Annotated in this window: 105 protein-coding genes, 2 pseudogenes and 1 riboswitch (1 of these 108 cut by a window edge); of the genes and pseudogenes, 53 read left to right on the top strand and 54 right to left on the bottom strand. The window is 71.6% G+C overall.

Going from position 1 to position 113,429, the window contains the following annotated elements; translation table 11 throughout:
• Positions 1–95: 95 nt before the first annotated feature.
• The 4 genes from IEZ11_RS01090 to IEZ11_RS01105 form a co-directional block, all read right to left on the bottom strand.
• A complete protein-coding gene (locus tag IEZ11_RS01090; RefSeq protein ID WP_189260594.1) occupies positions 96–785 on the bottom strand; it encodes a TetR/AcrR family transcriptional regulator in 690 nt (229 codons plus the stop codon).
• A gap of 56 nt (positions 786–841) precedes the next feature.
• On the bottom strand, positions 842–1,870 hold the full coding sequence (locus IEZ11_RS01095) for a PDR/VanB family oxidoreductase (protein ID WP_189260595.1): 1,029 nt from the start codon (positions 1,868–1,870) through the stop codon (positions 842–844).
• Positions 1,870–2,796 (bottom strand): metal-dependent hydrolase, encoded by a 927-nt coding sequence (locus IEZ11_RS01100; protein WP_189260596.1) that lies wholly within the window; start codon positions 2,794–2,796, stop codon positions 1,870–1,872. Before IEZ11_RS01100 ends, IEZ11_RS01095 begins: the two co-directional genes overlap by 1 nt.
• A 92-nt stretch (positions 2,797–2,888) precedes the next feature.
• The gene (locus tag IEZ11_RS01105) at positions 2,889–4,817 is read right to left on the bottom strand and encodes a hypothetical protein (protein WP_189260597.1); all 1,929 of its coding nucleotides are present in this window, start codon (positions 4,815–4,817) and stop codon (positions 2,889–2,891) included.
• A 154-nt stretch (positions 4,818–4,971) separates the two neighbouring features.
• Between IEZ11_RS01105 and IEZ11_RS01110 the strand changes: the two genes are divergently transcribed.
• Positions 4,972–5,379: a hypothetical protein gene (locus IEZ11_RS01110; protein WP_189260598.1), complete on the top strand. Its 408-nt coding sequence runs from the start codon at positions 4,972–4,974 to the stop codon at positions 5,377–5,379.
• 108 nt (positions 5,380–5,487) lie between these two features.
• Here IEZ11_RS01110 and IEZ11_RS01115 read toward each other — a convergent pair whose 3' ends face one another.
• The 10 genes and pseudogenes from IEZ11_RS01115 to IEZ11_RS01155 all read right to left on the bottom strand — a co-directional run bounded on the left by IEZ11_RS01115 (position 5,488) and on the right by IEZ11_RS01155 (position 14,939).
• Positions 5,488–7,035 (bottom strand): DUF1996 domain-containing protein, encoded by a 1,548-nt coding sequence (locus IEZ11_RS01115; RefSeq protein WP_189260599.1) that lies wholly within the window; start codon positions 7,033–7,035, stop codon positions 5,488–5,490.
• Between the two features lie 173 nt (positions 7,036–7,208).
• A complete protein-coding gene (locus IEZ11_RS01120) occupies positions 7,209–7,859 on the bottom strand; it encodes a response regulator transcription factor (protein ID WP_189260600.1) in 651 nt (216 codons plus the stop codon).
• Positions 7,844–9,124, bottom strand: coding sequence for a sensor histidine kinase (locus IEZ11_RS01125; protein ID WP_189260601.1), 1,281 nt, complete (start codon positions 9,122–9,124; stop codon positions 7,844–7,846). The genes IEZ11_RS01120 and IEZ11_RS01125 overlap by 16 nt, the downstream gene beginning before the upstream one ends.
• Positions 9,125–9,223: 99 nt before the next feature.
• Positions 9,224–9,861: pseudogene (locus tag IEZ11_RS01130) on the bottom strand (IS200/IS605 family accessory protein TnpB-related protein); the annotation flags it as partial.
• On the bottom strand, positions 9,798–10,097 hold the full coding sequence (locus IEZ11_RS50520) for a hypothetical protein (RefSeq protein ID WP_229712764.1): 300 nt from the start codon (positions 10,095–10,097) through the stop codon (positions 9,798–9,800). The pseudogene IEZ11_RS01130 and the gene IEZ11_RS50520, both read right to left, overlap by 64 nt.
• Before the next feature lie 235 nt (positions 10,098–10,332).
• Positions 10,333–11,337 (bottom strand): NAD-dependent epimerase/dehydratase family protein, encoded by a 1,005-nt coding sequence (locus IEZ11_RS01135; protein ID WP_189260602.1) that lies wholly within the window; start codon positions 11,335–11,337, stop codon positions 10,333–10,335.
• A gap of 96 nt (positions 11,338–11,433) precedes the next feature.
• Entirely contained in the window at positions 11,434–12,015 is a 582-nt protein-coding gene (locus IEZ11_RS01140) for a winged helix-turn-helix domain-containing protein (RefSeq protein WP_189260603.1), read from the bottom strand.
• A 399-nt stretch (positions 12,016–12,414) separates the two neighbouring features.
• Positions 12,415–13,446: a glutamine synthetase gene (gene glnII / locus IEZ11_RS01145; RefSeq protein WP_189260604.1), complete on the bottom strand. Its 1,032-nt coding sequence runs from the start codon at positions 13,444–13,446 to the stop codon at positions 12,415–12,417.
• Positions 13,447–13,746: 300 nt separating this feature from the next.
• Positions 13,747–14,448, bottom strand: coding sequence for an SCO2207 family protein (locus IEZ11_RS01150; protein WP_189260605.1), 702 nt, complete (start codon positions 14,446–14,448; stop codon positions 13,747–13,749).
• 122 nt (positions 14,449–14,570) lie between these two features.
• Entirely contained in the window at positions 14,571–14,939 is a 369-nt protein-coding gene (locus IEZ11_RS01155) for an arsenate reductase family protein (protein ID WP_189260606.1), read from the bottom strand.
• Positions 14,940–15,170: 231 nt separating this feature from the next.
• On the opposite strand from IEZ11_RS01155, the gene IEZ11_RS01160 reads away from it, so the two are divergent.
• On the top strand, positions 15,171–15,485 hold the full coding sequence (locus IEZ11_RS01160; RefSeq protein WP_189260607.1) for a hypothetical protein: 315 nt from the start codon (positions 15,171–15,173) through the stop codon (positions 15,483–15,485).
• Between the two features lie 194 nt (positions 15,486–15,679).
• A pseudogene (locus IEZ11_RS01165) lies at positions 15,680–17,019 on the top strand (DUF2252 domain-containing protein).
• A 67-nt stretch (positions 17,020–17,086) separates the two neighbouring features.
• On the opposite strand, the gene IEZ11_RS01170 reads toward IEZ11_RS01165, so the two are convergent.
• Positions 17,087–17,839, bottom strand: a complete 753-nt coding sequence (locus IEZ11_RS01170; RefSeq protein ID WP_229712765.1) for an alpha/beta hydrolase — start codon at positions 17,837–17,839, stop codon at positions 17,087–17,089.
• Between the two features lie 247 nt (positions 17,840–18,086).
• Between IEZ11_RS01170 and IEZ11_RS01175 the strand changes: the two genes are divergently transcribed.
• Positions 18,087–18,371, top strand: a complete 285-nt coding sequence (locus tag IEZ11_RS01175) for a hypothetical protein (protein ID WP_189260609.1) — start codon at positions 18,087–18,089, stop codon at positions 18,369–18,371.
• 21 nt (positions 18,372–18,392) lie between these two features.
• Here IEZ11_RS01175 and pspAB read toward each other — a convergent pair whose 3' ends face one another.
• The 4 genes from pspAB to glnA all read right to left on the bottom strand — a co-directional run bounded on the left by pspAB (position 18,393) and on the right by glnA (position 21,805).
• Positions 18,393–18,977 (bottom strand): PspA-associated protein PspAB, encoded by a 585-nt coding sequence (pspAB, locus tag IEZ11_RS01180; protein ID WP_189260610.1) that lies wholly within the window; start codon positions 18,975–18,977, stop codon positions 18,393–18,395.
• A gap of 2 nt (positions 18,978–18,979) precedes the next feature.
• Positions 18,980–19,900 carry a zinc metalloprotease HtpX gene (gene htpX / locus IEZ11_RS01185; protein ID WP_189260611.1) on the bottom strand — a complete coding sequence of 307 codons (921 nt, stop codon included), beginning with the start codon at positions 19,898–19,900 and terminating at the stop codon, positions 18,980–18,982.
• A gap of 135 nt (positions 19,901–20,035) precedes the next feature.
• Complete coding sequence (locus tag IEZ11_RS01190) at positions 20,036–20,296, bottom strand: SCO2583/SCO2584 N-terminal domain-containing protein (protein WP_189260612.1); 261 nt, start codon at positions 20,294–20,296, stop codon at positions 20,036–20,038.
• A 99-nt stretch (positions 20,297–20,395) separates the two neighbouring features.
• Positions 20,396–21,805, bottom strand: coding sequence for a type I glutamate--ammonia ligase (gene glnA, locus IEZ11_RS01195; protein WP_189260613.1), 1,410 nt, complete (start codon positions 21,803–21,805; stop codon positions 20,396–20,398).
• A 211-nt stretch (positions 21,806–22,016) separates the two neighbouring features.
• On the opposite strand from glnA, the gene IEZ11_RS01200 reads away from it, so the two are divergent.
• Positions 22,017–22,484, top strand: coding sequence for an RDD family protein (locus tag IEZ11_RS01200; RefSeq protein ID WP_189260614.1), 468 nt, complete (start codon positions 22,017–22,019; stop codon positions 22,482–22,484).
• 139 nt (positions 22,485–22,623) lie between these two features.
• Here the strand turns inward: IEZ11_RS01200 and IEZ11_RS01205 are convergent, their stop codons facing one another.
• On the bottom strand, positions 22,624–24,273 hold the full coding sequence (locus IEZ11_RS01205; RefSeq protein ID WP_189260615.1) for an FAD-dependent oxidoreductase: 1,650 nt from the start codon (positions 24,271–24,273) through the stop codon (positions 22,624–22,626).
• Between the two features lie 213 nt (positions 24,274–24,486).
• Here IEZ11_RS01205 and IEZ11_RS01210 point away from each other — a divergent pair, with 213 nt between their 5' ends.
• From IEZ11_RS01210 to IEZ11_RS01240, 7 genes are read left to right on the top strand one after another with little or no spacing between them, the layout of a single operon-like run.
• Positions 24,487–25,557, top strand: a complete 1,071-nt coding sequence (locus tag IEZ11_RS01210; RefSeq protein ID WP_189260616.1) for a SchA/CurD-like domain-containing protein — start codon at positions 24,487–24,489, stop codon at positions 25,555–25,557.
• Positions 25,558–25,596: 39 nt separating this feature from the next.
• Positions 25,597–26,010, top strand: a complete 414-nt coding sequence (locus IEZ11_RS01215; RefSeq protein ID WP_189260617.1) for a cupin domain-containing protein — start codon at positions 25,597–25,599, stop codon at positions 26,008–26,010.
• Complete coding sequence (locus IEZ11_RS01220) at positions 26,007–27,275, top strand: beta-ketoacyl-[acyl-carrier-protein] synthase family protein (RefSeq protein ID WP_189260618.1); 1,269 nt, start codon at positions 26,007–26,009, stop codon at positions 27,273–27,275. Before IEZ11_RS01215 ends, IEZ11_RS01220 begins: the two co-directional genes overlap by 4 nt.
• Positions 27,272–28,516, top strand: a complete 1,245-nt coding sequence (locus tag IEZ11_RS01225; RefSeq protein WP_189260619.1) for a ketosynthase chain-length factor — start codon at positions 27,272–27,274, stop codon at positions 28,514–28,516. Before IEZ11_RS01220 ends, IEZ11_RS01225 begins: the two co-directional genes overlap by 4 nt.
• Positions 28,517–28,562: 46 nt before the next feature.
• Positions 28,563–28,814 carry an acyl carrier protein gene (locus tag IEZ11_RS01230; protein WP_189260620.1) on the top strand — a complete coding sequence of 84 codons (252 nt, stop codon included), beginning with the start codon at positions 28,563–28,565 and terminating at the stop codon, positions 28,812–28,814.
• A gap of 1 nt (position 28,815) precedes the next feature.
• Positions 28,816–29,295, top strand: a complete 480-nt coding sequence (locus IEZ11_RS01235) for an SRPBCC family protein (RefSeq protein WP_189260621.1) — start codon at positions 28,816–28,818, stop codon at positions 29,293–29,295.
• Between the two features lie 34 nt (positions 29,296–29,329).
• Entirely contained in the window at positions 29,330–29,662 is a 333-nt protein-coding gene (locus IEZ11_RS01240) for a TcmI family type II polyketide cyclase (RefSeq protein ID WP_189260622.1), read from the top strand.
• Between the two features lie 81 nt (positions 29,663–29,743).
• On the opposite strand, the gene IEZ11_RS01245 is transcribed toward IEZ11_RS01240, so the two are convergent.
• From IEZ11_RS01245 to lipB, 6 genes are all read right to left on the bottom strand, one after another.
• Positions 29,744–30,739, bottom strand: a complete 996-nt coding sequence (locus IEZ11_RS01245) for a methyltransferase (RefSeq protein WP_189261092.1) — start codon at positions 30,737–30,739, stop codon at positions 29,744–29,746.
• Between the two features lie 111 nt (positions 30,740–30,850).
• Complete coding sequence (locus tag IEZ11_RS01250) at positions 30,851–31,933, bottom strand: right-handed parallel beta-helix repeat-containing protein (RefSeq protein WP_189260623.1); 1,083 nt, start codon at positions 31,931–31,933, stop codon at positions 30,851–30,853.
• 235 nt (positions 31,934–32,168) lie between these two features.
• Entirely contained in the window at positions 32,169–32,873 is a 705-nt protein-coding gene (locus IEZ11_RS01255) for a DUF4191 domain-containing protein (protein ID WP_189260624.1), read from the bottom strand.
• Positions 32,874–32,942: 69 nt separating this feature from the next.
• Positions 32,943–33,140: an SCO2195 family GlnR-regulated protein gene (locus IEZ11_RS01260; RefSeq protein WP_089101191.1), complete on the bottom strand. Its 198-nt coding sequence runs from the start codon at positions 33,138–33,140 to the stop codon at positions 32,943–32,945.
• A 246-nt stretch (positions 33,141–33,386) separates the two neighbouring features.
• Positions 33,387–34,352 carry a lipoyl synthase gene (gene lipA, locus IEZ11_RS01265; RefSeq protein ID WP_189260625.1) on the bottom strand — a complete coding sequence of 322 codons (966 nt, stop codon included), beginning with the start codon at positions 34,350–34,352 and terminating at the stop codon, positions 33,387–33,389.
• Between the two features lie 132 nt (positions 34,353–34,484).
• A complete protein-coding gene (lipB, locus tag IEZ11_RS01270; protein ID WP_189260626.1) occupies positions 34,485–35,330 on the bottom strand; it encodes a lipoyl(octanoyl) transferase LipB in 846 nt (281 codons plus the stop codon).
• A 255-nt stretch (positions 35,331–35,585) separates the two neighbouring features.
• Between lipB and IEZ11_RS01275 the strand changes: the two genes are divergently transcribed.
• The gene (locus tag IEZ11_RS01275; RefSeq protein ID WP_189260627.1) at positions 35,586–37,067 is read left to right on the top strand and encodes an NsdA family TPR-like regulatory protein; all 1,482 of its coding nucleotides are present in this window, start codon (positions 35,586–35,588) and stop codon (positions 37,065–37,067) included.
• Between the two features lie 170 nt (positions 37,068–37,237).
• Here the strand turns inward: IEZ11_RS01275 and IEZ11_RS01280 are convergent, their stop codons facing one another.
• Both IEZ11_RS01280 and IEZ11_RS01285 read right to left on the bottom strand, forming a co-directional pair.
• Positions 37,238–38,596, bottom strand: a complete 1,359-nt coding sequence (locus IEZ11_RS01280; RefSeq protein WP_189260628.1) for an NAD(P)/FAD-dependent oxidoreductase — start codon at positions 38,594–38,596, stop codon at positions 37,238–37,240.
• Between the two features lie 160 nt (positions 38,597–38,756).
• Positions 38,757–39,650 (bottom strand): TIGR01777 family oxidoreductase, encoded by an 894-nt coding sequence (locus tag IEZ11_RS01285; protein WP_189260629.1) that lies wholly within the window; start codon positions 39,648–39,650, stop codon positions 38,757–38,759.
• A gap of 72 nt (positions 39,651–39,722) precedes the next feature.
• Between IEZ11_RS01285 and IEZ11_RS01290 the strand changes: the two genes are divergently transcribed.
• The gene (locus IEZ11_RS01290; protein WP_189260630.1) at positions 39,723–40,211 is read left to right on the top strand and encodes a GNAT family N-acetyltransferase; all 489 of its coding nucleotides are present in this window, start codon (positions 39,723–39,725) and stop codon (positions 40,209–40,211) included.
• 48 nt (positions 40,212–40,259) lie between these two features.
• On the opposite strand, the gene IEZ11_RS01295 is transcribed toward IEZ11_RS01290, so the two are convergent.
• Positions 40,260–41,444: a MarP family serine protease gene (locus tag IEZ11_RS01295; protein WP_189260631.1), complete on the bottom strand. Its 1,185-nt coding sequence runs from the start codon at positions 41,442–41,444 to the stop codon at positions 40,260–40,262.
• A 190-nt stretch (positions 41,445–41,634) separates the two neighbouring features.
• Here IEZ11_RS01295 and IEZ11_RS01300 point away from each other — a divergent pair, with 190 nt between their 5' ends.
• Both IEZ11_RS01300 and IEZ11_RS01305 read left to right on the top strand, forming a co-directional pair.
• Positions 41,635–42,513, top strand: coding sequence for a peptidoglycan recognition protein family protein (locus tag IEZ11_RS01300; protein WP_189260632.1), 879 nt, complete (start codon positions 41,635–41,637; stop codon positions 42,511–42,513).
• A gap of 74 nt (positions 42,514–42,587) precedes the next feature.
• Complete coding sequence (locus IEZ11_RS01305; RefSeq protein ID WP_189260633.1) at positions 42,588–42,827, top strand: hypothetical protein; 240 nt, start codon at positions 42,588–42,590, stop codon at positions 42,825–42,827.
• Positions 42,828–42,878: 51 nt separating this feature from the next.
• Here the strand turns inward: IEZ11_RS01305 and IEZ11_RS01310 are convergent, their stop codons facing one another.
• From IEZ11_RS01310 to IEZ11_RS01340, 7 genes are all read right to left on the bottom strand, one after another.
• Positions 42,879–43,397: a DUF4240 domain-containing protein gene (locus IEZ11_RS01310; RefSeq protein WP_189261093.1), complete on the bottom strand. Its 519-nt coding sequence runs from the start codon at positions 43,395–43,397 to the stop codon at positions 42,879–42,881.
• Between the two features lie 169 nt (positions 43,398–43,566).
• Complete coding sequence (gene aceE, locus IEZ11_RS01315) at positions 43,567–46,278, bottom strand: pyruvate dehydrogenase (acetyl-transferring), homodimeric type (protein WP_189260634.1); 2,712 nt, start codon at positions 46,276–46,278, stop codon at positions 43,567–43,569.
• Between the two features lie 323 nt (positions 46,279–46,601).
• The gene (locus IEZ11_RS01320; RefSeq protein ID WP_229712767.1) at positions 46,602–47,126 is read right to left on the bottom strand and encodes a signal peptidase II; all 525 of its coding nucleotides are present in this window, start codon (positions 47,124–47,126) and stop codon (positions 46,602–46,604) included.
• Positions 47,127–47,157: 31 nt separating this feature from the next.
• Entirely contained in the window at positions 47,158–47,781 is a 624-nt protein-coding gene (locus IEZ11_RS01325; RefSeq protein ID WP_189260636.1) for a GntR family transcriptional regulator, read from the bottom strand.
• 540 nt (positions 47,782–48,321) lie between these two features.
• Entirely contained in the window at positions 48,322–50,136 is a 1,815-nt protein-coding gene (gene sucB / locus IEZ11_RS01330; RefSeq protein WP_189260637.1) for a 2-oxoglutarate dehydrogenase, E2 component, dihydrolipoamide succinyltransferase, read from the bottom strand.
• Positions 50,137–50,204: 68 nt separating this feature from the next.
• Positions 50,205–51,593 (bottom strand): dihydrolipoyl dehydrogenase, encoded by a 1,389-nt coding sequence (gene lpdA / locus IEZ11_RS01335; protein ID WP_189260638.1) that lies wholly within the window; start codon positions 51,591–51,593, stop codon positions 50,205–50,207.
• Between the two features lie 351 nt (positions 51,594–51,944).
• On the bottom strand, positions 51,945–53,483 hold the full coding sequence (locus IEZ11_RS01340; protein WP_189260639.1) for a leucyl aminopeptidase: 1,539 nt from the start codon (positions 53,481–53,483) through the stop codon (positions 51,945–51,947).
• A gap of 306 nt (positions 53,484–53,789) precedes the next feature.
• Between IEZ11_RS01340 and IEZ11_RS01345 the strand changes: the two genes are divergently transcribed.
• A complete protein-coding gene (locus tag IEZ11_RS01345; protein ID WP_373294799.1) occupies positions 53,790–54,563 on the top strand; it encodes an endo alpha-1,4 polygalactosaminidase in 774 nt (257 codons plus the stop codon).
• Between the two features lie 18 nt (positions 54,564–54,581).
• On the opposite strand, the gene IEZ11_RS01350 is transcribed toward IEZ11_RS01345, so the two are convergent.
• On the bottom strand, positions 54,582–55,379 hold the full coding sequence (locus tag IEZ11_RS01350) for an adenosylcobinamide-GDP ribazoletransferase (RefSeq protein WP_189260641.1): 798 nt from the start codon (positions 55,377–55,379) through the stop codon (positions 54,582–54,584).
• Positions 55,380–55,531: 152 nt separating this feature from the next.
• Between IEZ11_RS01350 and IEZ11_RS52180 the strand changes: the two genes are divergently transcribed.
• The gene (locus IEZ11_RS52180) at positions 55,532–56,377 is read left to right on the top strand and encodes a hypothetical protein (RefSeq protein ID WP_189260642.1); all 846 of its coding nucleotides are present in this window, start codon (positions 55,532–55,534) and stop codon (positions 56,375–56,377) included.
• A 672-nt stretch (positions 56,378–57,049) separates the two neighbouring features.
• Here IEZ11_RS52180 and IEZ11_RS01365 read toward each other — a convergent pair.
• Positions 57,050–58,861, bottom strand: coding sequence for a phosphatidylglycerol lysyltransferase domain-containing protein (locus IEZ11_RS01365; RefSeq protein ID WP_189260643.1), 1,812 nt, complete (start codon positions 58,859–58,861; stop codon positions 57,050–57,052).
• Positions 58,862–58,952: 91 nt separating this feature from the next.
• Positions 58,953–60,041 carry a nicotinate-nucleotide--dimethylbenzimidazole phosphoribosyltransferase gene (gene cobT / locus IEZ11_RS01370; protein WP_189260644.1) on the bottom strand — a complete coding sequence of 363 codons (1,089 nt, stop codon included), beginning with the start codon at positions 60,039–60,041 and terminating at the stop codon, positions 58,953–58,955.
• 150 nt (positions 60,042–60,191) lie between these two features.
• Here cobT and IEZ11_RS01375 point away from each other — a divergent pair, with 150 nt between their 5' ends.
• A complete protein-coding gene (locus IEZ11_RS01375) occupies positions 60,192–61,169 on the top strand; it encodes a class I SAM-dependent methyltransferase (protein WP_189260645.1) in 978 nt (325 codons plus the stop codon).
• Between the two features lie 175 nt (positions 61,170–61,344).
• On the opposite strand, the gene IEZ11_RS01380 is transcribed toward IEZ11_RS01375, so the two are convergent.
• Positions 61,345–62,544, bottom strand: coding sequence for a bifunctional adenosylcobinamide kinase/adenosylcobinamide-phosphate guanylyltransferase (locus IEZ11_RS01380; protein WP_189260646.1), 1,200 nt, complete (start codon positions 62,542–62,544; stop codon positions 61,345–61,347).
• Positions 62,545–62,747: 203 nt separating this feature from the next.
• Between IEZ11_RS01380 and IEZ11_RS01385 the strand changes: the two genes are divergently transcribed.
• Positions 62,748–62,960, top strand: coding sequence for a hypothetical protein (locus IEZ11_RS01385; RefSeq protein WP_189260647.1), 213 nt, complete (start codon positions 62,748–62,750; stop codon positions 62,958–62,960).
• A gap of 46 nt (positions 62,961–63,006) precedes the next feature.
• Here the strand turns inward: IEZ11_RS01385 and IEZ11_RS01390 are convergent, their stop codons facing one another.
• The 3 genes from IEZ11_RS01390 to IEZ11_RS01400 form a co-directional block, all read right to left on the bottom strand.
• Entirely contained in the window at positions 63,007–64,086 is a 1,080-nt protein-coding gene (locus IEZ11_RS01390; RefSeq protein ID WP_189260648.1) for a S1C family serine protease, read from the bottom strand.
• Positions 64,087–64,160: 74 nt separating this feature from the next.
• On the bottom strand, positions 64,161–64,862 hold the full coding sequence (locus IEZ11_RS01395) for a class I SAM-dependent methyltransferase (RefSeq protein WP_189261094.1): 702 nt from the start codon (positions 64,860–64,862) through the stop codon (positions 64,161–64,163).
• A gap of 83 nt (positions 64,863–64,945) precedes the next feature.
• Positions 64,946–65,620 (bottom strand): DUF3043 domain-containing protein, encoded by a 675-nt coding sequence (locus tag IEZ11_RS01400; RefSeq protein WP_189260649.1) that lies wholly within the window; start codon positions 65,618–65,620, stop codon positions 64,946–64,948.
• Between the two features lie 200 nt (positions 65,621–65,820).
• Between IEZ11_RS01400 and IEZ11_RS01405 the strand changes: the two genes are divergently transcribed.
• The 5 genes from IEZ11_RS01405 to IEZ11_RS01425 all read left to right on the top strand — a co-directional run bounded on the left by IEZ11_RS01405 (position 65,821) and on the right by IEZ11_RS01425 (position 71,360).
• Positions 65,821–66,612 (top strand): PspA/IM30 family protein, encoded by a 792-nt coding sequence (locus IEZ11_RS01405; protein ID WP_189260650.1) that lies wholly within the window; start codon positions 65,821–65,823, stop codon positions 66,610–66,612.
• Between the two features lie 28 nt (positions 66,613–66,640).
• A complete protein-coding gene (pspAA, locus tag IEZ11_RS01410) occupies positions 66,641–66,919 on the top strand; it encodes a PspA-associated protein PspAA (protein ID WP_189261095.1) in 279 nt (92 codons plus the stop codon).
• Between the two features lie 125 nt (positions 66,920–67,044).
• Positions 67,045–68,313 (top strand): sensor histidine kinase, encoded by a 1,269-nt coding sequence (locus IEZ11_RS01415; RefSeq protein WP_189260651.1) that lies wholly within the window; start codon positions 67,045–67,047, stop codon positions 68,311–68,313.
• Complete coding sequence (locus tag IEZ11_RS01420; RefSeq protein WP_189260652.1) at positions 68,310–68,993, top strand: response regulator; 684 nt, start codon at positions 68,310–68,312, stop codon at positions 68,991–68,993. The genes IEZ11_RS01415 and IEZ11_RS01420 overlap by 4 nt, the downstream gene beginning before the upstream one ends.
• A 138-nt stretch (positions 68,994–69,131) precedes the next feature.
• Positions 69,132–71,360 (top strand): protein kinase domain-containing protein, encoded by a 2,229-nt coding sequence (locus IEZ11_RS01425; protein WP_189260653.1) that lies wholly within the window; start codon positions 69,132–69,134, stop codon positions 71,358–71,360.
• Between the two features lie 16 nt (positions 71,361–71,376).
• On the opposite strand, the gene nadA is transcribed toward IEZ11_RS01425, so the two are convergent.
• The gene (gene nadA, locus IEZ11_RS01430; RefSeq protein WP_189260654.1) at positions 71,377–72,573 is read right to left on the bottom strand and encodes a quinolinate synthase NadA; all 1,197 of its coding nucleotides are present in this window, start codon (positions 72,571–72,573) and stop codon (positions 71,377–71,379) included.
• Between the two features lie 273 nt (positions 72,574–72,846).
• On the opposite strand from nadA, the gene IEZ11_RS01435 reads away from it, so the two are divergent.
• The gene (locus IEZ11_RS01435; RefSeq protein WP_030951236.1) at positions 72,847–73,203 is read left to right on the top strand and encodes an iron-sulfur cluster assembly accessory protein; all 357 of its coding nucleotides are present in this window, start codon (positions 72,847–72,849) and stop codon (positions 73,201–73,203) included.
• Between the two features lie 75 nt (positions 73,204–73,278).
• Here the strand turns inward: IEZ11_RS01435 and IEZ11_RS01440 are convergent, their stop codons facing one another.
• Together IEZ11_RS01440 and IEZ11_RS01445 are read right to left on the bottom strand one after the other, a co-directional pair.
• Positions 73,279–75,168, bottom strand: coding sequence for a hypothetical protein (locus IEZ11_RS01440; protein ID WP_229712769.1), 1,890 nt, complete (start codon positions 75,166–75,168; stop codon positions 73,279–73,281).
• Between the two features lie 105 nt (positions 75,169–75,273).
• The gene (locus IEZ11_RS01445) at positions 75,274–75,483 is read right to left on the bottom strand and encodes a hypothetical protein (RefSeq protein ID WP_189260655.1); all 210 of its coding nucleotides are present in this window, start codon (positions 75,481–75,483) and stop codon (positions 75,274–75,276) included.
• Between the two features lie 133 nt (positions 75,484–75,616).
• On the opposite strand from IEZ11_RS01445, the gene IEZ11_RS01450 reads away from it, so the two are divergent.
• A complete protein-coding gene (locus tag IEZ11_RS01450) occupies positions 75,617–76,591 on the top strand; it encodes a carbohydrate kinase family protein (RefSeq protein ID WP_189260656.1) in 975 nt (324 codons plus the stop codon).
• Positions 76,592–76,654: 63 nt separating this feature from the next.
• On the opposite strand, the gene IEZ11_RS01455 is transcribed toward IEZ11_RS01450, so the two are convergent.
• Positions 76,655–78,031 (bottom strand): cysteine desulfurase/sulfurtransferase TusA family protein, encoded by a 1,377-nt coding sequence (locus IEZ11_RS01455; RefSeq protein ID WP_189260657.1) that lies wholly within the window; start codon positions 78,029–78,031, stop codon positions 76,655–76,657.
• 324 nt (positions 78,032–78,355) lie between these two features.
• Here IEZ11_RS01455 and ctaC point away from each other — a divergent pair, with 324 nt between their 5' ends.
• From ctaC to IEZ11_RS01475, 4 genes are all read left to right on the top strand, one after another.
• Entirely contained in the window at positions 78,356–79,318 is a 963-nt protein-coding gene (ctaC, locus tag IEZ11_RS01460; RefSeq protein ID WP_189260658.1) for an aa3-type cytochrome oxidase subunit II, read from the top strand.
• Positions 79,315–81,048, top strand: a complete 1,734-nt coding sequence (ctaD, locus tag IEZ11_RS01465; protein ID WP_189260659.1) for an aa3-type cytochrome oxidase subunit I — start codon at positions 79,315–79,317, stop codon at positions 81,046–81,048. The genes ctaC and ctaD overlap by 4 nt, the downstream gene beginning before the upstream one ends.
• Entirely contained in the window at positions 81,045–81,443 is a 399-nt protein-coding gene (locus IEZ11_RS01470) for a cytochrome c oxidase subunit 4 (RefSeq protein WP_189260660.1), read from the top strand. Before ctaD ends, IEZ11_RS01470 begins: the two co-directional genes overlap by 4 nt.
• Positions 81,444–81,595: 152 nt before the next feature.
• The gene (locus IEZ11_RS01475; protein WP_189260661.1) at positions 81,596–82,858 is read left to right on the top strand and encodes a L,D-transpeptidase; all 1,263 of its coding nucleotides are present in this window, start codon (positions 81,596–81,598) and stop codon (positions 82,856–82,858) included.
• Between the two features lie 97 nt (positions 82,859–82,955).
• On the opposite strand, the gene IEZ11_RS01480 is transcribed toward IEZ11_RS01475, so the two are convergent.
• Positions 82,956–83,357 (bottom strand): response regulator, encoded by a 402-nt coding sequence (locus tag IEZ11_RS01480; RefSeq protein WP_189260662.1) that lies wholly within the window; start codon positions 83,355–83,357, stop codon positions 82,956–82,958.
• Between the two features lie 178 nt (positions 83,358–83,535).
• Between IEZ11_RS01480 and ctaE the strand changes: the two genes are divergently transcribed.
• The 6 genes from ctaE (at position 83,536) to IEZ11_RS01510 (ending at position 90,705) form a co-directional block, all read left to right on the top strand.
• Positions 83,536–84,156: an aa3-type cytochrome oxidase subunit III gene (ctaE, locus tag IEZ11_RS01485; RefSeq protein ID WP_189260663.1), complete on the top strand. Its 621-nt coding sequence runs from the start codon at positions 83,536–83,538 to the stop codon at positions 84,154–84,156.
• A gap of 77 nt (positions 84,157–84,233) precedes the next feature.
• Entirely contained in the window at positions 84,234–85,046 is an 813-nt protein-coding gene (qcrC, locus tag IEZ11_RS01490; RefSeq protein WP_189260664.1) for a cytochrome bc1 complex diheme cytochrome c subunit, read from the top strand.
• On the top strand, positions 85,043–86,104 hold the full coding sequence (qcrA, locus tag IEZ11_RS01495; protein WP_189260665.1) for a cytochrome bc1 complex Rieske iron-sulfur subunit: 1,062 nt from the start codon (positions 85,043–85,045) through the stop codon (positions 86,102–86,104). Before qcrC ends, qcrA begins: the two co-directional genes overlap by 4 nt.
• Positions 86,101–87,738, top strand: a complete 1,638-nt coding sequence (qcrB, locus tag IEZ11_RS01500) for a cytochrome bc1 complex cytochrome b subunit (RefSeq protein WP_189260666.1) — start codon at positions 86,101–86,103, stop codon at positions 87,736–87,738. The genes qcrA and qcrB overlap by 4 nt, the downstream gene beginning before the upstream one ends.
• Before the next feature lie 132 nt (positions 87,739–87,870).
• The gene (trpD, locus tag IEZ11_RS01505) at positions 87,871–88,935 is read left to right on the top strand and encodes an anthranilate phosphoribosyltransferase (RefSeq protein ID WP_189260667.1); all 1,065 of its coding nucleotides are present in this window, start codon (positions 87,871–87,873) and stop codon (positions 88,933–88,935) included.
• Positions 88,936–89,040: 105 nt separating this feature from the next.
• Positions 89,041–89,157: riboswitch (SAM riboswitch) on the top strand.
• 171 nt (positions 89,158–89,328) lie between these two features.
• Positions 89,329–90,705 carry an aminotransferase class V-fold PLP-dependent enzyme gene (locus IEZ11_RS01510; protein ID WP_189260668.1) on the top strand — a complete coding sequence of 459 codons (1,377 nt, stop codon included), beginning with the start codon at positions 89,329–89,331 and terminating at the stop codon, positions 90,703–90,705.
• Between the two features lie 132 nt (positions 90,706–90,837).
• Here the strand turns inward: IEZ11_RS01510 and IEZ11_RS01515 are convergent, their stop codons facing one another.
• Positions 90,838–91,119, bottom strand: a complete 282-nt coding sequence (locus tag IEZ11_RS01515; RefSeq protein WP_067245114.1) for an Lrp/AsnC family transcriptional regulator — start codon at positions 91,117–91,119, stop codon at positions 90,838–90,840.
• On the bottom strand, positions 91,116–91,859 hold the full coding sequence (locus IEZ11_RS01520) for a rhomboid family intramembrane serine protease (RefSeq protein WP_189260669.1): 744 nt from the start codon (positions 91,857–91,859) through the stop codon (positions 91,116–91,118). Before IEZ11_RS01520 ends, IEZ11_RS01515 begins: the two co-directional genes overlap by 4 nt.
• A 153-nt stretch (positions 91,860–92,012) precedes the next feature.
• Between IEZ11_RS01520 and IEZ11_RS01525 the strand changes: the two genes are divergently transcribed.
• The 5 genes from IEZ11_RS01525 to IEZ11_RS01545 all read left to right on the top strand — a co-directional run bounded on the left by IEZ11_RS01525 (position 92,013) and on the right by IEZ11_RS01545 (position 97,548).
• The gene (locus IEZ11_RS01525) at positions 92,013–92,252 is read left to right on the top strand and encodes a hypothetical protein (RefSeq protein WP_189260670.1); all 240 of its coding nucleotides are present in this window, start codon (positions 92,013–92,015) and stop codon (positions 92,250–92,252) included.
• A 40-nt stretch (positions 92,253–92,292) separates the two neighbouring features.
• A complete protein-coding gene (locus IEZ11_RS01530; RefSeq protein ID WP_189260671.1) occupies positions 92,293–93,636 on the top strand; it encodes an NYN domain-containing protein in 1,344 nt (447 codons plus the stop codon).
• Between the two features lie 210 nt (positions 93,637–93,846).
• Positions 93,847–94,881: a C40 family peptidase gene (locus tag IEZ11_RS01535; protein ID WP_189260672.1), complete on the top strand. Its 1,035-nt coding sequence runs from the start codon at positions 93,847–93,849 to the stop codon at positions 94,879–94,881.
• A 423-nt stretch (positions 94,882–95,304) separates the two neighbouring features.
• Complete coding sequence (locus IEZ11_RS01540; RefSeq protein ID WP_229712770.1) at positions 95,305–96,321, top strand: C40 family peptidase; 1,017 nt, start codon at positions 95,305–95,307, stop codon at positions 96,319–96,321.
• A 30-nt stretch (positions 96,322–96,351) separates the two neighbouring features.
• Entirely contained in the window at positions 96,352–97,548 is a 1,197-nt protein-coding gene (locus IEZ11_RS01545) for a hypothetical protein (RefSeq protein ID WP_229712771.1), read from the top strand.
• 15 nt (positions 97,549–97,563) lie between these two features.
• On the opposite strand, the gene IEZ11_RS01550 is transcribed toward IEZ11_RS01545, so the two are convergent.
• Positions 97,564–98,799, bottom strand: a complete 1,236-nt coding sequence (locus IEZ11_RS01550) for a glycosyltransferase 87 family protein (RefSeq protein WP_189260674.1) — start codon at positions 98,797–98,799, stop codon at positions 97,564–97,566.
• A gap of 114 nt (positions 98,800–98,913) precedes the next feature.
• Here IEZ11_RS01550 and IEZ11_RS01555 point away from each other — a divergent pair, with 114 nt between their 5' ends.
• Together IEZ11_RS01555 and IEZ11_RS01560 are read left to right on the top strand one after the other, a co-directional pair.
• Positions 98,914–100,056: a glycosyltransferase family 4 protein gene (locus IEZ11_RS01555; RefSeq protein WP_189260675.1), complete on the top strand. Its 1,143-nt coding sequence runs from the start codon at positions 98,914–98,916 to the stop codon at positions 100,054–100,056.
• Positions 100,057–100,147: 91 nt separating this feature from the next.
• Positions 100,148–101,767: a GMC oxidoreductase gene (locus IEZ11_RS01560; protein WP_505995350.1), complete on the top strand. Its 1,620-nt coding sequence runs from the start codon at positions 100,148–100,150 to the stop codon at positions 101,765–101,767.
• 19 nt (positions 101,768–101,786) lie between these two features.
• On the opposite strand, the gene IEZ11_RS01565 is transcribed toward IEZ11_RS01560, so the two are convergent.
• Positions 101,787–103,583: an AMP-dependent synthetase/ligase gene (locus tag IEZ11_RS01565; protein ID WP_189260677.1), complete on the bottom strand. Its 1,797-nt coding sequence runs from the start codon at positions 103,581–103,583 to the stop codon at positions 101,787–101,789.
• A gap of 316 nt (positions 103,584–103,899) precedes the next feature.
• Here IEZ11_RS01565 and IEZ11_RS01570 point away from each other — a divergent pair, with 316 nt between their 5' ends.
• From IEZ11_RS01570 to IEZ11_RS01595, 6 genes are all read left to right on the top strand, one after another.
• The gene (locus IEZ11_RS01570; RefSeq protein ID WP_189260678.1) at positions 103,900–104,697 is read left to right on the top strand and encodes a metallophosphoesterase family protein; all 798 of its coding nucleotides are present in this window, start codon (positions 103,900–103,902) and stop codon (positions 104,695–104,697) included.
• Positions 104,698–104,828: 131 nt separating this feature from the next.
• Positions 104,829–105,272 carry an SRPBCC family protein gene (locus tag IEZ11_RS01575; protein WP_189260679.1) on the top strand — a complete coding sequence of 148 codons (444 nt, stop codon included), beginning with the start codon at positions 104,829–104,831 and terminating at the stop codon, positions 105,270–105,272.
• 253 nt (positions 105,273–105,525) lie between these two features.
• On the top strand, positions 105,526–106,680 hold the full coding sequence (locus IEZ11_RS01580; protein ID WP_189260680.1) for an ArsA family ATPase: 1,155 nt from the start codon (positions 105,526–105,528) through the stop codon (positions 106,678–106,680).
• 63 nt (positions 106,681–106,743) lie between these two features.
• Positions 106,744–107,205: a DUF5304 domain-containing protein gene (locus tag IEZ11_RS01585; protein WP_189260681.1), complete on the top strand. Its 462-nt coding sequence runs from the start codon at positions 106,744–106,746 to the stop codon at positions 107,203–107,205.
• A gap of 91 nt (positions 107,206–107,296) precedes the next feature.
• On the top strand, positions 107,297–108,250 hold the full coding sequence (locus tag IEZ11_RS01590; protein WP_189260682.1) for an ROK family glucokinase: 954 nt from the start codon (positions 107,297–107,299) through the stop codon (positions 108,248–108,250).
• Positions 108,251–108,393: 143 nt separating this feature from the next.
• The gene (locus tag IEZ11_RS01595; protein ID WP_189260683.1) at positions 108,394–109,140 is read left to right on the top strand and encodes an endonuclease/exonuclease/phosphatase family protein; all 747 of its coding nucleotides are present in this window, start codon (positions 108,394–108,396) and stop codon (positions 109,138–109,140) included.
• Positions 109,141–109,578: 438 nt separating this feature from the next.
• On the opposite strand, the gene IEZ11_RS01600 is transcribed toward IEZ11_RS01595, so the two are convergent.
• Complete coding sequence (locus tag IEZ11_RS01600; protein WP_189260684.1) at positions 109,579–110,184, bottom strand: hypothetical protein; 606 nt, start codon at positions 110,182–110,184, stop codon at positions 109,579–109,581.
• Positions 110,177–110,956 carry an alpha/beta hydrolase gene (locus tag IEZ11_RS01605; protein WP_189260685.1) on the bottom strand — a complete coding sequence of 260 codons (780 nt, stop codon included), beginning with the start codon at positions 110,954–110,956 and terminating at the stop codon, positions 110,177–110,179. The genes IEZ11_RS01600 and IEZ11_RS01605 overlap by 8 nt, the downstream gene beginning before the upstream one ends.
• Positions 110,957–111,133: 177 nt before the next feature.
• Between IEZ11_RS01605 and IEZ11_RS01610 the strand changes: the two genes are divergently transcribed.
• The 3 genes from IEZ11_RS01610 to IEZ11_RS01620 all read left to right on the top strand — a co-directional run.
• Entirely contained in the window at positions 111,134–111,868 is a 735-nt protein-coding gene (locus IEZ11_RS01610) for a lysophospholipid acyltransferase family protein (RefSeq protein ID WP_189260686.1), read from the top strand.
• 153 nt (positions 111,869–112,021) lie between these two features.
• Complete coding sequence (macS, locus tag IEZ11_RS01615; RefSeq protein ID WP_189260687.1) at positions 112,022–113,233, top strand: MacS family sensor histidine kinase; 1,212 nt, start codon at positions 112,022–112,024, stop codon at positions 113,231–113,233.
• On the top strand, positions 113,233–113,429 hold the start of the coding sequence (locus IEZ11_RS01620) for a response regulator (protein ID WP_189260688.1). The gene runs 466 nt beyond the window's last position; 197 of the gene's 663 nt are visible here — the first part of the coding sequence; the start codon lies at positions 113,233–113,235; its stop codon lies beyond the right edge, outside the window. The genes macS and IEZ11_RS01620 overlap by 1 nt, the downstream gene beginning before the upstream one ends.

Here is a 113,429-nt window from a genome sequence, read left to right on the forward strand (position 1 = left end):
CCTGAGGCCCCGTAAGGGGCGCGGGGAACTGCGCGACCAGCCCCCACCGGCCCGCAGCCGAACGACGGCCCCGGGCACCCCGCCCAGGGGGGACGCTAGCCCGCCAGGGCGATCAGTCGTGCCGCCAGGTCGGCGAACGGGCCTTCCGCCGGCTCGTCCTGGACCATCCGCTTCACGAGCGCGGTCATCTCCTCGTCGTACGCCGCACTCACCGCCGTCAGCGCCGCGAAGTCATGGACGAGCTGCACCTCCAGCTCGCCGCGCGGAATGCGCCGTCCGTCCAGCCAGATCAGCGCCGTCGACTCGGCGAGCGAGATCCAGGAGCGGACGACCAGTTCGAGACGGGCCGGCGCCTCGGTGATCTCCAGGTGGGCGAGGATCTGCTCGTAGGCGACCTGCCGTACCGAGTCGATGAGCGCGTTGGTCGCCGACGAGCCGACCGCCGGGCCGCCGCGCATCAACGCGGCGAAGCCGGGCCCGTGTTCGTCGACGAAGTCGAAGTAGCGCCGCATCACGCGCAGCAGCCTGGCCCCGAGCGGGCCCTCGTGCGGCTCCGAGAAGCGGGCCGCGAGATCCTCCGAGGCACGCTTCAACGCGGCCTCGTACAGGCTGAGTTTGCCGGGGAAGTAGTGGTACACCAGCGGCCGGGAGATGCCCGCGGCCGAGGCTATCTCGTCGATGGAGACCTCGTCGGGCGAGCGACGGCTGAACAGTTCGAGGGCGACGCCGATCAACTGCTGCCGCCGCTCCTCGACTCCCATCCTGCGGCGTACCCCGGTTGTCATGCGAACACCTTACCGATCGGATCCGGCCTCCCACGGACCTGACCCTTCACGGGCGTTCACAGGTCCAGCACGAGTCTCCCACTTCGCGCCCGCGATACACAGATGATCATCGAGTCGGCACGCTCCGTGTCCGTGAGCAGCTCGTCACGGTGTTCCACTTCCCCCTCCAGCACCCGCTGTCGACAGGTGCCGCAGAAGCCCTGCGCGCAGGAGTAGGGCGTGTCGGGCAGCTCCGTCCGTACGGCGGCCAGCACGGTCGAGTCGGCCGGGACCGTCAACGTCCGCCCGCTGCGCCGGAGTTCGAGTTCGAAGGCATGATCGCCGCCGACCTCGCCGGATGGCGCGAAACGCTCGGTCCGGACGGCCGGGAACCGCTTCTCCATCGCCGCCGTGAGCCCCTCCGGGCCGCAGCAGTAGACCGCCGCGCCCGCCGGGACGGTCAGCGCGTCGAGATCCGGGCGCCCGTCCTCGTCCTCCGCGACCACCGTGACCCGGTCGTCCCCGGCGAACTCCGCCAGGAACGGCATGGATCCGCGGGTCCGCCCGCAGTACAGCAGCCGCCACGGCACCCCGTCCGGTACGGCCCGCACCATGGACAGGATCGGGGTGATCCCGATGCCCCCGGCCACGAACACATAGGACTCGGCCCCGACGAGCGGGAAACGGTTGCGCGGCCCGCGCACCTCCAGTTCCATGCCCGGCACGAGCCGCTCGTGGACCTCCCGCGAACCGCCCCGCCCGTCCGCGACCAGCCGCGCGGCGATCGTGTACGACGAGGTGTCGGCCGGGTCCCCGCAGAGCGAGTACTGCCGGACCAGCCCGGACGGCAGCGCCACGTCGAGATGGGCGCCGGGCTCCCAGCTCGGCAACCCGCGCCCCTCCAGGCGCAGTTGCACGACCCCCTCGGCGACCGTCCGGTGCGAGGCGACCAGCAGCCGCAGCGCCCGGGAGCGCGGCTGCCCCGAGGTCGGCGGATCCAGGGCGGGCATCGGCCACAGCGGGGACGCCTCGATACGGCGCCGCAGGGCCCGCCGCACGAGCAGCGCGGCGCCCGTGACGGCGACGACGGTCCGCAGCCTCGGCATCACGCGGCCCCCCGCCCGGCGTTCTCGGCGGCCAGCGCGGCGGGGGAGGCGGCCAGCGCGGCGGGGGAGGCGGCCAGGTAGGCGACCGCCTGGGCGGTGGAACCCTCCTGGGACGGGTGGTAGCCGCGGCTCAGGTACCTCGGGATCGACCTCAGCATGTCGCCGGTGGCGGGCAGCGTGCCGCGCCGGCCGGCGAGATGGAAGTCCCGGAGCCGGGCCCGGCCCTCGGTGAGCGTAGGGTCGTTGGCCATGAAGAAGCGGGCGCCGCGCTGCCACAGGAACACGATGGCCGTGAACGCCGTGGCCCAGGTCCGCACCCGGCGCCGGTAGCCGCCGTCGAGGTGCAGGAACAGGTCGAAGGCGACCGACCGGTGCTCGACCTCCTCGGCGCCGTGCCAGCGCAGCAGGTCCAGCATCGTCGGATCGGCGCCGCGCCGGTCCAGCTCCTTTGCGTTGAGCACCCAGTCGCCGAGGAAGGCGGTGTAGTGCTCGATGGCCGCGATCAGCGCGACCCGTTCAAGGAGCCACCACCGCCTGGCCTTCCCCGGCGGCAGAGTCCGGTCGCCGAGCAGCTTCTCGAAGAACCAGTCGACCTGCGCGGTGTAGGGCGTCGGGTCGAGGCCCTGTTCCCTGAGGTGGGGCAGCACCTCGTCATGGGCCTGCGAGTGCATCGCCTCCTGCCCGATGAACCCGACGACGTCCGCGCGCAGCCGCTCGTCGCGGATGAGGGGCAGCACCTGCTTGTAGACGTGCACGAACCACCGCTCGCCTGCGGGCAGCAGCATGTGCAGCACGTTGATGGTGTGCGTGGCGAAGGGGTCGCCGGGCACCCAGTGCAGAGGAGTGTCCTCCCAGGCGAAGGACACGTTGCGGGCCCGGAGCGCGATGCGCTCGGACGCCACCGGCTGCGGCTGCTTGTTGGACATGGCGTCAATGTACTGACGGGTAGGGTGCCTGAGAAGCCCTCCGGCGAACCTTGTTTACGCGGGCGTCAGCAAGGTTCCCGCCCGTCCCGGACTCACCGCAACCCGCTGATCTCGGCCCCGTCCTCCAGCGTCCCCTGCAGTTCGGCCTGGGCGCCCTGCTTCGCCTCGGCCACCAGCTGTGTCCCCTGTGCCGACGCCGTGATCCCGCCGGTCGCCCGGATCGACGCGGTGTCCCGGCCGCCCGCGGCCAGCAGGTACCACCGGTCGCCCCCGGACTTCCACAGCACCCCGGCCAGCACGTGCGGATCGCGCGGACCGCAGGCCGTCACATCGGCGCCCTTGGCCGCGACCGCCCCGTACTGGCTGCCCGGCGTCCGGAACTGGGCCAGCGCCATGGTCCCGTCACCCCGCCAGGTCTCGGCACGCGTGCACACCCACGACCCGGTGCCGCCGCCGTCCGGCAGCTGCTGCTCGGCGAACGCCCACGCGTTGACGCTGCGCACCCCCGCCGACCGTTCCGCGGCCAGCGAGCAGGCGAACGGCGCCCAGTCGCGCAGCGCCGCCGCCCCCGAGGCCTCACGCGTGTCGCCGGGCCGCCCGGCGGTGAGCCGGGCCGGCACCAGCTCGCCCAGGTCGGTCGCGAGGTACACACCCTGGGCATCGGTCAGCTGGAGCACGTTCCAGGACGTACAGGTCCCCTGTTGCGGCGCGGAGCCGGCCAGCGGCCCGGTCACCCCGTCCGCCAGCGCCAGGTCCATCGCCCCCGCGGCCGGCTTCATCAGGTCCCGCTCCGCCGCCCTGGTCACCCAGGGGGCGGTCAGATAGCGGACGTTGCCGTCGGCGCGGCCCAGTACCAGGGCGCTCGCCTCCGCGCCGGTCGCGCCGTCGACCCGGGCGAAGTCGAGGGCGGCGCCCTCGGTGCCGTCCTTCGGTTCGGCGTAGCGGGCGATGCGCAGACCGTCGTAGAAGACCACCACCCGGGCGCTGTCGACCAGGCCCGCGTACAGCAGCTGGGGCGGTCCGGCCGGGCCGCCGGTCTGGGTGCCGGGGGTCGCCGAGACGCGGACGGTGGCGCCGGGGCGGGCCCAGACGGCGAGGGCACGGCGCAGCAGCGCGGTGTCGCCGGTGAGGGCGCCGCGGGCCGGCCACACGGAGAAGCCGGTGCGTGCGGCGGTCTGCCAGGCGGTGGCCGGGACCTTCGTCAGCCGGGCCGGGTCCAGGGCGGCCTGGGCGGCCGGGTTCTGCGCGTACACCGGGGCGGCCGCGCCGTCGGCACCCCAGCCGCCGCCCGGCAGCGCGACCAGTGCCCCGCACACCGCGAGGGCCGCGGCGGCGGCGAGCGCGGCCCTGGTGTGCTGGCGGCGGCGCATCAGGTCGGTGGGGCGGGCCTGGAGGGAACAGGGGTCGAACTCGGGGGAGTCGAGCAGCGGGTACTCGGCCGGGACGCCGTTCGCCTCGGCGAGCGCGCCCTCGGGGTGCGCCACGCCGACCGCCCGCAGGATCCTGCGGACGTCGCCGTCCGGGAGCTGTTCGAGGCCGCGCAGCGCGTAGACGGCGCGGGCCGGGCCGGAGAGGGCGCCGAGCCGCTGGTCCAGGGCGAGTTCGTCGGCGCCGCCGGAGCGCGGGAAGAGCCTGAGGCCCCACACCTGGGGGAACAGCGGCGGCAGTTGGGCGCGCCTGGGCCGGGCGGTGAGCCGGAGCGGCCGGCCCGCCGCCAGCGCCGTACGCACCACTTCGAGCCGGACCAGCGAGTATCCGGGGTCGGTCTGCCGCCCGTTCGCCTGGGCCGGGATCACCGGGACCTGCCTGCGGCCCCGGGGCAGGGCCCGCTGGACCAGGGCGTGCGCGGTCAGGACGCGGCGGCCGCGCGCGAGCCCCGGCGGCAGCACCAGGTAGGCGAGCCGGACCAGCCGTGGGTAGTGCTCGACGAGCGCGGCCTCGGCCTGCTCGACGTCGACGGCCGGATGCGGGGCTCCGGCGGAGGCGGCTGCGTGACGCTGGGCTACATCCTGTGACTGCACATCCTGGAGAACGAGCGACCCGTTGGTAGGTCACCGCCACACGGGTGACACTCGGGTGCCCGCACGATTTGAGCGCTTCGCGGCCCGCAGCCGTATCGAAGGGGACGGGCCCCTCGAAGGCACCCCGGGGCCGGCAACGCGACCGGAGGAACAGATGAGGTTGACCCGACCGATGCTCGCCGCGGCGGGCGCCGTGGCCGCCCTGGCGCTGGCGGGCTGTGGATCCGCAGACGGCAAGGCGGAGGCGAAGATCCCGGTCGCCGCGACCGGCAGCCTGGAGAGCCTGGCCGCCAAGGTGAAGTGCACTCCCGACATGCAGATCGACTCCGACGAGGTCCGCCAGGCGATCTGCAAGACCGCCGCCGGCAAGTTCGTCTTCGCCACCTTCGCCACCGACCGCGGCCAGCGCGACTGGATCAACGACGCCAAGGACTACGGCGGTTTCTACCTCGTGGGCCGCAAGTGGGTCGCCGTCGGCACCGACAAGCTCGTCAAGACGCTCCAGACCACGCTGGGCGGCGAGGAGGAGATCGGGGTCGACCACAGCAAGCACACCAGCTGAGCGGGCACACCGGCTGAGGTCCGCTCGGCCGGAGCGCCCGGCACACACACGGAAGAGGGCGGTGGGAGAATCCCACCGCCCTCTTCCGTGCTATCGGCTAGCTAGTGCTCACTGGCACTTCTTGCCGGTGTTGATGCAGTTGGCGATGGTGGCCGCCAGGTTGTTCTTGGTGACGCTGATGAAGTCGTCGTGGTCGGTCGCCGCCTTGTGCAGCTGCTCCGGGAAACCGTCCACCGCGTAGGCGTTCTTCACCTGGCCGTTGACGATGGTCGGCGGGGTGATGTTGTAGACCAGACGCATCGTCAGCTGCGGGATCGCCTTGAAGCCGTTGCCGCAGACACCGCTCGCGGGGTCCGCGAAGGCCACGTGCGTGCGGTGGTTGGCGCTGTCGATGTTCTTGCCGTCCCAGCAGCTCTGGAAGGCGAACGTACGCACCACCTGGCTGCCCTTCGGGCAGATCGGGTACTGCTCGGTCAGCTGGACCTTGTTCTCGAAGCCGGTGCAGCTCCAGTGCGCGTTGGCGTTGGCCAGACCGTTGGTCGTGGTCTTGGCGTCACCGGTGATGATGCGCAGGAACTGGGGCATCGCGACGACCTTGCTGGCCGGGCTGCCGACGTACTTGATCTGCGCCTGGACCGGCGTCAGGATCTTGCCGACGTTGCCCTCGGTGCCACCGCCGAGCGCGTTCTGGTCGAAGTCCTGCGTGCCGTTCTGGATACGCACGACCGGCCAGTAGTACGACGACAGGTCGCTCTGGTTCTGGCAGGAGCTCGGCGCCGCCAGCAGCGAGTCGTTGGTGGAGAAGGCGTTGACCTTCTGGTTGCCGACGTAGTCGTGCAGGTGGTGCGCGCCGTTGTTCACGCCGGGCGCCACGATGACGTTGTCGGTGTTGTGGTTCTTGTTCTGGTTCGTACCACAACGGGTGGTGAAGGTGCCGGTCGACGCCTGGGCGCCGTTCTGCGGCTTGCCCTGGACGTTCGCCGCGACCTTCGTGATGTCCACGAAGTCGGCCGCGGTGGGCCCGTTGCCGGCCTGGCCGCCGATACCGACGTCGACGGGGGTGCTGGCGCTGGCGCTCGGCGCGGCGCTGGCCTGGCCGCCGTTGTTCTGACCGCCGTTGTTGTTCTGGCCGCCGTTGTTGTTCTGACCACCGTTGTTGTTGCCCTGACCGGCGGTGGTCTGGTTGGCGGTCTGCGTGGTGCAGGCGGCGAGCTGGGCCAGCGAGCTGTTGAAGGTGCCGCCGACCCGCGTGATGTCGATCCTGATCCGGTCGATCGTGGCGGCCCGCTTCTCCTTCAGGGGGCCGATGATCGCGTTCTGGACGAAGTTGGCGTCGTTCGCCTGCGCCTGGCGCGTGGAGGCGAGCCGGGAGTAGGCCTCGGTGATCTGCTTGTCGAGGTTCGCCAGCTCCGTCGCCACCCCCTGCTTGGCCTTGTCGGGCACGCTTGTCAGCTTCTGGCCGACGTCAGGGCAGGAGATGGTCGCCACCGTCGCGGCGGCGGCCTTCGTGTAGTTCTGCGCAGAGTTGTTCGACTCGTGAGCCGAAGCGTTCATCTGCGCATAGAGCAGCCCGCCCCCGCCGAGTGCGACAGCCGCCGATGCGGCTATGACCTTGACGGTCAGCGGCGAACGGCGTTTGCGTATGTTGCGTCCCATGGAACTCCTCAGACCTTCCTTGCGGGGCGGCATCGAGGCGCCCGACAGGAGTGAAGCGGCGTCCATTCATACGCACCCCGTCTCAGGGGTGTTCAGCCGCCTCACAAATTCATCAGAGATTTGTTACGCACTTGGGTCACAACTGCCGTTTGAGCAGGGCGGTTTCTGGAAAATTAGCGGTCGCGGTCCAGGTACGCGAGCACCGCGAGGACACGCCGATTGTCATCGTCCGACACCTCAAGTCCCAGTTTGGTGAAGATGTTGGAGGTGTGCTTGGCGATGGCCCGTTCCGTGACCACGAGCTGCCCGGCGATCGCCGCGTTCGAACGGCCCTGTGCCATCAGCTCCAGGACCTCCGACTCGCGCGGTGTCAAGCCTCCCAGCGGCCGGTCGTCGGCCCGCCGGGCCAGCAGCTGCTGGATCACCTGCGGGTCCATGGCCGTACCGCCCGCGGCCACCCGCCGTACGGCGTCCACGAACTGCTCCGCGTCGAACACCCGGTCCTTCAGCAGGTACCCCACCCCGCCGCTGCCGTCGGCCAGCAGCTCGCGCGCGTAGAGCTGTTCGACGTGCTGGGAGAGCACCAGCACCGGCAGACCCGGCCGGTCCCGCCGCGCCCCGAGCGCGCACTGCAGTCCCTCGTCGGTGTGCGTGGGCGGCAGCCGTACGTCCACCACGGCCACGTCCGGCCGCAACTCGGCCAGCGCCCGGGTGAGTTCGGGCCCCGACTCGACGGCGGCCGCGATCTCGAAGCCGTAGGCCTCCAGCAGCCGGACCAGCCCGTCGCGGAGCAGGAAGAGGTCTTCGGCTAGGACAACGCGCACGGAATCTCCATGGTGACCATGGTGGGACCGCCCGCGGGGCTGCTGACGGCCAGGACGCCGTCGAATGTACCCAGCCGCCGCTCCACCCCGGCGAGCCCCGACCCGGCGCCGACCGCCGCGCCGCCCCGGCCGTGGTCGGTGACCGAGATCCGCAGCATGCCGCCGCCTTCCTTCACGTGATGCAGGTCGACCCAGATCCGGTCGGCACCGGAGTGCTTGACCGCGTTGGTCAGCACCTCGCTGACCGCGAAGTACGCGGCCGACTCCACCGGCGCGTCCGCCCGCCCCGGCAGCTCCACCGCCACCTCCGTCGGCACCGGCAGCCGCAGCGCCAGCGCCCGTACGGCGTCCCCGAGCCCGCGCTCGGCCAGCACCGGCGGATGGATGCCCCGCACCAGGTCGCGCAGCTCGCCCAGCGCCTCCACGGACGCCTGCCGGGTCTGCGCGAGCAACCGCCTCGCCCGCTCGGGGTCCTTGTCCAGGAGCATCTCGATCGTCCCGAGGTCCATGCCCATGGCCACCAGCCGGGCCTGCGCCCCGTCGTGCAGATCCCGCTCGATCCGGCGCAGCTCGGCGGCCGACGTGTCCACGGCGTCCTTCCGTGTCTCCGTCAACACCCGTACCCGCTCGACGAGTTCACCCTTCCCGGGGTCGAGGACGGCGCGGGTGAGCCGGAAGTGGGCGGTCAGCAGGGCGGGGCAGAGGTACCAGGCGGCGACCAGCAGCACGGCGCCGGTGGCACCGGCCCCGAGTGCGGTGGGCTGCCCGCTGACCGGCACGAAGCCGTACCAGTAGGTGCCCCCGTCCGTGAGCACCCGCCACAGCCCGGCGGCCACCGCGAACCCCTCGAAGGGGTAGAACAGCAGCACCGCCGGCAGCAGCGCGGTCGTGAACCCGGCCGTCATGTCGACGAGCAGCCAGAGCACGTCCCGCCCGACCTGGGGGTCGCGCAGCATCCCGAAGGTCCTGGCCCACGGGTTGGCGTCCGCCGGGAGTTCCCGGTACGCGGAGCGGATCCGCACGCCGCACCACTCGAAGGCGAGCCGCCGCCGCACGTCCGCCACGTTCCGCACGCCGTCCAGGACCCATGGCGTGGTGACGATCCCGACGCCGATCGGGATCAGTGCCACCGAGACCGCGGCCAGCACGAAGCAGAGCACCGAGACCGGCAGGGCCACCAACGCCAGCACCAGCCCCCGCACGGCGGCGAGCACCGTCTCCCGGCCCCTGGCGCGGAGGCCCCCACTGTCTGTGTTCGTCGTCATGCGACCAGTCTTCCGGACCTCCCGGCAACGGGTCACTGGCCCGAAGCCCCATGTCAGGGGGTGGTGCTGGATACACCGTTCCTGGAGACTGAGCGGGAGTTAGTCCTGTCGCCAGGATTCGTGCTCAGCCGAACGCCCCGGACGGTGTTGGGCGTTCTGGTCGACCGCGTTCGCTCCGCGCCCGGCGCCGACGGATCGTGTCCGTGGTCCGGGGATGCGGGGGGCGGCCCGCGCCGGAGGCCGCTGTCGGGCACAGCCTCACGCCCCGGGGCGCCTGGTCCGGCCTGGACGGTCCGATGCCCCTGCTCATCGCTCCGGTGAGCAGGGGGCGGTGCCGTCCGTCGCCGGATCGGGTGTCCCAGGGCGCGCCTTCCGATCGCCACCGCTGCCGCGTCGTGGCGAGTGGTCTTACGAGTCTTGCCGGTCAGGGGTTTGTGCCAGTGCTGGGCGCCCCACCGGCTGGTGTACGCGGGGTCGACGGCGACGACGGGGATACCGAGTTCGGCCGCCATCGACACCAGCCGGGCCCGCAGCCGGGAGGTGGGCATGCCGGAGATGAGCTTGCGAAACCGTTTCCTGCCGCCGTGCTTCTCCTGGGTGGTCTCGGCGGTGAAGTCGAGGTCTTCGACGGCGATGGCGAGGCTGTGGCGTTTGGTCCAGTGCAGCAGCCGGGTCAGGGCGTGCCGGACCTGGGCGTCACGCTGGTCGGCGGTGCCGGTGAGGTCGTAGCCGAACCGGAGGACGACTGACCGGTCAGGACACGCTTGCGCCGTGCCCACTGCTCATTGTCGTGGTCCAGTCCGGCCGCACACCTGGCCTTCAGATCACGGGAGGCAAGCGATGCGAGGTGGTCACCGACCAGACACAGCATCCTCTCGTCCTCGCCGGTCAGGCCCTTGAGCCGGGCACGGATCGCGACGCCCGCAGGGCTGGGCACCACGAACGCCGCCACCACCTCCCGCAGCCTGCTCACCGTGTCACTTCCTCCACCCACAACCCGAAGACCCTTCCTCGCATCCAACGACCGCTACGGGAAAGGGTCACGCATACGACGGAAGAACATCTGTTTCTCCCAGGACCTCGCACACCCAGAGACCAGGACACTCACTCCCGCCCGCCAGAACACGCTCATGCACGGTCAACCGGCAACAGCTGCCACCCCGGGAGCGCCGCGATATGTCGTGTGCCGACGACGGTCGGCAGTCTGATCACGACCCGATCCGCCCCACTCCGAGCACCTTCGCTTCGATATCGGGGTCCACCCCGATGCCCTCCCGCACCGGCGCCGCCCCGGCGAGGCCCCGCAGCCACTCCCACGTGTCGGCCACCGTCTCCTCCACCGCCCGGCACCGCAGCCCCGTCGCGACCGCCCGCGACACGTCCAGCCCGTGCACACCGTCGTACAACTCGCCGCCCGCCGGCACCCACACCGGCAACTGCGTCCACGGCTCGATCCCGGCGCCGAGGATCGCCTCCGCATCGGTCCACCGGAGCTCCGCGTCCGAGCCGGTGCTGCGGCGGCACGCCTCCAGCAACTCGCCCATCGTGGTGTGCCCCGGCGGGCTCACCAGGTTGTACGGCCCGGACAGCCCCTGCTCGACCGCCCCCAGGGTCCACTCGGCGAGGTCGCGGGCGTCCACGAACTGCACGGGCAGGTCACGCGGGCCCGGCGCCAGCACGGGCCCGCCCCGCGCGATCCGGTGCAGCCACCACGGCAGCCGGCCGACGTTCTCGTACGGCCCGAGGATCAGCCCGGCCCGCACCAGGAGCGAACCGTCCGCCCCGAAGGACTCGACGGCGGCCAGCTCGCCGCCCCGCTTGTCCCGCGCGTACTCGGTCGCCGCCGCGCCGGCCGCGGCCCCCTCCACCAGCGGAGCCTCCTCGGTGTACCCGGCCGGACGCGGCCACGCGTACACCGAGCAGCTGGACACGTACGTATACCGTCCGGCACGGCCCCGCAGCAGCCGTGCCGCCTCCTGTACCGCCCGGGGCGCGGCCGACCACGTGTCGAGGACCGCGTCCCACTCCCCGGCGCCGTCCGCCAGCGCGGCGAGGCCGCCGGGTGCGGTGCGGTCGCCGGACAGCGGTCGCACCCCGGCGGGGGGCCGGTGGCGGCCCCGGTTGAAGACGGTCACGTCCCAGCCGCGCCCGAGCGCCGCCTCGACGACGGCCCGCCCCACGAACTCCGTACCGCCCAGCACCAGAAGCCTCATGCCACCGATCGTGCCCGCCCGGGACGGCGGACCCGACACGGTTCAGCCGAGGGCGGAGCGGCCCGCCGGGGAGGCGCCGACGGGCCATCTACGGCCTCAGCGGCCCGTCGGCGGGGTGTACTTGTATCCGACCCGGCGGACCGTCTGGATCGCCCGGCGGTGCTCCGCGCCCAGCTTGCGGCGCAGCCGGGCGACATGGACGTCGACCGTGCGGCCGTCGCCGACATGGCCGTAGCCCCAGACAGTGGTGACCAGCTGGTCGCGGGTGTGCACCCGGTTCGGATGCGCCACCAGATGGGCGAGCAGCTCGAACTCCAGGTAGGTGAGGTCGAGTTCACGCCCGTCGACCTGGGCGGTGCGCTCCACCGTGTCGACGGTGACGAGCGGCCGGGCGCCGGTCGCGGCCGGTTCCGGGGCGGGCTCCCGCGGGTCCGGCACCGCGACCGGCAGGAAGGGCGGCTGCTGGTCCGCGGGGACCAGCACCAGGTAGCCGATCATCGGCGGCTGGCCCGGCAGGACGGGCAGGGTGTGCTGCGGGGCGGGCAGCCAGGTGGCGCCCGGCGGCAGCAGGTCAGCCATGTCCACGACCTCGTCCCGGTCGACGGCACGCAGCCGGTGCCGGCCGGGCGAGGACGCGGAGAGGGCGGAGGCGGGGGAGAGGGAACGAGTGGTCGCCATGAGACGTCAGCTCTTTCGCGCGAGGAGTCAGTCGGTCGGGACGGCGGCCGCGATTCGTGGTCGGGCGCGCCGGGGACGTACTGCGTTCCGCGCTGGCCGAAGGCCGGGGTGTACGGCTTTAGAGGGCCCGCGCGTTCATCGCGCGGCAACACACCCGGTCGAAGTCATGGTGCTGACGGGAAGGCCAGAACGGCTCAAGGTCCTGGCGACCTGTCGCGCTGCACTGCTGGAAGCTGGCCATGGGGCCATTGAAGCAGACACCGCCGGGAAACTGGACCCTTCTCTCACTGCTTGGACGCTTCCTTGGCATGACATTGACGTTGCCCGCCCGGGTGCGGTCATGCCGAAGGGGCGTCCACCGCGCACGGTGGACGCCCCCTCGGGAGAGCTGTCGGCGGATCAGACCTGGCCGGCCTTGTCCAGGGCGGAGCAGCAGGTGTCGACGATCAGCCGCGTCACGACGTACGGGTCGACGTTGGCGTTCGGGCGGCGGTCCTCGATGTAACCCTTGCCGTCCTTCTCGACCTGCCACGGGATACGGACCGAGGCACCGCGGTTGGAGACGCCGTAGGAGTACTCGTTCCACGGGGCGGTCTCGTGCAGGCCGGTCAGACGGTCGTCGATGCCCGCGCCGTAGTTCTTGACGTGGTCGAGCGGCTTGGAGCCCTCACCGAGCGACTCGCACGCGGTGATGATCGCGTCGTAGCCCTCGCGCATCGCCTTGGTGGAGAAGTTGGTGTGCGCGCCGGCGCCGTTCCAGTCGCCCTTGACCGGCTTGGGGTCGAGGGTGGCGGAGACGCCGAAGTCCTCGGCGGTGCGGTAGAGCAGCCAGCGGGCCACCCACAGGTGGTCGGAGACCTCCAGCGGGGAGACCGGACCGACCTGGAACTCCCACTGGCCGGGCATGACCTCGGCGTTGATGCCGGAGATGGCCAGACCGGCCTTGAGGCAGTTCTCCAGGTGGGCCTCGACGATCTCGCGGCCGAAGATCTCGTCGGCGCCGACACCGCAGTAGTAGCCGCCCTGGGGGGCCGGGAAGCCGCCCTCGGGGAAGCCCAGCGGGCGGGAGCCGTCGAAGAAGGTGTACTCCTGCTCGATGCCGAAGATCGGCTCCTGGGCGGCGAACTTCTCCGCGACCTCGGCCAGCGCGGCACGCGTGTTGGAGGAGTGCGGGGTGAAGTCGATGTCCAGGACCTCGCACAGGACGAGGATGTCGTCGCCGCCGCGGATCGGGTCCGGGCAGGTGAAGACCGGCTTGAGCACGCGGTCCGAGGAGTGCCCCTCGGCCTGGTTGGTGGAGGACCCGTCGAAGCCCCAGATCGGCAGCGCGTCGAGACCGGCGGGGGCGCCCGCGATGATCTTCGTCTTCGAACGCAGCTTGGCCGTCGGCTCGGTGCCGTCGATCCAGATGTACTCAGCCTTGAAGGTCACGGGCCACATCCTTCGGGGGTGGGTCGGGCGCACTTGCGGGTGCAGCGGCGCTACGGCACTGGGGCGCCTTTGTGTGTTGCCCGGCAGCCTGTCAACAGGCGATTTCCCGATCATTGCTCGAATGTGAACCCGGTGTTACCTGGTGGTTCTGTGGTGCGACTCACGTTGTGAGAGCCGGGTGGGCGGGGTACCGAGCCCAATTCGGGCGCTGCCCCGGCCCCTTCGCGGCGGCCGCCGGCTTTCCCTCCGTGAAAGCCGGCGACCGTGCCTCGACCCGTTCTCCTCGACCCGTCGCTGCGGTCAGCCGACCTTCTGGATCAGCGCGCGGCGGATCAGGAACTTGCCGGGTTCCCGGACCTGTTCGAAGGCCGCGTTGTTGAGCAGCACGCAGCTGCCGGAGACCGACGTGACCTTCACCGTCGTGGACTTGTTGTTGTCCAGGTTGGTGACCTTCAGCGTGGTTCCCGCCGGGAACTGGTTGCTGGAGGCGGCCGGCGCGCCGGCCTCGCCGGAGAGCGTGACGGTCGAGCCCGTGCAGACCTGCTGTCCGGCGGCGGAACCCCCGGCGTTGCCGGTGCTGCCGGTGGCCGCGCTCTGCGAGGGCGCCGCCGTGGCGGTCTGGCCGGTCTGACCGGTCTGGCCCGTCTGCGTACCGCTCGCCGCCTGGGAGCCCTGAGCCGACTCCCCAACGACGCAGCCCGACGCCTTCTGCTGGACCTTGATCTGGGCGATGACCGCCTCGCGGTTGGCGATCCGGGCGGACGACTGCGCGTCCGGGTTCGCCTTCTGGCCGGCGATGAACTTCTGGTTGTTGCCGAGGGCCGTGGCCAGCCCCGAGCAGACGGTCGAGTCCGCGGCCGACGACAGTGTCTTCGCGCTCTGCGAGGTCTGCGCGGCGTTCGACGTGGACGCCAGGACGAAGGCCCCGCCACCGGCGACGGCCGCGGCGCCGACCAGCAGGGCGACCGTCTTCCTGGCGCCGAGAGTTCTCCTACGCGACATGCGCGCCTCCTGAAAGGGGGATGGGGGAACGTACGCCGATAGGTACGAGATACCGAACGTCGTTACTCAGCGGTTACCGGAGCCACTGAAGTAACGTGCGTCACATTTGAGTTGAGGGCCGCTCAGCTCTTGCTCCTGGTGAGCGCTTGCTGTACGGCCTCGTCGCTGCGGCCGACGACCGCCGTGCCGTCGTCGGCGGTGATGATCGGCCGCTGGATGAGCCGGGGGTGCTCCGCGAGGGCGGCGATCCACCGGTCGCGCGCGCCCGCGTCCCGCGCCCACTCCTTCAGCCCCAGCTCCTTGGCGACCGCCTCCTGGGTGCGGGTGATGTCCCACGGTTCGAGCCCGAGCCGTTCCAGTACGGCCCTGATCTCGTCCTCGCTCGGCACGTCCTCCAGGTAGCGGCGGACGGTGTACTCGGCGCCCTCGGCGTCGAGCAGCCCGATCGCGGTGCGGCACTTCGAGCAGGCGGGATTGATCCAGATCTCCATGCGGAAAACGGTACGCGAGCCACCGTCCAGGGCCGCTCTGTTCGAATTTAGGGGGGTGTCGCGAGAGGCTCTCGCGAACCTCCCGTCCCACTTGAAAAACCCTTCTCCACCTGGCTGTTCGGCGCCTTTGCGGGCTGTCCCGTTGTCAGTGGCGGCCGGTACACTGGTAGCAGTGTTCGAGAGAGTCGCCGGGGTGTCCGGGGGCGCTCCGACCGCGACAGGAGGATGCCCGTGCCCGCTGCCGCACTGAAGCCGAAGTCCCTGCCGACCCAGTCCACCGTGAAGCGCGCCGTACTGCTCGACTCGCCCTACGCGCCGGCGCAGAAGCGCCCGCTGCCGGCCGGACGGCCCCGCGAGTGGTACGTCACGCACAACCGCCGCCTGAAGGCCATGCGCCTCGCCATCGCCCTGCTCGACTCCGGCGTCTACCTGCCCAACCAGGCCCGGAACGAGACGATACGGAGCACGGCGGAGAGCATCGGCATCCACCCGCCGTCGGACACGACCTGCCACATGGTGCGGGCGCTGATGCGATATTCGCGGTGAGCCGGTGGCGCCGGGTGCCGTGCGTTCCGCGGTGCCCGGCGCTTTCTTGTCCGGAGGCCGCCGCCCCGGGGCGCCGCGCCCCTGACCCGGCGTCGTCACTCGTTCGGCGGGCCCGGCATGCGCACGCCCCCGGACCTCCCGTTCACTGCGAACAGCAGGTCAAGGAGGGAGCAGCCGACCGAGGGGAGCGCCGTATGACCACACCCGCCGACCGTGCCGCCCGTGGCAGGGCCGCCCGCAAGCGGGCCCCCCGCTCGGCCCACGCCTGCTGGCTGCCCTCCGTCGACCGCCCCGACCCCGTCGCCGTACTGGAGCGTCAGGGCCGCGACCGGCTGCCCGAGCTGCTGCCCGTCCGGTACGGGCGGATGGCCGCCTCGCCCTTCGCCTTCCTGCGCGGCGCGGCCGCGGTGATGGCCGCCGACCTCGCCGCCCAGCCGCACACCGGGCTCACCGTGCAGCTCTCCGGAGACGCGCATCTGCTGAACTTCGGGCTCTACGCCTCCCCGGAGCGGTCCCTGCTCTTCGACCTGAACGACTTCGACGAGACGTTCCCCGGGCCGTTCGAGTGGGACGTCAAACGGCTCGCCGCCTCCGTCGCCGTCGCCGCCCGCGAGAACGGGCACAGCGACCCGCAGGCCCGCGCCTGCGTCCTGGCTGCCGTGGCCGCCTACCGGAACGCCATGCGGCGGCTGGCGGGGCTCGGGAACTCGCCGTCTGGTACGAACGGATCGACGCCGACAGCCTGCCGGCCCTGGCCCGCGCCGCGCGCCGCCGGCACCGGGCCGAGGACAACCTCACCCGGGCCCGGCGCCGCACCAGCCTGCACGCGCTCGGCCGGCTCACCGAGACGGCCGGCGGACAGCGCCGCATCGTGAAGGACCCGCCGCTCCTCGAACCGGCCGGCGCCTCCGACATGTCCTCGCTGCGCAAGATCTTCAGCGACTACCGCTCCACCCTCGCCGAGGAACGCCGGCTCCTCCTCGACCGCTACCGCTTCGTCGACGCGGCCCGCAAGGTCGTCGGCGTGGGCAGCGTCGGCACCCGCTGCTTCCTCGTCCTGCTCGTCGGCCGCGACGCCGACGACCCGCTGTTCCTGCAGATCAAGGAGGCCCGGACATCGGTCCTGGAGCCGCACCTGCCGAGCGGCCCGTACGCCCACCACGGCCACCGGGTCGTCGCCGGGCAGCGGCTGCTCCAGGCCGCCGGGGACGTCTTCCTCGGCTGGCTGACCGGCCCGCAGGGGCGCGCCTTCTACTGGCGCCAACTGCGCGACACGAAGGGCTTCGCGGAGGTCGCCGGCATGGCCCCGAAGAGCCTGCGCGACTACGCCACCCTGTGCGGTACGACCCTGGCCCGTGCCCACGCCCGGTCCGGTGACCGGGTCGCCATCGCCGCCTACCTGGGCGGTGCCGACGTCTTCGACCGGGCGATCACCGACTTCGCCCTCGCCTACGCCGACCAGACCGGCACCGACCACGCCGCCTTCGACGCGGCCGTCACGGCGGGCGTCCTGACGGCGGCGCGGGGGGTCTGAACCGGCCGTCCGTACTGTTCCGCGTCGGCCGTACTGCGTCAGCCGTACTGCGTCGGCCGTACTTGCTTCAGCCGTGCCGCTTCAGCAGCAGTGTGACGAACTCCCGCCGGTCGTGGGCGTGTTCGTGGAACCAGAGGCCCAGCTGGTGCTGTGCGTCCGGGAGTTCGAAGCGGGTGTACCGGGACCGGGTCCGCAGGGCGTCCTGGACGGCCGCCGTGACCTGCGGCGGGATCACCGCGTCCGTCCCCGGCACCGCCAGTACCGCACGGCCCGGAGAGGAGCGCAGCGTCTTCAGGGCGGGTGAGGCGCGCCAGGCGTCCGGGGTGCGGATGAGCTCGGTGAAGCGGCCGGTGCCGTCGCCGAAGGGGACGTCCCAGGACTCCGGGGTGTAGACCGCGGGGGAGCAGAGGCCGATCGCCGAGGCGCGGTCGCCGTAGTGCCGTACGAGATCCGCGACCGTCTGGCCGCTCATGCTGAAGCCCACCAGGATCAGCGGGCGGTCCGGCGCCACCTGGGCGTCGATCACCGCGGTCGCCTGTTCGTAGCGGCGGCGCAGGCTCAACTCCGCGAGCGCGCCGGTGCTTTCGCCGTGGCCCGAGAAGTCGAAGGCCAGGGCGGGGCAGCCGTGGGCGGTGAACTCCGCGAGCAGCGGGCGCAGTCGCCGCTCGCTGCCGCTGCCGGCACCGTGCAGCACGACGGCGACCGGTCCGTCCGTGCCGTCCGGTCCGTCCGGTCCGTCCGTGCCGTCCGCGGCCGGGGTGCGGACCCCGTGCAGCCGTTCGCCGTCGTACTCGTGGGTGAAGTCGGTGAGTTGGACCATGCCGCACATTCAGCCACGGACCCGCCCACGCGCGCACACACGAAAACGGGGTGCACGCCGAGTGACCGGATCCCTACGCTGGACAGGCGTTGCGGAGTGGTCCACCACCGCTTTCCGAGCTTTCCGAAGGGCAGGCCGCGCCCCCGGACTCGGGACTACACTGCCGCGCACCGACGGACGGCCGCCCGTCCCCCGCGTGCCGTCGGATCCGTCGACCGCTCACACACCCACGCCATGGAGACCCGTCATGGGCACCATCGTCATCTCCGGAACCGTCGTCCTGGTCATCCTCGGATTCGGCAACCACAGCTGGTGGCTCGCCGCCGTCGCCCTGCTCTTCCTGTACGTGCAGTACGGGCGGGGCTCGTCGTCGGCCTCCTCGTCGGGCGGTTCGTCCGGCGGGGCAGGGGGCACGGCCGACGACTACAAGACGTACCGCGACCGCCGTGACCAGCAGGCCAGGTGGGAGCGCCGCTACCGCCGCGAGCGCCCGCTGGAGTCCCGGCGCCAGCAGAGCGAGAAGGGCAGGTAGGCGGCAGGCGCCCCCGGCCGGTCAGAGGCCGGGGGCACCCCAGACCGGGAACCAGCGGCTGAGGTCCTGCTCGATCCGCAGGTCGCTCGCGAGCGCCGCCTTCACCTGCAGCTCCAGCGCGCTGTCCCGCCGCTGACCGGATCCGGGCAGCGGCGCGAAGGGATAGAACGTCCCCCGCTTGTAGAGGTAGACGAGCGCGAGGCTGCGCCCGCGCTCGTCCTCGAAGGCGGCCAGGGAACAGAGCAGCTGCGGGCCGAAGCCGTTGACCTCCATCGAGCTGTTCACCGCGTGCAGGTCGTTGACCAGCTGCGGAAGCTGGTCGGGGGAGCGCCGCGAGACCAGCCAGGAGTAGCCGAAGTCGTCCTGCCGCAGCTCCACCGGGACCCCGCCGCGGTCCGTGTCCGCGTCGAGGAGCGCCTGGACCTCCCGGTGGGTCTGCTCGAAGGCCGCGCCCTCCACGGTGGCGAAGCACACCGCGCCCCCGCCGGTGGGCGTGAACCCGGCCGCCGCCTCCAGCGTCAGCGCCGCCGACGGCAGCGCGAACAACTGGTCGAGATCGGGCGCGACCGGTTTCGTACGGCCCAGCAGGATGTCCAGGAACCCCATGATCACCCGGCCTTTCCGGGCGTCGCCGCCTCACCCAGTTCCGCCGAGATCCGCCCCAGCTGCTCCAGCCGCTGCTCCAGGGTCGGGTGGGTGGAGAAGATGCGCTCGATGCCGGGCTCCTTGCCGGTCGCCGGGGTGAAGTAGAACGCGTTGAAGGCCTGGGCCGTGCGCAGGTCCTTGGTCGGGATCCGGGCGATGTCACCGGAGACCTTGGTGAGCGCCGACGCCAGCGCGGAGGGCCGGCCGGTGAGGTGCGCGGCGGCCCGGTCGGCGGCCAGCTCGCGGTACCGGGACAGCGCCCTGATCAGCAGGAAGCTGATCGCGTACACGGCCGCGGAGACCCCGATGACGGCGGCGAACACGGCGGCGGTGTTCTGGTCCCGCCGGCCGCCCCCGAAGAGCTGGGAGTAGAACGCGAACCGCACGATCAGTCCCGCGATCACGCCCAGGAAGGACGCGACCGTGATCACGGCGACGTCCTTGTGCGCCACGTGCGAGAGCTCGTGCGCGAGCACCCCCTCCAGCTCGGCGGGGTCCAGGCGGCGCAGCAGCCCCGTGGTCACGCAGACCACCGCGTGATCGGGATTCCGCCCGGTCGCGAACGCGTTCGGCATGTCCATCTCGGAGACGGCGACCACCGGCTTCGGCATGTCGGCGATGGCACACAGCCGGTCCACCACCGCGTGCAGCTCGGGATACTCCTCCCGCTCCACGACCCGGCCGCGCATGGCGAACATCGCGATCCGGTCGGAGAACCAGAACTGCGCCACGAACATCGCGCCCACCAGGACGACGACCAGCAGCCACGACTTCAGCAACACGATCAGCGCGGCAACGAAACCGACGTACAACAACCCGAGCAGGAACAGCGTGACCGTCATCCGCACGGTCAGCCGCCGGTCGCTCCGGAAGCGGCTCTGCATCTTGCACCACCCCGCAGTCAGGCACTCGCAGTCAGGCACTCGTCCCGCTGTCCAGTGTGCACCTGTCCGGGGCAATGAGGAGGTTCCGAACGTACCTGGTAGCGGCAAAAGGTCCCTGTGGGACGGCCGCGCCCGTCACCGGGTGCCGGACCGGGTCTGTATGTACCCCAGCAGCAGGATCACCGCCGCCACGCAGCCCATGACCAGGGCCGTCGACAGCCACGGCGACCGTCGTGGCGCCACCGGCCCCGGGTCCGCCCGGAACGGCGCCGGGTCCGGCGGGTTCTCCTTCCAGCGGGCGGCCAGCATCCGGGCCCGCGCGGACGGCTCCTTGTGCTCGGCCTGGTCGGCCCACCGCAGATCGAACTCGCGCTCCTCGTCGTCCTGTTGCGCCATCCGTCCCCCCGTTTCGAACGCCAGTACCCAGGCACGATACGACGGCGCCCCCGCCCTGAGAAACAGGAACGGGGGCGCCGGCCGCCGGGGAGGCGTCTGTCACACGTCGAAGTACAGCTCGAACTCGTGCGGGTGCGGACGCAGCTGCAGCGGGGCGATCTCGTTGGTGCGCTTGAAGTCGATCCACGTCTCGATCAGGTCGGGCGTGAAGACGTCACCGGCGAGCAGGAACTCGTGGTCGCGCTCCAGGGAGTCCAGGACGGCCGGGAGGGAGGTCGGGACCTGGGCGACGTTCGCGTGCTCCTCGGGAGCCAGCTCGTAGAGGTCCTTGTCGATCGGCTCGGCCGGCTCGATCTTGTTCTTGATGCCGTCGAGGCCCGCGAGGAGCAGAGCCGAGAAGGCCAGGTACGGGTTGCCGGAGGAGTCGGGCGCGCGGAACTCGACACGCTTGGCCTTCGGGTTCGAACCCGTGATCGGGATACGCATCGCGGCCGAGCGGTTGCGCTGCGAGTACACCAGGTTGATCGGCGCCTCGAAGCCCGGGACCAGACGGTGGTACGAGTTCACCGTCGGGTTGGTGAACGCGAGCAGCGACGGGGCGTGCTTGAGGATGCCGCCGATGTAGTAGCGGGCGATGTCCGACAGGCCCGCGTAGCCGGCCTCGTCGTAGAAGAGCGGGGAGCCCCCGGTCCACAGGGACTGGTGGACGTGCATGCCCGAGCCGTTGTCGCCGAAGATCGGCTTCGGCATGAAGGTCGCGGTCTTGCCGTTGCGCCAGGCCACGTTCTTCACGATGTACTTGAAGAGCTGGAGGTCGTCGGCGGCGGCGAGCAGCGTGTTGAACTTGTAGTTGATCTCCGCCTGGCCGGCGGTGCCCACCTCGTGGTGCTGGCGCTCGACCTGGAGGCCGGACTTGGCCAGCTCCAGGGAGATCTCGGCGCGCAGGTCGGCGAAGTGGTCGACCGGCGGGACCGGGAAGTAGCCGCCCTTGTAGCGGACCTTGTAACCGCGGTTGTCCTCCAGGGCACCGGTGTTCCAGGCGCCGGCCTCGGAGTCGATGTGGTAGAAGGACTCGTTCGCGGAGGTCGCGAAGCGGACGGAGTCGAAGACGTAGAACTCGGCCTCGGGGCCGAAGTACGCGGTGTCGGCGATACCGGTCGACGCGAGGTACGCCTCCGCCTTCTTCGCCACGTTGCGCGGGTCACGGGAGTACTGCTCGCCCGTGATCGGGTCGTGGATGAAGAAGTTGATGTTGAGCGTCTTGTCCCGGCGGAACGAGTCCACCCGGGCGGTCGACAGGTCCGCGCGCAGCGCCATGTCGGACTCGTGGATCGCCTGGAAACCGCGGATCGACGATCCGTCGAAGGCGAGCTCCTCGTCCGGGTCGAACGCCTCGACGGGCAGCGTGAAGTGCTGCATGACGCCCGGCAGGTCGCAGAAACGGACGTCGATGAACTTGACGTCCTCGTCCGCGATGAACTTCTTGGCCTCGTCGGCGTTCTGGAACATCCAGCTCCTCCTACTCCCGGCCGTTCCCGTGCCGGGGTGGTAGTTCGTTCGTGCGGCCAGTGCGGTGGCACACGTTGTCCTCGACACTAGGGACGGGTGATTTCTCGGGCGTGACCCGTTTGTTTCGCTGAAGTTAACCGACTTCGGTTCCACCGTAGCCCGTGGCACCCCGCCGACCCAGGGCCCCGGCCGGGCCCAGTACCGTGGACGGGTGGACAACAGGCAAGCAATCGGATCGTGGCTCTCCGGACCCCGTGCGGCCATGGAAGAGGCCGGTGCGGAGTTCGGGTACCGGGGCGAGCAGCTGGGTCTGCCCGAGGACGGACCGGGCTCCATCGCCCGTCCGGGGCGGCGGCTCGGTGCGCTGGTCGTGGACTGGGCGCTGTGCGTGTTGATCGCATACGGCCTGATCACCGACGGCTACACCCCGGCGACCGGCAACTGGGCCCTGCTCGTCTTCCTCGCCCTGGGCGTCCTGACGGTCGGTACGCTCGGGTTCACGCCGGGTAAGCGGCTGTTCCGGCTGCGGGTGGTCGGCGTCGACACCGGCCGCGTGCAGCCGCTGCGCGCACTGGCCCGCACGGTGCTGCTGTGCCTCGCGATCCCGGCGCTGGTCTGGGACCGGGACGGCAGGGGCCTGCACGACCGGCTGGCGAAGACCGTAGAGGTGCGTATGTAGGTGCGGGTCACATAGCTGCGGGCAGGCGTGCCGCAGGGCGGCACGGGTGGGCGCTGGGGGTCCCCCCGGCCGAAGGCTGGGGGAGGCACCCGGCAAGCGCCGGTGAGCGTCCCCACCCCCGGCCCGCCCCCACCCCGGCTCACCTCCTCCGCAGTACCCGCGCCAGTACCTCCCGCAGCTCTCCCTCCGGGTCGGGGACCGCGCCCTCCGAGCGCCATGCCACGAACCCGTCCGGCCGCACCAGCACCGCCCCGTCCGCCGTCGTACCGTGCGCGGCCGCCCAGTCGCCGCCCTCCGCGTCGTACACGAGATCGGCCGCGGACCCCGCCGCCCCGACGCGGTACGTGTCCAGCCGCAGCCGCTCCGTGTCCGCGATCCGCCGCGCCGCCGCATGCCAGGCCGCGCCCCCGGCCGAGTCCGCGTCGCTCAGCAGCACCAGTGAGCGCTCGTAGAGGTCGAGCGTGGACACCCGCTGCCCCTCCCGGCGCACCCACAGGTGCGGCGCCCGGCTGCCCGGCTGGCCGGTGAGGTTCATCCCGTCGGGTACCAGCGGGTGCTCCGGGTCGGCCCCGATGACCGCCCCCTTCGGGTACCGGTAGCCGAGGACGATGTTGAGGATGCCGCCCCGCTTGCCCGCGCCGATGCCGGGGGCCGGCGCGAAGCCGGGGTGGCTGTGCTCGACGGAGCGGGCGGAGGCGCGGGCGCTGGTGGCGTGGGCGACCGGGCGGCGTTCGGCGTCGTAGGAGTCCAGGAGCCCCGGGCCGGCCCAGCCGTCGAGCACCGCCGCCAGCTTCCAGGCCAGGTTGTGGGCGTCCTGGATGCCGGTGTTGGAGCCGAAGGCCCCGGTCGGGGACATCTCGTGCGCGGAGTCGCCGGCCAGGAAGACCCGCCCGGACGAGTACCGTTCGGCGACCCGTTCGGCCGCCCGCCAGGACGCGCGGCCGGTGATCTCGACATCGAGGCCGGGGACGCCGACCGCCCGGCGGATGTGCCGGGTGAGCCGCTCCTCCGTGAACTCGTCGAGGGTCTCGCCGCGTTCGGGATGCCAGGGCGCGTGGAAGACCCAGCGCTCCTTGTTGTCGACGGGGAGCAGGGCGCCGTCCGCCTCCGGGTCGGTCAGGTAGCAGCAGATGAAGCGGCGGTCGCCGACCGTGTTCTGGAGCAGCTTGGAGCGGAAGGTGATGCTGACGTTCGCGAACAGGTCGCCGGGACCCTCCTGGCCGATGCCGAGCCGGCCGCGGACCGGGGAGCGCGGCCCGTCGGCCGCGACCAGGTAGTCCGCACGGACGGTGTACATCCGGTCGGAGTCACGGTCACGGACGTACGCCGTCACTCCTTCGGGGCCCTGCTCGAAGGACTCCATCTCGTGGAAGTAGCGCAGCTCGCCGGTGAGGGACTCGGCCGCCCGGCGGAGCACCGGTTCGAGGTCGTTCTGGCTGCACAGGCACCAGCCCGTCGGGCTGAACCTCGCCAGTCCGCCGCCGGGATCGATCTCCTTGAACAGCCACTCGCCGGCGTCGCCGACCAGCGTCGGGGTCTGCAGGATGCCGTGGTTGTCGGCGAGCAGGGAGGCCGCGGCCTTGATGTCCGGCTCGATGCCCGCTCTCCGGAACAGCTCCATCGTCCGCACGTTGTTGCCCCGGCCACGTGGGTGGATCGAGGTCCCGGAGTGTCTCTCGACGAGCATGTGGCGGACGCCGAGACGGCCCAGGAAGAGGGACATGGACAGGCCCACGAGGGAGCCGCCCACCACGAGGACGGGGACCTGGTGATCGGTTCGCTGCTGCATCGGGCACTCCAGAGGCGGGTGTTGGTGCGTCAGGTGCGTCGAAACGTCCATGCCCCGTCCGGACCCCTCCCGGAGGGGTTCCGCGTGCTCAATCACCCACCTGGTTCACGCGAGTCGCGCGCATCCGAGGACCGGCACAGGATCAAGAAGCGCTGACGCCGCGTCATCGGCGAAGGCGCAGGCCGCTGCCCCAGCGAAGGAGATGTGCGAAGCATGACGACGATCTCGGAAAAGGTTTCGGAAAAGCCGACCCGAACGACCCGCCCGGTGTCGACACGGGTCTCCCAGTCCGTCTTCGACGGCGCCCGGCTCCGGGTCGTCCTGCTGGTGGAGGTCTACGACGGCGCGCAGCAGCAGTTCCTGGAGGCCTACGAGCAGCTGTGCAGCCAGGTCGCCAAGGTGCCCGGCCACGTCAGCGACCAGCTCTGCCAGTCGATCGAGAACCCCTCGCAGTGGCTGATCACCAGCGAGTGGGAGAGCGCCCCGCCGTTCCTCGCCTGGGTGAACAGCGAGGAGCACGTGGAGATGGTGAAGCCGCTGCACAACTGCGTCCGCGACACCCGCTCGCTCCGCTTCCACGTCGTACGGGAGACCGGCGGCCCGTCGGCGGACGCCGAACGCGTCCTTCAGGCCCACCCCCGGATGGGCGACGGCGTGATCCGCCACGCGCTCACCTTCACGGTCCGGCCGGGCAGCGAGGCCGAGGTCGCGAGGATCCTCGCCGACTACGCCTCGCCCCAGGCGAAGGTCGACGACTCCACCCGGCTCTGCCGTACCTCCCTGTTCATGCACGGAAACCGGGTGGTGCGCGCCATCGAGGTGCGCGGCGAGCTGATGGCCGCCCTGCGCCACGTCGCCCGGCAGCCCGAGGTGCGGGCCGTCGAGGAGGCCATCAACCCCTACCTGGAACAGGACCGCGACCTCGACGACCAGGAGTCCGCACGGGTGTTCTTCACCCGGGCGGCGCTGCCCGCCGTGCACCACGTCGGCGTCGAGGAGCCGGCCGAGGGCGAGCGCCACGCGCTGTACTACCCGGCCCGTCCGGGCTGCGGGATGCGGCTCGCGGAACTGCTCGCCCAGCAGGACGAGGCCGCGGCCGACGACCCGGCGAGCCCGGTGCTGCACAGCACGGTCTTCCAGCGTGACGACGTGGTCGTCCGCCTGGTCGAGCAGCGGCCCGGCACGCCCGCGGACCTCACCCCGGCCCACGCGCTGACCGCCCTGCTGGACGGCGACGCGGTCCGGATGGAGCTCATCACCGACCGCCGCTCGCCGGACGCCTGACCCTTCACCGTCGCATCACCCCCACGGAGGAACGCAGACATGCAGCCCATTCCGAAGATCGTGGACCTCAGCGAGGTCGAGCCCAACACCCGGCGCGGCGGCGATCTGCGCGCCATGCTCACCCCGGCCACGGTGGGTTCCACCAGCGGTTTCATGGGTGTGGCCATCGTGCAGCCCGGCGACCGCATCGCCGAGCACTACCACCCGTACTCCGAGGAGTTCGTGTACGTCGTGTGCGGCGACATGGAGGTCGACCTGGACGGCGAACCGCACCCGCTGCGGCCCGAGCAGGGCCTGATGATCCCCATCAACATGAAGCACCGCTTCCGCAACGTGGGCAATGTCGAGGCCCGGATCGTCTTCCACCTCGGCCCGCTGGCCCCGCGCCCGAGCCAGGGCCACGTCGACACCGAGGAGACGGAAGCCGTCGCCGTGGGGCAGGTCCGGTCGTGACCCGGCGCGTGGCGGTTACGGGCATAGGCATCGTGGCTCCGGGGGGTGTGGGCGTACCGGCGTTCTGGGATCTGCTCGCCTCGGGCCGGACCGCGACGCGCGGCATCACCTTCTTCGACCCCTCGGGCCTCAGGTCGCGGATCGCCGCCGAGTGCGACTTCGACCCGGCGGCGCACGGCCTGGACGCCGAGGAGATCGAACGGGCGGACCGGTACATACAGTTCGCCCTGGTCGCCGGCGACGAGGCGGTCCGGGACTCCGGGCTCGACCTCGGCCGGGAGGACCCCTGGCGGATCGGGGTCTCCCTGGGCACGGCGGTCGGCGGCACCACCCGCCTGGAGCACGACTACGTCCTGGTGAGCGGCGCCGGACAGCGCTGGGACGTGGACCACCGGCAGGCCCAGCCCCAGCTGCACCGGGCGTTCTCCCCGAGCACCCTGGCCTCCGCGGTGGCGGAACGTTTCGGCGCCCAGGGTCCGGTCCAGACCGTCTCCACCGGCTGCACCTCCGGCCTGGACGCCGTCGGCTACGCCTTCCACACCGTCCAGGAGGGCCGCGCCGACATCTGCATCGCCGGTGCCTCGGACTCCCCGATCTCACCGATCACCATGGCCTGCTTCGACGCGATCAAGGCCACCTCCCCCAACAACGACGACCCCGAGCACGCCTCCCGGCCCTTCGACAACCGCCGCGACGGGTTCGTCATGGGCGAGGGCGGCGCGGTGCTCGTCCTGGAGGAGCTGGAGCACGCCAAGGCCCGCGGCGCGCACATCTACTGCCAGCTCGACGGCTACGCCACCTTCGGCAACGCCTACCACATGACCGGTCTCACCAGCGAGGGCCTGGAGATGGCCCGCGCCATCGAGACCGCCCTGGACCACGCCCGCCTCGACCCCACCGCCATCGACTACGTCAACGCGCACGGCTCCGGCACCCGGCAGAACGACCGCCACGAGACCGCCGCCGTGAAGAAGGCGCTCGGACAGCACGCGTACAGCACGCCCATGAGCTCCATCAAGTCCATGGTGGGCCACTCGCTCGGTGCGATCGGCGCCATCGAGGTCGTCGCCTGTGTGCTCGCCCTGGCCCACCAGGTCGTCCCGCCCACCGCGAACTACGAGACCCCCGACCCCGAGTGCGACCTCGACTACGTGCCGCGGGTCGCCCGCGAACGGAAGCTCGGCGGCGTCCTGTCCGTGGGCAGCGGGTTCGGCGGCTTCCAGTCCGCGGTGATCCTGACCCGGCAGAGAGGACGGACACGATGAGCGAACCCCGTTCCCGCCGGGCGGCCGTCACCGGCATCGGTGTCGTCGCGCCCAACGGAACCAGCACCGACACCTTCTGGAAATCCGTCCAGGAGGGACGCAACGTCCTCGACAAGGTGACCCGTGAGGGCTGCGAGCACCTGCCCATGAAGGTGGCCGGCGAGGTCCGCGACTTCGACCCCGCGGCCGCCGTCGAGGAACGCCTCATCGTCCAGACCGACCGCTTCACGCACTTCGCGATGGCCGCGGCCGACCTGGCACTGGAGGACGCCCGGCTCGGCCGCGCCGACACCGACGGCTCGCCGTTCGACATCGGCGTGGTCACCGCGGCCGGCTCCGGAGGCGGCGAGTTCGGCCAGCGCGAACTCCAGCAGCTCTGGGGCAAGGGCAGCCGGTTCGTCGGCCCCTACCAGTCCATCGCCTGGTTCTACGCGGCCAGCACCGGCCAGATCTCCATCCGGCGCGGCTTCAAGGGCCCCTGCTCGGTGGTCGCCGCCGACGAGGCCGGCGGCCTGGACGCCCTCGCCCATGCCGCCCGTGCGGTCCGCCGCGGTACGGACGTCATCGTGGCCGGCTCCACCGAGGCACCGATAGCTCCCTACTCGGTGGTCTGCCAGCTCGGCTACGAGGAGCTCAGCCGGGAGACCGACCCGGCCCGCGCCTACCGCCCGTTCACCGAGCAGGCCTGCGGGTTCGTGCCGGCCGAGGGCGGCGCCATGCTCGTTATCGAGGACACCGGCTCGGCCCGCCGGCGCGGGCTGCCGGTACGCGCCACCCTCGACGGCCACGCGTCGACCTTCACCGGGGCCTCCCGCTGGGCCGAGTCCCGGGCCGGGCTCGCCCAGGCGATCCGCGGGGCGCTGGCCGAGGCCGGCTGCGCCCCCGAGGAGGTCGACGTGGTCTTCGCCGACGCCCTCGGCGTGCCCGAGGCCGACCGGGCGGAGGCGCTGGCCATCACCGACGTCCTCGGCGCCCACGGCAGGCGGGTGCCGGTCACCGCGCCCAAGACCGGGATCGGCCGCGGCTACTGCGCGGCCCCCGTCCTCGACACCGCCGCCGCGGTGCTGGCCATGGAGCACGGGCTGATCCCGCCGACCCCGGGCGTCTTCGACATCTGCCACGACCTCGACCTCGTGACCGGCAGCGCCCGTGCCGCGCGGCCACGCACGGCACTGGTGCTCAGCCGGGGCCTCATGGGGTCGAACTCGGCGCTCGTGCTGCGCCACGGCGCGGCCGAGTGAGTCGAACACACCAGCTGCCCCCGGCAGCGAAGCAGAAGGAGTTCCTATGAGCATCACCGTGGACGAACTGTCCGAACTCATGAAGAAGGCCGCCGGCGTCACCGTCTCCCCGGCCGACCTCCAGGACCGGGCCGACAGCGGCTTCGACGTCCTCGGCGTCGACTCGCTCGGCCTGCTCGGCATCGTCGGCGAGCTGGAGAACCGGCACGGTGTGCCGATGCCGGTCGACGCCGAGCGGTGCAGGACGCCCCGCCAGTTCCTCGACCTCGTCAACAGCGCCATGCCCGCGGGAGCCTGACATGACCGGACACACCCAGAACGAGATCACCATCGCGGCGCCCGTCGACCTGGTCTGGGACATGACCAACGACGTGGCCAACTGGCCCCAGCTGTTCAGCGAGTACGCCTCCGCCGAGATCCTCGAAGAGGTGGGGAACAAGGTCACCTTCCGGCTGACCATGCACCCCGACGAGAACGGCAAGGTGTGGAGCTGGGTCTCCGAGCGCGAGGCGGACCGCCGCAACCTCCGCGTCAAGGCCCGCCGGGTCGAGACCGGCCCGTTCGCCCACATGGACATCCTCTGGCGGTACGAGGAGGTCCCCGCCGGCACCCGGATGACCTGGACCCAGGACTTCGCGATGAAGCCGGAGGCCCCCGTCGACGACGACTGGATGACCGACAACATCAACAAGAACTCCAAGATCCAGCTGGGCCTGATCCGCGACAAGATCGAGAAGGCCGCCACCGGCCGACGCCCCGATCCGGCCCTCGCCGACTGAACCGGCCGCCAGGAAGACAGGAACGGAGAGACACGTGCACCAGGCCCTGATCGTCGCCCGTATGGCACCGGGCTCCGCCCCCGACATCGCGAAGGTGTTCGCGGAGTCCGACCGGGGAGAGCTGCCGCACCTCGTCGGGGTCACCCGGCGCAGCCTCTTCCAGTTCGGTGATGTGTACATGCACCTCATCGAGTCCGAGCGCGAGCCGGGACCGGCCATCGCCAAGATCACCTCGCACCCCGAGTTCAGGGACGTCAGCGACCGTCTCACGGCGTACGTCAGCGCGTACGACCCGGAGACCTGGCGTTCCCCGAAGGACGCGATGGCCCAGCGCTTCTATCTCTGGGAGCGCGACGGCGGCGCGTGAACCCGCGTACCGCCGTACGCCGACGGTGCCGGACCCGCGTACGACGCGGGCCCGGCACCGGCGTGTGCCGGGCGACCGGCGTCAGACGGGCACCGTGCAGTCGAAGGCGTGCAGGTACGGGTTGACCGGCCGGATGTCGTTGACGCTCAGGCCCGCCTCCGTCAGCCGGCGCACCATGCTGTCGGTGGTGTGCTTGGCCCCGCCGACGTTCAGCAGGAGCAGCAGGTCCATCGCGGTGCTGAACCGCATCGACGGGGTGTCGTCGACCAGGTTCTCGATGACCACCACCCGGGCCCCGGGCCCGCCCGCCGCGGTCACGTTGGCGAGCAGCCGCGCGGTGGACTCGTCGTCCCACTCCAGGATGTTCTTGATGACGTAGACGTCCGAGTCGACCGGCACGGCCTCCCGGATGTCACCGGGCACGATGCTCGCCCGGTCCGCGAGGTCGCCGCCCTCGCGCAGCCGGGGCAGCGCCTTCTCCACCACCTTGGGCAGATCCAGCAGGTAGCCCTTCATCGCCGGGTACTTGTCCAGCAGGCTGGCCACCACGTGCCCCTGCCCGCCGCCGAGGTCCGCGACCGAGCGGCTCCCGGACAGGTCGAGCAGCGCGGCGACCTCCCGGGCCGACTGCTCGCTGGAGGTGGTCATCGCCCGGTTGAAGACGTCCGCCGACTCCGGCGCGTCCTCGTTCAGATAGACGAAGAACTCCTTGCCGTAGAGATCCTCGACGACGTTACGGCCGCTCTTCACGGCCTCGTCGAGCATCGGCCAGGCGTCCCAGGTCCACGGCTCGGTGCACCACAGGGCGATGTAGCGCAGGCTGTGCGGGTCGTCCTCGCGCAGCAGCCGGGAGGTGTCGGTGTGGGCGAACGTCCCGTCCGGCCGCTCGGCGAAGACGCCGTAGCAGGACAGGGCGCGCAGCAGCCGGCGCAGCGGCTTGGGGTCGGTCCTCACCGCGGACGCCAGGCTCTCCACGGTCATGGGTGCGTCCCCGAGCGCGTCGGCGACGCGCAGCCGGGCGGCCGCGCGGACGGCGGCGGCACAGGCCGCCCCGAACACGAGCTCGCGCAGCCGCATCGACGGCGGCGGAGCGTCCGCTGCCGGCCTCTCGGCCGACGTCGGGAGGTCGCGTGCTGGTGCGGTCATGTGCCGCCTTCCTTCCGTGTGGGGTGTCGCAGGGCCGTCAGGTCAGCACAGGCCCGCGGGCTTGGACTTCTTGCAGGTGTTCTGCTTGAAGCTGTTCCCGTGCTTGGTGGCTTCCTGGTTGACCAGGTCGGCGGGGGCGTTGCCCGACAGCTTGTTGCGGGTGATCTGGTTCTTGTCGCTGGAGACGCCCACGAAGCTCTTGAAGACCACGACACCGCCCGACAGCGGGGACTTGCCGGAGTTGCCGGTGACCGTGTTGCCGGTGACCAGGGTGTCCTCGGTGCCGGTCAGGACGATGCCGATGCCCTGGAGGAAGGCCAGCCGGGCGGTCTTCTTGCAGTACTTGTTGTTCTTGACGACCTTGTTGTCGGCGACGGTCAGGTGACCGGCCTTCGGCTTGTTCTCGTCGCCGACGACGAACACGCCCGCGCAGTTCCCGGTCACCGTGTTGTCGGAGACGGTGAGGTTGCGCAGCCGGCGGACGGTGACGCCGATCCGGTTGCCCTCCAGGCGGTTGTGCTCGACGACCGTGCCGCCGGTGTCGACCGCGCCCTTCTCCGTGGTGACGGAGTTGGCGAGGAAGATGCCCGCGTCGCCGTTGTTGCGGGCCACGTTGTACCGGTACGTGCTGTGCACCGAGCGCTCCTCGGCGAGGCCCCACTGCCCGTTCTTCACGGCTTCCACGCCGTGCACGTGCAGGTTGGCCGCGCCCACGGCCATGACGCCGATCCGGGAGAACCCGGTCACGGTCATGCGGGCGATGGTGACGTCCTCGACGGGCTGCTTCTTGGCGCCGACCACGCAGATGCCGTTGCCCATCTCGGCGCAGGACTTCTGGGCGGCCTTCTTCGCGCTGCTCTTCACCTTCTTGCCCGGCTTGAGCACGGTGTCCGGGCCCGCGCCGCGCAGCGTGAGGCCGGGCGTGGTCACCTTGACGCTCTCGTGGTAGGTGCCGGCCGCGAGGAGGACCGTGTCGCCGGGCTGGGCGGCGTCGACCGCCTTCTGGATGGACTCACCCGGGTGCACCTGGAGAACGCGATGCGAGGCGGTCGCCGGAGCGGCGCCGATGAGGGAGCCGCACAGGGCGGCTGCACAGGCGAGGTATGCGATATGGCGTTTTGTCACATTTGAGAGGTTAGGAGCGGATGACCCGACAACCCGCCTGATGCTCCGTTCGGCGGCGTGTCACGGTCGCGAAGGCCGCACGCGCACAGGTAAGTGGAAAATCCGGTGGAGCGAGTGGGCCGCGGCCGATTCGTCCGCCGTCGAACCGGCGGGCAGGCAGTGGTCCTACGACGATGGGGGCGCCCGGAGTGATCCGGGCGCCCCCATCGTCGCAGCAGTGGTCGGGGAGGTGGGCTCAGCGGGCCTTGCCGCCGCCGCCCTTCGGCATCCGCATGCCCCGCGGCATCGGACCCTTCGGCAATGGCATGTTGGACATCAGGTCGCCCATCGCCCGCAGCCGGTCGTTGGTCGTCGTCACCTGGGGGCCGGTCAGTACGCGGGGGAACTTGAGCATCGTGGTGCGCAGCTTCTTCAGCCCGACCTGGCCCTCGCCCGTGCCCACGATCACGTCGTGCACCGGCACGTCGGCCACGATCCGGGCCATCTTCTTCTTCTCGGCGGCCAGCAGGGTCTTCACCCGGTTCGGGTTGCCCTCGGCGACCAGGACGATGCCGGCCTTGCCGACCGCCCGGTGCACCACGTCCTGGCTGCGGTTCATCGCCACCGCCGGCGTCGTCGTCCAGCCCCGCCCGATGTTGTCCAGAACGGCTGCCGCAGCGCCCGGCTGGCCCTCCATCTGGCCGAAGGCCGCCCGCTCGGCCCGTCGGCCGAAGACGATCGCCGTCGCGAGGAAGGCGAGCAGCAGGCCCAGGATGCCCAGATAGACCGGGTGGCCGATCAGGAAGCCGATCACGAGGAAGACAGCAAGGGTGCCGAGACCGACACCGGCAAGCACGAGACCGATCATCTTGTCGGCCTTGCGCGTCATCTTGTACGTCAGGACGATCTGCTTCAGTCGTCCCGCATTCGCAGCGTCCGCTGCGGGTTCCTTCCTCGCCATGCCCCGAAGTCTACGTGGCCCCGGGAGTGCCGACGACGGCAGTGCCCCGGCGGAGGCCGCTGAGGGGCGTCAGGAGCGGCCGGCGGCCTGCTCGAGGAAGTGCTGCGCCTCGACCCGGTCCTTGGCGCGACGGCGGTCCTCCAGCACGGAGGTCCAGGCGTTCTGGCGGGCGGTGCGCTGGCCGCCGCTCATGAGGAGCGACTCGACGGCGCGCAGTGCGTCGGTGAAGGACGGGATCGCGGTGGCGCGAACGGGCGCGGCCTGCATGGTGGAGGTCCCCCCTCGAAGTGGGTGTACGTGCTGTGATACCAGGGTCACTGTTCGGTGTTACCAGGGCGTGACCGACCGGTCAAACGCCAATGAAGCCTTGACGCGCGGGCCCGGAACGCGGCCGCGGTCCTGACGTACGCCCTCATCAGCGAGGACGGTCAGGACCGCAGCCATTCGGTCATTACTGGTCGGTAATAGTTTGTGCGTGAATTCACACGCGCGGCGGCCGGGTCTTCCCGGCCGTCAGACCGCCTGTGCGGCGATGAACGTGCCCCGCTTCTCGACGGCCATCTGGTACAGGCGGCCGGCGCGGTACGAGGACCGGACGAGCGGGCCGGACATGACGCCGGAGAAACCGATCTGCTCGGCCTCCTCCTTCAGCTCCACGAACTCCTGCGGCTTGACCCAGCGCTCCACGGGGTGGTGCCGCACGCTCGGGCGCAGGTACTGCGTGATGGTGACCAGCTCGCAGCCGGCCTCGTGCAGCTGGCGCAGCGCCTCGCCGACCTCCTCGCGGGTCTCGCCCATGCCGAGGATGAGGTTGGACTTGGTGACCAGGCCGAAGTCGCGGGCGGCCGTGATGACCTTGAGCGAGCGCTCGTAGCGGAAGCCGGGGCGGATCCGCTTGAAGATCCGGGGCACGGTCTCGACGTTGTGCGCGAAGACCTCGGGGCGCGAGGAGAAGACCTCGGCGAGCTGCTCGGGGACCGCGTTGAAGTCGGGGGCGAGGAGCTCGACCTTGGTACGGCCGGCCTCGCGGCCCGCCGTCTGCGCGTGGATCTGGCGGACCGTCTCCGCGTACAGCCAGGCGCCGCCGTCCGCGAGGTCGTCACGGGCGACGCCGGTGATAGTCGCGTAGTTCAGGTCCATGGTGACCACGGACTCGCCCACCCGGCGCGGCTCGTCGCGGTCCAGCGCCTCGGGCTTGCCGGTGTCGATCTGGCAGAAGTCGCAGCGCCGGGTGCACTGGTCGCCGCCGATGAGGAAGGTCGCCTCGCGGTCCTCCCAGCACTCGTAGATGTTGGGGCAGCCGGCTTCCTGGCACACCGTGTGCAGGCCCTCGCTCTTCACGAGGTTCTGCATCTTCGTGTACTCGGGGCCCATTTTCGCCCGCGTCTTGATCCACTCGGGCTTGCGCTCGATGGGGGTCTCGGCGTTGCGGACCTCCAGGCGCAGCATCTTGCGTCCGTCGGGTGAGACTGCGGACACGACCGGCTCCCTAGCGATTGATTCTTCGGCGACCTTCAGGGTACGCCCGTTGATTTGAATGCCCGGTGTGGGTGCTGGCCCCCTGGGGGCTGCCGCCCCCAGACCCCCGATTCGGCCTGAACGGCCTCGTCCTCAAACGCCGGACGGGCTGACGGATGCCGGCGCCTTCTCGATCACCCTCGGCTTGAGTTCCGCGTTCTCCAGGACGTCCCTCAGGTGCCGTTCCGCCACCGGCAGCACCTCCTCGATCGTCACGTTCCGGCCCAGCTCGGCCGCGAGGGAGGCGACGCCCGCGTCCCGGATGCCGCACGGGATGATCCGGTCGAACCACTTGTTGTCCGGGTTCACGTTGAGGGCGAAACCGTGCATGGTCACGCCCTTGGCCACCCGGATGCCGATCGCGGCGATCTTGCGGTCCTCGCGGCGCTGGCCGGCGTTGGAGGGCGCGTACTCCGGGCCGTTGAGGCGCGGGTCGAACTCCTCGTCCGTCAGCCGGGGGTCGAGGTCCAGGGAGAGCCCTCCCCCGGCCTCCGGCCGGGGGGACCCCCAGGCCTGCGGCCGCTGCTCCACCGGGTCGCCGAGCACCCACACCCCGCTGCGCCCCTCGACCCGGCTGGTCTCCAGGCCGAACTCGGCGCAGACCCGGATCAGCGCCTCCTCCAGCCGCCGTACGTGCGCGACCACGTCCACCGGGCGCGGGAGCTTCTGGATCGGGTAGCCCACCAGCTGGCCCGGACCGTGCCAGGTGATCTTGCCGCCGCGGTCCACGTCGATGACCGGGGTGCCGTCGAGGGGGCGCTCGTTGTCCGCGGTGCGGCGGCCCGCCGTGTACACCGGGGGGTGTTCGAGCAGCAGGACCGTGTCGGGCACCTCGTCGGCGAAACGCGCCGCGTGCACCCGGCGCTGCTCGTCCCATGCCTCCTGGTACTCGACGGCGTCCGCGCCGAACCCCATGCGGACGAACCGCAACTCACTCACGGCAAGCGCCTCCCTCGGCGATAAGGCGATAAGTGTGTCAGGCACATAACGCGCCCAAGCCACTGTACGTCCGGCCGTCGCGCGTCAGCTCCGGGGTTAATCCTCACACGATCGGATGAATGAACGTCGAGATGTGCGATCGGCTGCTCACTCTCCGCTACATTCGCGCCGTCCATGAGCGCCAAAAGGGCTGCTCACCGGCAATCCGGGCACAAGCGACCGAGCTGAGCCAGAAGGCAGGAGACCGCATCCCAGATGACGGACCGACCCGCGCAGCGCACCCCCAACCGTCAGCTCGCCGCGCTCATCGCAGAAGCGGGGTTCTCCAACGCGGGTCTGGCCCGTCGCGTCGACCAACTCGGCCTCGAACACGGGCTGGATCTCAGATACGACAAGACGTCGGTCACCCGGTGGCTGCGCGGCCAGCAGCCCCGGGGCACCACCCCGGCCCTGATCGCCGAGGTCTTCACCCGGCGCCTGGGCCGCCGGCTCACCGCCCAGGACCTCGGCCTCGACGCCTGCGCCCCGGTCTACGCCGGGCTGGAGTTCGCCGCCACCCCCGAGGAGGCCGTCGACATCGTCAGCGGGCTGTGGCGCAAGGACTCCGGCAGCCATGCCGAGCTCCGCAAGATCGCGTTCACCCCGGCCGGGCTGGTCGTGCCCAGCCGGGACTGGCTGATCGGCCGCGCCGACGACAGGGTGGCCCGCGGCGAACCGGCACCGGCACCGGCGCCGGGGGCCGTCCGGGTGCCGGCGCAGACCCGGTCCGCCGTGTCCAAGCCGGTGCCGCTCGCACCGGTGCGGCCGCGCGGACAGGCCGAGCGCGGGCCCGGCCAGAAGGTGACCGGAGGCGACATCGCCGCGCTCCGCTCGGTCGGCGAACTCTTCCGCTCCCTCGACGACCAGTACGGCGGCGGCCACGCCCGGCAGGCCCTCGTCCGCTACCTGGAGCACGAGTGCGAGCCGATGCTGCGCGGCACGTACGGGGAGCAGACCGGCCGCAGGCTGTTCGGCGCGGCGGCGGACCTGACCCGGCTCGCGGGCTGGACGTCGTACGACATCGCCGCGCACGGCCTCGCCCAGCGCTACTTCGTCCAGTCCCTGCGTCTCGCGCAGGCGGCGGGGGACCGGGCCTACGGCTCCTACGTCCTCGTCACCATGAGCCGCCAGGCGGTCTACCTCGGCCACGGCCGGGAGGCGGTGCAGCTCGCGCGCGTCGCCCAGCAGGGGGTGGGCACGAGCGCCCCGCCGGTCGTGCAGGCGCTGCTGCACGCGGCCGAGGCCCGCGCCCACGGGGTCCTCGGCGAGGTGCGCGCCTGCACCGGCGCGCTGGTCCGCGCGGAACGGGCGCTGGAGGCGGCTCGCCCCGGTGACGAGGTTCCGTACTGGGCCCGCTTCTTCGACGAGGCGCAGCTCGCCGACGAGTTCGGCCACTGCCACCGCGACCTCCAGCAGTTCCGCGCCTCCGCCCAGCACGCCGAACGCTCCCTGCAACTGCGTGCGCCCACCTACGCCCGCAGCCGGCTCTTCTGCCGTGTCGTCCTCGCCACCGCCCGGCTGGGCCTCGGCGAACTCGACCAGGCGTGCGCGCTCGGCGTGGAGGCGGCGGGGGCGGCGGCGGAGATGCGCTCGGTGCGCGCGATCGAGTACGTCAGGGACTTCGAACGCCGCCTGGAGCCGTACAAGGACGCGGCGCCGGTGAAGGGCTACCGCGAGAAGGTCGCCGCCCTGGCCTGACGGTCCGCTGCACGGCGCCGCGACCGGGGAACGCCGCGTGGCTCACCCTCCTTTACGCCGCAACGGCGATCAGCCACGACGGCGCGGTCCGGCGGTGCCGGTTCCTGTCGTCCGGCGGTTGCGGCGCCGTCGTGGCTGGTCGCGCAGTTCCCCGCACCCCTGAAGGGGCGCTATGCGGCTCGGCGTTGCACGGGGTCCGCCCTGTTCAGGGAGCCTGCTGTGCCGAGGTCGGTCAGGAGGGCTGCTGCTGCTCGGTGGGCTGAGTGGAGGGCTCCCTGGACCGTGCTGGTGTCGCGGTGGTCGCCGCAGACGTAGAGGCCGGCGAGGAGGCGGACCGGGCGGCGGAGGTCGTGCGGGGGGCGCATGGCGGGGACGGCCTCGGGGGTGTGGTGGACCGCGAGGGTCTCCCAGCGGCGCGTCGACGTGCCGTAGAGGCGGGAGAGGTGCATGCGGACCGCGGTGTCGATGTCCGAGGGGGGTGTGCCGAGGACGGTGGAGGAGATCAGGGCGCGGCCCTGGGGGGCGCGGCTCGGGTCGATGTTGCTGACGACCGAGGTGTGGGAGACGGGGCCGCCCCGGTCGGCGTCCAGGAGGAGGGACGTTCCGGTGGTGAGGGCCGCCGGCTCGTCGGTCGTGTGGTGGACCACCGTCACCTGATGGAAGTCCGGGACCCGCAGACCGGGGAGGAGTTCGGCGGCGGCTCGGGCGTCGGTCGCCAGGAGGACCGCACGGCAGCGGATCTCGCCGTGGTCCGCGGTCGTCACCGATGTCGTCGAGACCGAGGTGACGCGTACGCCGGTGTGGACCGTGCCGGGTGGCAGCGCGCGGGCGAGGAGGTCGGGGAGGACCTCGGCGCCTCCCTCCGGCACGCACAGCCGCCCGCTCGCGAAGGAGCGCAGGGCGAGGTCCGCGCACCGGCTGGACGTCGTCAGCTCCGGGTCGCAGAGGAGGGCCGCGAGCAGCGGGCGCAGGAAGCCGTCGATCGTCCGGGCGGGCACCCCGCGCTCCGCGAGGGCGTGGGCGGCGGGGAGTTCGGGGCGGGCCAGGATCCGTTCGACGGGGGTGCCCGCGATGCGGCCCAGTGCCGCGCCCAGGCGGGCCTGGTCGACCGCGCCGCCCATCGGCGCCGTCGCCCGGGCCGGCGCCACCGGCAGGCCGCCCCTGGGGGCGCTTGCCAGGGCGCGCACGGCGTACAGTGCGCCCCTCGCGCTTCCCCCACCCGCTGGGGCTCCGGCCCGGTGCCTGCGCCCGTCGCGATGCAGCAGTACGCCGGGCGCGTACCGGCGTAGAACCAGGGCGTCCAGTCCCGGTGCGAGGCGTAGCTCCGGATAGGACGTGGACAGGAGCTGGCCGATCCGGTCCAGCCGGAAGCCGTCGACCTTCTCCGTCGACATACGGCCGCCCGCGTAAGGGGCGGCCTCCAGGACCGCGGTCGTTACTCCTGCGCTGTTCAGCCGATGAGCCGCGGAGAGTCCGGCGATACCGGCTCCCACGATGACGACGTCCGCCTGGTACACGGGCTCATGCACGAGGCCCCTCCTCGATTGCGCGTCCGGTGGAGACGTGATGCCCCCAACAGGCTGCGGGGATACCCGAGTTCGGGTCGAGGGTAGGGCGGTGATCGGTCAATGGCAGTCGCGCATGAACAGGGCACGGTCGCACGCCGGTCGCATACGGTCACACGGGCCGTCAGGCCGCCCGGATCGCGTCCTCGATGCCCGGGAACGCGAAGGTGAACCCCGACTCCAGCAGCCGCTTGGGCACCACCCGTTGGCTGCCCAGCACGTCCCCGGCCAGCTCGCCGAGCGCCGCGCGGAGCACGGGGGAGGGCACCGGGAAGAGCGCCGGGCGGCGCAGCACCCGGGCCATCGCCGCGGTGATCTCACGGTTCGTCAGGGGATCGGGCGCGGTCAGGTTGAAGGGGCCGGTCAGGCCCTCGGTGTCCATCAGGAACCTGATCGCGGCCACCTCGTCGTGCAGCGCGATGAACGACCAGTACTGGCGGCCGTCGCCCAGCCGCCCGCCGAGCCCGGCGCCGAAGAGCGGGAACAGCCGGCCCCAGGCCCCGCCGCCCCGGGCCACGACCAGGCCCGTGCGCGGGAACACCGTCCGCACGCCCGCCTCCCGCGCCGGGGCCGCCGCCTCCTCCCACTCCACGCACAGCGACGGCAGGAAACCGTCCCCGGGCGGGGCGTCCTCGTCCACGACCCGGTCCCCGGTGTCGCCGTAGAAGCCCAGGGCGCTGCCGCTCACGAACACCCGTGGCGGGTCCGGCAGGGCCGCCACGGCCTCGGCGAGCGCGGCCGTGCCGAGCACCCGGCTGTCCCGGATCTCCCGCTTGTAGGCGGCCGTCCAGCGCCGGTCGCCGATCCCGGCCCCGGCGAGGTTCACCACCGCGTCGCAGCCGGCCAGTCCCGCGGTGTCCACGTACTGCCCCGCGGGGTCCCAGCAGACCTCTCCGGCGCCGTGGGCCGCGCGCCGCACCAGGCGCACCACCTCGTGTCCGTCCGCCCGCAGGGACCGCACCAGGGCGCTGCCGATGAGACCGGACGCGCCGGCCACCGCGATACGAGAACGTTCCATGGGTCCCAGCATGCCGGGACCGGCGGCGGAAAACCCGTGGGACCCCGGTGCCGGCCGACTTAGGGTGACCGCATGCCGGATCCGTACATACGCACCGCCCTGCCCGACGACGACGAGGAACTCGCCGCCCTCGACCGCGACACCTGGTCGTATCTGCACGCCGTCCTGCCGCGGCCGCAGCCGCCGTACGACTCCTTCTTCAGCGAGCGCCACACCCCCGAGGACACCCTGGTCGCCGAGGTCGACCGGCGCATCGTCGGCTATGTCCGCCTCGGCCTCGCCTACAAGGTCGCCTCCAACGCGCACGTCCGGCAGATCCAGGGCCTCGCGGTCGCCGAGACGGTCCGTGGCCGCGGCGTGGCGCGGGCGCTGCTGCGGGCGGCGATGGAGGAGGCCCGCCGCCGCGGCGCCCGCCGGATCAGACTCGGCGTCCTCGGGCACAACACCCCGGCGCGCAGGCTCTACGAGTCGGAGGGGTTCGCCGTCGAGGGCGTGCTGCCGGGGGAGTTCCTCCTGGACGGCGAGTACGTCGACGACGTGGTCATGGGCCGGCCGCTGTGACGGCGGCCGCTGCGACGGTGACCGCTGTGACGGCGGCCGCCGTGACCGTCAGGACGTGATCAGGTCGCCCGTGTCCACCGGTGACGTGGCCCTAGCCCCGCGCGCGGCGTCCGAGGCCACCTCGTCGGCGGTCAGCACGTACCCCGTCTCGTCGTCGGACGTGGAGCGGGCGAACACCACGCCGAACACCCTGCCGCCGGTGGTCAGGAGCGGGCCGCCCGAGTTGCCGGGGCGGACCGTGGAGCGGATCGAGTAGATCTCCCGGGTCACCGTGGCGTCGTTGTAGATGTTCTGGCCGGTGGCCCGCACCTTGTTCGCCACCGTGGCCGCCTGGAGGTTCAGGTCGCCGTCCTGCGGATAGCCGGCCACCACCGCGGACTTCCCGCGCGTCGCCGTGGTGTCGAACCGCAGGACGGGCGCCCGCAGCTGCGGCACGTACAGCACCGCCACGTCCCGGTCCGGGTCGAAGAGGACGACCTCCGCGTCGTACGACGGCCCGACCCCGCCGAGCCGCACGGTCGGGTTGTGGATGCCGGCCACCACGTGCGCGTTGGTCATCACGTGCTCCGGCGCGAACACGAACCCGCTGCCCTCGCGGCCCTGGGTGCCGGAGGAACCCTCGATCTTGACCGTGCTGCGCTTGGCCGCGTTCGTGGCGGCCGCGGTGACGTTGTCCCCGGAGGGCTTGGCGACCTGGGCCGTCGACTCGTTCTCGAACGGGTTGAAGACCTGTGGGAAGCCCGCCTCGGTCAGCGCCGAGGTGGCCCGCGAGAACCAGGCCGGCGTGGTGTCCGGCATGGTGTTCTGCACGGCGCCGAGCAGCTTCGAGTCCCGGATCGCGGTCGTCACCACCGGCGACGAGGAGGCGCCGAGGACGCTCGCCGCCACCCAGGACACGATCAGCACCGCCACCGAGTTGGCGACCGCCCCGCCTATCCCGTCGGCCACCCTGAGCGGCCCCCGGTCCAGCTCACGGCGCAGCCGCAGCGCCAGCCGCCCCGCCAGCTCGTGCCCCACCACCCCCGGCACCAGCACCGTCAGCACCGCGACCACCGTCGCCGTCGCCGTCCCGCGCGTGACCAGCTCCATCACCCACGGCAGCACCCACACGCCGATCACCGCGCCGCCCACGAACCCGGCCAGCGAGACACAGCCGGCCACCAGGCCGCGCCGGTAACCGGATGCCGCGTAGACGAGGACCACGAGTACCAGCACCAGGTCGAGCAGGTCCACGGAGCCGCCTTTCTCTCGGTGCCCTTAGTACGGCCCGGACAGGCCCAGTGATCAGTGCACGCCCGCGCGGCCCCCGGGAACCGGCCACGTGTGCGTGTACCCCCTGAAACGCCCCGGACCAGGACGATGGTTCCACCAGGTGGCACAGCACACATCGCGGGCGCAGTCGATCACCCCGAGAGTGGGTGCCATGCGTGTCTTCCCACGAGCGGGGCGCCGCACCAGGATCACCGCCCTGACGCTGCTCGGCTGCCTGCCCGGCCTCGCCGCCGTCCTCGCACCGGTGCTGTGCGCCCAGGGCGCCGACCGCTCCGTCGCGGTCCACCTGGCCGCGCCCGCGGCCGCCAGTCCCGGCATCCGTTTCCGGGCACCCCGGCCGCCCATCGTGCCCCGCTCGGCCTGGCTGAACGCCGCCGTCGGCCGCACCCAGCCGCCGCCACGCTACGACGACAAGGTCGTCGCCGTCTTCGTGCACCACACCGCCTCGCCCAACGGCTACTCCTGCGCCCAGGCCCCCGAGATCATCCGCCGCCTGTACACCGGCCAGACCGGCGACCGCGACTGGGACGACATCGGCTACAACTTCCTCGTCGACCGGTGCGGCACCGTCTACGAGGGCCGCGCGGGCGGTGCCGACCGGGCCGTCACCGGCGCCCACACCCAGGGCTTCAACCACCGCACCGCCGGCATCGCCGCCCTCGGCACCTTCACCGCCGGGGTGCCGGTGCCGCGCGCCATGGCCGACTCCATCGCCGCCGTCGCCGCCTGGAAACTCGGGCTGGCCGGCGTCGACCCGCGCGGCAGCGCCCGCCTGGTCTCCAGCAACGGCCACAGCCGCTACCAGGAGGGCACGGTCGTCGCCCTGCCGGCCCTGGCCGGCCACAAGGACGGCTACATGACCAACTGCCCCGGAGCCGCCCTCGTCGCCCGCCTCCCGGAGATCAGGGAGACGGCGGCCCGGCTCCAGGGCAGGGGGACCCAGGCCGGAACTCCCCTGAGAACACTCATGGAAACGCCCCTGCCGACCTCCCTCGGACCACCCGCGAAAGCGTTCACAGGAACGCCATAGGCGGCACGCAGGCCGCTCAGATCCCCGCGTCCTACCGTGAGGGACACATCAGCAGCCGACTGGAGGTGGGGATCATGAACAGCAGTCGTACCGAAGCCCGTACGGAGGCCGCGGAGAAGGCCGGTTGGGCCAGGTCGTCCCGGGGACCCTGGGCCGTGGTCTGCGCGGTCGCGACGGTCGTCCTCGGCCCGGCCGCGGTCACCGCGTCCGCCCTCGACCAGGCCAACGCGGCGCCCATGCACCACGCGGTCAAGGCCGAGCAGACGCAGGCGTACATCCCGTCCGACCTGACCCGCCGCCGTACCGCCGCCTGACCCCCGCTCCCCCTGTTGCTTGAAGCTGCTGGTTGAAGCTGTTGCCTGCAGCTATTCCTTGAAGCGGTCCCAGAGTCTGGGGAACCGTTCGGCGAGCACCCGCTCGTTCTCCAGGTCGACCGGGGCACCCTCCGGTTCGGAGGGCGCGGGGGCGATGCCCAGGTCCGGCGCCACGGTCCCGGTGAGCTGCTCGTACGCCTCGTCCGCCGCGTACCCCAGTTCCTCGCCGTCGCCGTCGATCTCCTCGTCGAAGTCGTCCAGCAGCTCCGCCAGCGCGTCCGGGTCGTGCAGGGCGCCCTCGAAGATCTCCCGGCCCTGGGCGATGAGCCAGCACCGGAAGAAGTCGAACGCGTCGTCACTGGCCCCGTCCAGCAGGACCCACGCGGCGCCCCACAGGTCCCAGCGGTAGGCGCGGTTGTAGCGGGCCTCGAAGTGACGTGCGAAGTCCAGGACCAGGTCCGGCTCCAGCTGGAGCAGCCGTTCCACCAGCAGGTCGGCCTGCTCCTCGGGGTCGCCCTCGGCGGCCGCGCGGGTGGCGTCGACCAGCTCCCAGAACTCCGTCTCGTCCATCACGGGTCCAGCATCGTGCCTGGGCGGCGGGGGCGCACGCGGAGTGGTGCGGATTGTTATCCACCGCCGCCCCGCCCGTCACGGACGCCGCCGTCCCGCCCGTCACGGACGCCGACGGCGCGGTCCGGCAGCAGCTGCCGGACCGCGCCGTCGGCGGTCACTCGTGCGCTCAGAGCGCGTAGCGCTCCCGGGCCTCCTTCACCGCGGCCGCCTTGACCTCGCCGCGCCTGGCCAGCTGGGCCAGGGCCGCCACCACGATCGACTCGGCGTCGACGCCGAAGTGCCGGCGGGCCGCGTCACGGGTGTCGGAGAGACCGAAGCCGTCCGCGCCCAGCGAGGACCAGTCCTGCTCGACCCACTGCGCGATCTGGTCGGGGACCTGGCGCATGTAGTCGGAGACCGCGAGGACCGGGCCCTCCGCACCCTGCAGCGCCTGGCGGACGTACGGCGTCCGCTCCTCGCCGCGCAGCAGGGCCGCGTCCGCCTCCATGGCGTCCCGGCGCAGCTCGGACCAGGAGGTCGCGGACCAGACGTCGGCGGCCACGCCCCACTCCTCGGCGAGCAGCCGCTGCGCCTTGAGCGCCCAGTGGATCGCCGTGCCGGAGCCGAGCAGCTGGATGCGCGGGGCGTTCGCCGCCGCGGACAGCCCGGCCGACTCCGCCGTGTTGAAGCGGTACAGGCCCTTGACGATGCCCTCGTCGACGCCGGGCCCGGCCGGCTTCGCGGGCTGCGGGAGCGGCTCGTTGTAGACGGTCAGGTAGTAGAAGACGTTCGGGTCCTCGCCCGGCGCCGCCTCGCCGTACATCCGGCGCAGACCGTCCTTGACGACGGCCGCGATCTCGTACGCGAAGGCCGGGTCGTAGCTGAGGGCCGCCGGGTTGGTCGCGGCGATCACCGGGGAGTGGCCGTCGGCGTGCTGGAGGCCCTCACCGGTCAGGGTGGTACGGCCCGCGGTCGCGCCGACGAGGAAGCCGCGGCCGAGCTGGTCGCCGAGCTGCCACATCTGGTCGGCGGTCCGCTGCCAGCCGAACATCGAGTAGAAGATGTAGAAGGGGATCATCGCCTCGCCGTGCGTCGCGTACGCGGTGGACGCGGCGATGAAGTCGGCCATCGAACCGGCCTCGGTGATCCCCTCGTTGAGGATCTGGCCGTTCTTGGCCTCCTTGTAGTACATCAGCTGGTCACGGTCGACCGGCTCGTACGTCTGCCCCTTGGGGGAGTAGATGCCCAGGGACGGGAAGAGGCTCTCCATGCCGAAGGTGCGCGCCTCGTCGGGGACGATCGGCACCCAGCGCCTGCCGGTCTCCTTGTCCCGGACCAGGTCCTTGACGAGGCGGACGAAGGCCATCGTGGTCGCCAGGTTCTGCGAGCCGGAGCCCTTGTCGAAGGAGGCGAACGCCTTGTCGGCGGGGGCCGGCAGCGGGGCCAGGGCGTGGGTACGGCGGGCCGGGGCCGGACCGCCGAGGGCCGCGCGGCGCTCCTGGAGGTAGCGCACCTCGGGGGAGTCGGCGCCGGGGTGGCCGTAGGGCACCTGGCCGTCGACGAAGTCGCTGTCCTTGATCGGCAGCTCCAGCAGGTCCCGCATCGTCCTGAACTCGTCCACCGTCAGCTTCTTCATCTGGTGGTTGGCGTTCTTCGACGCGAAGCCGCTGCCGAGGGTGAAGCCCTTGACCGTCTGGGCCAGGATCACGGTCGGCGCGCCCTTGTGCTCGACGGCGGCCTTGTAGGCGGCGTACACCTTGCGCGCCTCGTGACCACCGCGCGAGAGGTGGAAGCACTCCAGGATCTTGTCGTCGCTCAGCAGCTTCGCCATCTCGACGAGCGCGGGGTCGGCGCCGAAGAAGTCCTGGCGGATGTAGGCGGCGTCGCGGGTCTGGTACGTCTGCACCTGTGCGTCCGGTACCTGGCGCAGGCGCCGTACCAGCGCCCCGGTGGTGTCGAGCGCGAACAGCTCGTCCCAGGCGTTGCCCCACAGCGACTTGACGACGTTCCAGCCGGCGCCGCGGAACTGGGCCTCCAGCTCCTGCACGATCTTGAAGTTGGCGCGCACCGGGCCGTCGAGGCGCTGCAGGTTGCAGTTGATGACGAAGGTGAGGTTGTCGAGACCCTCACGGGAGGCGAGCGCGAGGGCGGCCGTGGACTCCGGCTCGTCCATCTCGCCGTCGCCGAGGAAGGCCCACACGTGCGAGGACGAGACGTCCTTGATGCCACGGGCGGTCAGGTACCGGTTGAAACGGGCCTGGTAGATCGCCGAGAGCGGGCCGAGGCCCATGCTCACGGTCGGGAACTCCCACAGCCAGGGCAGCCGGCGGGGGTGCGGGTACGACGGGAGGCCGTTGCCGCCGGCCTCCTGGCGGAAGTGGTCGAGGTGCGCCTCGGTCAGGCGGCCGTCGAGGAAGGCGCGGGCGTAGATGCCGGGGGAGGCGTGACCCTGGATGTAGAGCTGGTCACCGGAGCCGGGCGAATCCTGGGATTCCTTGCCCTTGAAGAAGTGGTTGAAGCCGGTCTCGTACAGCCAGGCGGCGGAGGCGAAGGTGGCGATGTGGCCGCCGACGCCGTACTTGCTGCCCCGGGTCACCATCGCGGCCGCGTTCCAGCGGTTCCACGCGGTGATCTTCCGTTCCATCTCCTCGTCGCCGGGGACGGGTGTCTCGGCGGCGGTGGGGATGGTGTTGAGGTAGTCGGTCTCCAGCAGCTTCGGCAGCGCGATGCCGCCCGCCTCGGCGTGCTCCAGCGTGCGCCGCATCAGGTACGCGGCGCGGTACGGCCCGGCCTCCCTGGCCACGGCGTCCAGGGAGGCCTGCCATTCGGCGGTCTCCTCCGGGTCCCGGTCGGGGAGCTGGTCGAGCGCGCTCGGCTGGATGGCGTTGGGGTCGGTCATGTCGCCGCCTTCCTCAGTCGAAGGGGGTTCCCTCATCGGCAAGGGTTCGGGGGTGCCCTTGGTCTTTGGCAGGACAGGGCGGGAGGGCTCGGGTGCGAGCCCGTCGGTGACTCTAACTCCCTGATCGATGATCGATCAAAGGGTTGAAGGGCAAAACCTCTCGATTCCGAGAAAGTCGGCACGGCGTGCCTTCGGCGGTGGCACCGGGTGACGTGATCAGAACGGGGTTTGCGCAGGTGGGACGGGGTTTTGAGCGGGGGTGCGCTCTTGTGTTCCGACGGCTCCGGAGGGCGCCGCGACCCCTTGATCCACCGCGCCCCGGACTACGGCGCCTTGGCCGGCGCCGCCGGGCCGGCGGGCCCCAACTCCCGTCCACGCAAGGTCAGCAGGACCGCCAGGACACTGCCACAGGTGATCGCCCAGTCGGCGAGATTCATCACACTGAAGTCGCGGACCGCGATGAAGTCGACCACCGCGCCCTGCATACCGCCCGGCGCACGGAAGACGCGGTCCGTCAGGTTGCCGAGCGCCCCGCCCAGCAAAAGCCCCAGCGAGACCGCCCACGGCGTGCTGGTCAGCCTGCGCGCCACCCGGACGACGGCCACCGCGACAGCCGCCGCGATCAGGGTGAACACGAACGTCGTCGCATGACCGACACCGAACGCCGCGCCGGGGTTGCGCTGCACCCGCAGCTGCGCCCAGGTACCGAGCAGCGGGACCGGATCACGCCCCTCCAGCCGGGCGACCACGGCCAGCTTGCTCCCCAGGTCCACGGCGTACGCGAGGCCCGCCACCCACCACAGCAACCACACCCGCCGCGGTGTCCCGGACGTGTCGCTCGACGTCACGCTCGGTCTCCTCGCTCTTCGCGCGGAGCCGTCACGGCCGCGGCGCGCACCCAAGGACATGGGCCTTCACGATATCGGCGATGCGCGGATCGCGGCGCCGGAAGGCGGCGACCAGTTCCTCGTGCTCCTCGGCGTACGACTGCTGCACCGTCCCCAGCCAGCGGATCGACAGCGCCGTGAAGACCTCGATGCCCAGGCCCTCCCAGGTGTGCAGCAGCACCGAGTTCCCGGCCGCCCGGACCAGCTCGCGGTGGAAGCCGACCGTGTGCCGGACCTGAGCCGTGCCGTCGGCGTTCCGGTCGGCGTCGTAGAGCGCCGCCACATGCGGCTCCAGCGCCGAGCAGTCCTCGGCCAGCTTCTCCGCCGCCAGCTCCGCCGCGATCGCCTCCAGGCCGGCCCGCACCGGGTAGCTCTCCTCCAGGTCGGCCGCCGTCAGGTTCCGCACCCGCACGCCCTTGTTCGGAGCCGACTCGATGAGACGGAGCGACTCCAGCTCCCGCAGCGCCTCCCGCACCGGCGTCTGGCTGACCTCCAGCTCCGTCGCGATCCGGCGCTCCACGATCCGCTCGCCCGGCTTCCAGCGCCCGCTGACGATTCCCTCCACGATGTGCTCGCGGATCTGTTCGCGCAGCGAGTGGACGACGGGCGCGGTCATGGGAGCTCCTTAAGGGCGTTTGACGTTTAGACAATAAGGCCGGACCGCCATTCGGGAGAGGCGCGCGGGGGCGCTTTCATGCAGGTGAGACGAGACTTACACGCTTCCCGGGCCGACGCGATCCGTAAAGCCCCGTACCGGAGCGACCGCGGAGCCGTCACTGCCGTGTCACCGGCAGAACCCCCGCGAGCCGTTCGCTGTCGCCCCCTGCAGAGGGGTTCCGGCAGAGGCGTCCCCGCACAGCACCGGGGGTGTCATGAACATCGGGGGAGGGACCGGCCGGGCGGCGGTCACCGCGGCGGCCGTCGCCGCGGTCCTGGGAATCACGGCCTGCGGGCCGACGGGAACGGCCCGGCACAACAGTGGCGGGGCCGGGAGGGCAGTGGTGAGGAGCATGTCCGCGGCGGCCGCCCGGACATTCCCGACGGGTGGGTGGCGACGCTGGTCACCTGGTCCGACGGCCGGCTGACGCCCGGGTGAGACGACGGTGCCCCGTCCGGAAGAACTCCGGACGGGGCACCGTACAGGACCGCGAGAGGCTTACAGACCGAGCTCGACCTCGAACTCGCCCGCCTCCAGGATCGCCTTGACGGCCGTCAGGTAGCGGGCCGCGTCGGCGCCGTCCACCAGGCGGTGGTCGTAGGACAGGGTCAGGTACGTCATGTCGCGGACGCCGATGACCGTGCCCTCCTCCGTCTCGATGACGGCGGGGCGCTTGACCGTGGCACCGATGCCGAGGATCGCGACCTGGTTCGGCGGCACGATGATCGTGTCGAACAGCGCGCCGCGCGAGCCGGTGTTGGAGATGGTGAAGGTCGCGCCGGACAGCTCGTCCGGGGTGATCTTGTTGCCGCGGACCTTGCCGGCCAGGTCCGCGGTGGCCTTGGCGATACCGGCGATGTTGAGGTCGCCGGCGCCCTTGATGACCGGGGTCATCAGGCCCTTCTCGGAGTCCACCGCGATACCGATGTTCTCGGTGTCGAAGTAGGTGATGGTGCCGTCGGCCTCGTTGATCCGGGAGTTGATGACCGGGTGGGCCTTCAGCGCCTGGGCGGCGGCCTTGACGTAGAACGGCATCGGGGAGAGCTTGACGCCCTCGCGGGCCGCGAACGAGTCCTTGGCCTGGGTGCGCAGGCGCATCAGGCGGGTCACGTCGACCTCGACGACCGAGGACAGCTGGGCCTGCTCGTGCAGCGCCTTGACCATGTTGTCGCCGATGACCTTGCGGATGCGGGTCATCTTGACGGTCTGGCCGCGGAGGGGGGAGACCTCCAGGGCCGGGGCCTTCCTGGCGGCGGGGGCGGCAGGGCCTCCGGCAGTCACCGCGGCGGCCACGGGGGCCGGAGCTGCGGCGGCGGCCTTCGCGGCCTCGGCGGCGGCGAGCACGTCCTGCTTGCGGATCCGGCCGCCGACGCCGGTGCCCTTGACGGAGCCCAGGTCGACGCCGTTCTCGGCGGCGAGCTTGCGGACCAGCGGGGTGACGTAGGCACCCTCGTCGACCGGAGCCGCCGGAGCGACCGGAGCCGGTGCCGCGGCCGGGACGACCGGAGCGGCGGCGACCGGCGCGGGGGCCGGGGCGACGGGGGCCGGAGCCGGAGCGGCGGCGACCGGCGCGGGCGCCGGGGCGGCAGGCGCGGGGGCGGCCACCGGCGCGGGGGCCGGAGCTGGGGCAGCGGCGGCGGGCGCCGGCGCCGGGGCGGCCGGGGCGGCCGCCGGAGCGGCACCCGGGGCACCGATGACGGCGAGCTTGGCGCCGACCTCGGCGGTCTCGTCCTCGCCGACCACGATCTCCAGCAGGACACCGGCGACCGGCGCCGGGATCTCGGTGTCGACCTTGTCGGTGGAGACCTCCAGCAGGGGCTCGTCCTCCGCGACCTCGTCGCCGACCGACTTCAGCCAGCGGGTGACGGTGCCCTCGGTGACCGACTCACCGAGCGCGGGCAGGACGACGTCCGTGCCGGAGGCGCCACCGGCCGGGGCGGCCGGGGCGGCGGGGGCCTCGGCCACGGGGGCCGGGGCGGGGGCGGCAGGGGCCTCGGCGACCGGGGCCGGAGCCGGGGCGGCCGGGGCCGCGGCGGGCTCGGCGGCGGGGGCCGGGGCGGCAGCGGGGGCACCCGTGCCGTCGTCGATGATGGCCAGCTCGGCGCCGACCTCGACCGTCTCGTCCTCGGCGACCTTGATGGAGGCGAGGACGCCCGAGGCGGGGGCCGGGATCTCGGTGTCGACCTTGTCGGTCGAGACTTCGAGCAGCGGCTCGTCGGCCTCGACGCGCTCGCCCTCGGCCTTCAGCCAGCGGGTGACAGTGCCCTCGGTGACGCTCTCGCCGAGCGCCGGAAGGGTTACGGAAACCGCCATGGTTTCGGTTGCTCCTTACGAATTGCGGAAGTCTGTGTGCACGCGGAGTCGCGTGTGTCGACCGAGGGTCAGTCGTGCGAGTGCAGGGGCTTGCCGGCCAGGGCCAGGTGGGCCTCGCCGAGCGCCTCGTTCTGCGTCGGGTGGGCGTGGATGAGCTGGGCGACCTCGGCGGGCAGCGCTTCCCAGTTGTAGATCAGCTGGGCCTCGCCGACCTGCTCGCCCATGCGGTCGCCGACCATGTGGACGCCGACCACGGCACCGTCCTTCACCTGGACGAGCTTGATCTCGCCGGAGGTGTTCAGGATCTTGCTCTTGCCGTTGCCCGCCAGGTTGTACTTGAGGGCGACGACCTTGTCCGCGCCGTAGATCTCCTTGGCCTTGGCCTCGGTGATGCCGACGGAGGCGACCTCGGGGTGGCAGTACGTCACCCGCGGCACGCCGTCGTAGTCGATCGGGACGGCCTTCAGACCGGCCAGGCGCTCCGCCACCAGGATGCCCTCGGCGAAGCCGACGTGCGCGAGCTGGAGGGTCGGGACCAGGTCGCCGACGGCGGAGACGGTCGGGACGTTCGTCCGCATGTACTCGTCGACCAGGACGTAGCCGCGGTCCATGGCGACACCCTGCTCCTCGTAGCCGAGACCGGCGGAGACGGGCCCGCGGCCCACCGCCACCAGCAGGACCTCGGCCTCGAACTCCTTGCCGTCGGCCAGGGTGACCTTGACGCCGTCGGCGGTGTACTCGGCCTTCGAGAAGAAGGTGCCCAGGTTGAACTTGATGCCGCGCTTGCGGAACGCGCGCTCAAGAAGCTTGGAGGAGTTCTCGTCCTCGACCGGGACGAGGTGCTTGAGGCCCTCGACGACGGTGACGTCGGCACCGAAGGACTTCCACGCGGAGGCGAACTCGACGCCGATGACACCGCCGCCCAGGATGATCGCGGACTTCGGCACGCGGTCCAGGACGAGGGCGTGGTCGGAGGAGATGACGCGGTTGCCGTCGATCTCCAGGCCGGGCAGCGACTTCGGCACGGAGCCGGTCGCCAGCAGGACGTGGCGGCCCTGGACGCGCTGGCCGTTCACGTCGACGGAGGTCGGGGAGGAGAGCCGTCCCGTGCCCTCGATGTACGTCACCTTGCGCGAGGCGATGAGCCCCTGGAGCCCCTTGTACAGGCCGGAGATGACGCCGTCCTTGTACTTGTGGACGGCCGGGACGTCGATGCCCTCGAAGGTGGCCTTGACACCGAACTGCTCGCTCTCGCGGGCCTGGTCGGCGATCTCGCCCGCGTGCAGCAGGGCCTTGGTGGGGATGCAACCCCGGTGCAGGCAGGTACCGCCGACCTTGTCCTTCTCGATCAGGGCGACGTCCAGGCCCAGCTGCGCCCCGCGCAGGGCCGCGGCGTAACCGCCGCTACCGCCGCCGAGGATCACTAGGTCGAAAACGGTGCTGGCGTCGTTCGCCACGTCACGTCCTCCATGCATGTGCGCCGTACGCCGGGCACCTTGGTCCCATACGGGTGGTTGACCGGTCGGTCGGCTGGTGTCCGGCCGCTCTTCTTCGGCCCTGTGGGTGGGGCCCTGTCCTGCCGAGCCCCATCTTCGCACTTGTCGGAGGTGAACGAGACGCGGGGCCGGGGTGTGAGACACCACACGCTCACTTGATAACGCCGCGAGGACAGCGCCCCGTAAGGGGCGGGGGGAACTGCGCGAGAAGTCCCGACGACCCGCAGTCGCAGGACGACGGACCGGACCGGGTCGATGGGCGACGGGACCCCGCGCTACCCGCATGCGGGGTCCCGTCCACGAAAACCGACGTCAGCCCAGGTCACCCTCGGCCGTCAGCTCGGCCAGCCGCACCAGCGTGCGCACCGCCGACCCCGTGCCCCCCTTCGGCGTGTAACCGAAGGCACCCCCCTCGTTGAACGCGGGCCCGGCGATGTCCAGGTGCGCCCAGGTGATCCCCTCACCCACGAACTCGCGCAGGAACAGACCGGCGACCAGACCGCCGCCCATCCGCTCGCCCATGTTCGCGATGTCGGCGGTCGGGGAGTCCATCCCCTTGCGCAGGTGCTCCGGCAGCGGCATCGGCCACGCCGGCTCGCCCACCTCCTCCGCGGCCTCGTGCACCGCGGAGCGGAACGCGTCGTCGTTCCCCATGACCGCGAACGTCCGGCTGCCCAGCGCCAGCATCATCGCGCCGGTCAGCGTCGCCACGTCCACGATCGCGTCCGGCTGCTCCGCCGACGCCGCCCAGAGCGCGTCGGCGAGCACCAGCCGGCCCTCGGCGTCCGTGTTGAGCACCTCGACGGTCTTGCCGCTGTACATGCGCAGCACGTCACCGGGGCGCACCGCGGTGCCGGACGGCATGTTCTCGGCCAGCGCCAGCCACCCGGTCACATTGACCGGCAGGCCGAGCCGCGCCGCCGTGACGACGGCCGCGAACACCGCCGCCGCGCCGCTCATGTCGCACTTCATCGTCTCGTTGTGACCGGCCGGCTTGAGCGAGATGCCGCCCGAGTCGTAGGTGATGCCCTTGCCGACGAAGGCGAGGTGCTTCTCCGCGTCGGCGTGCGTGTACGACAGCTTGACCAGCCGCGGGGTGGCCGCCGAGCCGCCGCCGACGCCGAGGATGCCGCCGTACCCGTCCTTGGCGAGCGCCTTGTCGTCGAGCACCTGGATCTTGAGGCCGTGCTCCTTGGCGGCGCCCTGCGCGATCGCGGCGAACGCGGCCGGCGTGAGGTCGTTCGGCGGGGTGTTGACCAGGTCGCGGGCCCGGTTGAGCTCCTCGGAGACGGCCGTGGCACGGGCCAGCGCCGCCTTGTGGGCCGCGTCCCGGGGCTTGCCGCCGAGCAGCACGCCCTCGGCGAGCGGTGCCCTGCCGTTCTTCGCCTTCGCGTTCTTGCCGGCGCCGGCGCCGTTGTCCTTGTAGGTGTCGAAGGAGTAGGCGCCGAGCAGCACGCCCTCGCCGAGCGCGCCCACGGCGGCCGCGTCCTCGACGGGCAGCGCGAAGGCCGCCTTCCGGGCCCCGGCCAGCGCGCGGGCGGCGACACCGGCCGCCCGGCGCAGCGCCTCGGCCTCGTACTCCGCGTCCCGGCCGGGCTCGGCGCCCAGGCCGACCGCGATGACCAGCGGGGCCTTGAAGCCGGCCGGAGCGGGCAGCTTCGTCAGTTCGCCCTCGGCACCCGAGGCACCGAGGGTCTCCAGGACGGCGGCCAGCTTGCCGTCGTAGGCCGTGTCCACGGCTTCGGCGCCCGGGGCGACGACCGGGCCCCTGGCGCCCTTGGCGACACCGATCACGATCGCGTCGGCCCGGAGGCCGGGCGCCGCTGAGGTGCTGAGAGTGAGAGCAGTCACGGTGGTGGAATCTCGCTTCCGATGTTGAGTTGCAGTGGCCGAGCGGGTGGGTCGACCGGGCCCGGGAAGCGACCCTAGGAGTGCCCTCGGAGCGCGTTGCGACCGGGGCCTTCACCCCGTCGGCGAACACCCGGGACGAGCCTACGCGTGTGTATGCGTTCGCTCATTCCTGCGGGTGTTCACCTGGGGGTGGCGTCGTGGCCACCTCCCGCCCGTCCCGCGGCGCACGGGACCTCGGTGTACCGCCCGGTACCCGGGTGGGAGATCATCCGGGGGTACCCTGCCGCAGACCCTGGAGCCCGTCCGGTGAACCTCCGCAGCACCCCGTTGCTCGTCCTGCTGGCCCTGCTCGCCGGCTGCACACAGGCCTCGGACGACGCCGGGCGGTGGCGGCCGAGGCCGGGCGTCAGCTGGCAGTGGCAGCTGAGCGGCCGTGTCGACACCTCCGTCAAGGCGTCCGTCTACGACATCGACGGCTTCGACCAGTCCAAGGCGACGGTCGCCGCGCTGCACGGCAAGGGCCGCAAGGTCATCTGCTACATATCCACCGGCGCGTACGAGGACTGGCGCCCCGACGCGAAGAAGTTCCCCGCGTCGGTGCTCGGCCGCGGCAACGGCTGGAAGGGCGAGCGCTGGCTGGACATCCGCCGTACGGACGTGCTGAAGCCGTTGATGGCGGCCCGCTTCGACATGTGCAGGGACAAGGGCTTCGACGCGGTGGAGCCCGACAACATGGACGGCTACAAGAACCGCACGGGCTTCCCGCTCCGGGCGGCGGACCAGCTCCGCTACAACAGGCTCGTCGCCCGGCTCGCCCACGACCGGGGCATGTCGGTCGGCCTGAAGAACGACCTGGACCAGATCCCGCAGCTGGTGGGCGACTTCGACTTCGCGGTGAACGAGCAGTGCGCCCAGTACGGCGAGTGCGCGGACCTGAAGCCGTTCGTCGAGGCGGACAAGGCGGTCTTCCACGTCGAGTACGAACTGCCGACGAGCAGGTTCTGCGCACAGTCACGCAAGCTGCGGCTGAGCTCGCTGGAGAAGAAGTACGAGCTGGGGGTCTGGCGGAAGAGCTGCTGAGGCGCCCCTTCGGCCGGATCAGAGACTCCCCAGCGAGAACACCACCAGCGCCGCGGTGGCCGCCGTCTCCGCGAGCGCCCCGAACACGTCCCCCGTGACGCCGCCGAACCGCCGCCTGCAGTGCCGCAGCAGCCCGTCCGTCGCGGCCTCGGCCACCACCACCGCGAGCAGCGCCCGCAGACTGTCGCCGGCCCCGACCAGCGCCCCGGCGCCCGCCGCCAGCAGCATCACCGCGAACGTCACCGCGGTCGCCCCGGCCTTGGGCACCACCCCGGCCACCGCCGCCCCCAGCCCCTCCGGGCGGGCCGCGGGCACCCCCTCCACCGCGGCCAGCGTCAGCGCCAGCCGGGCCACCGTCGCCGCGACGACCGCCGCCAGGGTGCCCCGCGCCCACCCGTCGCCGTAGGCCTGGGCCAGCGCGGCCACCTGCCCGAGCAGCACGAAGACGAGCGTGACCACCCCGAACGGCCCGATGTCCGACTGCTTCATGATCCGCAGGGCGTCCTCGGCGGGCTTGCCGCTGCCCAGGCCGTCGGCGGTGTCGGCGAGGCCGTCCAGATGCAGGCCCCGGGTGAGCACGGCCGGTACGGCGACCGCGGCGACCGCGGCCAGCAGCGCACTGGCCCCGACCAGCACCAGCAGCGCGCCGACCGCTCCCGCGCAGAGACCGACCGCGAGTCCGGCCAGCGGGGCGGACAGCATGCCGCCACGGGCCGCCTCGCGGTCCCAGCGGTTGACCTTCACAGGGAACACGGTGAGCGTGCCGAAGGCGAAGCGGACGCCGTCCGGCCAGGGAGTCGCAGAGGTCGCAGCCACCGGCGCAGGTTACCCGGTAGTCAGAAACAACCGCCCCCCACCCTCACCACCACCCGACCACCACCGGCCTCCCGCACGCTTCCCCGCCCGACCGCCGGTCGGATCCCCGTGCGGTCGTCGGCCGGGCTTCCCGCCAGGGATAAAGTGCGCACATGGGACATTGGCTGGAGCGGAACATTGTCGAGCCGGGCAAACTTCCGTTGCTGCTGGCCCTGACCGCCTTCGTCCTGACCTTCGTGATCACCCGGGTCATCACCCGGCTGATCCGCGCCGGGAAGGGCCCGTTCGGGAACGTGAAGGCGGGCGGGCTGCACATCCACCACGTGGTCCCCGGGGTCGTCCTCGTCGTCGTCGGCGGCTTCGGCGCGGTCGCCAGTTCCCGTAACGGCCTCGGCGGAGGCCTCGCCGCGATCGTGTTCGGGATCGGCGCGGGGCTCGTGCTCGACGAGTTCGCGCTGATCCTGCACCTCGGCGACGTCTACTGGACCGAGGAGGGCCGCAAGAGCGTCGAGGCCGTCGTCATCACGGCCGCGCTGGTGGGGCTGCTGCTCGCCGGGTTCTCGCCGCTCGGCGTCAACGACCTCTCGGCGGACGAACTCCAGGGCCGGGGGGCCGTCATCGCGAACGTCGTCGCCGACTTCGGCTTCTCCCTCGTCGCGCTGAGCAAGGGCAAGGCCCGTACCGCGATCTTCGGGGTGGTCATCCCGCTGGTCGCCCTCGTCGGCGCGGTCCGGCTGGCCCGCCCCGGCTCGGCCTGGGCCCGCCGCTTCTACCGCAGCCGCCCGCGCGCCCGCGCCAGGGCCGGACTGCGCGCCTATCACCACGACCGCCGCTGGACCCGGCTCGCCCGGACCCTTCAGGACTGGATCGGCGGCAGGCCCGACCGCCCCGAGCCGGCCGCCCTGCCCGCCTCCGCCCCCGGCCCGGGTTCCGGCCCCGCTGCCGGTCCCGCTGCCGGCTCCGGTCCCGCTCCCGGTCCTGACTCCGGCCGCCGGTGACGCCGGCGGTGCCACAGCCGCCGTCCCGTCGTCGCCGCCGTGCACAGCGCCGCCACCCCCGCGAGGGCCGCCAGGTGCTCCTTGCCGGCGAGGTTGTCCTTGAGCGCCACCTCGACCGCCATCGCGGCCGCCACCGCGCCCGCGGTGAGGTAGGCGCCGTACCGCCAGCCCAGGTAGACGGCGAGTCCGACGACGGCGGCCGACGGTCCGGTGTCCACCACCCGGGCGTCCGCGGCCCCCAGACCCAGCGGACCGTGCGGCCCCAGGGCGATGCCGAGCCGGGCGTACAGCGTGCCGGCGACGGTCGCCACGTACGCCACGGTCAGGGTCCGCCACCAGCCCAGGCACACCTCGGCGATGCCGAACACCACCAGGATCTGGGCCAGCGCGCCCCACACCGGAAGGTCCAGCGCCGGCACGAACAACGACAGGGGAGTGCGCAGCAGGGCCGCCCCGAACGGGTCCGCCGCGCGCACCGCTCCGGCGTCCTGCACGAAGCGGTAGCCCCACGACTGGTTCTGCGTGAACTGCAGCAGCGCGGTCAGGCAGACCGCCCCGGCCGTCATCGGCACCGCCCGCAGCCGGCGCTTCGCCAGCGGGCCGCGCACGGTGGCGTACAACAGCCCCCACTCGGCGCGGGCCCAGCCGGCGAGCGGCTTCATCCGGTGGTCCTCATCCGCGCGTGTCCGCCGGTACGTCTGGTGCGTCCGGTGCGTTCCGTGGCGTGTCCAGGTGCCGCCGGTGCAGCCGCCTCGGCAGTCCGGGCGCCTCCAGGAACCCCTCCGCGCGCGCCGACGCCAGACCGATGCGCGGCAGGTCCGCGCTCTTCTCGAAGAGCAGGAACCGGGGTTCCCAGATCGGCCGGTACTTGGCGTTGGCCCGGTACAGGGACTCGATCTGCCACCACCGGGAGAAGAAGCTCAGCAGGGATCTCCACAGCCGCAGCACCGGCCCCGCGCCGAGCCGCGCACCGCGCTCGAAGACCGAACGGAACATCGCGAAGTTGAGCGAGACCTGCGTGATCCGGATCTCCCCGGCCCGCCGCAGCAGTTCGATGACCATGAACTCCATCAGCCCGTTGTCGGAGTCCCGGTCCCGCCGCATGAGGTCCAGGGACAGCCCGCCCGGCCCCCACGGCACGAAGGACAGCAGCGCCCGCAGCTCACCGTCCGCATCGGTGCACTCCAGCATCACGCACCGTCCGTCCCGGGAGTCGCCGAGCCGCCCCAGCGCCATGCTGAACCCGCGCTCGGTGGCCCCGTCCCGCCAGTCGTCGGCGCGCCGGACCAGATACGACATCTCGTCCGCCGGGATGTCCTCGTGGCGGCGGATCCGTACCGCGTACCCCGCCCGCTTCACCCGGTTGTAGGCCTGCCGGACGGTCCGCATCGCCCGCCCCTCCAGCGTGAACTCGGCGACCTCGACGATCGCCTCGTCACCGAGTTCCAGCGCGTCCAGACCGTGCCGGGCGTACACGGTCCCGGCCTCCTCGCTCGCCCCCATCACCGCCGGGATCCACCCGTGCGCCCGCGCCTCGCCGAGCCACGGCGCGATGGCCCCCGGCCAGGCCTCCGGATCGCCGATCGGATCCCCGGAGGCGAGCGACACCCCGCCCAGCACCCGGTACGCGACCGCCGCCTTCCCGGTCGGCGACCACACGACGCTCTTCTCCCGCCGCAACGCGAAGTACCCGAGCGAGTCCCGCTCGCCGTGCCGTTCCAGCAGCACCCGCAGCTGCTTCTCGTCGTCCTCGGTGATCGGGTCGACCGCGCGGCGGGAGCGGAAGGCGGCGTAGAAGACGGCGAGCACGAGGAGCGTGCTGAGCACGTTGATGACGACGTTCACCCAGTTGGGCGGTGCGATGTACGGGAACCGGGAGGGGTCGGCGGCGACCGACACCAGGCGGAGGGTGCCGTAGTGCCAGCGCTCCAGGAACGTCGAACGCGCGGCGTGCGGCGCCTGGTCGGTGGCGGTCACGAGGAGGGCGGCGAGCAGCGAGGCGACCAGGCCGCCGCCGACCGCGACGGTGGCGGCGAGCCGGGGGTTGGAGCGGTCGCCCTTCGCGTAGAACTCCCGCCGTCCGACGAGCAGCGCGCCCACGAAGGCGGCGGTCAGCACGATCGAGATCCAGTTCTGCGCGTACCGCCGGATCTCCGGGAAGGCCATGGCGAACGCGAACAGCGCCAGGAAGAGGCCGCTCAGCACCAGGTTGAGGATCCACGCGGCCCGCTTGCGCCGCCGCATCGTGATCGCGAGGAACGCGGTGAACACGCCGGAGGCGAAGCCGGCCGTCAGCAGGTAGGGCGTGAAGAAGTTCTCCTGGTTGTGCCGCCGCACGTCCTGGCCCAGCGACAGCCACACCGCGCTGAGGAAATTGACGAAGGCGACGGCCCGCAAGTACCACACGGCGAAGGCGGCGGCCCGCCCGGAAACCCCGCCGCCCCGCCGCTCCGACCCACCCACGGCAATTCGGACATCTCCCATGGAGAGCGATCATATGGGCGCCGTCACACCAAACCCCGCCACACGCACCCTTTTACGGTTCCCCGCGCCCCTGAAGAGGCGCGGGGCCTCTTCACTCCGCCGTCTTCTCCTCCGACTCCGGCTTCTCCTCCGACTCCGGCTTCTCCGGGAGTTCGGCCGCCAGTGCCGCCGCGGCCTGGACCAGGGGGAGGGCGAGGAGCGCGCCGGTGGCCTCGCCGACCTTCACGCCCTGCTCCAGCAGCGGCTCCAGCGCCATCCGGTCCAGCGCCTTCGCCTGCCCCGGCTCCCCGCTGCCGTGCCCGGCCAGCCACCAGTCCGGCGCCCGGAACGCGATCCGCTGCGCGACCAGCGCACACGCGGCCACCACCACCCCGTCCAGCACCACCGGCAACTTCCGCACCGCCGCCTGCAACAGGAACCCGGTCAGCGCCGCGAGGTCGGCCCCGCCGACCGTCGCCAGCAGCTGCAACTGGTCCCCGAGCACCGGCCGTGCCCGCCGCAGCGCATCCCGGATCGCCGCACACTTCCGCATCCACGCGAGGTCGTCGATGGCGAGCCCGCCCCGCCCGGTCACCACGGACGCGTCCGTCCCGCACAGCGCCGCGACCAGCACGGAGGCCGCCGTGGTGCCGCCGACGCTGACGTCGCCGAGCACCACCAGATCGGTCCCCGAGTCGGCCTCCTCGTCGGCCAGGGCGACGCCCGCCCGGAAGGCCGCCTCCGCCTCCTCCAGGGTCAGCGCGTCCTCGATGTCGATACGGCCGCTGCCCCGCCGCACCCGGTGCCGGACGACCTCCTCGGGCAGCGTGTCCGGGTCGCAGTCCAGCGCCATGTCGATGATCCGCACGGGCACGCCGAGCCGCCGGGCGAGCACCGCCACCGGGCTCGCGCCCTCCAGGATCGCCCGCACCAGCAGCTCCGCGCTGCCCGCGGGCCGCGCGGAGACGCCGAGTTCGGCGACGCCGTGGTCGCCGGCGAACAGCAGGACCCGCGGCCGTTCGACCGGTCGTACCGGTACCGAACCCTGTGCGGCGGCCAGCCACTCACCGAGGTCGTCGAGGCGGCCCAGCGACCCGGGCGGCACGATCAGCCGCTCCCGGCGCGCCTCGGCGTCCCGGCGCACGCCGCCGTCGGGGCGCTCGATCAGATCGGTGAAGTCGTCGAGATTAAGCGAGCTCATTCGCCGAACAGTACCGGCACCGAACGAAGGCTTCGGTGCCAGATCGCCACCACACCCGCACGGCGTCTTGGCACGCAAGATCGGTATCCCATACGTTCCGGTTTGCAGTGGATTGCGTTCAGGGAGTACAGGGAGCACAGGGAGCCGCCCATGCCGCCGCCCACACCCGAACTCGCCCCGGGCCCCGGCCGGTTCCACGAACCGCGCCGCGAGGACTGCCCCTGGTGCGGCTCCAGACGCCTGCGCACCCGCCTGCGCACGTCCGACCTCCTCCACCACCGGCCGGGCACGTTCACCGTCGACGAGTGCCGGGACTGCGCCCACGCCTTCCAGAACCCCCGGCTCTCCCCGGAGGGCCTCGCCCGCTACCACCAGGACTTCTACGAGGGCCGCCTGGAGGACTACACCGCCCGCCTGGACCCCACCCGCACCGGCCGCCGCCGGCACCGCGCCGCCGCCCGCCTGATGCTGGCGCTGCCGGAGCCGGAGAGCTGGCTGGACGTCGGCACCGGCCACGCCCACTTCCCGCGCCAGGCGAAGGAACTCTTCGCCTACACCTCCTTCGACGGCCTGGACCCGACCCTCCGGGTGGCGCGGGCCCGCGCCGAGGGCCATATCGAAGAGGCCCACTGCGGCTACCTCGCCGCCCCGGAGGTGCTGGCCCGGCTGCGTGCCCGCTACGACGTCGTCAGCATGCTCCACCATCTCGAACACACCCCCGACCCGCGCGCCGAACTCCGCGCAGCCCTCACGGCGCTGCGCCCCGGCGGCCATGTCCTGATCGACGTCCCGAACCCGCGCAGCGCCTTCGCCCGGCTCCTCGGCAAGTGGTGGATCCCGCACGGCCAGCCCCGCCACCTGCACCTGATGCCGCTGGACAACCTCCGGACGGAACTGGAGTCCCAGGGCTGCGAGATCCTCAGAACCGACCGGAGGTCGCCCCACCTGCCGTACGACATCTCGGCGGCGGTCGGGCTGGTCCTGGGGCAGGTCCTGCCGAAGCGGTCGCTGCGCGTGGCTGCGCCGCTGGTGGCAGTGGTGGCCATGCTGGACTACGCGCTGGCCCCTTTGCTGCGCCGTACGCCTTTCTCGAACTCGTACCGGATCGTCGCGAGAAAGGGGCGGTGACGGCCGTGTTCCGACTGCGAGCCGGTGGGGGTTGATCGCGCAGTTCCCCGCGCCCCTGAAGGGGCGCTGCCCTCGCGTCAGCCACATAGCTGCGGGCAGGCGTGCCGCAGGGCGGCACGGGTGGGCGCAGCGGCACCCGGCAAGCGCCGGTAAGCGTCCCCACCCCCGCCCCCCACTACCTCAGCACCACCACCTGCCCCGCCACCACCAGCACCACCTGCTCGCACTCGCCCGCGAACGCCGCGTTCAGACGGCCCAGTTCGTCCCGGTAGCGGCGCCCCGAAGCCGTCGCGGGCACGATTCCCGATCCCACCTCGTTGGAGACCGCGACCACCGTCCGCCGAGTCGCCCGTACCGCCTCCGTCAGCTCCCGCGCCCGCTCCCGCAGCGCCTTCTCGCCGCCCGCCGCCCACTCCGTGTCGTCCCACGCCCCCACCGCGTCCATCGCGTCCGTCAGCCACAGCGACAGACAGTCGATCAGCAACGGCGGCCCGTCCTGCGCCAGCAACGGCACCAGGTCGCACGTCTCCGTCGTACGCCAGGACCCCGGCCGCCGTTCCCGGTGCACGGCCACCCGCGCCGCCCACTCGGTGTCCCCGCCGCGGGTGCCGCCCGTCGCGACGTACAGGACGTCGGGGAAGGACTCCAGCCGCCGTTCGGCCTCCACGGACTTCCCGGACCGCGCCCCGCCCAGCACCAGCGTCCGCCGGGGCACGTCGGGCACGTCCTCGTACACCCCCACCGTCAGCGTCGTCCCGTCCGGCACCGCCCGCGCCCCGGCCGCCGCCAGCCGCCGCCGCAACTCCGGGCCGGGCGGCACGTCATGCCCGAGATGGACGGCCACGACATCCGTGGCCGGCCCGACCGAGCCGACCGCCCGCAGCCGCGCCAGCGCGTCCGCCCGGCCGGCCACGTCGAGGAGCACCAGGTCGTACGAGTCCGCGCTGCCGTTCTCCAGACCGGCCGGTGCCCCGCCCGGCGGCAGGTACAGCAGCCGCTGCCCGTCGGGGCCGGTCACCGCGTACCCGGTGCCGCCCGCGTCCATCGCCACCGCCCGCACCCGATGCCCCGTCAGCAGCGCCAGCTCCCGCCCGTCCGGCACCCGAGCCGGCTGCGGCAGCCCGGCCGGCACCTCGACGGCGGGCCCGTCGTGCGGATGCGACAACAGCACCTGCCGTACGCCCCCGAGGGACCGCCCGGCGCGGGCCGCCGCGAACGCCGCGCCCGGCGTCAGGTCGAGCAGCAGCGTCCCGTCGACGAGCAGCGCGGTGGCCGCCCGTGCGTCCTCCCCGACGGCACACGCACAGGCCGCACAGGGACAGTCGGGGCGAGGCAGGCCCTCGGGAGCACCGGTACCGAGCAAAGTCACTTCCACGGACCGATTCTCACCCGTCCTGACGGTTCTCGCTCCAGCCGACGCCCCCCCCGCGACTCGCCCCGTCAGAGGCGCGGGGCCGTATCAATATGCGGCTCCGCCGCGTGGGCGCGGGCCCCCACCGGCCCGCACATGCCCCGCAACCAGCGGAGTTTTTCCCGGCGCCCTTATACGATGCACCGGTTGGATCAAAGGAGGCCTACATGGCGGCATGGACGTGGCGATTCGAGAAGGCCGACGGGACGGAGGTCCAGCCCGCGGTGGAGCCCGAGGAGTTCACCACCCAGGGCGACGCCGAGTCCTGGATCGGCGAGCAGTGGAAGGAACTGCTGGCCGGCGGCGCCGACCAGGTGCGGCTCTACGAGGACACCACCGAGATCTACGGCCCGATGAGCCTGCACGCCGCAGAGTCCTGAAACGCGCCCGGTCCGGGGCGGCCCCACCCGGTCGCCCCGGACCGCGTCACTGCTCGCCCAGCGTCACATCCACCGTCCGGGCGATGTCGTCCCGGCTGTACGTCACCGTCGTCCGCTGCCCCGGCCGGTCCGAGGCGAGCGACTCGGCCAGTGAGGTGATGGTGGTGATGTCGTCCGCACCCACCCTGGTGATGATGTCCCCGGGCCGGATGCCCGCCCGGTCGGCCGCGTCGCCCGGCTTCACGGACACCACGGCCACCCCGGCCGGCTGGTAGTTCACATCGACGACCGTGCGCCCGGTGATGCCGAGCGCGGCCCGCCCCGAGTCGGTGACCTTGCCCTGCTTGATGATCTGGCCGGCGACCGTCGTCACCATCGACGCCGGGATGGCGAACCCGATCCCCGGTGCCGCGCTGCCGCCGAGCGTGGGGTCGCTCGCGGCGAGCGTCGGGATGCCGATGACGCGGCCGTCCAGGTCGACCAGGGCGCCGCCGCTGTTGCCGGGGTTGATGGCCGCCGAGGTCTGCACCATGTTCGGGATGGTGGCGCCCGTACCGCCGCCCGCGGTGTTCTCGCTGACGGTCCGTCCGGTCGCCGACACGATCCCCTCGGTCACGCTGGACGACAGCCCGAGCGGCGATCCCATGGCCAGCGTGATCTGCCCGACCTGCACCTTCCCGGTGTCCCCGAAGCTCGCCGCCTTCAGCCCGTCCGGGACCCTGTCGAGCCTGATGACCGCCAGGTCCTGCTGCGGGTAGGAGTACACCAGCGTCGCGGTGAGCGGTTCCTCGGTGTTGGCGGTCGTCACCTTGAACGTCTTCTCGTTCCCCACGACGTGCGCATTGGTGACGATGTGTCCGTTGTCGTCGTAGACCACCCCCGACCCCAGGTCGCTGCTGGCCTGGATCTGCACGACGGACGGCAGGACCTCCTTGATCACCTTCTGGTACTGGTTCTGCAGATCGGTCGCCGCCAGGGGAACGGTCCCCACCCGGGCGGTCCGGCCGGCCGAGGCGTCCACGGCCGTGTCGTGCCCGAAGGCGGAACACGCGGAGACCAGGGCGAGACAGCAGCAGCCCAGCGCGGCGGCCGTACGGCGGGTCCGGCGGGGAGGGGAAGCGTCCATGCCCCGAGTCTCGCCGCGGCGGTGACGCTCCGGCTCGTACTGCTGGCCCGAACGAGGAGCGGCACCGGCTGAGGTCAGCCGCGGACCCCGCACAGGTGCAGCAGCGCCGCGACCGCCCGGTACGGATCCGTCCGCCCGGCCCGCTCCTCCGCCGCGAGCAGCGCCGCCAGGTCGTCCGGTGCCCCCGCGTCGTCCGCGGCCGTGTCCGTGAACACCCGTACGCCGTACCAGGACTGCAACGGCGCGCCGATGCCGGCGAGGGCGGCGGTGAGGGTGGTCAGCCGGTCGGCCCGGACGTCCAGACCCAGCCGGTTGCGGTAGGAGAAGGTGTCGAAGGCGTCGAGCGCGCCCGCCCAGTCGCCGCTCAGCCCCGGCCGCATGGCCAGCGCGTCCGCGTTGCGCACCAGCAGCGACAGCAGCCCGCCCGGGGCCAGCATCCGGGCCAGCCCGGCGAGCAGCGCGTCCGGCTCCTCGACGTACATCAGGACGCCGTGGCAGAGCACCACGTCGAAACTGCCCGGCAGGAAGTGGACGCCCGTGTCCTGCCCGTCCCCCTCGATGATCCGCACCCGGTCGCGGATGCCCACCGGCTCACCGGCCAGGGCCTCCCGCGCGGCGGCGATCATCGTCGGCTCCCGCTCGACACCGGTCACCTGGTGACCGGTGCGGGCCAGCCGCAGCGCCTGCGTGCCCTGGCCCATCCCCACGTCGAGCACGCGCAGCCGCTGCCCGACCGGGAACCGCCCGGCTATCTGCTCGTCGAGCTGCCGGGCCACCAGCTCCTGCCTCACGACGTCACGCAGACCGCCCAGCTTGTTCAGCCACGCCTCGGCCGCATCCCCGGTGAAAGGCTCTGCGCTCAGGGCCGCTCTCCGCGCTTGACCTGCGGCTTGGGCAGCCGGAGCCGGCGCATCTGGAGGGAGCGCATCAGGGCGTAGGCGACCGCGCCCTTGCGGTTCTGGTCCGGGAAGCGCTCGGCGAGACGCCCCCGCAGCCGGATGCCGCTGACGACCGCGTCGAGCACGATCAGCACGATCACGACCAGCCACAGCAGCAGTGCGATGTTCTTGATCGCCGTGTTGTTGACCACGCTCATGACCAGGATGACCACGGCCAGCGGCAGGAAGAACTCCGCCACGTTGAAACGCGAGTCGACCCAGTCGCGGGCGAACCTGCGCACCGGCCCCTTGTCACGGGCGGGCAGGTACCGCTCGTCGCCGGTGGCCAGCGCCTGGCGCTGCCGGTCCATGGCAGCGCGCCGGTCGTCGCGCTGACGCTTGGCGGCGTCCTTGCGCGTCGTCGGCGTACTGGCCACGCTGCGCCGCTGGGTCTGGGCCTCACTGCGCTTGGGCGTGGGCCTGCCCTTGGGGGCCTGTGGGTCACGGGTCTGCTTGGAGTCGGTCATGTCCGCCTTGTCGGCGGAGGCCTTCTCATCCTTGGCGCGGCTACGGAACACAAAACCCAAGGGTACGGGGTGGTGGGGTGTGGGCCCTAGTCCTGCGGGGAACGATCCCGCAACGCCGGTCGTCTCCATGGGGGACAGAGGGGACGTTGCAGGCGCTTCGCTCAGGGGGACCCTCTCCTACCTGTGCCGGAGCGGAGCTTTCCGCAGTCGTCCTTGGGGATGAGCGCATCGGTCCCCGAACAGTGCGGTAATGGAGGCAGGGCCCGTACTGTGGGTCCTGTCGCAGGATCTGTGAGCTGGAGTCCGTCAGAAGGGGGCGCGCGAAGCCCATGAGCGGTGTCATGAAGCGTATGGGGATGATCTTCCGCGCGAAGGCGAACAAGGCCCTGGACAGGGCCGAGGACCCGCGCGAGACCCTCGACTACTCGTACCAGAAGCAGCTTGAGCTGCTGCAGAAGGTCCGCCGCGGCGTCGCCGACGTGGCGACCAGCCGCAAGCGCCTCGAACTCCAGCTGAACCAGCTCCAGCAGCAGTCCGGCAAGCTGGAGGACCAGGGCCGCAAGGCGCTCGCCCTCGGCCGCGAGGACCTCGCCCGCGAGGCGCTCTCCCGGCGGGCCGCGCTCCAGCAGCAGGTGACCGACCTGGAGACGCAGCACGCCACCCTCCAGGGCGAGGAGGAGAAGCTCACCCTCGCGGCCCAGCGCCTCCAGGCCAAGGTGGACGCCTTCCGTACCAAGAAGGAGACCATCAAGGCCACCTACACCGCCGCCCAGGCCCAGACCCGGATCGGCGAGGCCTTCACCGGCATCTCCGAGGAGATGGGCGACGTCGGCCTCGCGATCCAGCGTGCCGAGGACAAGACGCAGCAGCTCCAGGCCCGCGCCGGCGCCATCGACGAGCTCCTCGCCTCCGGCGCCCTCGACGACCCGACCGGCACCGCCAAGGACGACATCGCCGCCGAGCTGGACCGCATCTCCGGTGGTACGGATGTGGAGCTGGAACTGCAGCGCATGAAGGCCGAGCTCGCCGGAGGTTCGCCCCAGCAGGCGATCGAGGGCGGCACCGGCCAGGGCCAGCAGTCGCAGCAGCCGCAGGACACCCCGCGCTTCGACAAGCAGTAGCCGACGCCTGGAGGGCGACATGGCCGACATGGTCGTGAGGATCATGGGGGAGGGCCAGGTGAGGCTGGCCGACAGCCACCTCGCCGAACTGAACAAGCTGGACGACGAGCTCCTCGCGGAGACCGAGTCCGGCGACGAGGCAGCCTTCCGCCGCACCCTGGGCGCCCTCCTGGACACGGTCCGGGAACTGGGCGCCCCCCTCCCCGACGACGCCCTCGAACCCTCGGACCTGATCCTCCCGTCCCCGGACGCGACCCTGGAGGAGGTCAGGGCACTGCTGAGGGACGACGGTCTGATTCCGGGCTGACGCGGTGTCCGGACCTGGGCTCTTCGGCTGACCGGGTCGGGTGGGCGGGTGGGAGACCCGGCGGTGCCCGCAGCGGGCCGAACCGACGGTTCCGGCCACCACGAAGCAGCCGTACTGTTCAGAACGTGAGCCCCTTCGAAAGAGCCCGCTGCAGAGCCGGCGCCCATCCACTCGCCGTGGACGCGGTCATCGCCGCGGGCGCCCTCGTCTGCATGGTCGTGAGCTCTTTCGCCGCCCCGCACGGCGCACACGGCGTCGCCTGGGGCATCCGCGCCCCGGACCCGCTCAGCCTGGTCCTGATGACGCTCGCCGCCGCGGCCCTGGTCTTCCGCCGCCATGCCCCCAAGACGGTCCTGGCCGTCACCGGCGCCGCCTCCGTCGTGGAGTGCGTCACCGGCGACCCCCGCGCCCCCGTCGCGATGGCGGCGGTGATCGCCCTGTTCACCGTCGCCGCCACCACCGACCGCCGCACCACCCTGCGGGCCGGCCTGCTCACCATGACCGTGCTGACCACCGCCGCGATGGTGGCCGGCCCGCTGCCGTGGTACGCCCAGGAGAACCTCGCGATCTTCGCCTGGACCGGCATCGGCGCCACCGCCGGGGACGCCGTCCGCAGCCGGCGCGCCGTCGTCCGGGCCATCCGCGAGCGTGCCGAGCGCGCCGAGCGGACCCGGGAGGAGGAGGCCCGCCGCCGGGTCGCCGAGGAGCGGCTGCGCATCGCCCGTGACCTGCACGACGTCGTCGCCCACCACATCGCCCTGGTCAACGTGCAGGCCGGGGTCGCCGCACATGTCATGGACAAGCGGCCCGACCAGGCCAAGGAGGCCCTCGCCCACGTGCGCGAGGCCAGCCGCTCCGCGCTGAACGAACTGCGCGCCACCGTCGGCCTGCTCCGCCAGTCCGGCGACCCGGAGGCGCCGACCGAGCCCGCCCCCGGCCTCCACCTGCTGGAGGAGCTCGCCGACACCTTCCGCAACGCAGGCCTCCAGGTCGAGGTCGCCCGCGCCGACCAGGGCACCACCCCGCCCGCCGCCGTCGACCTGGCCGCCTACCGGATCATCCAGGAGGCCCTGACCAACGTGCAGAAGCACGCCGGACCCGACGCCAAGGCCGAGGTCAGCGTCGTACGCGTCGGACCGCACATCGAGGTCACCGTCCTCGACAACGGCTCCGGCGAGGACACCGCCCCCGAGGCGGGCGGCGGCCACGGCCTGCTCGGCATGCGTGAGCGCGTCACCGCCCTGCGCGGCACCCTCACCACCGGCCCCCGCTACGGGGGCGGCTTCCGCGTCCATGCGATCCTGCCGGTCAAGACCGACACCGACGACCGTACGAGTGACCGCACGCACGGCCGTGCCAAGGACCGTACGGCCGCCCTGGGAGATTCCGTATGACGATCCGTGTCCTGCTCGCCGACGACCAGGCACTGCTGCGCAGCGCGTTCCGGGTGCTCGTCGACTCCGAGTCCGACATGGAGGTGGTCGGCGAGGCCTCCGACGGCGCCGAGGCGGTGCGGCTGACCAAGGAGTCCGGGGCCGACGTCGTCCTGATGGACATCCGGATGCCGGGCACGGACGGACTCGCCGCCACCCGGCTGATCAGCGCCGACGCCTCCCTCGCCCATGTCCGCGTGGTGATCCTCACGACCTTCGAGGTCGACGACTACGTCGTCCAGGCGCTGCGGGCGGGCGCCTCCGGCTTCCTCGGCAAGGGCAGCGAACCCGAGGAACTGCTGAGCGCCATCCGGGTCGCCGCCGGCGGCGAGGCGCTGCTCTCCCCGACGGCCACCAAGGGCCTGATCGCCCGCTTCCTCGCCCAGGGCGACATGGGCGACGACGGCCGTGACCCGGCCCGCTCCGAGCGGCTGCACGCGCTCACCTCACGGGAGCGCGAGGTCCTGGTCCAGGTCGCCGGCGGCCACTCCAACGACGAGATCGCCGAACGCCTGGAGGTCAGCCCGCTGACCGTGAAGACCCACGTCAACCGGGCCATGGCCAAGCTGGGCGCCCGGGACCGGGCCCAGCTCGTGGTGATCGCGTACGAGTCGGGCCTGGTCCGCCCCAGGACGGACTGACCCCGCCGCCGCGAACGCGGCGATGCCGGACCTCACCGCCGTGCACGCCCTGCCGCCGATGCCGTCCAGCGCCGTCCGCGCCTGCCCGTTCCGTATGCTGGCGCCGCGAACTGCCGGTCGGCGAAGGGGAGTTTCGGAGTGCCGCTGCACAAGGACGACCCACGGTCCCTCGGCGGCTACCGGCTGGCCGACCGGCTGGGGGCGGGTGGGATGGGCATCGTCTACCGGGGCCGGTCGCGCTCCGGGCGCGAGGTCGCCGTCAAGGTGGTGCACGCCCAGTACGCCGAGGACCCCGTCTTCCGCGCCCGGTTCCGGCAGGAGGTCGAGGCCGCCCGCCGGGTGAGCGGCGCCTTCACCGCCCCCGTCCTGGACGCCGACCCGGACGCGCCGACGCCCTGGATGGCCACCCAGTACGTGCCCGGCCCCTCCCTCGCCGCCCGGATCCGGACCCAGGGCGCGCTGCGGGTCACCGAACTCCGGCCGCTGGCCCTCGGCCTGGTGGAGGCGCTGCGGGACATCCACCGGGCCGGGATGGTGCACCGCGACCTGAAACCGGCCAACGTCCTGATCGCCGAGGACGGCCCCCGCGTCATCGACTTCGGCATCTCCCGGGCCGCCGAGAACCACAACACCCTCACCGAGACCGGGCAGATGGTCGGCACCCCGCCCTTCATGTCCCCGGAACAGTTCACCGACGCCCGTACCGTCGGCCCCGCCTCCGACGTCTTCTCGCTCGGCGCGCTGCTGGTGTACTGCGTCACCGGTCACGGCCCCTTCGACGCCGACAGCCCCTATCTGACCGGCTACCGGGTGGTCCACAACGAGCCCGTCCTGGACGGGGTCACCGGCCCGCTGCGCACGGTCCTGGAGCGCTGCCTGGCCAAGGACCCCGCCGACCGGCCCGGACTCGACGACCTGGCCCGGGAGTTCGCGGCGGCCCTGCCGGAGCCGGAGTCCGCCGAACCGCAGACGATGACCCTGCGCCTGCCCGCCACCAGCCCCGGCCGCGCCCTCGCCCCCGACGCCACCACTCCGCCGGTCACCGGCCGCCGCCCCCGCCGCCGGGTCTCCCGGCCGCTGCTGGCCGCGGCCGCGGTGACCGCGCTCGCCCTGACCGGCTACTTGCTGCTGGGTCCCTGGAACGGCGACGGCCAGGCCCGCACCGGTTCCCCGGCGTCCCCCGGATCCCGCTGGGGCGCCCTCCCCACCGGCTGGAAGCCCTGGCAGACAACGGTGTCCGCGACCGCCGAGCACGGGGTGGCGAAGGCACCGGGCTACGAGGGCGACACCTCGCCCGCCTGCGTGTCGGACGGCTCCTCCGTGTACTGCGGCGGCACCTCCCTGCTCCCCACCCGGGTCGACGCCACCACCGGCCGTACCCTCTGGCGCTCCGGCATAGCGCCCGCGGGCGTCTCGGCCGACCACTTCATCACGACCGTCCTCGGCGTCGACGACGGCCGGGTCCTCGTCGAACTCCAGATCACCGACGACGACGGCGCGGGGAAGGCCCAGTCCGTCATGGCCCTCGACGGCGAGGACGGCAGCAGGCTCTGGTCCCACGCGGTACGCACCGACAGCCTGGGGTCGGCCTACGGCGACGGGGTCACCCTGACCCAGGAGGGCGACGGCAGTACGTTCACCGTCCGTTCGGCGCGGGACGGCAGTGTGCGCCGGAACGTGCCCGTGCCCCGGGGCTGGCTCTGTTCGATGCTCTCCGCGGGCGACTTCCCCTATGTGGACTGCGGCGACCAGTCGGACGGCTCGCACGCCACGAGGTTCTACGTCGTCCGGCCCGCCGACGGCTCGGTGCGCACCCTGGACTCTCCCGCCCAGACGGCCAGTTTCGTCGGCGTCCTCTCCGGACAGCTGGTCTTCCTGGAGTCGGACGACCAGGACGTGAACAACGGCCCCGACCTGATCTACCACCGCATCGTGCGGGTCGACCCCGACACCGGCCGGCGCACCCTGGTCCCGCTGCCCGAGAAGTACCGGGGCGGCCTGCCCACGCTGGCCCGCGGCACGCTCTACCTGGCCACCTCCAGCGGCCTGGTCACCGCCTTCTCGCCGACGACCGGGGCCCGGCTGTGGAGCAGCCACACGGCCCTGGAGTCGCCGGGCCAGGCATCGGTGGACCCGAAGGGGCGCACGGTGTACATGGCGGGCATGAGCGGCCGGGTGGTCGCGCTCGACGCGGCCAGGGGCACCGTGCTGTGGGAGTCCGGCGCCCGCGCCGAGGTGCTCGGCAACAGCGGCCTGCTCCCGACCGTCTGGTTCAACCGCGGCGCCCTGGTCCTCTCGACCTCCGACGGCACGATCTTCACCCTCGACCCGGCCCACCCCGAGCGCAAGGCCGTCGACTCGGGGTGACGCACGGGCCGTACGGCTACGGCAGCGCCAGCATCCGCTCCAGGGCCAGCTTGGCGAACGCCTCGGTCTCCTTGTCCACCTCGATGCGGTTGACCAGGTTGCCCTCGGCCAGCGACTCCAGGGTCCAGACCAGGTGCGGGAGGTCGATGCGGTTCATGGTCGAGCAGAAGCAGACCGTCCTGTCGAGGAAGACGATCTCCTTGCCTTCCGGCGCGAAACGGTTCGCGAGGCGGCGGACCAGGTTCAGCTCGGTGCCGATGGCCCACTTGGAACCGGCGGGCGCGGCCTCCAGCGCCTTGATGATGTACTCGGTCGAACCGACGTAGTCGGCGGCGGCGACGACCTCGTGCTTGCACTCCGGGTGGACGAGGACGTTCACGCCCGGGATGCGCTCGCGCACGTCGGCGACCGAGTCCAGCGAGAAACGGCCGTGCACCGAGCAGTGGCCGCGCCACAGGATCATCTTCGCGTCCCGCAACTGCTCCGCCGTGAGCCCGCCGTTCGGCTTGTGCGGGTTGTAGAGCACGCAGTCGTCCAGGGACATCCCCATGTCCCGCACGGCGGTGTTGCGGCCCAGGTGCTGGTCGGGCAGGAAGAGGACCTTTGTCGCCGAGGGCTCCCCCTGTTCGAAGGCCCACTCCAGGGCCCGCTGCGCGTTCGACGAGGTGCAGATGGTGCCGCCGTGCCTGCCCGTGAACGCCTTGATGTCCGCGGACGAGTTCATGTACGAGACGGGCACGACCTGCTCGGCTATGCCGGCCTCGGTCAGCACGTCCCAGCACTCGGCGACCTGCTCGGCCGTCGCCATGTCCGCCATCGAGCACCCGGCCGCCAGGTCCGGCAGGACCACCTTCTGGTCGTCCGAGGTCAGGATGTCGGCGGACTCGGCCATGAAGTGCACACCGCAGAAGACGATGTACTCGGCCTCCGGGCGGGCGGCCGCGTCCCTGGCCAGCTTGAAGGAGTCGCCCGTGACATCGGCGAACTGGATGACCTCGTCGCGCTGGTAGTGGTGGCCGAGCACGAAGACCTTGTCGCCGAGCTTCTCCTTGGCGGCGCGGGCCCGCGCGACCAGGTCAGGGTCGGACGGGGAGGGCAGGTCGCCGGGGCACTCGACGCCCCGCTCGCTCCTCGGGTCGGCCTCACGGCCGAGCAGCAGCAGGGCGAGCGGAGTCGGCTGTACGTCGAGCTCCGTGGTCTGGGCGGTGGTCACGACACGCACCCTTTCTACTTTTCGTCGTTCTGACGTTATCTATCATAACTGCTTCATGTCACTTTGACGACGGCCATAGCGTCGATGTGACATGAATCCCGGCGGCGAACGCTGTGGGTGGTCACCGCGACCGCTGTGCGTGACTTCGGGCGTGTGCGAGCATGAAGAGGTAGGAAAAACGCGAGAACGCGCATGCCGGCCCGGAATGAATCAGCGGACCCGCCGGTTGCACTCGTCGGCAAGCAGTCTCCGTACAACCCGGGAGAGATGTAGATGTCCGTATCGGACGAGACCAGCACCGCCACCGACGGCATCATCCTGAGCGACGCCGCCGCGGCCAAGGTGAAGGCCCTGCTCGACCAGGAAGGCCGTGACGACCTCGCGCTGCGCGTCGCCGTCCAGCCCGGTGGCTGCTCCGGCCTGCGCTACCAGCTCTTCTTCGACGAGCGTTCCCTCGACGGCGACGTCGTCAAGGACTTCGGCGGTGTCAAGGTCGTCACCGACCGCATGAGCGCCCCGTACCTGGGCGGTGCGTCGATCGACTTCGTCGACACCATCGAGAAGCAGGGCTTCACGATCGACAACCCGAACGCGACCGGCTCCTGCGCCTGCGGCGACTCCTTCAGCTGAGCCGCGGGGCACGACAGCGGAACGGCACGAAGGCGGCGGTCCCTCATCACGAGGGGCCGCCGCCTTCGAGCGTGCTCAGCCCAGCTGCGGGTCGAGCGTCGTCGCCTTCTCCTTCGGGACGGCCCTGCCGTCCGTGCCGATCACCTTCCGGCCGTCCAGCGGCGCGTCCAGGCGCACCGCCTGGTGGTACTGCTTGGCGATCATCACGCAGATCTTGTCGGGCCAGGGCGTCGCGGTCACCTTCACCACCACCTGCTCCGAGCTCTCGTCCGCCGTCACCTTGTAGTCGGCGCACACCCCGCCGGTGAACGCGACGACCAGCTCGCGGTCGTCGCTCGTGTACCCGTCCACCTTCACGTCCTTCGTGCTCCCCGCCGACGCGCTCGCGCTCGCCGAGGGCGTCGGTGTGGCAGCGGGTGCGGAGGCGGAGACCAGGTACGCCGGTTCCACCGCCGGATAGGCCACGGTGTACGAGTCCGCCGCCCCGCGCACCTGGAACAGCCAGGACGGCACCAGTGCCTGCCGGCCGGCGACGGACTGCGCGGCAAGCCCGAACACCGCCTTCTCGATCACGGCGGAGGACGTGGCCGAGGAGGTGGCCGAGGAGGTGGCCGAGGAGGACGACGCGGACGGCGTCGACGCGCTGCACGGCTGCTCCAGCCGGTCCTTCAGCGGTACGGCACTGGCGCAGCCGCCGATGCCCATCCGGTGGTCGGAGCGCGGCGCCGCGTTCATCAGGTCCAGCGTCTTCGCGGCGCTCAGCACCGGATACGTGTCGCCCTTCGCCGGCGTCGCGAGCATCCCGTTGCCGCCGACCACCTCGCCCTGCTTGCTGACGGTCAGCCCCGTCGCCCAGCCGTACGTCGGCAGCCCGCCGACCACCGGAGCGGCGTTCACCACCCGCTGGGCCCCCATGACCTGGCTCGCGTCCAGCTTCGCGGCGTCCTGACCGAGCGCCTTCAGCACCGGCGCCGCCGCCTTCTCGGCCTCGGCGACGCTCACCGGGGCACCGGCCGGTGCGACCGGGTCCTGCGCGCACACCAGGCCCCGCTTGCAGTTGTCGGTGCCCGGGGCGTAGCGGCTGTACGTCCAGATGCCCGGGGCGGTCCGGTTCACCTGGAGACTCCCGCCGGAGCCGTCGCTGTCCGTGCCGACCTTCCAGACCTGGCCCTCGGCCACCGGGGTGCCCTCGATCCCGAGCGACTTCGCCAGCGCGGCGACCCGGTCCTTGGAGACCTCGCCGGAGGGCTGGTACACGGTGGCCGAACCGGGCCCTGCGGGGAGCGTCCCGCTCGCCCGGTAGGTCACGCCGTAGGGATTGGGCTCGCCCGGGGCGATGCCGTTGCCGCCGGAGGAGTAGCCGTCCAGGGCGAGGGGCGGGGGAGTGGCACCGCCGGACGTGCCCGTGCCCGCACCACCGGAGCCGCCGCCGGAACCGGTACTCGCGGCGAGGTACGCCCCACCACCACCGACCAGAAGGACGGCGGCGGCCACAGAGACGACGACGAGAGCGGGCGAGCGACGCCGGGAGGAGAGACGATCGACCTCGACCTCGGGAGCGGCCTCGACCTCCACCTCGGTTGCGGCTTCGGCTTCGACGTCGGCTGCGGCTTCCGGCTCGGCAGTGGCCTCGGTCTTGGCGTCGGCTTCCGCCGTCGGCTCGGCGGTGGCCTTGGCGGTTGTCTGGGCCTCGGTAGTTGTCTCGGGCGTACGGGGGGCGGAAGCGGCGGGGAACTCGGCGGCGGGGGCCTGGTCCGGCTCGGGCTCGGCGGCCTCTTCCGGTTTCGTGGCCGCTTCGGGGGTCTCCGGCTCCGGAACCTCTTCCACGGCGCCCTCGGCGGACTCCGGGACGGCCTCGGCGGCTTCCGCAGCCTTCGGCGACCCCGTGGCCCGCCGGGCCTCGGGGGGCTCCCCGGGGTTGCCCGCGGCCGCGTCGTCGTCGTTCTCGGGTCGCTCGCTCTTCACCGCATCGCTCCTTGCCAGCGTCGTATCCCGCCTCCCCTTTCACGGGGGACGGCGATGGGACGCGGGAGGGGGGCGCGCGGTTCCCTGGAACGCGCCGGGCGGGACTCAGTCGCCGTAGTCGGACATCGCGTCCAGGAGCCTGGCGGACTTCTTCGGCACGGTCACCCCGTGGATGAGTGACGGCGGCACCGGACGGGCATCGCTGTGATCGGGAACCGTCCAGTGCGGAGCCATCCGGGCGCAGTCCCCGCGCAGCGACGCCAGATCGCCGTCGAGGTCGGCCGGAGCGGGGGCGTGGGCCTTGAGGTTCGTCATGACGGAACCGTAAGCACGCCGGGCACCGCGAAGAAAGATCTACTATCGGGTAGTTTTGGCACCTTCAGGGTGCCCGTGCCGACCCGGTAGCGTTAACTGTCAATCACGCCTCCCCCTCAGGAGAGTCCCAGCCGTGCGCATCGCAGTCACCGGCTCCATCGCCACCGACCACCTCATGACCTTCCCCGGCCGCTTCGCCGACCAGTTCGTCGCGGACCAGTTGCACACGGTCTCGCTGTCCTTCCTGGTCGACAACCTGGACGTGCGCCGGGGCGGCGTCGGCGCGAATATCGCGTTCGGCATGGGACAGCTCGGCACCCGGCCGGTCCTGGTCGGCGCGGCGGGCTTCGACTTCGACGAGTACCGTGCCTGGCTCGGCCGGCACGGCGTCGACACGGACTCCGTCCGCATCTCCGAGACCCTGCACACCGCGCGATTCGTGTGCACGACCGACGCCGACCACAACCAGATCGGCTCCTTCTACACGGGCGCGATGAGCGAGGCCCGCCTGATCGAGCTCAAGACGGTGGCCGACCGGGTCGGCGGCCTCGACCTGGTCCTGATCGGCGCCGACGACCCGGAGGGCATGCTCCGCCACACGGAGGAGTGCCGGGCCCGCGCCATCCCCTTCGCCGCCGACTTCTCCCAGCAGATCGCCCGGATGAACGGCGACGAGATCCGGATACTGCTGGAGGGCGCGACGTACCTCTTCTCGAACGAGTACGAGAAGGGGCTCATCGAGACGAAGACCGGCTGGAGCGACGAGGAGATCCTCGCGAAGGTCGGCCACCGGGTCACGACGCTCGGCGCGCGCGGTGTCCGGATCGAGCGGGTGGGCGAGGACCCGATCGAGGTCGGCTGCCCCGACGAGGAGCGCAAGGCCGACCCGACGGGCGTCGGCGACGCGTTCCGCGCCGGGTTCCTGTCCGGGCTCGCGTGGGGGGTCTCGCTGGAGCGGGCCGCGCAGGTGGGCTGCATGCTGGCGACCCTCGTCATCGAGACGGTGGGGACGCAGGAGTACCAGTTGCGGCGGGGGCACTTCATGGAGCGGTTCACGAAGGCGTACGGGGACGAGGCCGCGCAGGAGGTCCGGGGTCATCTGGTCTGAGTTCTGGCTGCGGGTGCGTGGGGGCTGGTCGCGCAGTTCCCCGCGCCCCTGGAAGAAGGGCGTTCAGGTCGCCCGGCGTACCAAGTACGCCGTTCCTTTTTCGGCCTTCTCCTCACCCTCGTACTCCTGGCCCCGCATCTCGCACCACGCCGGGATGTCCAGCCGTGCCGCCTCGTCATCGGACAGGACCCGCACCCTGCCGCCCACCGGCACCGTGCCGATGACCTTCGCCAACTCGATGACGGGGATCGGGCACCGCTTGCCGAGGGCGTCCACGACCAGGACGTCCTCGTGCACGGCCGCCACCGGCGCGGGCGCACCCAGCTTCTCCCGTACCCCCGCCACCACCCCCGGCAGCACCGCCAGGAACCGCTCCACCTCCGCCTCCGCCGCCCCCGCCGGCAGCGACACCCGTACGTTGCCCTCGCTCAGCACCCCCATCGCCTTCAGCACATGGCTGGGCGTCAGCGTGCTGCTCGTGCAGGACGATCCGGACGACACCGAGAAGCCCTCCCGGTCCAGTTCGTGGAGCAGCGTCTCCCCGTCGACATAGAGACAGGAGAAGGTGACGATCCCGGGCAGCCGCAGCTCCGCGTCCCCCACCACCTCCACGTCCGGCACCGACTCCGGCACCCGCGCCCGGATCCGTGCCGTCAGCTCCCGCAGCCGTACGGCCTCCTGCTCCGCCTCCGCCCGTACGGCCCGCAGCGAGGCGGCCGCCGCGACGATCGCCGGCAGGTTCTCGAAGCCGGGCGCCCGCCCCGACTCCCGCTCGTCCGAGGCGCCTTGGGCGGCGAACCGCACGCCCTTGCGCACCACGAGCAGCCCGACCCCGCTCGGCCCGCCCCATTTGTGCGCACTGGCCGTCAGCACCGACCAGTCGCCCTCCACCCGTCCCCACCCCAGCGACTGCGCCGCGTCCACCAGCAACGGCACCCCGGCCGCCCGGCACACCTCGGCCACCGCCGCCACCGGCTGCACGGTGCCCACTTCGTGGTTGGCCGACTGGAGGCAGGCGAGCGCGGTGTCGGGCCGCATGGCGGCCTCGTAGGAGCCGGCGTCCACCGCTCCCTGCCGCGACACCGGGACCCGGGTCACCTGGCCGCCCTCCGCCTCGAACACCTCCGCCGAATGGAGTACCGAGGAGTGTTCGACGGCTGACACGATCAGGTGACGTCCCGTCCGACGACGACCTGCCAGCGCCCCCGCGATGCCGGTGTGGACCGCCCGCGTCCCCGACGGGGTGAAGGACAGCTCGTCGGCCCGGCATCCGACCGCCTCGGCAGCCGCCTCCCGCGCGGCGTCCAACAGCATCCGAGCCTTGCGCCCCTCCCGGTAGAGACGGGAGGGGTCGGCCCATCCGTCGTCCAGGGCGGCCAACAACGCCTGACGGGCGACGGGATGAAGGGGAGCGGCAGACGCAGCGTCAAAGTAGGACACGCGGCAACGTTAGATCGTCCTCAGGGACAGCCGACCCAGGGGCACGGGGCCGTGCCCGTATGCGGCTCCGCCGCGGGGTGCGACCAGCCCTCGCGCACCCGCACACGCGCACGAAACCCCACCAACCCGAGCTATTGGGCGCCCATTCCCACCCCAACCGAGTGACAGGCGACGCGTATGCCACCCTCCCCGCGACCCCCCGAATCGCGTCGGCTAGGGTTTGGTCCGCATAAACATCCAAACCCCTGCCCGACGCAGGGCGGCGACCGACCAGCGAGAAGGCCGCAGCCGACCGCGCGGGCGAGACTCTCGGGAAGGCGCTACGTGAGTCCCAACGGCTCCGACCGCTCGCCGCGGCGCCCGATGCGGCGGAAGCTGCTGCAGGCAATGACCGCGGGCCTGGTCCTTGCGACCGCTACCGGTTGCACATACAAGGACTTCCCCCGCCTTGGTATGCCCACCCCGGCCACGGAAGAGGCTCCGCGGATCCTCTCCCTGTGGCAGGGCTCCTGGGCCGCCGCGCTCGCCGTCGGCGTGCTGGTGTGGGGTCTGATCATCTGGAGCGCCGTCTTCCACCGGCGCAGCCGCACCAAGATCGAGGTGCCGGCCCAGACCCGGTACAACATGCCGATCGAGGCCCTGTACACGGTGGTGCCGCTCATCATCGTCTCGGTGCTGTTCTACTTCACGGCGCGCGACGAGACGAAGCTGCTCAGCCTCACCGACAAGAAGCCCGACGTCACGGTCAACGTGGTGGGCTTCCAGTGGAGCTGGGGCTTCAACTACATCACGCCCGTCGACGGTGTCACCGGCGACGCGAAGACCGATCCGAACCTGGACGCCATTCCGGACCGGTTCAAGAAGGACTTCCCGGCGGCCGCCGGCGGTGTCTACGACGTGGGTACGCCGGGCACGAAGAACCCGGAGACCCACAACCCCGGTCCGACGCTCTGGCTCCCCAAGGGCGAGACCGTCCGCTTCGTCCTCACCTCGCGTGACGTCATCCACTCCTTCTGGGTGGTGCCGTTCCTGATGAAGATGGACGTCGTCCCGGGTCACACCAACGCCTTCCAGGTGACTCCCAACCAGGAGGGCACCTTCCTCGGCAAGTGCGCCGAGCTCTGCGGTGTCGACCACTCCCGGATGCTGTTCAACGTGAAGGTCGTCTCGCCCGAGCTCTACCAGCAGCACCTCAAGGACCTCGTCAAGAAGGGGCAGACCGGTTACATTCCCGCCGGCATCGCGCAGACGAGCCACGAGAAGAACCGGGAGACGAACAACCTGTGAGCATCCTCAACGAACCCCAGGGTGCCGCGGCAGCTGAAGGCTCTTACGCAGATGAGCTGCCGATCAGGCGCAAGCAGCCCGGCAACGTGGTCATCAAGTGGCTCACCACCACCGACCACAAGACCATCGGAACGCTGTATCTGGTCACGTCGTTCGCGTTCTTCCTGATCGGCGGTGTGATGGCGCTGCTGATGCGCGCCGAGCTCGCTCGCCCCGGTCTGCAGATCATGTCGAACGAGCAGTTCAACCAGGCGTTCACGATGCACGGCACGATCATGCTGCTGATGTTCGCGACGCCGCTGTTCGCCGGCTTCACGAACTGGATCATGCCGCTCCAGATCGGCGCGCCGGACGTCGCCTTCCCGCGGCTGAACATGTTCGCCTACTGGCTCTACCTGTTCGGCTCGACCATCGCGGTCGGCGGCTTCCTCACCCCGCAGGGTGCGGCCGACTTCGGCTGGTTCGCCTACTCCCCGCTGTCGGACGCGGTCCGCTCGCCGGGTATCGGCGCCGACATGTGGATCATGGGTCTGGCCTTCTCCGGCTTCGGCACCATCCTCGGCGCGGTCAACTTCATCACCACGATCATCTGCATGCGTGCGCCGGGCATGACGATGTTCCGCATGCCGATCTTCGTGTGGAACGTGCTGCTGACCGCCGTGCTGGTGCTGCTCGCCTTCCCCGTCCTCGCCGCCGCGCTGTTCGCGCTGGAGGCGGATCGGAAATTCGGGGCACATGTCTTCGACGCGGCCAACGGCGGAGCACTGCTCTGGCAACACCTCTTCTGGTTCTTCGGACACCCAGAGGTGTACATCATCGCGCTGCCGTTCTTCGGCATCATCTCCGAGGTCATCCCGGTCTTCTCGCGCAAGCCGATGTTCGGTTACATGGGCCTGATCGCCGCGACCATCTCGATCGCCGGTCTGTCCGTGACGGTGTGGGCCCACCACATGTACGTCACCGGCGGTGTGCTGCTGCCGTTCTTCTCCTTCATGACCTTCCTGATCGCGGTCCCGACCGGTGTGAAGTTCTTCAACTGGATCGGCACCATGTGGAAGGGGTCGCTGTCCTTCGAGACACCGATGCTCTGGGCGACCGGCTTCCTGATCACCTTCACCTTCGGTGGTCTGACCGGTGTCATCCTGGCCTCGCCCCCGATGGACTTCCACGTCTCCGACTCGTACTTCGTGGTGGCCCACTTCCACTACGTGGTCTTCGGCACGGTCGTCTTCGCGATGTTCTCCGGCTTCCACTTCTGGTGGCCGAAGATGACGGGCAAGATGCTCGACGAGCGGCTCGGCAAGATCACCTTCTGGACGCTGTTCGTCGGCTTCCACGGCACCTTCCTGGTCCAGCACTGGCTGGGCGCCGAGGGCATGCCGCGCCGGTACGCCGACTACCTGGCGGCCGACGGCTTCACCACCCTGAACACGATCTCGTCGATCAGCTCCTTCCTGCTCGGCCTGTCGATCCTGCCGTTCCTCTACAACGTGTGGAAGACGGCGAAGTACGGCAAGCCGGTCGGCGTCGACGACCCGTGGGGCTACGGCCGTTCGCTGGAGTGGGCGACCTCCTGCCCGCCCCCGCGGCACAACTTCGTCACCCTGCCGCGGATCCGCAGCGAATCCCCGGCGTTCGACCTGCACCACCCTGAGATCGCCGCCCTGGAGCAGCTGGAGCACGGCCACGCGGCCGCCGCTGTCACGGGCAGCAAGGAGGCCGGCAAGTGAAGATCCAGGGCCGCATGTTCGTGTGGCTTGCCGTCTTCGTCCTCGCCATGGCGATCGTCTATGGCGTGTGGTCGAAGGAAGCGGCCGGCACCACGGCGCTCTTCATGGCCTTCGGCCTGTGCATCATGATCGGCTTCTACCTGGGCTTCACGGCCTCGCGGGTGGACGCCGGTGCCCAGGACAACAAGGAGGCCGACGTCGCGGACGACGCCGGCGAGATCGGCTTCTTCAGCCCGCACAGCTGGCAGCCGCTCGCCCTCGGCGTCGGCGGCGCGCTGGCCTTCCTCGGTGTCGCTGTCGGCTGGTGGCTGCTGTACTTCGCGGCGCCCATCATCCTGATCGGCCTCTTCGGCTGGGTGTTCGAGTACTACCACGGTGAGAACCGCACCCAGTAGGCACGCGCCGAGCGCACCGGGAGCCCGGACCCTTCGTCAGGAGGGTCCGGGCTCCCGCCGTTCCCGGCCCGCTCCCGCCTTCGGCGCGGTACCGGTCCCCCGTCCGGACCACCTGCCGCGCCGGTGCCGAGAACTTCTCATAGCGTGAAAATATGAGTCACTCTCCGTGCGCCCGTACCGTCGTCAGCTGCGCCCTGCTGGTGATCGCCCTCGGCGCGGGCGTCACCGCCTGCGGTTCGGACGGCAACCCCCTCGCGGACAAGCCGTACGACGCGGCGGACCAGATCTCCTTCAACACCCCCACCGGTGCGGGGAAGCGGGCCGACCCCGACAAGCCCCTGGAGGTCGTCGCCAAGAGCGACGAGGACCGCATCACGGACGTCACGGCCGAGGACGCCACCGGTCGCTTCGTGGCGGGCGAACTCGACGCCGACGGCCACCGCTGGCACAGCACCTCGCCGCTGGCCGCCAACGCCCACTACACGGTCCAGGTCAGCACCGAGGACGACCACGGGGCGCCCGGCCGCAAGGTCCTCACCTTCGACACCAGCGTGCCCACCACCCGGCAGCGGCTGAAGGTCACCTTCGGCCCGAAGGCGGGCGAGTACGGCGTGGGCCAGCCGGTCACCGCGCAACTCGACCACGAGGTCAAGGACAAGGCCCAGCGCGCCGTCGTCGAGCGCGCCCTCAGGGTCGACTCCGTCCCGGCCGTGACGGGCTCCTGGTACTGGGTGAGCGACAAGGAACTCCACTACCGGCCCAAGGACTACTGGCCCGCCCACGCCACCATCCAGGTGCACAGCAACCTGGACGGCGTCAGGATCAGCGACCGCCTGTGGGGCGGCCCGGCCACGCCCCTCACGCTCACCACCGGCGACAAGCTGCTCGCCGTCACGGACGCGAGCGCCCACCAGCTGACGGTCTACCGGAACGACAAGGAGATCAACCAGATCCCCGTCACCACCGGCAAGCCGGGCTTCGAGACCCGCAACGGCGTCAAGGTGGTCCTGGAGAAGCAGTACTTCGTACGCATGCGCGGCACCACGGTCGGTATCGCCGAGGGCACCTCGGACTCGTACGACCTCCCGGTGTACTACGCCACCCGGGTGACCTGGTCGGGCGAGTACGTGCACGCCGCGCCCTGGTCGGTGGGCTCCCAGGGCTACGAGAACGTCAGCCACGGCTGCACCGGCATGAACACCTCGAACGCCGAGTGGTTCTTCGACACCTTCCACCCGGGTGACCTGGTGAAGGTCGTCAACTCCAACGGCAAGCAGATGGAGAACTTCGGCAACGGCTTCGGCGACTGGAACCTCGCCTGGAAGGACTGGCGCAAGGGCAGCGCCCTCACGACCGGCACCCAGGACACCCAGAACCCCCAGGACGCGGCGAGGGTGCAGCCGGCCGCACTGTGAACCGCCCTCAGGGGCAGCCCGCTCAGGGGCGCGGGGAACTGCGCGACCAGCCACCCACGACCGGCACTCGCGCAGGCGACCCGCGCCCCACCCCCTCCTAGGCGCTCAGCAGCCTCTTCTGCCGCAACAGCGAAGCCAGTGCCCCCGCGAACTCCACCGGCTCCACCGGCAGCGTCACAGCGCCGTCCGCCCGGCTCCAGGTGGCGAGCCACGCATCCTGCGGCCGCCCGATCAGCACCAGCACCGGCGGGCAGTCGAACACCTCGTCCTTGATCTGCCGGCACACCCCCATGCCGCCCAGGGGCACCGCCTCGCCGTCCAGCACGCACACATCGATGCCACCCTTGTCCAGCTCGGCGACGACCGCCTCGGGTGTCGCGCACTCCACGAACTCGACGAGGGGCACATCGGGAGCCGGCCGCCGGCCGGCGGCGAGCCGCACCTGCTCGCGGGTGTTGGAGTCGTCGCTGTAGACCAGCACCGTGGCGGTCGGCTGCATTGTTCCTCCGAGACGTCAGCGTCGTACGGACAGGACCGATGCGCCGGATGCTACTCCCATGAACACCTCGTCAACACCTGTTGGAACACCGCTTCGATGGGCCATCCGGGCAGTACACACGCTGCGGACACCCCGAACGGCACCCCCCGGAGTGAGCGCGAGATAAGCGACCGACATAATGTCGGTCGTGGCGACAGCAACGACAGTAGAAACCGGGCACGCGCACCCGTCGGTCAACAGGCCGAACCTCACCAGCGTCGGAACCATCATCTGGCTGAGTTCCGAGCTGATGTTCTTCGCGGCCCTCTTCGCGATGTACTTCACCCTGCGATCGGTGACCGGCGAGGCTCACTGGAAGGAGATGGCGAGTCATCTCGACATCCCCTTCTCGGCGACCAACACCACGATCCTGGTGCTCTCCTCCCTCACCTGCCAGCTCGGCGTGTTCGCCGCCGAGCGCGGGGACGTGAAGAAGCTCCGGGGCTGGTTCATCGTCACCTTCATCATGGGTGCGATCTTCATCGGCGGTCAGATCTACGAGTACACGAACCTGGTCAAGGAGGACGGGATCTCCCTCTCCTCCGACCCGTACGGTTCGGTGTTCTACCTGACCACCGGCTTCCACGGCATGCACGTGACGGGCGGCCTCATCGCCTTCCTGTTCGTCCTGGGGCGCACCTACGCGGCGAAGAGGTTCACGCACGAGCAGGCGACCGCGGCCATCGTCGTGTCCTACTACTGGCACTTCGTCGACGTCGTCTGGATCGGCCTCTTCGCCACGATCTACCTGATCAAGTAGCCGGGCCGGCACCACGCGCCGCAGAAGCGCATTTTCCAGAAGCATCGACGCAGAAGATCCTGACACCGGGGTAATCCGTGAAAAAGCTCTCCGCACGACGACGCCATCCGCTGGCGGCGGTCGTCGTCCTACTCCTCGCGCTGGTGGGCACCGGGGGGGCCTACGCCCTTCTCGCGCCCACGAGCAAGGCACAGGCCGACGAGACCTCCCAGTCCCTCACGATCGAGGAGGGCAAGAAGCTCTTCTCGGTCAGCTGTGCCAGCTGCCACGGCACCGGGGGTCAGGGTTCGTCCGACGGCCCCAGCCTGGTGGGCGTGGGCGCCGCATCCGTGGACTTCCAGGTCGGCACCGGCCGTATGCCGGCCGCCACCTCGCAGGGCCCGCAGGTCGTCGCGAAGAAGAACATCTTCACCCAGGCCCAGATCGACCAGCTCGCGGCGTACGTCGCCTCGCTGGGCGCCGGCCCCGAGGTCCCGACCTCGGAGCAGTACGGTCCGGACGGCGCCGACATCGCCAAGGGTGGCGAGCTCTTCCGTACCAACTGCGCGCAGTGCCACAACTTCGTGGGCTCTGGTGGCGCACTCACCAAGGGCAAGTTCGCGCCGAGCCTTGAGGGTGTCGCTCCGAAGCACATCTACGAGGCCATGCAGACGGGCCCGCAGAACATGCCGTCCTTCCCCGACACGACGCTGTCCGAGAAGAACAAGAAGGACATCATCGCGTACCTCGACGCGGTCAACAGCCCCAAGACGGTGAACCCCGGTGGTCTCAACCTGGGCGGCCTCGGGCCGGTCAGCGAGGGTCTGTTCGCGTGGATCTTCGGTCTCGGTGCACTGATCGCGGTCGCCGTCTGGGTTGCCGCTCGGACCGCAAAGGCCAAGAAGTCATGAGTAGCCAAGACATTCCAGAAGAGAACCTGCCCGCTGAGCAGGACCACCACGCGCACGGCGCCGTGAGCGTCGCGGACGAGAGGGACCCGTTCTCGGATCCCGGTCTGCCGCCCCACGAGCACCGCATCCAGGACATCGACGAGCGGGCCGCCAAGCGGTCCGAGCGCGTCGTGGCCATGCTGTTCACGGTGTCGATGCTGGCCACCGTGGGCTTCATCGCCTCCTATGTGACGATCCCGAAGGACAAGGCGATCTTCGTCTTCCCGATCGGTCACATCAGCGCGCTGAACTTCGCGCTGGGCCTGACCCTCGGTGCGGCGCTGTTCTGCATCGGCGCGGGCGCGGTCCACTGGGCCCGCACCCTGATGTCCGACGTGGAGGTCGCCGACGAGCGGCACGCCATCTCGGCCCCGCCGGAGGTCAAGGCCAAGGTCCTGGCCGACTTCAAGCAGGGTGCCAAGGAGTCGGCGATCGGCCGGCGCAAGCTGATCCGCACCACGATGTTCGGCGCGCTGACCCTGGTCCCGCTCTCCGGCGTCGTGCTGCTGCGCGACCTCGGCCCGCTGCCCGGTACCTCGCTGCGCCACACGGCGTGGTCGAAGGGCAAGCTGCTCGTCAACATGAACACCAACGAGCCGCTGCGCCCCTCCGACGTCGCCGTCGGCTCGCTGACCTTCGCCAAGCCCGAGGGCGTCGAGGAGTCCCAGGAGGACTTCCAGAACGTGATGGCCAAGGCGGCCCTGATGATCATCCGGCTGCAGCCGGACAACATCAAGGACAAGCGCGAGCTGGAGTGGTCGCACGAGGGGATCGTCGCCTACTCGAAGATCTGCACCCACGTGGGCTGCCCGATCTCGCTGTACGAGCAGCAGACCCACCACGTGCTCTGCCCGTGCCACCAGTCCACCTTCGACCTCTCCGACGGCGCCCGAGTGATCTTCGGCCCGGCCGGTCACGCCCTGCCGCAGCTGCGCATCGGCGTGAGCGAGGAGGGCTACCTCCAGGCGCTCGGCGACTTCGAGGAGCCCGTCGGGCCTGCCTTCTGGGAGCGCGGATGAGCACTACAGAGAACACCGAGTCCCGCGAACGCGGGAAGGCACCGGCCGGCGAGCGTGTCGCCGACTGGGCCGACGGACGGCTCGGGATCTACTCCCTCGCCAAGTCCAACATGCGCAAGATCTTCCCCGACCACTGGTCGTTCATGCTGGGCGAAGTGTGCATGTACAGCTTCATCATCATCATCCTCACGGGTGTGTACCTGACGCTGTTCTTCCACCCGTCGATGAACGAGGTGGTGTACCACGGCAGCTACGTCCCGCTCCAGGGACAGATGATGTCCGAGGCGTTCAACTCGACCCTGCACATCTCCTTCGACGTGCGCGGTGGTCTGCTCATCCGGCAGATCCACCACTGGGCCGCGCTGATCTTCCTCGCCGGCATGTTCGTGCACATGATGCGCGTGTTCTTCACCGGCGCGTTCCGCAAGCCGCGTGAGATCAACTGGCTGTTCGGCTTCCTGCTCTTCGTCCTGGGCATGTTCACCGGCTTCACCGGTTACTCGCTCCCGGACGACCTGCTCTCCGGCACCGGTGTCCGCTTCACCGAGGGCGCGATCCTGTCCATGCCGATCGTCGGCACGTACATCTCGTTCTTCCTCTTCGGCGGGCAGTTCCCCGGCCACGACTTCGTCGCCCGGTTCTACTCGATCCACATCCTGCTGCTGCCGGGCATCATGCTCGGCCTGATGGTGGGCCACCTGATCCTGGTCTTCTACCACAAGCACACGCAGTTCGCGGGTCCCGGAAAGAGCGAGAAGAACGTCGTCGGCATGCCGCTGCTGCCGGTCTACATGGCCAAGGCCGGAGGCTTCTTCTTCCTGGTCTTCGGTGTCATCGCGGCCATCGCGGCGACCACCCAGATCAACCCGATCTGGGCCATGGGCCCCTACCGTCCGGACCAGGTGTCCACCGGCGCCCAGCCCGACTGGTACATGGGCTTCGCCGAGGGTCTGATCCGGTACATGCCCGGCTGGGAGATCAACTTCTGGGGCCACACCCTGGTCCTGGGCGTCTTCATCCCGCTGGTCCTGTTCGGCCTGGTGCTGGGCGCGATCGCGCTCTACCCGTTCATCGAGTCCTGGGTCACCGGCGACAAGAGCGAGCACCACATCCTGGACCGGCCGCGCAACGCCCCGACCCGTACCGGGTTCGGTGTCGCCTGGGTGACCGTGTACATGATCGGCCTGATCGGTGGTGGCAACGACCTCATCGCCACCCACTTCCACCTGTCGATCAACGACGTGACCTGGTTCGTCCGGATCTTCTTCTTCGCCGGACCGGTGATCGCGTTCATCGCGACCAAGCGCATCTGCCTGGGCCTCCAGCGCCGGGACCGCGACAAGGTGCTGCACGGCCGCGAGACCGGCATCATCAAGCGGCTGCCGCACGGTGAGTTCATCGAGGTCCACGAGCCGCTCTCGCAGGAGCAGCTGCACACCCTCACGGCGCACCACCAGTACGAGCCGGCCCAGGTCGGCCCGGCGGTCGACGAGAACGGTGTCGAGCGCAAGATCAAGGGGTCCGAGAAGCTCCGCGCCAAGCTGAGCGGCGCCTACTACGGCGAGGACAACCAGATCCCCAAGCCCACCGTCGAGGAGTACAAGGAGATCACGAGCGGCCACGGCCACCACTGATCCACCGCGTCGCCACGCCACAGCCGAAGGGCCCCCGTCCGCACACCGGACGGGGGCCCTTCGCGGTGCCCGGAGCTGGATAGGGTAGGCCGTGAGACCTTCATTTCGCGTACGACGATCAGGAGCGGCCTTATGAGCGCTGTGACCCCCGCTGGAGGCGACATCGCGGCGGGCCGTTCCTGGCCCGAGGTACTGAACGCGCTGCTGTACGGCAAGGACCAGAGCGCCGACGCGACGGCCTGGGCGATGGACCAGATCATGCGCGGCCAGGCCACCGACGCCCAGATCGCGGGCTTCGTCGTCGCCCTGCGGGCCAAGGGCGAGACGGTCGAGGAGATCAACGGGCTCGTCAGCACGATGTACGCCCACGCCAACGTCATCGAGGTGCCGGGCCGTACCGTCGACATCGTCGGCACCGGCGGTGACGGCGCGAAGACGGTGAACATCTCCACGATGTCGGCGCTCGTGGTGGCCGGCACCGGTGCGAAGGTCGTCAAACACGGCAACCGCGCGGCCTCCTCCGCGTCCGGTGCCTCGGACGTCCTGGAGAAGCTGGGCGTCAACCTCGACCTGACCCCGCAGCGGGTCGCCGAGGTCGCCGAAGAGGCCGGCATCACCTTCTGCTTCGCCGTGAAGTTCCACCCGGCGCTGCGCCACGCGGGCGCCGCGCGCGGCCAGTTGGGCATCCGCACGGTCTTCAACATCCTCGGCCCGCTGACCAACCCGGCGAAGGTCCGCGCCCAGGCGGTCGGCGTGGCGGACCCGCGGATGGCCCCGGTGGTCGCGGGCGTCTTCGCCGAACGCGGCAACTCCTCCCTCGTCTTCCGCGGCGACGACGGCCTCGACGAACTGACGACGACCGGCACGTCCCACGTCTGGGTCGTCCGGGACGGCAAGGTCACGGAGGAGACCTTCGACCCCCGTGACGCCGGCATCGGCCTGGCCCCCGTGGAGGCGCTGCGGGGCGGCGACCCGTCGTACAACGCGGAGGTCGCCCGCAGGCTCCTGGACGGCGAGACGGGACCGGTCCGGGACGCGGTGCTGCTGAACTCGGCGGCCGCCCTGGTGGCACTGGACCCGGGCACCGGGACCCTGGCCGAGCAACTGCGCGCCGGCATCGACAGGGCGGCCGAGTCGATCGACTCGGGCGCGGCCAAGCGGACGCTGGAGCGCTGGGCGGCGGCGACGCACAGGTAGGGGGCGGCGCGGCCGGGCCGCCGAGGCGCGGCCCGGCCCCGCGCCTCGTCCCGTCATCCGGACAGGAGTTGCGGGGCGGCGATCACCTCATCTACGTTTTTCCCAGGTCATGAGTGACAGTCATGAGGCCCCGGCCGACTGTCCGGCAACCCTCCGTCCGTGGCGGGGTGCCCCGGGTGAAGACCAGGCTGTGGGCAGTGAGGTCCACGGCAAGCGCGGACCCCTCGTACACCAGGGGTCCTGGTCGTCGAGGAGCCTTCCGTGAGCAAGCGAATGCGATAGGGCCGCAGAGCCCCGCCTCCGCATCCCCTTTTCCTTTTTCTCCGTGCCGGAGCCGCGCTCGTCCGCGTGCTCGCACGGTGATTCCGGCCTGCCTCTCACGGGAGTTCCGTCATGTCCGTCTCCACCGTTGCCTCCGCCCAGTCTGTTTGCAGTGACAATCCGGGGCCGCTGCCCGTTCTGGGCCGGGACGTCACCGTTCCGCTCGTCACCGGCGGCGAGGTCACCTACGCCGCCCTCGACTACGCGGCCAGCGCCCCCGCCCTGCAGCGGGTCTGGGACGACGTGGCGGCGTACGCCCCCTACTACGGCAGCGTCCACCGCGGCGCCGGCTACCTCTCCCAGCTCTCCACGGACCTCTTCGAGAACGCCCGGAAGACCGTCGCCGAGTTCCTCGACTGCCGCCCCGACGACCAGCTGGTCTTCACCCGCTCCACCACCGACTCCCTCAACCTGCTCGCCGCCGCCGTGCCCGCCGGCTGCCAGGTCTTCGTCTTCGAGACCGAGCACCACGCGAGCCTGCTCCCCTGGAAGGACGCCCGGGTCACCTACCTCGACGCGCCCCGCACCCCGCGGCAGGCCGTCGAGACCCTGGAACGCGCCCTCGCCGGCCGGGACCCGTACGGCCCGGCCCTGGTCTGCGTCACCGGCGCCTCCAACGTCACCGGCGAGCTGTGGCCGGTCCGCGAGCTCGCGGCGGCCGCGCACGCGCACGGCGCCCGGATCGTCCTGGACGCCGCCCAGCTGGCCCCGCACCACCCGGTCTCCGTCCGCGACCTCGACGTCGACTGGGTCGCCTTCTCCGGCCACAAGCTGTACGCCCCCTTCGGCTCCGGCGTCCTGGCCGGCCGCGCCGACTGGCTCCAGGCCGCCGAGCCCTACCTCGCGGGCGGCGGCGCCAGCCGCAAGGTCACCCGGCGGGAGGACGGGGGAGTGGCCGTGGAGTGGCACGAGAGCGCCGCGCGGCACGAGGCGGGATCCCCCAACGTCATCGGCGCCTACTCCATCGCCTCCGCCTGCAAGGCGCTCACCGAGGCCGGCTTCGACACGCTGGTCGCCCGCGAGCAGCACCTCGTCGAGAAGGTGCGGGTGGGGCTGGCCGAGGTTCCCGAGGTCCGGGTGCTCTCCCTCTTCGGCGACGACGCCCCGCGCGTCGGAGTGATCAGCTTCGTGGTGGACGGCTGGAACAGCTCCCACTTCGCCGCCGCGCTCTCCGCCGAGTACGGCATCGGCGTCCGCGACGGCCTCTTCTGCGCCCACCCGCTGCTCAGGACGCTGCTGGGCTCCGACCCCCAGACCCAGGGCGAGTGCGGGGCGCCGGAGGCGGCGCCGGGCGAGAAGTCCCTCAACGCCATCCGGGTGAGCTTCGGGGCGGGGACACCGGACGAACATGTCGAGCGCTTCGTGAACGCCGTGAAGGAACTGGTGACCGAGGGCGCGAAGTGGTCCTACCGCACGGAGGACGGCCGCTGCGTACCGGCGGTGAGCTGACGGACCTGTTTTGGGGGCGCGGGGAACTGCGCGACAAGCCACGACGCACCCGCAGGGGACCACGGTGCCGGCCGGTGGGGGCTGGTCGCGCAGTTCCCCGCGCCCCTGACGGGGCGCTTCAGCGGGCGGTGTTCAGCTGTCCAGGCCGATCGCGAACGCCGCTTCCAGGTCGTGCTGGGAGTACGTGCGGAACGCGACATGCGTGTCCGTGGCCTCCACGCCGGGGATCTTGCTGATGGAGCCGGGAATGACCTCGGCCAGGTCCTCGTGCTGCTGCACCCGGACCATGGCGATCAGGTCGTAGGTACCGGTGACGGAGAAGACCTCGCTGACGCTGTCCAGCGCGGCGATCCGTTCCGCGATCTCGGGGATCCGGTCCACGCTGGTCTTGATGAGGACGATCGCGGTGATCACGGCTGGTTGTCTCCCTCGGGTGCCGGAGCCGGTACGCACTTCACTTTAGTCGTACGGCCGTACCGCACCCACGCGTAGCCGAAGCCGAGTCCGAAGCCGACCAGATGGGCGAGGTAGGCCACGCCGGGGCCGGCCGGGGCCTGATCCAGGGCCAGCCACTGCAGGGCCGCCCAGAACGGGAGCACCACCCAGGCCGGGAAGCGGAGCGGGAGGAAGAAGAGGAAGGGCAGGAGACTGGTCACGCGGGCGCTGGGGAACAGGTACAGGAACGCGCCGAGGACCGCCGAGATCGCCCCGGACGCCCCCACCAGCGACTGCTGGGACGTCGCGTTGGCGGCCGCGTAGCCGAGCAGCGCGAGATAGCCGCAGCCGACGTAGAAGAGGGTGAACTCGACGCGGCCCATCCGTTCCTCGGTCATCGCCCCGAAGACGAAGAGGAAGAGCATGTTGCCGAGCAGGTGCACCCAGCTGCCGTGGATGAACAGCGCGGTGGCCGGGGTGAGCGCCTCCCGGGCCGGACCGTCGAACAGGTCGGCGGGAACCACCCCCCAGTGGTGGAAGTACGCGCGCTGCGCGGCCGCCAGGGCGTCCCCGGTGCCGTAGGACGGGGTGAAGCCGGAGGCGGGGCCGAGCACGAAGATCAGGCAGCACACGGCGATCAGGGTGTACGTCATGGGCGCGGACGTGCCCCGCAGGCTCCGCAGGGTCCGGACGGCCGTGGTGTTCCAGTTGCCGATCATGGACATAGAGCATGGCGTAACGGGACGCACCGGTGCAGATCGCCTCGCCGCCGTGGACAGGGCGGCGTCGAGTACCCGCCAGGCCGTAGGGTTACGAGCCACACGCGTCGGGACGGCGCGTCACGGACACTAGAAGGAAGCGAACAAGCCACGATGACGGTTCCCCTGCCGACCGCCACGACGCGGTGGCGCTGCACCCTCTGCGGCAACCTCACCCGCTTCGACGTGACCCGCTCGTCGAAGGTGGTCGAGTACGTGCACCTCGACCTGGCCGGTGCGCCCAAGGTCGAGGAGCGCGAGGTGGTCAGTGAGACCATCGAGTCGGTGCGGTGCCGCTGGTGCAACGCGGTGGACCAGGTGGAACTCGTGGACAGGCCGGGCGCCGACTCCTGAGACCGGGAGTCGGCCCCGCACAGGTGATGGGGTGTGACGGATGGTGGAGACCACAGGCGGGGGGCCGGGCGACGGCACCGCCGAGGTGCTTGACCGTCCGTTGCCCGACGGCGTGCGACGGCGTGTCGTGCAGATCGTGTCGGACGGGTTCGGCGGGCTGACCGTCGCCGAACTGCCCGCGCAGCTGCGGCAGTACGCCCGGTTCGCCCCGAACCGTCGGGCCAAGTTCGCGGGGAACGCGATGGCGGCCGCGCTGGAGACGGACACCCTCTTCCGGCAGCGGATCGGGGAGAAGCTGAGAGAGGCCCAGCCGGAACTGGCCGGCGCCCTGGACTCCGGCTCCCCGCCCCCGGCCGCGGACCCGCTCGATGTGGCGGCCGCGGCCTACGTACTGCGTCCCGCGGGCTGGGTGAAGCTGGTGGCGGCGGCCGGCGAGGAGGCCCAGCGGGCCGACGCCGAGCGGGCCGACGAGGAGAGCCGGGCCGAACTGGAGCGGCTGCGCGAGGAACTGGACCGGGCGAGGGAGCTGACCCGCGCCGAGACGGAGCGGCTGCGCGCCGAGCTGGACGCGGCGAAGAGGGAAGCGGAATCGCTTCACCGCAAGCTGCGGGCCGCGCTGAGTGACGTCAAGCGCGGTGAGGCCGCCCTGCGCAAGATGCAGGGCGCGATGGAGGCGGGGCGGACCGAGGGGCAGGCCCAGGTGTCCGCCGCCGAGAGCGAGAGCCGGCGGCTCAAGGCCCGGCTCGGCGAGGTCGAGGCGGCCCTGGAGGCCAGCCGCCGGGCCGCCCGCGAGGGGCGCAGCGTCGAGGACATGAGGCTGCGGCTGCTGCTCGACACCGTCCTGGACGCGGCGCAGGGGCTGCGCCGGGAGCTGGCGCTGCCACCGGTGTCGGTACGGCCCGCGGAGACCGTGGACGCGGTCGAACCGGGACGGATGACCCCGAAGGACATCGCGGCGCGCGCGCTGTCCGAGAACGACCCGGCCATTCTCGACCAGCTGCTCGCCCTCCCGCAGGCGCACCTGGTCGTCGACGGCTACAACGTGACCAAGACCGGATATCCGCAGATGCCGTTGGAGAAGCAGCGGCTGCGGCTGCTCGGCCAGCTCTCCCAGCTCGCCGCCCAGACCGGCGCCGAGGTCACCTGTGTCTTCGACGGCGCCGAGCTGGCCGCGCCGGTGCTGCTGGCCCCGCCGCGCGGCGTCCGGGTGCTGTTCTCGAAGCCCGGCGTCACGGCGGACGAGCTGATCCGCCAGCTGGTGCGCGCCGAGCCGCCGGGCCGCCCGGTGATCGTCGCCTCGACCGACCGCGAGGTCGCCGACGGGGTGGCGAAGGCGGGTGCCCGTCCGGTGGCTTCTGCGATGCTTCTGAAGCGACTGTCCTGAACGTGCAACCCGCATATGCAATGCCCGAATTGACCGAACCATCACGCAACGTAGCGTCAATCGCGCATTACTGCTCGTGAGTTATATGCAAAGAGTGCGTTGCGTGACCACTTTTTTGGCCAGCGGGTTTGAACTGATCACGATGAGGTCACTAGGGTCTGGGCTCGAACCTCCACACGGGTGATCACTCAAACGAAGGAGCCCGTCTCCGTGGCGTCCCATCGTCGACCCAAGCAGCCGAGCCGTGCGCGCGTGACCGTGCTCACCACCGCAGCGGCCGCCGCCGTAGTCCTCAGTGCCAATGCCGCCAATGCGGCGCCCAGCGAGAAGCTGACCAAGGACGAGGTCAAGGCGAAGGTCGACAAGCTCTACGAGGAGGCCGAGCAGGCCACCGAGAAGCTCGACGGGGCCAAGGACAAGCAGCAGAAGCTCCAGAAGGAGATATCCACGATCCAGGACAACGTGGCCCGTGGTCAGGAGGAGCTCAACAAGCTGCGGGACAGTCTCGGTTCGCTGGCCACCGCGCAGTACCGCTCCGGCGGCATCGACCCGTCGGTCCAGCTCTTCCTCTCGTCCAACCCGGACGACTACCTCGACAAGGCGTCCACGCTCGACCAGTTGAGCAGCCAGCAGGTCGAGGCCCTGAAGAAGATCCAGGACAAACAGCGCGAACTCGCCCAGGAGCGGGCAGAGGCCTCCGACAAGCTCAAGGACCTCTCCGCCACCCGGACCGAGCTGGCCAAGCAGAAGTCGGCCGTCCAGGGCAAGCTCGCCGACGCGCAGAAGCTGCTCAACACCCTGACCGCCAAGGAGAAGGCCGCCCTGGACCAGGAGCAGGCCCAGGCCGCCAGCCGCGCCTCCTCGCGCGTGGACCTCGGCAGCACGGGCTCCGCCTCCAGCCGGGCCGCCGCCGCCTTCGCCGCCGGGCAGACCAAGATCGGTTCCCCGTACGTCTACGGCGCCTCCGGTCCGTCCTCCTTCGACTGCTCCGGCTTCACCTCCTGGGCCTACGCCCAGGCCGGCGTCACCATCCCGCGCACTTCCGAGGCACAGGCCAACGCCGGCACCCGCATCTACAGCGCGAGCGACCTCAAGGTCGGCGACCTGGTCATCTTCTACGGCGACTACCACCACGTCGGCCTGTACGCCGGCAACGGCCAGGTGCTGCACGCCCCGCACACCGGCGCCGTCGTGCGCTACGAGGCGATGAGCGACATGACCTTCGAGTTCGGCGTCCGCATCTGACCTCCGCCGAGGCCCCGAGCCTCGTCAAGATCACGTCATTGGGTCGTCCGAACGGGCGAACTGTGCCAGCTTGATGTGAGCCTCGCCCCGCCTGTGACCTGCGTCGGAGGCGGGGCGTCGCGTTTGTGCGCCCGTGGAGGGTCTTTGGCTGGTGCGTGGCCGCGCGGCTAGCATCGCCGCGTCCAGTGACGGAAGTCGCCGGACCTACCGCCGGACGGGCGGGAAGTCACGCTTGTGGAGGCTGTGTGAGACCGACCCACATGGGTCGGCGACGGCCTGTGAAACAGGAACCCGCGGTGGCGCCGCTGAGCGGTGCGGACCGGAATCCCCTGCCCTGGGCGGGGGAGGGCGTCAATGTCGGCGCGTTTCCCCCTGGACGGGGGAGACCGTCGGCGTCCGACGATCGAAGGAGCGCGGCTTCCTGTGGGGTCCCATCGCCGCTCTGTGCCGTCCGGGTTCAACCGGGGCGCCGGTGCCGCTCTCTGTGTGCTGTCGGCCGCGGCGGCCGCGCTCGGTGCCGCACCGGCGGGCGCCGCCCCGCACACCGACGGTCACGCCGAGGTGGACCGGCTGTACCAGCAGGCCGAGGAGGCGACCGAGGCCTACGACAAGGCCGACGAGCGGGCCGACGCGCTGCGCCGGGAGGTGAACGACTCCCAGGACCGCATCGCCCGCCAGCAGCAGCGCGTCAACGCCATGCGGGAGGCGCTCGGTTCGCTCGCCGGCGCCCAGTACCGCTCCGGCGGCATCGACCCCACCGTGGCCCTGCTGTTCTCCGACAACCCGCAGGACTACCTCGACCGGGCCTCCCTCCTCGACCGCATCGACGTCCGGCAGGCCGGGCAGCTCCGGCAGCTCCAGGCGGCGCTGCGCGAACTCGCCCAGGAGCGCGCCGAGGCCGCCGGACAGCTCGCCGAACTGGAGCGCAGCCGCAGGGCGGTCTCCTCCCACAAGGCCGTCGTGGAGCAGAAGCTCGCCACGGCCCGGCGGCTCCTCGACGCGATGCCCGCCGCCGACCGCGCCGCCTTCGAACACGCCTCCCGCGGCGACGGCCGGGCCGGCCTGCCCGACCTCGCCGGCGTCACCGCCCCCGACGGCCGCGCCGCCGCCGCGCTCGCCGCCGCCCGCTCCGCCCTCGGCAAGCCGTACGTCTGGGGCGCCAGCGGCCCCTCCGGCTTCGACTGCTCGGGCCTGATGCAGTGGTCGTACGCGCACGCCGGGATCCACCTCCCGCGCACCTCGCAGGAGCAGCGGCACGCCGGCCACCAGGTCCCGCTCTCCCAGGCACAACCCGGTGACCTGGTCGTCTACCGCTCCGACGCCAGCCATGTCGCCATGTACGTCGGCAACGGCCAGGTCATCCACGCCCCCTACCCGGGCGCCCCGGTCCGCTACGACCCGGTCGGAATGATGCCGGTCTCCTCCGTCACGCGGCCCTGACTTCCGGGCTTGTGCCCGTACGATCGGAAAGTGGCTGGTCGTGGACGGGCGTGGCGCTCAGGAGCGGTGGGGCTGTGTCTGCTGCTCCTGCCGCTGACCGGATGCGGCGGCGGACAGTCGTCGACGGGCACCGCGATGGCCGAGGTGCAGCAGGTCCTGGACCGCCGCTCGGCCGCGGTCCTCGGCCACGACGAGAAGGCGTACGCCGAGACCGGCACCCGCAGTTCCTACGCGGACCTGCGGGCCGTACCGCTCGCCGACTGGAGCTACCGGCTGACCGCCCTGCACGCCGACGGCGCCGGGGCCACCGCCGCAGCCCGGCTCAGCTACCGGATACAGGGCTACGACAAGGCTCCGGTGACCACGGACCGTACGCTGACCCTCAGCCGCACCGCCGACGGACAGTGGTACGTCAGTCACGACAGGCCCGCCAAGAAGTCCGGGCAGCAGCTGTGGGACCAGGGCAGGGTGACCGCGGTCAGGAGCTCCCACGCCCTCGTCCTGGGCGTCGGCCAGTCCTCGTCCACGCTGCGCGGCTACGCCCGGCTCGCCGACGCCGCCGTTCCCGAGGTCTCCAAGGCCTGGGGCACGGACTGGACCCGGCGGGTGGTCCTGCTCGTCCCCGGGTCGCTGGACGGCATGGCGGGCCTGCTGGGCGCCCCCGCCTCCAACTACCGGGGCATCGCCGCGGTCACCACCGGCGAGGCGGGAGGCTCCGGACAGACTCCGGCGGACCGGGTCATCCTCAACCCGGAGGCGTACGCCGTCCTCGGCCCGGTCGGCAGACAGGTCGTCCTCACCCACGAGACGACCCACGTGGCCACCCGCGCCCACACCACGGCCGCCACCCCGCTCTGGCTCTCCGAGGGGTACGCCGACTGGATCGGCTACCTCGACACCGGCCGTACGCCCACCGAGGCCGCGCCGGAACTCGCCCGCGCCGTCGAGGCCGGGGAGGTCCCGGAGAACCTCCCGGCGGACAAGGACTTCGGCTTCACCGACGACCCCACCAAGCTGGCCCAGGCCTACGAGGGCGGCTGGCTGGCCTGCCGGATGATCGCCGGCCACTGGGGCGAGGAGAAGCTCGGTGCCTTCTACCGGGCCGTCGGCGCGCACAAGGAGCGGGCAGGTGCGGTCGAGGACGCGCTGAAGGCGGAACTGGGCACGACCCTGCCGGACTTCACCGCACGCTGGCGGGACTATCTGACGGCTCAGCTCGCCGACTGACCCGGCCGCCAGGAGTCAGGAGGAGACCCGGGTCTCCTTCGAACGGGTGGCCTGGGACGGGAACGGGGCTACGGGCGTCTCGGTCACCGTGGAGCGCCACAGCCGGCGGGCCGCCGTGACCGTCGCCGCGAGCAGCAGGCCGTTGCGCAGCACCAGCAGGGTGATGCCGTACCAGTCGCTCACCACGACGTGCGAGAAGCCGACCGGGAACTCCAGGACCGTCACGAAGGTCGCCAGGAGCAGCAGCACCGCGGGCGGGGTCATGCGGCTGGCGCGGAAGCAGAGGCAGACGGCGGCCAGGCCCACCAGCCACACCATGTACTGCGGGCTGATCACCCGGCTGGTGACCGTGAACATCAGGACGGCGGTGAAGGCCGCGTCCGCGAGGGTGTGCGACCGGAAGCGGATTGCCGACAGCCGCCACAGCAGCACCCAGCCGAACGCGAGCGCGGTGAGCAGCAGGGCCGCCGTGCTCACCGCCTGCACGTGCGGGCCGAGGAATTCGATCGAGCCGTAGTTCAGCAGCACCTCGCCGTGCCAGCCGAAGTGCCGGGCGATGTGGAAGACCAGTCCGCCCAGCGACTCCACCTCGGTGCCCCGGTCCCGCTGGAAGGTCAGGAAGGCGAACGCGCCCGGCATGGAGACCGCGAACAGCGCGCCGACCGCGGCCGCCGTGACCGCCGCCGACACCCAGGCCCGCCGCCGTACGGCACCCACCAGGAGCAGCGCGGGCCACACCTTGACCATCGCGCCGAGACCGGCCAGCGCGCCCATCAGACGGGGGTGCCGGGCCCCGGCCAGCAGCGCGGCGACGGCGAGGGCGGTGACCATCAGGTCGTAGCGGGAGTAGACGGTCGGGCCGAGCAGCGGGACGCCGAGCACCCAGACCCAGGCGCCGCGCAGGGTGCGCCCGGGGCGCAGGCCGGCGTAGCCGAGGAGGCACAGCACCACCAGGTCGGCCAGGCAGGCCAGCACGAAGAAGGCGGTCGGGTAGTCCAGGAAGGGCAGCAGGGCGGGGGCGAGGATCGCCACGGCGGCCGCGGGCGGGTACTGCCAGGTGACGTCGTCCAGCGGAAACGTTCCGTGCCGCAGGACCTCGTACCAGCCCTGGTAGATGACCGACACGTCGGTGGTGACGTCCGCGCCGGGGAACACGAACACCTTCAGGACGTACAGCAGCAGCACCAGCCGGGTGGTACCCCAGGTGACCAGCAGCAACGCCACGGTACGCCGCACGCCCGTCCTGTCCACCTGAGCCCCTGTCCGTCGGCATCGCCGTGTCGAGTGGGCCACATGATCTCCCGGCGTCCTGTGCGGGGGCCATGAAGCACGGCCGAACGTCCTGTGCGGGTATGGTCTGCGGCGATGCACAAGACCCTCATCGTGACCAATGACTTCCCGCCCCGGCCGGGCGGTATCCAGGCCTTCCTGCACAACATGGCACTGCGGCTGGATCCCGAGCGGCTGGTCGTCTACGCGTCCACGTGGAAGCGGGGCCGGGAGGGCGCGCGGGCCACCGCCGAGTTCGACGCGGAGCAGCCCTTCACCGTCGTGCGCGACCGTACGACGATGCTGCTGCCGACGCCCGCGGCGACCCGGACGGCGGTCGGGCTGCTGCGGGAGCACGGGTGCGGCTCGGTGTGGTTCGGGGCGGCGGCTCCGCTCGGGCTGATGGCGCCGGCGCTGCGGAAGGCCGGCGCGGAGCGGCTGGTCGCCACCACCCACGGGCACGAGGCGGGCTGGGCGCAGCTGCCCGCGGCCCGGCAGCTGCTCGGGCGGATCGGGGACACCACCGACACGGTCACCTATCTCGGCGAGTACACGCGGTCCCGGATCGCGACCGCGCTTAGCGCCGGGGCGGCCGGGCGGATGGTGCAGTTGCCGCCGGGGGTGGACGAGAAGACCTTCCACCCGGGCTCCGGGGGCGCCGAGGTGCGGGCGCGGCTGGGGCTGAGCGAGCGGCCGGTGGTCGTGTGCGTGTCGCGGCTGGTGCCGCGCAAGGGGCAGGACACGCTGATCCTCGCGATGCCGCTGATCCTGGCCGCCGAGCCGGACGCGGTGCTGCTGATCGTGGGCGGCGGGCCGTACGAGAAGGAGCTGCGGCGGCTGGCGCGGGAGACCGGGGTCGAGGCGTCGGTGCGGTTCACCGGGGCCGTGGCGTGGGCGGAGCTGCCCGCGCACTTCGGCGCGGGTGACGTGTTCGCCATGCCGTGCCGGACCCGGCGGGGCGGGCTGGACGTGGAGGGGCTCGGGATCGTGTACCTGGAGGCCTCGGCGACCGGGCTGCCGGTGGTGGCCGGGGACTCGGGCGGGGCGCCGGACGCGGTGCTGGACGGGGAGACCGGGTGGGTGGTGCGGGGCGGGTCCCCCGAGGAGGCCGCCGAGCGGATCGTCGTGCTGCTGGGGGACGCCGAGCTGCGGCGGCGGATGGGGGAACGGGGGCGGCGGTGGGTCGAGGAGCGGTGGCGGTGGGATCTTCTCGCGGAGCGGCTGAAGGAGCTCCTGTAAAAGTCTGTTCCAAGGGGTTGCCGCAATCGTCGTCGTACCCCTAGGCGGAAGCGGAAAATCCGCACATGCTGCGCGCATGACAGCAAAACTGATGCAGCGTCAGCTGACTAGGCGTCACATTCTGGGCATGATCGCCCTCCAGACCGCCGCCGCGGCCGGTCTCACCCGCGTCGGGCTCCAGTCGGCGCAGGCCGCCGAGGAAGCCGCCGACGTCACCAACGTCCCGGCCGTCGTGGTCGGTTCCGGGTACGGCGGGGCCGTGGCCGCGCTCCGGCTCGGACAGGCCGGGATCCGGACCGTCATGATCGAGATGGGCCAGCTGTGGAACACGGCCGGTTCGGACGGCAAGATCTTCTGTTCCACCGCCGCCCCCGACAAGCGGTCCATGTGGTTCAAGACCCGCACCGAGGCCCCGCTCGCCACCTTCCTCTGGCTGGACGTCGTCAACAAGGACATCGCCTCCTACGCGGGCGTGCTCGACCGGGTGCACTACGACAACATGTCCGTGTACGTGGGGCGCGGCGTCGGGGGCGGGTCGCTGGTCAACGGGGGGATGGCGGTCACCCCGCGCCAGTCGTACTTCGCCGAGCAGTTCCCGACCGTGGACGCGAGCGCGATGTACAACACGTACTTCCCGCGCGCCCGCACCATGCTGGGCGTCAACACCATCGACTCCACCTGGTTCGAGTCGACCGAGTGGTACCAGTTCACCCGGACCTCCCGGAAGGCCGCCGCCAACACCGGGCTCACGACCACCTTCGTGCCCAACGTCTACGACTTCGGGTACATGCAGCAGGAGGCCGCCGGCACCGCCACCAAGTCCGCGCTCGCCCAGGAGGTCATCTACGGCAACAACTACGGCAAGAAGAGCCTCGACAAGACCTACCTCGCCGCCGCCCTCGGCACCGGCAACGTCACCATCCACACCCTGGAGAAGGTCAAGGCCGTCACGCGGGCGAGCGACGGGTCGTACGTGCTCAGCGTCGACCGGATCGACACCAGCGGGAACGTCGTGGAGAGCAAGCAGTACAGCTGTACCTACCTGTTCCTGGGCGGCGGGAGCCTCGGCACCACCGAGCTGCTCGTCCGGGCCCGGGACACCGGTGCGCTGCCCGCGCTCAACTCCAGTGTGGGGGGCGGCTGGAGCACCAACGGCAACACCATGCTCGGCCGGGCCAACCACATCTGGGACACCACCGGCGCCAACCAGTCGACCATGCCGGTCATGGGCATCGACGACTGGGCCAACACCGACAACCCGGTCTTCGCCGAGATCGCGCCGCTGCCCATCGGGTTCGAGACCTGGGTGAGCCTGTACCTGGCGATCACCAAGAACCCGCAACGGGCGTCCTTCACCTACGACTCCGCGAGCGACGCGGTGAAGCTGGGCTGGACCGCGGCCCAGAGCGCGGTCTCGGTCGCCATGGCCAAGAAGCTGTTCGACCGGATCAACACGGCCAACGCGACGATCTACCGGTACGACCTGTTCGGCTCGTCCAGCAAGGTGTTCGCGGACGACTTCTGCTACCACCCGCTGGGCGGCTGCGTCCTGGGGCAGGCGACCGACGACTACGGAAGGGTGAAGGGGTATTCCAAGCTGTACGTCACCGACGGCTCGCTCGTGCCCGGGAACATCGGGGTGAACCCGTTCGTCACCATCACCGCGCTCGCCGAGCGGACGATGGAACGGGTTCTCGCCGAGGACTTCTGAGCAGCCTCCGAGTGCCGCTCTACTTCTGGTAGATGGCCTCGATCTCGTCCGCGTAGTCCTTCGCCACCACATTGCGCTTGAGCTTCAGGGACGGCGTCAGGTGGCCCGACTCCTCCGAGAACTGGGAGGACAGAATGCGGAACTTCCGCACCGATTCCGCCTTCGACACCGCGGCGTTGCCGTCGTCGACAGCGGCCTGGATCGCCGCGAGCAGATCCGGGTCGTCACGCAGCGACGCCGCGGTGGAGCCCGCCGGTTTGCCGTGCTCGGCCGCCCAGCGGCCCAGGAACTCGTCGTCGATGGTGACCAGCGCGCCCACGAACGGCCGCCCGTCGCCCACCACCATGCACTCCGCGACCAGCGCGTGCGCGCGGATCCGGTCCTCGATCACGGCCGGGGCGACGTTCTTGCCGCCCGCGGTGACGATGATCTCCTTCTTGCGGCCGGTGATCCTGAGGTAGCCGTCCTCGTCCAGGGTGCCGATGTCCCCGGTGTGGAACCAGCCGTCGGCCAGCGCCTCGGCGGTCGCGGCCGGGTTGTTCCAGTACTCCTTGAACAGGTGCTCGCCGTGCAGCAGCACCTCTCCGTCGTCCGCGATGCGGATGACCGAGCCGGGCAGCGGCTGACCGACCGTGCCGATCTTCTGCCGGTCCCAGGGGTTGAACGCGGTCGCCGCACAGGACTCGGTCAGGCCGTAGCCCTCCAGGACCGTGAAGCCGATGCCGCGGAAGAAGTGGCCCAGCCGCTCGCCGAGCGGGGCGCCGCCGGAGATGGCGTACTCGCCCTTGCCGCCGAGCACCGCGCGCAGCCTGCTGTAGACGAGCTTGTCGAAGGTTCTGTGCTTGATCTTCAGGCCGAGGGACGGACCCGACGGGGTGTCCAGCGCCTTGCTGTACGCGATCGCGGTGTCCGCGGCCCTGTCGAAGATCTTGCCCTTGCCGTCCGCCTGCGCCTTGGCGCGCGCCGAGTTGTAGACCTTCTCGAAGACGCGCGGGACGCCGAGGATCAGCGTCGGCCGGAACGCGGCCAGTTCGTCGGTGAGGTTCTTGATGTCCGGGACGCAGCCCAGCTTGATCGGCGCCATCATCGGGGCGATCTGGACCAGCCGGCCGAAGACGTGCGCGAGCGGCAGGAAGAGGAGGACCGAACACTCCCCGGTGCGGAACAGCGGGCGCAGGCGCTCCACGATGTTGCCGCACTCCGCGAAGAAGGCGCGGTGGGTGAGGACGCAGCCCTTGGGGCGCCCGGTCGTACCGCTCGTGTAGACGACGGTCGCCGGGTCGTCCGCCTTCGCCTGGGAGCTGCGCTCGTCGACGGTCGCGTCGGTGACGCCCTGGCCGAGCCGGCCCAGCTCCTCCAGCGCACCGGCCTCGATCTGCCAGACGTGCTTGAGGGCGGGCAGCGTCTCGCGCACCGACTCGACGGCGGCCGCGTGGTTGTCGAGCTCGACGATGCAGGCGGTCGCGCCGGAGTCGCTGAGGATCCACTGCACCTGCTCCGGTGAGCTGGTCTCGTACACCGGCACGGTGACCGCGCCGGCGCTCCAGATCGCGAAGTCGAGGAGCGTCCACTCGTAGCGGGTGCGGGACATCAGGCCGACCCGGTCGCCCGGCTGGACGCCCGAGGCGATGAGGCCCTTCGCGGCCGCGTGCACCTCGGCCAGGAAGGTCGTGGCGGTCACGTCCTGCCACACACCCCCGACCTTGCGGGCCATGACGGCTACGTCGGGATGCTGCGCGGCGTTTCTGCGGACGATGTCGGTCAGATTGCCGTCCGCGGGGACCTCGTACAAAGCCGGAAGGCTGAACTCGCGCAAGACTGCTGCTCCTCATAGGGCGCCGACGCCACGACGTTGTGCGATGCGACGGTGCGGTCCAAGGCTCGGGCAGGTGCTCAGGGCTTCGCCACGGGTTGGGAGATCCGTTGGTTGAAATCCTGAGCACGACTGGACTGCCCGGACGTTACCCGCCGGTATGGCTTCTTCGACAGGGGGGTCCGGCGAGATGTTCGGTGCGTCACACGGGTTGGTGTTCCTTCGCGTACGGTAGTCCAAGGCCTTAGTGACTGACCAGTAACCGTAGGCCCGGCCATTGCCTGTTCACGTTTGCCGCACAGGCCTACGCTTGATCACCATGTCAGCCACACCCTCCGGCGTCCCGAGGACCCGCGTCCACGTGGTCAGCGACGTGCACGGCAACACCCGTGACCTGGCCCGGGCCGGCGACGGCGCCGACGCCCTGATCTGTCTCGGCGACCTCGTCCTCTTCCTCGACTACGCCGACCACTCCCGCGGCATCTTCCCCGACCTGTTCGGCGTCGAGAACGCCGACCGGCTCGTCGAACTCCGCACCGCCCGCCGTTTCGAGGAAGCCCGGGAACTCGGTGCCCGGCTCTGGGGCGGCATCGGCATGGACCGCGCCACCGCCATCGAGAAGGCGGTGCGCAAGCAGTACGCCGAGATGTTCGCGGTGTTCCCGGCACCCACGTACGCGACGTACGGCAACGTCGACATGCCACCGCTGTGGCGGGAGTACGCCGGGCCGGGCACGACGGTGCTGGACGGCGAGCGCGTCGAGATCGGCGGCCGGGTCTTCGGTTTCGTCGGCGGCGGGCTGCGCACCCCGATGCGCACCCCCTACGAGATCTCCGACGAGGAGTACGCGGCGAAGATCGAGGCGGTCGGCGAGGTCGACGTGCTCTGCACGCACATCCCGCCCGAGGTGCCGGAGTTGGTCTACGACACCGTCGCGCGCCGATTCGAACGGGGCAGCCGGGCCCTGCTGGACGCCATCCGCCGCACCCGCCCCCGCTACTCGCTCTTCGGACATGTCCACCAGCCGCTGGTGAAGCGGATGCGGATCGGGGCCACCGAGTGCGTGAACGTCGGGCACTTCGCGGGTACGGGACGGCCCTGGGCACTGGAATGGTGACCGCCCCGGACAGGGGGTGAAGTCGGCTGGTCGGCCGCGCGGTAGCCTTCACGCTGCACGTGCGTGCGCACGCCTGTGCAGCGACCCCCCTTTCATGGTCTCACCGGCCCGCATCTGGAGGAGCCACGGCGATGGCGGAACACACCAGCTCGAGCATCACGATCGAGGCGGCCCCGGCCGACGTCATGGCGGTGATCGCCGACTTCGCCCGTTACCCGGACTGGACCGGCGAGGTGAAGGAGGCGGAGGTCCTGAAGACCGACGCCCAGGGCCGTGCCGAGCAGGTCCGGCTGGTCATGGACGCCGGCGCGATCAAGGACGACCAGGTCCTCGGATACACCTGGACCGGCGGCGACGAGGTCTCCTGGACGCTGGTGAAGTCCCAGATGCTGCGCTCCCTGGACGGCTCGTACCTTCTGAAGCCGGTGGGCGCGGGTGCCACCGAGGTCACGTACTCGCTGACGGTGGACGTGAAGATCCCGATGCTCGGCATGATCAAGCGCAAGGCCGAGAAGGTCATCATCGACCGGGCGCTGGCGGGGCTGAAGAAGAGGGTGGAGTCGGGGGAGAAGTGAGGTAGGGACGCGCCGCGGGGGTACGCGTGGTCTCCCGGGTACGGGTCCGTCGCGGCTGATCGCGCAGTTCCCCGCGCCCCTGACGGGGCGCTGTAGTCGCGTCAGCTGCACAGCCGGCCCTCTTCAGCCGCGGGCAGGCGTGCCGCAGGGCGGCACGGGTGGGCGCGGGGGCACCCTGTCGGCGCCGGTAAGTGACACCCGCTGCGCCCGCTGTAGCGAGGGCTCACCTGGACGTCCGTTACGGTTCACCCTCATGCGCACCATCCTGATCACCGGCCCGGGCGGCAGCGGCCGTACGACCGTCGCCGCGGCGACCGCCCTGCGCGCCGCGGCCGAGGGCACCCCCACTCTCGTCCTGAGCGCCGACCGTGAGGACACCCTCGGCGCCGCCCTGGGCACGGCGACAGGACCGGAGCCCACCCGCCTCACCCCCACCCTCACCGCCTGGCGCCCCGACGCCGCCGCCCGCTTCCGCGAGGACCTCACCGCCTTCCAGACCCGCGCCGCGAACGTCCTCGACCTCCTCGGCGCCTCCCGCCTGGACGCCGAGGAGCTCACCCCCCTTCCCGGCGCCGAGGAGCTGTCCTTCCTGCGCGCCCTGCGCGACGCCGCCCTGTCCGAGCGCTACGAGCTGCTGGTCGTGGACCTTCCGCCCGCCCCCCGGGCACTCGCCCTGCTCGCCCTCCCCGAGGAGCTGCGCCGCTACCTGCGCCGGCTGCTCCCGCCCGAGCGGCAGGCGGCCCGCGCCCTGCGCCCCGTCCTCGGCCGCCTCGCCGGCGTCCCCATGCCCGCCGACTGGCTCTACGAGACGGCCGCCCGCTGGGACGCCGAGCTCGCCGCGGTCGAGGCCGTCCTCGCCGACCGCCACACCGCCGTACGCCTGGTCGCCGAACCCGGCCCGGCCGGCGCCGACGCCGTCCGCACCGCCCGCCTCGGCCTCGCCCTGCGCGGTCTGCCCTGCGCGACCCTGGTCGCCAACCGGGTGCTGCCCGAGGACACCTCGCTGCACACCCTCGTCGCCCAGCAGCGCAAGACCCTCGCGGAGTGGGCGGAGGCCTACGAGGTCACGACCGTCGCCCACCTGGGACACGACCCGCGCGGCACCGACGACCTCGCCGCGCTCGCCGCGCCCGGCGTCAACACCGCGCCCGCCCCGGTCGAGTGGCGCGTCGCCGACCGGATCGAGGAGGACGGCGTCCTCGTCTGGCACATCCCGCTGCCCGGCGCGATACGGGACGGCCTGGACCTCGTCCGGCGCGGCGACGAGGTCGTGATCACCGTGGGCGGCTTCCGCCGGATCGTCGCCCTGCCCTCGGCCCTGCGCCGCTGCACCGTCGCCGGGGCCGCGCTGCGCGACGGCGAGCTGAGGCTGCGGTTCGCGCCGGACCCGGAGCTGTGGCCGCGCTGACGATGAAACCGGTACGCCCGTTCGGGTAACGTCGTAGAGACGAACCGTAGTCAGGAGTCGGTCATGAGCGAAGAGCGCCCCACAGCTGACGCCTCCGAGGCCGCGGACGAGGTACGGGCGACCGACGACGACGCCTGGGCCACCGCCTGCGCCGAGGATCTGGAGGCGGAGAAGGCCCGCCGCCGTTCCCAGTACGGCTCGCCTCCCGGGTCGGCCGCCGAGGAACTGCGCAAGCTCGTCGACGCCGTCGCCGACAAGCTCTCCGGCATCCAGACCCCGCTGCTCGGGGCGGTCGCCGGTCCCGCCGCCCAGCAGGTGGTCCGGCAGGTCGTCCAGCAGGCGAAGAACGCCGTCGAGCCCGTCATAGAGCGCAACCCGGACGTCTTCGACCACCTGGCCGCGGCCGGCAGCGAACTCCTCGCCGCCTACCGCTCCGCGGTCCAGACCCAGGAGACCCGCTGGACCTCCGGCAAGCACGACCCGGGCGAGGACACCGGCCCCGGCGAACGCATCGACCTCGACTGACGGCCCCCTGAAGACCCTGCCGTCGGGACCCCGACCGCAGGGCCTCGGGTACGGTTGGCCGTAGCGGGGCTCGACCGAAACTGAGGGATTCATGGGACTCACCATCGGCGTCGACATCGGCGGCACGAAGATCGCGGCCGGCGTGGTCGATGAGGAAGGCAACATCCTCTCGACCCACAAGGTGCCGACCCCGGGCACGCCCGAGGGCATCGTGGACGCCATTGCCTCCGCCGTCGAGGGCGCCCGTGCCGGGCACGAGATCGTCGGTGTGGGCATCGGCGCCGCCGGTTACGTGAACCGGCAGCGCTCCACGGTCTACTTCGCGCCCAACATCGACTGGCGCCAGGAGCCGTTGAAGGAAGAAGTCGAGGCCCGCGTCGGCCTCCCCGTGGTCGTGGAGAACGACGCCAACGCCGCCGCCTGGGGCGAGTACAAGTTCGGCGCCGGCAAGGGCCACCGCAACGTCATCTGCATCACCCTCGGCACCGGCCTCGGCGGCGGCATCATCATCGGCAACAAGCTGCGCCGCGGGCACTTCGGCGTCGCCGCCGAGTTCGGGCACATCCGGATGGTCCCGGACGGGCTGCTGTGCGGCTGCGGCTCACAGGGCTGCTGGGAGCAGTACGCCTCCGGCCGCGCCCTGGTCCGCTACGCCAAGCAGCGCGCCAACGCCACCCCGGAGCACGCCGAGATCCTGCTCGCCCTCGGCGACGGCACGCCCGAGGGCATCGAGGGCAAGCACATCTCCATGGCCGCCCGGCAGGGCGACCCGGTCGCCGTCGACTCCTACCGCGAGCTCGCCCGCTGGGCCGGCGCCGGCCTCGCCGACCTGGCCTCCCTCTTCGACCCCTCCGCGTTCATCGTCGGCGGCGGCCTCTCGGACGAGGGCGAACTGGTCCTCGACCCGATCCGCAAGTCCTACAAGCGCTGGTTGGTGGGCGGCAACTGGCGCCCGGTCGCCGACGTCATCGCGGCCCAGCTGGGCAACGAGGCGGGCCTGGTGGGGGCAGCCGACCTGGCTCGCGAACCCGACCCGATCATGTAATCACTGCCCACGGGTCCCACCTGCTTTTTTTGGGGGCGCGGGGAACTGCGCGACCAGCCGCACACGACCGGCGGTCGCCCACCCGCCCCGCGTCCCACCCCCGTAGGCGCACGGCCTCCCCAACCCGGCGTACATTGATCAATATGGCGCCGCTCCCCAACTCCCACACAGAGCCCGACGGTTCCGCCGTCATCCGCGTCCTCAGCTACAACATCCGCTCCATGCGGGACGACACCGACGCGCTCGCCCGCGTCATCAGGGCCTGCGCCCCCGACCTGGTCCTGGTCCAGGAGGCTCCCCGGTTCTTCCGCTGGCGCAAGAAGCTCGCCCGCCTCGCCTCGGCCTGCGACCTGGTGATCCTCACGGGCGGCGGGACGGCGGCGGGCCCGGCGATCCTCTGCTCACTGCGCGCCACCGTCGAGCGCACCGAGGACGTCCTTCTCCCCCTCACCCCCGGTCTGCACCGCCGCGGCCTCGCGGCCGCCGTCGTCCGGTTCGGCGGCGCCCGGCTCGGCGTCACCAGCTTCCACCTCAGCCTCAGCCAGGACGAGCGCTACGAGCAGGGCGGCCTGCTCCTGGACCGGATGGCCGGGATGGGCGTTCCGTACGCCATCGCCGGCGGCGACCTCAACGACCGCCCCGACGGCCGCACCTTCCGCCGCCTGGCCGACGCGCTCCAGGACTGCCGCGCCACCGCCCCCTGGGGCGGCGGGTTCACCTCTCCGTCCACCGAGCCCCACCAGCGCATCGACGCCGTGTTCGCGACGAAGGGCATCGAGGTGCTCGGCTGCGGCGTGCCTCTGGAGCAGCCCGGAGCGGCCGAGGCCGATCTCAGGCGGGCGACCGACCACCTGCCCGTGCTGGCCGCCCTCCGGGTACCCGCGGCCTGAACCGGCGTTGAGCGTCACCGCCCCGAGGGCGGCCACCAACCGTCCTTCGGGAGCGTCGGGTCGTCGTAGGCGACGGCCACCCCGGTACGCCCCTCCGCGTCCGTCTGGTCCGGCGGCACCGGGACCGGCTGCAGCAGCGCGGCGAGGCTGAGGCGGATCTGCGACCAGTCCTCCTCGGTGCGGCAGTCGAGCGAGGTCGCCCGGCTGCCGCAGCGATCACCCGGGCGTCACTGTCCTCGCGCTCCCCGTCGCGGGAACCGGTGCGCTGTGGTCCTACGGTGCGTCCGAAGGCCTCTGCGGCTCGGACTCGGTTGTTCACCTCTCCCTCGCCGGTCGACGGAAGCGAGTTCCCCTGTTCCGGGGACCGGACCGGCCCCGGAACAGGGGAAGGCCCGTCCGGAGCGGTTCCGGACGGGCCCTCGGGCGGGTGTGGGTCGGTCAGACGACGGCTCCCCGCCCGGGGTCGCCGTCCTCGTCGTCGTCGGTCTTCATCCTGGTCACCAGCGTGACGAAGCCGCCGAGGAAGCCGCCGATGCCCAGCGTCGCCAGCCACCAGGTCATGTCCCAGCCCAGCAGCACCGCGAGCAGCAGCAGCACCGGCCCGCCCGCCACGCCCAGCCAGGCGAACTTGGCCGTGGCGTCGGCGTCCGGCAGCGGCGGCGGCTCGGGCGGCACGAAGTGCCCCTCGTCGTCCTCGTCGAAGTCGTCCTCCGACGGCTCCGCGGCCGTGTAGTCCCGCGGGCCGCCCACCCCGGGCGCGAAGGAGATGGAACTGCCCAGCGGCCGCACCGGCCGCTGCTCCTCGGCCGCCGCGGCATCGGTCCCGGCGGCCTCGGTGCCCGCGTCGGTCTCCTGCTCGTCGTCGTCCTCGTCGGTCGCCGGCAGCGCGAGATCCTGCACCGGCCTGTAGGGCTTCGTGCCCGGCGGGTCCGGCGGCTCCTCGCCGTACCCCGCGACGATCGCCGCCCAGGCGGCCGCCTCGTCGAAGGGCACCCCCGTCTCGTCCGGCTCGCGGTCCTCGCGGTCGGAGTCGTGCTCAGCCAACTGCGGCCGTCCCTTCCTTGCCGACACTGGGTGCGAGCCGGCCGACGAAGGCGAGGCTCTCCTCGAAGATCCGGTCCGCGTCATGGTCCAACGTCGCCACGTGGTAACTCTGTTCCAGCACGACCTCCGTTACGTCCGTGGAGGACACCCGGCTCAGGATCCGGGCGGAATCCACCGCCGGAACCACATGGTCCCGGGTGCTGCGCAGGAGCAGCAGCGGCTGGGTCACCTGCGGCAACTCCTTGTCCACCTGGCGGAAGAAGTTCCGCAGCGAGTGCGCGCAGTGCAGCGGCACCCGGTCGTACCCGGTCTCCGCGGCGCCCGGCTTGGCGATGTCGCTGGCGATGCCCCGCGTCGTGCGGACGAGATGCCGGGCCACCGGAAGGGCGTACGCCGACAGGCCGTGCACCTTGTTCGCCGGGTTGACGATCACCACGCCGTCCACACCCGTACCGTTCCTGGCGGCCAGCCGCAGTGCCAGGGTGCCGCCCATGGACAGGCCCGCCACGAACACCTGGGAGCAGCGCTCGCGCAGCAACCGCAGCTCGCGGTCCACCTCCGCGTACCAGTCCTGCCAGCCGGTGACCTGCATGTCCTCCCAGCGGGTGCCGTGTCCGGGCAGCAGGGGCACGGACACGCTCAGGCCGTGTGCCGCATGGTGCTCCGCCCAGGGGCGCAGCGACTGGGGCGAGCCGGTGAAGCCGTGACAGAAGAGGACGCCGACCTCCCCGCCGTCATGGCGGTACGGCTCGGCTCCGGGGAGAACCGGCACCTTCGGTCTCCAATTCGTTCGAGTTCGTTCGACGGGGCGGAACTGCGAGAGCCATGGACGACGACTCCGGTTGTGCTTCACGGTACGCGACGGCACTGACACCGACCAGGGTCGTCGGGCCCATTCCCGGCGCTCCGGGTTAAGGTCTGATCGACGGAAACAGGAGGCACTGGGTTGTTGTACGGCGCGATGAAGGTCGCCATCGGGGGACCGCTGAAGGTCACCTTCAGGCCCTGGGTGGAGGGCCTGGAGAACGTTCCGGCCGAGGGCCCGGCGATCCTGGCGAGTAACCATCTGTCCTTCTCGGACTCGTTCTTCCTGCCCGCGGTGCTGGACCGCAAGGTCACCTTCATCGCGAAGGCCGAGTACTTCACCACGCCCGGGGTGAAGGGCCGCCTCACGGCCGCCTTCTTCAAGGGCGTCGGTCAGCTCCCGGTGGACCGCTCCGGCGCGCGCGGCGCCGGCGAGGCCGCGGTGCAGAGCGGCATAGACGTGCTCAGGCGCGGCGAGCTGTTCGGCATCTACCCGGAGGGCACCCGTTCGCCCGACGGCCGGCTGTACCGGGGCAAGCCCGGCGGCCTCGCGCGCGTGGCGCTCGCCACCGGCGCCCCGGTCGTCCCGGTCGCCATGATCGACACGGAGAAGATCCAGCCGCCGGGGCAGGTGATGCCCAAGCTGATGCGGCCGGGCATCCGGATCGGCAAGCCGCTGGACTTCAGCCGCTACCAGGGCATGGAGCACGACCGGTTCGTGCTGCGCGCGGTGACCGACGAGGTCATGTACGAGATCATGAAACTCTCCGGCCAGGAGTACGTGGACATCTACGCGACCGCCGCCAAGCGCCGGATCGCGGACGCCGCCAAGGCCGGGAAGGAGGCGGCGCGGGCAGAGAAGAAGGCCGCCGAGTCCTAGGCCGTTCGGCAGCGGGCTACCCCCGGCCGAAGGCCGGGGGAGGAACTGGGTGACCAGCCACGACGGCGCCGCAGTCGACAGGCGGCACAGCGTGGCACTTTCCGGCGGAGCGCTGGGCGGCGGCACGGGGACGGGCAGGGGGGACTGGGGGAGATGAGCAAGCGGGAACGGGTCATACGGATGTCGGTCGAGCAGCCGCTGTGGCGTGCCCTGACCGGCTACCGGGTCCTGACCCTGCTGTACGCGATCGGCCTGTTCGCCTCGGCCTACGACGACTACGACCGCGCGGGCGTCGCCCTCGCCTACTTCGCGGTCCTGACCGTCTGGACCCTGGCCACCCTGCCCCGCGTGCAGAGCGCGGCGGCCTGCACCAAGCGCTTCCTCGCCGTCGACCTCGCGGTCGCGCTCACCGGCATCGTGCTGACCCCCTGGGTGGTCACCCAGGGCCACATCGACCGGGGCGGCCCGACCCTGCCGTCGATATGGACCGCGGGTTCGGTCCTCGCCTTCGCTCTCAAGGGCGGCTGGCGCTGGGCCGCGTTCGCCTCCACGCCGGTCGCCGTCGCCAACCTGGTCGAGCGCGGCCACCCGGCCCGCGACACCGTCCACAGCGTGGTCCTGGTCTGGGTGGCCTCCATCGCCATCGGGTACGTCGTCGAGGTCGCCCGCGCCTCCGAGCGCACCCTCGCCCGCGCCCTGGAGATCGAGGCGGCGACCCGGGAACGGGAGCGGCTGGCCCGGGACATCCACGACGGCGTGCTCCAGGTGCTCGCCATGGTGCAGCGCCGCGGCACGGTCCTCGGCGGCGACGCGGCCGAACTGGGCCGGCTGGCCGGGGAGCAGGAGGTGGCGCTGCGGACGCTGGTCTCCGGCGGGCTGGTGCCGCTCTCACGGGTCTCGGAGGACGAGACCCAGGGCGCGGTCGTACGCCTGGTCGAGGAACCGGACGACGGCGGCCCCGTCGACCTGCGGGCACTGCTCGCGCGGTACGCCGGATCCCGGGTCGGCCTCGCCGAGCCCGGTGCGCCGGTGGAGCTGCCGCCGCGAGCCGCCCGCGAACTGGCGGCGGCCGTCGGTGCCGCCCTGGACAATGTGCGCAGGCACGCGGGGGACGGGGCGCGGGCCTGGATCCTGGTCGAGGACGAGCCCGGCGAGGTCGTGGTGACCGTACGGGACGACGGCCCCGGCATCCCGGAGGGCAGGCTCGCCCAGGCCGAGGGCGAGGGGCGGCTCGGGGTGGCCCAGTCGATCCGGGGGCGGCTGCGCGACCTCGGCGGCAGCGCCGAGCTGGTCTCGACTCCCGGGCAGGGCACGGAAGTAGAGCTGAAGGTACCGAAGGTCTCCCCGGGGAAGGCGGAGCGTTGATGAGCATCAAGGTCATGGTGGTCGACGACCATCCCATGTGGCGGGACGCGGTCGCCCGGGACCTGGCCGAGGCCGGGTTCGAGGTGGTCGCCACCGCGGGGGACGGCGACCAGGCGGTGCGCCGCGCCAAGGCCGCCGGGCCCGACGTCCTCGTCCTGGACCTCAACCTGCCCGCCAAGCCGGGGGTCCAGGTCTG

The sequence above is a fragment of the Streptomyces fuscichromogenes genome (assembly GCF_014645815.1).
GTDB lineage: Bacteria > Actinomycetota > Actinomycetes > Streptomycetales > Streptomycetaceae > Streptomyces > Streptomyces fuscichromogenes.

Bases quoted from the DNA above. Each gene is read 5' to 3' on its own strand.
- IEZ11_RS01090 (WP_189260594.1), bottom strand. From the start codon at position 785: ATGACAACCGGGGTACGCCGCAGGATGGGAGTCGAGGAGCGGCGGCAG.
- IEZ11_RS01095 (WP_189260595.1), bottom strand. From the start codon at position 1,870: ATGCCGAGGCTGCGGACCGTCGTCGCCGTCACGGGCGCCGCGCTGCTC.
- IEZ11_RS01100 (WP_189260596.1), bottom strand. From the start codon at position 2,796: ATGTCCAACAAGCAGCCGCAGCCGGTGGCGTCCGAGCGCATCGCGCTC.
- IEZ11_RS01110 (WP_189260598.1), top strand. From the start codon at position 4,972: ATGAGGTTGACCCGACCGATGCTCGCCGCGGCGGGCGCCGTGGCCGCC.
- IEZ11_RS01115 (WP_189260599.1), bottom strand. From the start codon at position 7,035: ATGGGACGCAACATACGCAAACGCCGTTCGCCGCTGACCGTCAAGGTC.
- IEZ11_RS01125 (WP_189260601.1), bottom strand. From the start codon at position 9,124: ATGACGACGAACACAGACAGTGGGGGCCTCCGCGCCAGGGGCCGGGAG.
- IEZ11_RS01135 (WP_189260602.1), bottom strand. From the start codon at position 11,337: ATGAGGCTTCTGGTGCTGGGCGGTACGGAGTTCGTGGGGCGGGCCGTC.
- IEZ11_RS01140 (WP_189260603.1), bottom strand. From the start codon at position 12,015: ATGGCGACCACTCGTTCCCTCTCCCCCGCCTCCGCCCTCTCCGCGTCC.
- IEZ11_RS01150 (WP_189260605.1), bottom strand. From the start codon at position 14,448: ATGTCGCGTAGGAGAACTCTCGGCGCCAGGAAGACGGTCGCCCTGCTG.
- IEZ11_RS01155 (WP_189260606.1), bottom strand. From the start codon at position 14,939: ATGGAGATCTGGATCAATCCCGCCTGCTCGAAGTGCCGCACCGCGATC.
- IEZ11_RS01170 (WP_229712765.1), bottom strand. From the start codon at position 17,839: ATGGTCCAACTCACCGACTTCACCCACGAGTACGACGGCGAACGGCTG.
- IEZ11_RS01175 (WP_189260609.1), top strand. From the start codon at position 18,087: ATGGGCACCATCGTCATCTCCGGAACCGTCGTCCTGGTCATCCTCGGA.
- pspAB (WP_189260610.1), bottom strand. From the start codon at position 18,977: ATGGGGTTCCTGGACATCCTGCTGGGCCGTACGAAACCGGTCGCGCCC.
- htpX (WP_189260611.1), bottom strand. From the start codon at position 19,900: ATGCAGAGCCGCTTCCGGAGCGACCGGCGGCTGACCGTGCGGATGACG.
- IEZ11_RS01190 (WP_189260612.1), bottom strand. From the start codon at position 20,296: ATGGCGCAACAGGACGACGAGGAGCGCGAGTTCGATCTGCGGTGGGCC.
- glnA (WP_189260613.1), bottom strand. From the start codon at position 21,805: ATGTTCCAGAACGCCGACGAGGCCAAGAAGTTCATCGCGGACGAGGAC.
- IEZ11_RS01205 (WP_189260615.1), bottom strand. From the start codon at position 24,273: ATGCAGCAGCGAACCGATCACCAGGTCCCCGTCCTCGTGGTGGGCGGC.
- IEZ11_RS01210 (WP_189260616.1), top strand. From the start codon at position 24,487: ATGACGACGATCTCGGAAAAGGTTTCGGAAAAGCCGACCCGAACGACC.
- IEZ11_RS01215 (WP_189260617.1), top strand. From the start codon at position 25,597: ATGCAGCCCATTCCGAAGATCGTGGACCTCAGCGAGGTCGAGCCCAAC.
- IEZ11_RS01225 (WP_189260619.1), top strand. From the start codon at position 27,272: ATGAGCGAACCCCGTTCCCGCCGGGCGGCCGTCACCGGCATCGGTGTC.
- IEZ11_RS01230 (WP_189260620.1), top strand. From the start codon at position 28,563: ATGAGCATCACCGTGGACGAACTGTCCGAACTCATGAAGAAGGCCGCC.
- IEZ11_RS01235 (WP_189260621.1), top strand. From the start codon at position 28,816: ATGACCGGACACACCCAGAACGAGATCACCATCGCGGCGCCCGTCGAC.
- IEZ11_RS01245 (WP_189261092.1), bottom strand. From the start codon at position 30,739: ATGCGGCTGCGCGAGCTCGTGTTCGGGGCGGCCTGTGCCGCCGCCGTC.
- IEZ11_RS01255 (WP_189260624.1), bottom strand. From the start codon at position 32,873: ATGGCGAGGAAGGAACCCGCAGCGGACGCTGCGAATGCGGGACGACTG.
- IEZ11_RS01260 (WP_089101191.1), bottom strand. From the start codon at position 33,140: ATGCAGGCCGCGCCCGTTCGCGCCACCGCGATCCCGTCCTTCACCGAC.
- IEZ11_RS01275 (WP_189260627.1), top strand. From the start codon at position 35,586: ATGACGGACCGACCCGCGCAGCGCACCCCCAACCGTCAGCTCGCCGCG.
- IEZ11_RS01285 (WP_189260629.1), bottom strand. From the start codon at position 39,650: ATGGAACGTTCTCGTATCGCGGTGGCCGGCGCGTCCGGTCTCATCGGC.
- IEZ11_RS01290 (WP_189260630.1), top strand. From the start codon at position 39,723: ATGCCGGATCCGTACATACGCACCGCCCTGCCCGACGACGACGAGGAA.
- IEZ11_RS01300 (WP_189260632.1), top strand. From the start codon at position 41,635: ATGCGTGTCTTCCCACGAGCGGGGCGCCGCACCAGGATCACCGCCCTG.
- IEZ11_RS01305 (WP_189260633.1), top strand. From the start codon at position 42,588: ATGAACAGCAGTCGTACCGAAGCCCGTACGGAGGCCGCGGAGAAGGCC.
- IEZ11_RS01310 (WP_189261093.1), bottom strand. From the start codon at position 43,397: ATGGACGAGACGGAGTTCTGGGAGCTGGTCGACGCCACCCGCGCGGCC.
- aceE (WP_189260634.1), bottom strand. From the start codon at position 46,278: ATGACCGACCCCAACGCCATCCAGCCGAGCGCGCTCGACCAGCTCCCC.
- IEZ11_RS01325 (WP_189260636.1), bottom strand. From the start codon at position 47,781: ATGACCGCGCCCGTCGTCCACTCGCTGCGCGAACAGATCCGCGAGCAC.
- sucB (WP_189260637.1), bottom strand. From the start codon at position 50,136: ATGGCGGTTTCCGTAACCCTTCCGGCGCTCGGCGAGAGCGTCACCGAG.
- IEZ11_RS52180 (WP_189260642.1), top strand. From the start codon at position 55,532: ATGGGACATTGGCTGGAGCGGAACATTGTCGAGCCGGGCAAACTTCCG.
- IEZ11_RS01365 (WP_189260643.1), bottom strand. From the start codon at position 58,861: ATGGGAGATGTCCGAATTGCCGTGGGTGGGTCGGAGCGGCGGGGCGGC.
- cobT (WP_189260644.1), bottom strand. From the start codon at position 60,041: ATGAGCTCGCTTAATCTCGACGACTTCACCGATCTGATCGAGCGCCCC.
- IEZ11_RS01375 (WP_189260645.1), top strand. From the start codon at position 60,192: ATGCCGCCGCCCACACCCGAACTCGCCCCGGGCCCCGGCCGGTTCCAC.
- IEZ11_RS01385 (WP_189260647.1), top strand. From the start codon at position 62,748: ATGGCGGCATGGACGTGGCGATTCGAGAAGGCCGACGGGACGGAGGTC.
- IEZ11_RS01390 (WP_189260648.1), bottom strand. From the start codon at position 64,086: ATGGACGCTTCCCCTCCCCGCCGGACCCGCCGTACGGCCGCCGCGCTG.
- IEZ11_RS01400 (WP_189260649.1), bottom strand. From the start codon at position 65,620: ATGGAGACGACCGGCGTTGCGGGATCGTTCCCCGCAGGACTAGGGCCC.
- IEZ11_RS01405 (WP_189260650.1), top strand. From the start codon at position 65,821: ATGAGCGGTGTCATGAAGCGTATGGGGATGATCTTCCGCGCGAAGGCG.
- pspAA (WP_189261095.1), top strand. From the start codon at position 66,641: ATGGTCGTGAGGATCATGGGGGAGGGCCAGGTGAGGCTGGCCGACAGC.
- IEZ11_RS01420 (WP_189260652.1), top strand. From the start codon at position 68,310: ATGACGATCCGTGTCCTGCTCGCCGACGACCAGGCACTGCTGCGCAGC.
- IEZ11_RS01435 (WP_030951236.1), top strand. From the start codon at position 72,847: ATGTCCGTATCGGACGAGACCAGCACCGCCACCGACGGCATCATCCTG.
- IEZ11_RS01445 (WP_189260655.1), bottom strand. From the start codon at position 75,483: ATGACGAACCTCAAGGCCCACGCCCCCGCTCCGGCCGACCTCGACGGC.
- IEZ11_RS01475 (WP_189260661.1), top strand. From the start codon at position 81,596: ATGAGTCACTCTCCGTGCGCCCGTACCGTCGTCAGCTGCGCCCTGCTG.
- IEZ11_RS01480 (WP_189260662.1), bottom strand. From the start codon at position 83,357: ATGCAGCCGACCGCCACGGTGCTGGTCTACAGCGACGACTCCAACACC.
- ctaE (WP_189260663.1), top strand. From the start codon at position 83,536: ATGTCGGTCGTGGCGACAGCAACGACAGTAGAAACCGGGCACGCGCAC.
- qcrA (WP_189260665.1), top strand. From the start codon at position 85,043: ATGAGTAGCCAAGACATTCCAGAAGAGAACCTGCCCGCTGAGCAGGAC.
- qcrB (WP_189260666.1), top strand. From the start codon at position 86,101: ATGAGCACTACAGAGAACACCGAGTCCCGCGAACGCGGGAAGGCACCG.
- trpD (WP_189260667.1), top strand. From the start codon at position 87,871: ATGAGCGCTGTGACCCCCGCTGGAGGCGACATCGCGGCGGGCCGTTCC.
- IEZ11_RS01510 (WP_189260668.1), top strand. From the start codon at position 89,329: ATGTCCGTCTCCACCGTTGCCTCCGCCCAGTCTGTTTGCAGTGACAAT.
- IEZ11_RS01520 (WP_189260669.1), bottom strand. From the start codon at position 91,859: ATGATCGGCAACTGGAACACCACGGCCGTCCGGACCCTGCGGAGCCTG.
- IEZ11_RS01525 (WP_189260670.1), top strand. From the start codon at position 92,013: ATGACGGTTCCCCTGCCGACCGCCACGACGCGGTGGCGCTGCACCCTC.
- IEZ11_RS01530 (WP_189260671.1), top strand. From the start codon at position 92,293: ATGGTGGAGACCACAGGCGGGGGGCCGGGCGACGGCACCGCCGAGGTG.
- IEZ11_RS01555 (WP_189260675.1), top strand. From the start codon at position 98,914: ATGCACAAGACCCTCATCGTGACCAATGACTTCCCGCCCCGGCCGGGC.
- IEZ11_RS01560 (WP_505995350.1), top strand. From the start codon at position 100,148: ATGCAGCGTCAGCTGACTAGGCGTCACATTCTGGGCATGATCGCCCTC.
- IEZ11_RS01570 (WP_189260678.1), top strand. From the start codon at position 103,900: ATGTCAGCCACACCCTCCGGCGTCCCGAGGACCCGCGTCCACGTGGTC.
- IEZ11_RS01575 (WP_189260679.1), top strand. From the start codon at position 104,829: ATGGCGGAACACACCAGCTCGAGCATCACGATCGAGGCGGCCCCGGCC.
- IEZ11_RS01580 (WP_189260680.1), top strand. From the start codon at position 105,526: ATGCGCACCATCCTGATCACCGGCCCGGGCGGCAGCGGCCGTACGACC.
- IEZ11_RS01585 (WP_189260681.1), top strand. From the start codon at position 106,744: ATGAGCGAAGAGCGCCCCACAGCTGACGCCTCCGAGGCCGCGGACGAG.
- IEZ11_RS01590 (WP_189260682.1), top strand. From the start codon at position 107,297: ATGGGACTCACCATCGGCGTCGACATCGGCGGCACGAAGATCGCGGCC.
- IEZ11_RS01595 (WP_189260683.1), top strand. From the start codon at position 108,394: ATGGCGCCGCTCCCCAACTCCCACACAGAGCCCGACGGTTCCGCCGTC.
- macS (WP_189260687.1), top strand. From the start codon at position 112,022: ATGAGCAAGCGGGAACGGGTCATACGGATGTCGGTCGAGCAGCCGCTG.